Origin of the sequence: Streptomyces sp. NPDC050988 (genome assembly GCF_044456225.1) — a bacterium.
Lineage (GTDB): Bacteria > Actinomycetota > Actinomycetes > Streptomycetales > Streptomycetaceae > Streptomyces.
On sequence record NZ_JBITFQ010000040.1, the window covers coordinates 1 to 92,120 of the forward strand.

Consider the following 92,120-nt stretch of genomic DNA (forward strand, 5'->3'; position numbering starts at 1 on the left):
CGGCTTCCGCCGCGCCATGGTCACACCCCACAGAAGACGGGATCACATACCTCTCCACCGTGCCACAACACGATCTTTCTGCAAGGACCCCTAAGGGGCGCGGGGAACGGCGCGACCAGCCCCCACTGCCCCGCAGTGAACCCCCGACATCAGCTACCCACCCCCAGGGGCGCGGGGAACTGCGCGCTCAGCCGAAACGGAGCCGCGCCCGACGCACCACACCGAACCCCCAGCCACCCAGGGGCGCGGGGAACTGCGCGACCAGCCACAGGCAACCCGCACGTCAAAGCGAGCCGGCGGCAGCCTAGGAGTGGCCGAACTCTGCCGTGGACTCGTCCGGGGCGACGGACACGGACCCCGAGTCCGGGGACGGACGCAGGGGGAACGGGTCCACCCGGGTCTCATCGATCACCGGCGGAGCAGGCCGCGGCGGTTTGGGCATGACCGCGGCCTCCGAGTGGCCGCCACACCCGTACGACAGCGACACCACACGCCCGTCCGCCGGAGAGAACTCGTTCGCACACAGACCGAACGCCTGCCCGAGCGAGCCCCCGATGGGATTCAGGAAGCCACAGCTGACGCACGTGGCGGGAGCGGCCTGGGCCATCGCCGTCTTGGGCCCGTACGACTCCTCCCAGCGGTCGGCGGCGACATGCAGCCCGTACCGCGAGAGCACCCGCGCCCGCCGCATCCCGAGCTCCTCGGCGACGGCGGCGATCGAGCCGCGGGTCGGCACGGCCGGCAGCGCGGCCGGCGTCCCGGCCGTGACCTCGGCGTCCTCCGCCTCCACCAGCTCGGCCATCTCCTCGGAGATCGGCGAGTTCGGCGCGGGCTCGTCCTCGCCGGAGAACCCCGCCTCCAGGCGCAGATCCTCCGCGTCCGTGGGGAGAAGGTCCCCCGGACCCATGTCCCCGGGCCGGAGCCGCTCGCTCCACGGCACCCACTCCGGGGCCTGCAACGCGTCCGGGCCGGGCAGCAGAACCGTCTCGTCGAGGGTGACGAGCTTCGCCCGCGAGGCCCGCGCCACGGTCACCGCCCAGCGCCACCCGCGATAGCCCAGGTCCTTGCACTCGAAGAAGTGCGTGACGACGCGATCCCCTTCGCTGACCATCCCCGCGTGCTCGCCGACGACGCCTGGCACGGCGGCCTCCTCGGCGGCGGCCCGGGCGAGGTCGACGGCCTCGGCGCACAGACGGTCGGGGGTTCGGCTTCGCGTTGTCGCGCTCACAGGTATCGCTTCTCTCCTACGCCGTCTCACGAGTGCGCCGTCCCTCGACGGGGGTGCGGACGGAGCGGACCGGAGGGCCGCGTCGACGTCCGCGCCCGATCGCACTCGGGCGCACCTACGTCATCCATTCTGCGGGATGGCCGAGAGGCGCGCGGCCGAGAACAACCGCCGCGGGCGCGCTACGCACGCTACCGTCTCGTCGGCGCCTGGCCTACACCGCGGTCTCTTCGCCGCTCCTCGGCGTGGCCTTTGCGGGCTCCACGATGGGCGCTTTGCCCGCTCCTCGATGGACGGCTCCGCCCGCTCGACGAGCTGTTCTTCGCCTCTCCGTGGCCAATTCTCGCCCGTCCGCCCTTCCGGCGCGGCTCCACAATCCGCCGAAACCTGCCGCTCAGCGGCGAACTCACAGCGCCCACTCAGCCCCTATACGCGCGGTAACCGCGCTACATGCGCCGTTCTCGGGGCACTATTGCGGAGTGGCAGCCGCGAGGTCGCCCCATGGTGCCACCGGGATCGGTGGGGCCGGGGCGGGACGAACGAGCGGATCGGGCCCGGTTCGCGGGGCCGTCCGTTCCGTCGGGCGTGCCCTGCACCTGCCGTTCACGGGGACGGCCAGGGGCATCAGAAAGGCGACACACGCGCACGGCGCGGGCGAGTCGGGCCTCGGCAAACTGATCGAACTGCACGGCGTGAACGGCGCCGGCGACATGATGATCACCGTCGCGCTCGCCTCCACGGTCTTCTTCTCGGTGCCGACGGACGAGGCCCGCGGCCGTGTGGCGCTCTACCTCGCGATCACGATGGCCCCGTTCGCACTTCTCGCCCCGGTCATCGGCCCGCTCCTGGACCGCCTCCCGCACGGCCGCCGCGCCGCGATGGCGGGCGCGTTCATCGCCCGCGCGTTCATGGCCCTGCTGCTGTCGAGCGCGGTCGTCACCGGCAGCATCGAGCTGTACCCGGCGGCCCTCGGCGTCCTGGTGGCGTCGAAGGCGTACGGCGTGGTCAGAAGCGCGGTGGTGCCCCGGCTCCTGCCACCCGCGTTCTCCCTGGTGAAGGCGAACTCACGGGTCACACTGGGCGGCCTCCTCGCCACCGGTGTCGCCGCCCCCATCGGAGCCGGACTGCAGGCGCTCGGGCCCCGCTATCCGCTCTACGGCGCCTTCGTGATCTTCGTGGCGGGTACGTTCCTGTCGTTCCAGCTCCCGCACAAGGTCGACTCGGCCAAGGGCGAGGACAAGGCCCTGCTCGCCGCGGACGAGCAGCACCTGCACGGGCCGCACCTGAAACCGCCGAAGCGGCCGGGGCTGCGTACGGTCGGCACGGCGGTCACGCACGCGCTCGCCGCGAACGCGTCGCTGCGGTGTCTCTCCGGGTTCCTGATCTTCTTCCTCGCGTTCCTGCTGCGCGAGCATCCGCTGGCCGGCGCGAGCGCGGCGGTCTCACTGGGGATAGTGGGCGTCTCGGCGGGCGCGGGCAACGCCCTCGGCACGGCGGTCGGGGCGGCGCTGAGAACCCGGTCCCCGGAGCTGATCATCGTGACGGTGATCGCTGTGGTGCTGGGTGTCGCGATCACGGCCGCGGTGTTCTTCGGGGTGATCCTTGTCGCGATACTGGCCGCGTTCGCCGGGTTCGCGCAGGCGCTGTCCAAGCTGTCGCTGGACGCGCTGATCCAGCGGGACGTGCCGGAACTGGTCCGGACGTCCGCGTTCGCCCGCTCCGAGACGCTGTTGCAGATGGCGTGGGTGGTCGGCGGGGCGATCGGGATCGCTCTCCCGCTCAACGGCACGCTGGGGTTGTCCGTGGCCGCCGCGATCGTCGCCACCGGCTGGCTCACGACGGTGCGCGGCCTGCTGAGCGCGGCCCGCCGCGGGGGGCGCCAGCACGCGCGGGTGGCTTGAGCGTCACGCACTCGGGGGCTCCGCCCCCGAACCCCCGCTCCTCAAACGCCGGAGAGGCTGAAATACCTCAGGGGCGCGGGGAACTGCGCAATCTTTTAGGGGCGCGGGGAACTGCGCGACCAGCCACGACGGGCCCGCGCCTCTCATCACGGACCTGCCACCCCCAGCCCGTCCGGCGCTTGAGGACAAGGGCGGCGCGCCGCGTACCCCACCCGCGTAGGTGGGGCGCCGGACCCGCCCGATAGCCTTCGGGCATGAGCTCCCAGCGTCCCCTCGCGCGCCGCCGCCGCGCCGTCGCCGCCGCAGGCGCCGTTTCCGCCGGACTTCTCGTCCTGTCCGCCTGTGACAAGCCGACGCCGATGGCCACCGTCACGATCGGCAACGACTCGGTCAGCACCGAGGCCGAGTGCTACAAGGACGGCGACAACATCGGCCGCGCGGAAGCCACCAAGTGCGCCGCCAAGAAGGCTTCCGACACGATCAGCGTCCCGCAGGGCGAGACGCTGCGGATCGGTGTCGACCCGGAGATCGCGGACGAGGGCTGGGCCCTGTGGATCAACGGTCAGCGCGTCACCGACCCGTTCAAGAAGACGTACTACTCCTTCGAGGGCGTCGACCTCTTCGCGAGCCAGCAGGGCCAGCCCGCGCCGAAGACGCTGAACATCAGCATCGTCCAGCAGAACAAGGGCGACTCGGAGTTCGCGGGCGTCTGGAACTTCAAGCTCGAGAACGCCGACGCTTGAGCCGCCCGGTCCGCCGCGCATGCGTGTCCTCGTAGCCACCGCGGTCCTCGTCGAACGCGACGCGGTGGCCGCGGCGTTCGCGCCCTCGACGGCCCGGGAGTACGCGATTCCGGGGGCGGCCCTCAGCAGGGTGGCGAGGCCGCCCTGCGGCCCCGTCGTCTTCGATCTGCTCGCCGCGGGCGTGGGCCCGGCGGCCGCCGCCGCGTCGACCGCGGCCGCGCTCACGGCAGCCGCCCTGGACGAACACACCGATGAACCGGCCGACGCACAGACCCCCGGGCCGTACGACCTGGTCGTCTCCGCCGGTGTCGGGGGCGGTTTCCAGCCTGAGGCGCCCGTCGGGTCGCTCGTCCTCGCGGACGAGATCACCGCGGCGGATCTCGGCGCCGAGACCGCGGACGGATTCGTCCCGGTCACCGAACTGGGCTTCGGGGCCGTCACCCACCGTCCGCCGGAATCACTCGTACGAGCGGTCGCGGCCGCCACCGGAGCACGTACCGGAGCTGTTCTCACCGTCAACACCGTGACCGGAAGCGCCGCACGCGCCGCCGAACTGCGCCGGCGCCATCCGCGGGCACTCGCCGAGGCGATGGAGGGGTTCGGGGTCGCGGAGGCGGCCGCCGCGCACGGCGTGCCCGTGCTGGAACTCCGTGCCGTGTCCAACCCCGTCGGACCCCGCGACCGTGCCGCCTGGCGGATCGGGGACGCCCTCGCGGCACTCACCGGGGCGTTCGGGAAGCTCGCGCCCGCACTGGAGAGTTGGAACCCACATGACCACACACGATGAGCTCAATGCCGGCACCGGGACCGGGACGGGCGCCGAGCCGCTGAAGATCGCGTACTCGCCCTGTCCGAACGACACCTTCGTCTTCGACGCGTGGGCCCATGGCCGGGTCCCGGGCGCGCCCGCGCTGGACGTGACCTTCGCAGACATCGACATCACCAACGGCATGGCGGAACGCGGCGAGTTCGACGTCCTGAAGGTGTCGTACGCCGTCCTGCCGTACGTCCTGGACGAGTGGGCCCTGCTGCCCTGCGGGGGCGCGCTGGGGCGGGGCTGCGGGCCGCTGGTGCTGACCCGGGAGCCCGGCGTGGACCTCACCGGCCGCACGGTCGCCGTGCCGAGCGAGAGGTCGACCGCCTACCTGCTGTTCCGCCTGTGGGCCGCCGACATCGTGCCCGGCGGGGTCGGCGAGATCGTCGTCATGCCGTTCCACGAGATCATGCCGGCGGTGCGGGACGGCAAGGTCGACGCGGGGCTGGTGATCCACGAGGCGCGCTTCACGTACCAGAACTACGGGCTGCACAAGCTCGCGGACATGGGCGAGCACTGGGAGTCGACGACGGGCCTGCCGATCCCGCTCGGCGCGATCATCGCCAAGCGGTCGCTGGGCGACGACACATTGCGGCTGCTCGCCGAGTCCGCCCGTACGTCGGTCCGGGCCGCCTGGGACGATCCCGAGGCGTCGCGGGCGTACGTCATGGAGCATGCCCAGGAGATGGACGTCTCCGTGGCGAACCAGCACATCGGGCTGTACGTCAACGAGTTCACGGCGGACCTCGGCGAGGACGGGTACGCGGCGGTCCGGGGGCTGTTGACGCGGGCGGCGGCCGAGGGGCTGGTGCCGGCTCTTGCGCCGGACGCGCTTTCGTTCCCCTGAACACGCAGGGCGCCCCCAAAAAGCGGCGCCCGCCTCCCCCAGCGGGGTGCGGGCGCCTGCGAAGCAGGTCCCCTAGACGTCCAGTTGGTCCGCCACCGCGCGGAGCAGGCCGGCGATCTTCGCGCCGGAGGCCTTGTCGGGGTAGCGGCCCCTTTCCAGCATGGGCGTGATGTTTTCGAGGAGGGTCGTCAAGTCCTGGACGATGGACGCCAGTTCGTCCGGCTTACGGCGCTGGGCGGCCGCGACGGACGGGGTGGGGTCCAGGATCGTCACCGAAAGCGCCTGGTCACCGCGCTGTCCGGCGACCACGCCGAACTCCACGCGCTGACCCGGCTTGAGAACATCGACTCCGGCGGGCAGGACCGAGGAATGAACGAAGACGTCGCCGCCGTCGTCGCGGGAGAGAAAGCCGAAGCCCTTCTCACTGTTGAACCACTTGACCTTGCCGGTAGGCACGTCTGTCCTCGTCCTCGTACTCGTCGGGAAACGGCATCTGAAAACTGCGGCTGAAACTGCTCGGGAAACGGGTCCGTATAGCACTACAGCGGGTCGTCGGACCCGCCGGTACCAAGGCTAATGGTCCGGCGGCTGCTGACAAGACGTCGCCGGATTGTTCCTCCGCGCAGGGAACTACCCTGGTCGGGTGCGTGACAAAACCCAAACGAATTCCGCCGCGACCGGAGACGGACTGATCCGTGCCGGGGCCATCGTGTTCTTCGTCGGTGCGGTGGCCACACTGGTCACCGTTGCCCCACTGTTGCTGGGTACGACGCCCTTTCCTACGTACATGTTCGGGTTGAGCATGTTGATGGGGGTTGGATTCCTCATCGCGGGGGCGGGGGTGTTCCAGTCGATTGCCAGTGGGCGGCGGCGGGCGCGTGAGGGTTCCTGAAGGATCGTTCGTCGGCCGCGGGTGGGTTGTGGCTGGTCGCGCCCACGCGGCGGAGCCGCAAATGTCTGCAGCCCCGCGCCCCTAAAGGGGCGCGCCCTGGTGAGCCGCCAGCCAATCCGGGAACTCCGTCAGGTCCTTGAGGACCACGTCCGCTCCCGCCTCCCGCAGTTCGTCCGCGTCGCACGGGCCCGTGGCGACCGCCACCGACAGGGCGTTCGCGGTGCGGGCGCCTCGTACGTCGCCGGTGTGGTCACCGACGTAGACGCCCGCGTCGTACTCGCGCAGGGCCTCCGCCTTGCCCTCGGCCCACAGGCCGCCGATGACGGCGTCGGGCTCGATGCCGAGGTGGCTGAGATGCAGCTTGGCATTCGGCTCGTACTTTGCGGTGACGACGATGGCCCGGCCGCCCGCCTCCCGTACCGCCGCTATGGCCTCGCGGGCGCCGGCCATCGCGGGCGTCGGGGCGATGGCGTGTGTGGGGTACATCTCCCGGTAGACGTCCGCCACAGCCTCGACCTCCTCGGCCGGGAACCAGTTCACCAGCTCCTCGGCGAGCGGCGGCCCGAGCCTCGTGATGGTCAGATCGGCATCGATGTACGTCCCCGTCCGCACGGAAAGTGCCTGGTAGCAGGCGCGGATACCGGGCCGGGAGTCAATGAGGGTCATATCGAGATCGAAGCCGACGGTCAGCACACGAGAAGTCATATGGACCATTGTGCCCAGTAGAGGTGGCTCTCCCGTGATGCTCCGGTGAGCATCAGCGCCCCCTTTAGGGGCGCGGGGAACTGCGCGACCAGCCCCCACGGACCCGCACCCGACGAACGCCCCCGACCGCCACATAGACTCAGCCAAGCCTTACCAAACCAGCCAGCAATCCAGCCACGCACTCCCCGGAGCACCAGCCCATGCAAGCCAGACGCCCAGTCGCCCTGGCGGCAGCCGTCGTGGCGCTCCTGCTGGCGATCCTGTTCAGCCTGGCCGTCGGCGCCCGCGCCATCCCCCCGTCCGCCGTCCTGGACGCCCTGCTGAACGGCGGCCACAGCGACGCCGCCGAAGTCGTACGCGGCCTGCGCGTCCCCCGTACCCTCATCGGCCTGATGGTCGGCGCGGGACTCGCGCTCGCGGGCACGGTCCTGCAAGGCATCACCCGCAACCCCATCGCCGACCCCGGCATCCTCGGTATCAGCCAGGGCGCCTCGGTCGGGGTCGTGCTCGCCATCGCGTTCGCGGGGATCCACACGCTCACGGGGTATGTGTGGTTCGCCTTCGCGGGCGCGGCCGTCGCGTCGGTCGCGGTGTACGCGATCGCGTCGAGCGGGCGGGGCGGCGCGACGCCGGTGAAGCTCGCGCTGGGCGGCGCCGCGATCAACGCGCTGCTCGTGTCGGTCACCACGGCCGTGCTCACCACCAAGGCCTCCGCACTGGACGAGTTCCGCTTCTGGCAGGTGGGCTCGCTGGCCGGGCGGGACGCGGAGATCGTGGGGCAGGTGTGGCCGTTCCTGCTGGCCGGGGCCGTGCTCGTGCTGTCGGTCGCCCGCGGGCTCGACGCGCTCGCGCTCGGCGAGGACGTCGCCCAGGGGCTGGGGCAGCAGGTCGCGACGGTACGGATCGTCGGCGGGCTCGGGGCCACCGTCCTCACCGGGGTCGGGGTCGCCGCGGCCGGGCCCCTCGCCTTCATCGGGCTTGCCGTTCCGCACATCGCCCGAGCGATCGTGGGGCCCGCCCACCGGTGGGTGCTGCCGCTCGCCGCGCTCCTCGGCCCGACCATGCTGCTCGTCTCGGACACCGTCGGCCGGGTGCTGTTCCCGCCGAGCGAGGTCCCGGCGGGTGTGATGACGGCGCTGATCGGGGTGCCGTTCCTGGTCGGGCTGGTCCGCAGGAAGGCGGTCCCGGCGTGACGACCAGCCCGAAGGCCGCGACGACCGCGACCACCACCGCCGCAAGGGCGACCACCACCGCCTCCGCCGGCTACTCCGTACTCCGCGCCCGGCGGGCCACCTTCCTGCTGCACCGGCGGGCGGTCGCCGTGGCCGCCGGCCTCGCCCTGCTGCTCGCGGCGGCCTGTCTCGCGTACCTCTGTGTCGGCGAGAGCTTCGTCGCGCCCGGTGAGGTGCTGAAGGTCCTGACGGGGCGGCCGTCGGCGGACGAGCTGGTGGTCGGGACGCTGCGGGCGCCCCGGCTGGTGGTCGGACTGCTCGTCGGGGCGGCCTTCGGGGTCGCGGGCGGGCTGATCCAGACCGTGGCCCGCAATCCGCTCGCGAGCCCGGACATCATCGGGATCAGCCAGGGCGCGAGCGCGCTGACGGTGGGCGCGATGACGTTCGGGGTGACGTCGTACACGGTCCTGCCGTATCTGTCCGTCGTGGGCGGGCTGCTGGCCGCCGCGCTCGTGTACATCTTCGCCTGGCGCGGCGGGCTGCACGCGACGCGGTTCGTGCTCATCGGGATCGGGTTCGCGATCGCGCTGCGCTCGGTGACCACGCTCTTCATGACGAAGGGCGACTATCTCGTCGCGCAGCAGGCGCAGATCTGGATGACGGGCTCGCTGAACGGCCGCGGCTGGGCGGAGGCCGCGCCCCTCGGCTGGACGCTGCTGGTCCTCGTACCGGCCGTCGCGTGGGCGGCCCGGGCACAGCGGGCGGTCGGTCTGGACGACGACACGGCGACGGCGCTCGGTGTGCGGCTGAACCGGGTGCGGCTCGGGCTCGTGGTGCTCGGGGTCGTCCTCGCGTCGGTGGCGACCGGGGCGGCGGGGCCCGTGGACTTCGTGGCGCTGCTGGCTCCGCAGATCGCCCGGCGGATGACCCGGACCGCGCAGATCCCGCTCGTGTGCTCGGCATTGCTGGGTGCCGTCATCGTCGTACTGGCAGATCTGCTGGGGCGGAAGCTGTTCTCGCCGACCGAGGTGCCGGTCGGGGTGTTCACGGCGGCCGTGGGGGCGCCGTATCTGATCTGGCTCATCGTCCGGAGCCGTACCGTCCGTTCTGGGGGCAACGCGTGAGGCAGGGCATGGCCAAGGGGCAGGAGGGGCAGGGCATGAGCAGGCTGTCTGCGCGTGAGCTGACGCTCGCGTACGAGGACCGCACCGTGGTGCGCGAGCTGGACCTCGCGGTCCCCGACGGGCGGGTGACTGTCGTCGTCGGACCCAACGCGTGCGGCAAATCGACGACTCTGCGTGCGCTCGGGCGGCTGCTGAAGCCGAAGGGCGGGGCCGTGCTCCTGGACGGGACCTCGCTCGCCAAGCTGCCCACCAAGCGGATCGCGCAGCAGATCGGGCTGCTGCCGCAGACGCCGGTCGCGCCCGAGGCGATCACGGTCGCGGACCTCGTCTCGCGCGGCCGGCAGCCGCACCAGAGCTGGTGGCAGCAGTGGTCGGAGGCGGACGAGCGGGCCGTGACCGAGGCGATGGAGCGTACGGACGTGGCCTCGCTGGCCGAGCGTCCCGTGGACGAGCTGTCGGGCGGGCAGCGGCAACGGGTCTGGATCGCGATGGCGCTCGCGCAGGAGACCGAACTGCTGCTCCTGGACGAGCCGACGACCTACCTCGACATCGCGCACCAGGTGGAAGTCCTGGACCTGGTACGGCAGTTGAACCATGACCGCGGCCGGACGGTCGTGGTCGTCCTGCACGATCTCAACCAGGCCGCCCGCTACGCCGACCACCTCGTCGCCATGAAGGAGGGACGGATCGTCGCCTCCGGGCCACCGTCGGAGATCGTCACGGCCGATCTCGTACGGGAGGTCTTCGGGCTGGAATGCGTGGTCGTGCCGGATCCGGTGACCGGGTCGCCGCTGGTGGTGCCCGGCGCCCCGTGGCGGGGCGGGGATGCCCAAGTCCCGGCCCAGGAAGGCCAGAAGGCCCACGCAGACCGGAAGGCCCAGGAAGGCCCGAAGGGCCAGGAGGACACAGCCGCTTCCAGCACTACCTAGGGCGCTGCGACCTCCACACCAGGTACAGCGCCGAGGCGATGGCCGCGCCGCGCAGGACCCAGGGCCAGGTCTCGGCGACCGCGTCGTTCATGTGGCCGTCCGCGATGGGCATGCCCCAGCGGCCTTCCGTACGGCCCCAGAGCCAGACGATGCCCGCGGTGACGACCAAGCCGGGGACGCCGAGGACGGCCCACTTCGACTCGGTGGGGCTGAGGCGGCGCGAGAGGTAGGCGATGAGCCAGCCGAGGCCGAGCATCACGAGGTTGCCGATGGCGGCGCCCGCGACCAGCAGGGCCGCGGCGAGCAGCAGCAGGGGGTTCGTCCAGCCGCCGCCGACGGGGCGCAGCCGCGGGACCAGGCGGCGGGTCTTCTTTCCGGCCGCCGTGTCCGTCTCGGCCGCCTCGACGGGTGCCGGGGGCACGACGGGCGCCGCGGACTTCGGACCCGTCTCGTCCGGCTCGTCCGTCTCGTCCGTCTTCCGGGGCGGTGGCCTGAGCAGTTCGGGGATCTCGATGCCGCCGGTGAACCCGGGCACGCTGTCCGCCGCCCCGAACGGGCTGCTCTCCACCCGCCACCAGTCGGGCTGTCCTGACCCGAGTTCCTCCGTGCTCGCGAGGTGCGGCGGGGAGGGCGCAGAGTCGGCCGTCGCGGGGACGTCCGGCTCGGCGGGGCGCGGCCGGGGGACGACCCGGCGCAGGCGCTTGGACCGCGGCTCGGGTTCCTGGGCGCGCTGGGTGGGGACGGCCGCGCGGGGCTCGGCCGGGCCCTCGCCCCCGCCGGTGTCGGCGTTCGCGGCGGCGACGACCGACTCGGGGGTGCCGAGCCGTTCGAGGATGCGGCGGACCGCCGCCGGACTGTCGACGGTCGCCTTGGCCCGGCGCCGGTCGATCTCGTTGCGCAGCTCCGAGACCAGGCGCATGCGGATGCCCGACGGCAGCTGCCGTTGCTGGGCCACGTCGCCGACACGGCTCAGATACTCGTAGACGACCTGGTCGCTCTCGATACCCACGAAGTCCCCTCCGGGGCGGGTGCGTCGAATACCCCGTGGGACGACGTTAGCGCAGGGGGGTGGGCACGGACGCGGGTCAGGTCGGCTCGCACACGCGCGGGTTCTCCACTTCCGGGAGGAACGCCGCCGGGTGGAGCGCGATGCCGATGACGGCGGCCCGCTCGGCGAACCGCTCGGCGAACCGCTCGGCGAACCGCTTGCTGGCGTCGAGGCCCGCCCTCGGATCCCCCAACCCCCTTGGCCGGCCGAGCAGTTGACCGGGAGCCCGGGGTGACCGGTGGGGTCGGAGTGCCGCCAGGGGTGACGTGATCCTCCTGACGATGTTCATCCCGTGGCCGTCCGGGAGACGTCCCGTTCGCCCGGCGTCCGCCCGGTAAGGGGGTCCCGGGCCCTGGCGGACGGCCCCTGGCGGGCCCGCCACCCGCTACCGTTGAGCGGATGAGCAGCGATGAGAAGCAGGTGGCCCCGCGGTCCCTCGCGGAGGCGCTCCGCGCGAAGGACGACGGTTCCCTCGCCGCGCTCCTGCGCGCCCGCCCGGACCTCATCACGCCCGTCCCGACCGACCTCACACAGCTCGCCACCCGGGCCGGCACCCGCGCCTCGGTGATCCGCGCCCTGGAGCGCCTGGACCGGTTCACGCTCCAGACGGCGGAGGCGCTGGCGGTGGCCCCGGAGCCGGCGGACCGCGGGACGCTCCTGGCGCTGCTGGCCGGTGACGAGAACGACCCCGCGGTCGTCGGGGCGTTCCCGCACGCCCTGGCCGCCCTGCGCGAACAGGCCCTGGTGTGGGGCCCGGACGACCGGCTCCGCCTGGTCCGCACGGCCCGCGAACTGCTCGCGCCCTCGCCTCAGCACCCGTCCCCGACAGGTCTCGGGCCGACGGTCGCGGAGGCCACCTCGGGCATGTCCCCCGGCCGGATCCAGGAGATCCTCACGGCGGCGGGGCTGCCCACGACACACGACGCGGTGTCGGCGGTGGCGTCCCTGACCGGCCTCTTCACCGACCGCGCCCGGATGGCGGAGCTGCTCGCCGCGGCCCCGCCGGACTCCCTGGACGTCCTGTCCCGGCTGGTCTGGGGCCCGCCCTACGGCCAGGTGACCGCCGATCCCGCCTCGCGGCTGCGCTGGCTCCTGGACCGCGGTCTGCTGCTGCCGACGGCGCCCGGCACGGTCGTACTGCCCCGCGAGGTCGCACTGCACCTCCGGGCGGGCCGCGCCCATCGCGAGACCGAGCCCCTGCCGCCGGCGGTCGAGCCCGCCGCCACGCACCGTCCACAGGTTGTGGACACGACGGCGGCCGGCCAGGCGTACACCTCGCTCGCGACCATCGAGGAGCTGCTCAAGGACTGGGACGAGGGCGGTCCGACCGTCCTGCGCGCGGGCGGCCTGAGCGTACGGGACCTCAAGCGCACCGCCGTGGCCCTGGACGTCCCGGAGCCGGTCGCCGCGTTCTGGGTCGAACTCGCCTACGCGGCAGGCCTGTTGGCGTCGGACGGCGAGGCCGACGAGCGGTACGCGGCGACTCCGGCGTACGACGAGTGGCTGGAGCTCCCGGCGGCCGCGCGCTGGACGCGGCTGGCCACGGCCTGGCTGTCCGCCACCCGCACGGCGGGCGTGATCGGCGGCCGGGACGCCAAGGAGCGCACGCTCTCCGCGCTGGGCCCGGGCCTCGACCGCTCGGCCGCCCCCGAGGTCCGCCACCGTGTCCTGACGCTCCTGGCCGCGCTCCCCGAGGGCGCCTCCGCGTCCCCCGACTCCCTCGTCGCCCGTCTCCACTGGGAGCGCGCGCTGCGCGGGGCCGCCTCCTCGGACGACCTGCGGGCCCGGCTCGCCCGGTGGACGCTGTCCGAGGCCGAGTCGCTGGGGATCACCGGGCGGGGGGCGCTGTCGGCGCACGGGCGGGCGCTGATCGGGGCGCAACCGGGCGCGGCCGCCCCGGAGACGAGGACGGGAACGGAGACGGGAACGGGGGCGGAGACGGGGACTGAGGCGGGAATCGCGACAGGGATCGCGACGGACTCCGGCCCGGGCGACAAACTCCCCGTGCACCACCACAGGCACCACCCCGCGCCCCCTCCGCAGCCCCGCTCGGCCGCCGAGCTGGCCTCCGCCGCCGCCCGCGCCGGCAAGCTGCTCGCGCCCCTGCTCCCCGAGCCCCTCGACCACGTCCTCCTTCAGGCGGACCTGACGGCGGTGGCCCCCGGTCCGCTGCAACGCCCGCTCGCGGACACGCTGGACGTCCTCGCGGACGTGGAGTCGAAGGGCGGGGCGACGGTGTACCGCTTCACGCCGGGCTCCGTCCGCCGGGCCCTGGACGCGGGCCGCTCGGCCTCGGACCTGCACGCCTTCCTCGCCGAGCACTCCCGTACGCCGGTTCCGCAGCCGCTCACCTACCTGATCGACGACGTGGCGCGCAGGCACGGCCATCTGCGGATCGGCTCGGCGTCGGCGTACGTCCGCTGCGACGACGACGCCCTGCTGAACGAGATCATCGCCGACAAGCGCTCCCAGGGGCTGCGGCTGCGCCGTCTCGCGCCGACGGTGCTGGCCGCGCAGGCCGACCCGGCCACGCTGCTCGAAGGGCTGCGTTCGATGGGCTTCGCACCGGCCGCCGAGTCCGCCGAGGGCGACGTACTGATCACCCGCGCGCACGCCCACCGCACGCCCCCGCGCACGGCGCCCGAGCCGGTCCCGGACGGTCCGCCGTCCCCCGACACCACCCTGCTGGGCGCCGCGATCCGGGCCATCCGCGCGGGCGACCTGGCCTCCACGACCCCGCACAAGCCCACCGCCTCCGCCGCTCCCGGCCGCAACGGCACGCTCCCGCGCACCACCTCCGCCGAGACCCTCGCCACCATGCAGGCGGCCGTCCTCACCGGCGACACCCTCTGGATCGGGTACGTCAACGCCGAGGGCTCCGCCAGCCAGCGCGTCATCGCCCCGATCAAGGTGGAGGGCGGCTTCGTGACGGCGTACGACCACACCGCGGACGAGGTCCGCACCTATCCGCTGCACCGGGTGACAGGCGTCGCGGAGCTGGCGGACGAGCAGGCCTGAGGTAGGCCTGAGGCAGAGCTTGGGCAGAGCTGGGGGCGCGCTTGAGGCCGTCCCGGCCGGACACCGCAGCCGTCCCGGCCGGAAACCGCACCCCGCCCCCGGCCGGAGGTCCGCCCCCGTCTCACTCGTCCGGGTGTACGCGGCCGTTCATGCACGCCACGCCGGACGCTTCCCACCCATGAGGGACCTTCGGGGACCTCCCGCATCGCGGCGCGAGTCGCGGGGCAGCCACTGGACGTCCTGATCAGGCACCCGCCCGATCACACAGCCAGGAGGTAGTCCCATGCGCACTGCTCGCCGTGTCGCCACCGTTCTGATCGGTACCGCCGCGCTGCTCGGCGCACTCGCGTCACAGGCCGCCGCGATCGGTATCGATCTCGGCGGGGGCCTGACCCTCTGAGGCCGCCCCCGCACGTCCGGCACGCCCAGCACGCCCAGCGGGCCGGACTCGGCATCCCGAGTCCGGCCCGTCCCCTCCGAGGGCCCCCACCCCCGCTCAGCAGCGTCAGAAAGGCCTCAGAAACCCCATGCGTTCCACGCTCCCGACCCGCACCGCGACCGGCACCCGTGCCGCGATCCGTACCGCCGCCACCGCCACGCTCTTCGCCTCGGCCGCGCTCGTCGGCATGTTCGCCCCGCAGGCCGCCGCCGCGCAGCCCGCGCTGCCGCTGCCCATTCCGATCGCCGCCGTGGAACCGCTCGTCACCGAGGGGGTCACGGTCGAGGGCCCGCTGGTCAACAACATCACTCTGCCCACGCTGAAGTAGCCCGGCGCATCCGGTAGCTGTCCCCTTCGAGGCGGACGATCTCCGCGTGGTGCGCGAGGCGGTCGACCATCGCGGGGGCGGCGCCGCCGAAGATCTCGTCCCAGCGGCCGAGCGGGCGGTCGCCGGTCACGATCAGCGAGGACCGCTCGTAGCGGTGCGCGACGAGCTGGAAGAAGAGATGGGCGGTGTCCGCGTCGAACGGGGTGTAGCCGACCTCGTCCACGATCAGCAGCGGGTGGGCGTCCAGCGCGGCCAGCTCCTCGGCGAGCCGCCCGGCCGCCCGCGCCTCCGTCAGCCTCGCGGCCCACTGGGCGGCGGTCGCGAACAGCACCTGGTGTCCCGCCTGGCAGGCCCGCACACCGAGGCCTACGGCGAGATGCGTCTTGCCGGTGCCAGGAGGCCCGACGAACACCACGTTCCGCCGCGCGGCCACGAAGTCCAGCTTGCCGAGCCGGGCCAGCACCTCCCGGTCGAAGTCCCGCGGATGATCCTCGTCGAACTCCTCCAGCTGCTTCCGCGACGGAAAACGGGCGGCACGGATCCGGGTCTCGGCCCCCGTCTCGTAGGGGTCGTAGGCGTCGTAGGGCTCGGACGAGGACAGGTACGAGCCCGTCGCCTGGGCCGGAATCGGGACCGGGACCGTGCTCGGGACCAGGGCCGGGGCCCGCATGGCCGCCGCCGAGGTCGAGAACTCGGCCGGGACGGACGCCGAGGCGGAATACCCCCCGCCGACTCCGTCCTGGCCGTGCGCCGGCATGGGCCCGTGCCCGTGCCCCTTGTGCGAGCGGTCCCCGTGCTCCGCCATCGGCCCCGACATGTACGCCAGGATCGCCGCCGAGGCGATGAAGGCCATGTGGATCACCGTCCCCCACAGCAGCGCGTGCTGCGAGGTGTGGTGCACGTCCACGAACATCTGGAGCAGGTGGACGGAGGAGATGCCCACGATGGCGGTGGCGAGCTTCACCTTCAGGACGTTGGAGTTGACGTGCGAGAGCCATTCCGGCTGGTCACGGTGGCCCTGGAGACCGATGCGGGAGACGAAGGTCTCGTATCCCCCGACGATCACCATGATCAGCAGGTTCGCGATCATGACGACGTCGACCAGCTTCAGCACGGCGAGCATGACGTACGTCTCGTTCGCCTGTCCGGTCACGCACCGGAGGATTAAATTCCACAGCTCGTTGAAGAACTTGTAGACGTACACGCCCTGCGCGGCCACCAGCCCGAAGTAGAGCGGAGCCTGCAGCCAGCGGGTGGCGAAGAGCGCGTACCCGAGCGTCGTGGACGGCTGGGACACGACGGGCAGCGGAACAGTCGGTGAGGCCGGCGGGGGCGCCTGCGGCGGGGCATGGATGTGGCTGTGACCGGGTGCGGACAACGGTGGCTCTCCCTGGGCGGTGACCTGGGCAGTGACCTGCGGGGATCGCCATTCTTCGGGTCCGCGGCCGTAAATCTGAATTCCCACCACTCATTGGAATGAATAGACATCCAGTAGGACAGGACGGGGCGTCACCCGGTTCACAGCGTGCCGCGTGGACGATCAGGCACACTGGACGTTTGGCCGTGCACACCGCACAGCTGTGCAGAAGGGGACGCACGCGTGAATGGTCCACTCATCGTCCAGTCCGACAAGACGCTGCTCCTGGAGGTCGACCACGAGCTGGCGGACGAGTGCCGTCGTGCCATCGCTCCCTTCGCCGAGCTGGAGCGGGCGCCGGAGCACATCCACACGTACCGGCTGACGCCGCTCGGGCTGTGGAACGCGCGCGCGGCCGGGCACGACGCCGAGCAGGTCGTCGACGCGCTCGTGCAGTACAGCCGCTATCCGGTGCCGCACGCGCTGCTGGTCGACATCGCCGAGACGATGGACCGCTATGGACGGCTGACGCTGTCCAAGGACCCGGCGCACGGGCTCGTCCTCACGACCACCGACCGGCCCGTGCTGGAGGAGATCCTCCGCTCGAAGCGGGTCATTCCGCTGGTCGGCGCCCGGATCGACCCGGACACGGTCGCCGTGCACCCCTCCGAGCGCGGCCAGATCAAGCAGACGCTGCTGAGGCTGGGCTGGCCGGCGGAGGACCTCGCCGGGTACGTGGACGGCGAGGCGCACCCCATCGAGCTGGCCGAGGACGGCTGGGCGCTGCGGCCGTACCAGAAGCAGGCGGTCGAGAACTTCTGGCACGGCGGGTCAGGGGTGGTCGTACTCCCCTGTGGCGCCGGAAAGACGCTGGTCGGCGCCGGGTCCATGGCCCAGGCGAAGGCCACGACCCTGATCCTCGTCACGAACACCGTCTCCGCCCGGCAGTGGAAGCACGAGCTGGTGAAGCGGACCTCACTGACCGAGGAGGAGATCGGCGAGTACAGCGGTACGCGGAAGGAGATCCGGCCGGTCACCATCGCGACCTACCAGGTCCTGACGACGAAGCGGAAGGGTGTCTATCCGCACCTGGAGCTGTTCGACTCGCGCGACTGGGGTCTGATCGTCTACGACGAGGTGCATCTGCTGCCCGCGCCGGTCTTCAAGTTCACGGCGGACCTTCAAGCGCGCCGGCGCCTGGGCCTTACGGCCACGCTGGTGCGCGAGGACGGCCGTGAGTCGGACGTGTTCTCGCTGATCGGCCCGAAGCGTTTTGACGCTCCTTGGAAGGAGATCGAGGCGCAGGGGTACATCGCGCCCGCGGACTGCGTGGAGGTCCGCGTCAATCTCACGGACGCCGAGCGGCTCGCGTACGCGACCGCCGAGACGGAGGAGAAGTACCGCTTCTGCGCGACGACCGCGACGAAGCGGAAGGTGACGGAGGCGCTGGTGCGGCGGTTCGCCGGGCAGCAGATCCTTGTCATCGGGCAGTACATCGACCAGCTCGACGAGCTGGGCGAGCACCTGGACGCGCCGGTCATCAAGGGTGAGACGTCGAACGCGCAGCGCGAGAAGCTCTTCGAGGCGTTTCGGCAGGGCGAGATCAGTGTGCTCGTGGTGTCGAAGGTGGCGAACTTCTCGATCGACCTGCCGGAGGCGACTGTCGCGATCCAGGTGTCGGGGACGTTCGGGTCGCGGCAGGAGGAGGCGCAGCGGCTCGGGCGGGTGCTGCGGCCGAAGGCCGACGGGCACCAGGCGCACTTCTACTCGGTGGTGGCTCGGGACACGATCGATCAGGACTTCGCTGCGCATCGACAGCGGTTCTTGGCTGAGCAGGGGTATGCGTATCGCATTGTGGATGCGGATGAGTTGCTTGCGGGCAGTTGAGCGGGAGGTTGTATCGAGGGTGCGGGTTGGTGGGGGCTGGTCGCGCAGTTCCCCGCGCCCCTAAAAACTAAAGGATTGCGCCGTTCCCCGCGCCCCTGAAAGCCCGTGGCCGAGGTCGGTTCGTCACGTGGCGGCCGTCGTTGGTTGCTCGCGCCGTTCCTCGCGCCCCTAAGAGCCAAAAGACTGCGCCGTTCCTCGCGCCCCTGAAGGGCGTCGGTGGGGCTACCGGCGGCGTACGCCTGCTTCCTCTTCGTATTCTCCGAGGAGGATCACGCCCATCGCGGCGGTTGCGAAGACCTTGATGGCGCGGAGGGTGTCGCCGAGGCGGTGGCGGTGGCTGCCGTGGAGGGCGGTGGCTCCCGGGGGTGCGCCGGGACTGACGGGGGCTGGGGTGAAGGTCGCTGTGCTCATGTATCCATAGTCGGTTTTCGGCGTTCCGGATTCATCGGCCTGCGGACCGAACCTTCGTGGTCCGCGCGTACGACTCCGGAGTGACCCGTCCCCCGTAGGGAGGGGGACGGCGTCCCCTAGGGGACGCGGCGATAAATGGTTGGCCCCCATCACCTCCTCTCGCCTAAAATCTCCGCTCTTGCCCGCCTCCCTCGCGGAGTGCCGCCGACCGGACGGAAACCGGTCGGCACACAGCCCGGCCATACGGCGACAGCCCCGCCCTACGGCGATGAGGCACACCCACGCAGCAGGCTCCAGGCCCCGGAGGCATCACCCGTGTCCACCCCGCCCGACTCCGCCATGCCGGTCCCCGATCCGTCCGGCGACCCGCTCTCCCGCGAGCGCGCCCACCTCACCCACTCCCGTGCCGCCCTGCGCTCCATGCGCGAGGACGTCGAGTCGCTCGACATCCGGGACGTCACCGCGAACTGGGTCAACGCGGAGGTTCTGGCCCATCAGATCGACGCGCGCGTGAAAGCCCTCGCCGACCTCTCGCACACCCCGCTCTTCTTCGGCCGCCTCGACTATCTGCACTCGCCGGGCGCCGACCGGGCCGAGGGCGCGGAGGGCGAGCGGTTCTACATCGGGCGCCGGCACGTGCACGACGCCGACGGGGACCCGATGGTGATCGACTGGCGTGCCCCGGTGTCCCAGCCCTTCTACCGGGCCTCCAAGAAGAACCCGCTGGACATCGCCCTGCGCCGCCGCTTCGGCTACACGGCCGGCGACCTCACCGCGTACGAGGACGAGCACCTCTCCGACCCCACCGATTCATCGGGGGACGCCGCCACCAGCAAGCTGCTCCAGCAGGAGATCGAGCGCCCGCGCGTCGGCCCGATGCGCGACATCGTGGCGACGATCCAGCCCGAGCAGGACGAGATCGTACGGTCCGGTCTCGGCGGCACGGTCTGTGTGCAGGGCGGTCCGGGCACCGGGAAGACGGCCGTCGGCCTGCACCGGGTCGCCTACCTCCTCTACGCCCACCGCGACCGGCTGGCCCGCACCGGCACGCTGGTCATCGGGCCGAACGCGTCCTTCCTCCACTACATCGAGCAAGTACTGCCCGCGCTGGGCGAGTTGGAGGTCAAGCAGGCCACGGTCGACGACCTGGTCGCGCATGTGGAGGTGCGGGGCAGGGACGAGGCGGCGACCGCGGTCGTCAAGGGCGACGCACGGATGGCCGAGGTGCTGCGCCGGGCCGTCCGCTCGCACGTGACCATGCCCGTCGAACCGGTCGTGGTGGTGCGCGGTTCCCGGCGCTGGCGCGTCCCGGCGTACGAACTCGAAGTCATCGTCCGGGAGTTGCTCGACCGGGACATCCGGTACGGCGCCGCCCGCGAGGCCCTTCCGCAGCGCATCGCGCACGCCGTGCTGGTGCAGATGGAGCGGTCGGGCGAGGCCCCGGACGACCGGGTGCAGGACGCCGTGGCCCGCAACCCCGCGGTGAAGGCGGCGGTGAAGAGTCTCTGGCCGCCGGTCGAGCCCGCGAAACTCGTGCTGCGTCTGCTCTCCGACGCCGACTTCCTGGCCACCCACGCCGAGGGCGTTCTCACCGAGGACGAGCAGAAGGCGATCCTCTGGAGCAAGCCCGTACGGTCGGTTAAATCCGCCAAGTGGGCAGCCGCGGACGCCGTGTTGATCGACGAGGCCACCGACCTCGTACAGCGCACGCACTCGCTCGGGCATGTGGTGCTCGACGAGGCGCAGGACCTGTCCCCCATGCAGTACCGGGCGGTGGGGCGGCGCTGCACGACCGGTTCGGCGACCGTGCTCGGCGACCTGGCGCAGGGCACGACGCCCTGGGCGACCCGGAGTTGGGAGGAGGCACTGACCCACCTGGGCAAGGGCGACGCGGTCGTCGAGGAGCTGACGGCCGGTTTCCGTGTGCCGACGGACGTCATCACGTACGCGTCCCGGCTCCTCCCTCACATCGCGCCCGGCCTGACCCCGGTGGCGTCGGTCCGCGAGAACCCGGGCTTCTTCGAGGTCCGCCCGGCCACCGCGGACACCGCGGACATCGCGAACACCGAAGTGGTCGCCGCCTGCGAGGAGTTGCTGCGCAACGAGGGCTCGGTCGGGCTCATCGCCGCCGACGCGCGCGTACCGCTGCTGGCCGAGGCCCTGGCGGCGGCCGGGCTCCCCTGCCTCGGTCCCGGTGAGGAGACGACCCTCACCACCCGGCTCACCCTGGTCCCGGCCTCGCTCGCCAAGGGCCTGGAGTACGACTACGTGGTCCTGGACGAGCCCCGGGCCGTCGTCGACGGCGAACCGGACGAACGCACCGGCCTGCGCCGCCTGTACGTGTCCCTGACCCGAGCGGTCTCGGGCCTGATCGTCACGCACGCGGCACCGCTTCCGCCCCAACTCGCCGAGGGGGCAGGCACGTTGTGAACCCCCTCAGGAGCGGGCGCGGCGGAGGTGCTCGGCCGCTGCCGCCTGGAAGGCGGCGTGGGCTTCCCTGGCCCGGTCGCCCGCGGCGTTGACGGCGTCGTAGTCGTCGTGGGGCGGTTCGCCCATGTCGGTGGACCGCTGGACGACGGTGTCGGCGAGACCGAGGAGCGACGGGTCGTCGGTGGCGAGGGTCAGGGAGGTCAGGGCCTTCGTCATCTCCGAGCGCGCCTCGTAGCGGGCCGCGCGGATCTCCATGGTCTCCTCGTGACCCTGCCTGCGCATGACGTGCTTCAGATACTGGTGGCGCCGGTGGTCGGTCGCGGCGCCCAGGAACGCGGCGACGGCGGCGACGAGTGCCTGCCGGTCGCGGTCGCGGCGGGCCGCGACCGTGGTGAGGTGCTGCATGACGCCCGCGGTGACGGCGCCCAGCAGTGTGCCGATCACCGCGACGATGGCTGTGGTCACGAGACCCGTCCCCCTGCTGTCATTCTTCTCTGCCCTCTTCTCCCTCTTCGCCCTCTTCGCTTCCTTCTTCCCGCTTCAGAGGGCCGACAGGTCCAGGCCCGCCTCCGCGAGCACCGTCGCGGCCACTCCCCGGCCGGTACGGGCGAGGCCGTGGAGCAGGTGATGGCAGTCGATCAGGGGCTCCGCCCCCTCGCCGTCCTCCGCGCAGGCGCGTTCCTCCGCGATCGCGATCGCCCTGCGGGAGTACGGCGTCCAGGCGATGCGCTCGGCGGCCTGCGAGGCTCCGACGCTGAAGCGGGCCCCCACCGCCCGGTGGATGTCGTCCGGTGACGCTTCGAGCGACCGGAGAAGCCGGGTGGCGGAGTTGGTCCCGGCGGTGAGGCCCCAGAGCAGGTGCTCGGTACCGATGTAGTTGTTGCGGTGCTGGACCGCGGCCCGCTTCACATGGGTCATCGCCCGGCGGAGGTCGTCGGTCATCGTCTCCGGCCCGTACCGCTTGTGCGGGGCCTGGAAACGCTGCTGGACCGCCTGCCGTGTCACGCCCAGCGCCGCGCCCACGTCCGTCCACGAGTGGCCGTGCATCCGGCAGTGCTCGACGTAGTCCTCCACCAAGTCGTCGGCGAGCGCCTGCAGTTGACCTGCGACGCCCGCCGCCGTCGTCAACAGCGCCAGCCAGTCCGGCTGTTCCTGGCTCGTGGCGGCCCGGTGTGCGGTGTCACAGGTGCGGTCGACCTCCGCGATGAGGTCGTCCAGATCGGGGAGCGGCATGAGGCAAGCACACCTTGCCAAATCGCAGGTGTCAAGGCACACTTGCCTCTTTGCTCAAGTACCGCGCGCAGGCGCCTCTCTGCTCAGGAACCGCCGCGCGCGGCCAGCAGGCTCAGGCCGCATCCAGTGCCGTCCGCCACTCCCGTACGGCCTCCGCCGAGACCGGCACGTCCCAGCCGCCGGGCCGGGCCGCTCCCCCGATGTGGAAGGCGTCGACACCGGCGGCCCGCAGGCGCGGGAGATGGTCGAGGCGGAGGCCGCCACCGACCAGAAGCTGCGGCTCGTAACCCTGTTCGCCACTGCGGGCCGCCTCCGCGATCAGCGTGGCCAGGCCCTCGTCCACGCCCGCCGCCGACCCCGCCGTGAGGTACGCGTCCAGGCCGGGCAGGTCGGCGAGGCTCTTGCGCAGCGCGTCGCGGTCGGCCGCGCGGTCGATCGCCCGGTGGAACGTCCAGCGGCAGCCGTCCAGTTCGGCGAGTACCGCCTCCAGCGCGGGCAGGTCCGGCTCCCCGGTCTCGTCCAGGAACCCGAGCACGAACTCGTCCGCCCCGGCGGCCCGCAGCTCCCGGGCCGCCCGTACGAGCCCTCGTACGTCCCCGGCCTCGAAACCGTCGGTCAGGCGCAGCATCACTCGCAGCGAGATGCCGACGGCGGCCCTGATCCCCGCGAAGGTCTCGACCGGCGGGGTCAGCCCGTCGGCGGCCATGTCGGTGACCAGCTCCAGCCGATCCGCGCCTCCGGCCTCGGCGGCGACCGCGTCCTCGACACCGAGGGCGATCACCTCCAGGACTGCACGCTCACTCATAGGACCTCTTCCCTCGGGGCGGCTACAGGTCTAGTCCAATAGTCAGCCTACGCGCTCGCCGCCGCCGGGGCTCAGCCGAAGAGATCGAGCTCCGCCTCCGTCGCCCCCGCCAGCTCGTACCGCGTCCCGGTCAGCGGGCGCCCCGCGTGCAGCCGTACGAGGGTGGCCGCGTCGCCGATGTAACGGGCGGGCGGCCGGTCGCCGGAGGGCGCGCCGAGCAGCAGCGGCTCGTCCATGTCGTCGAGGTCGGCGTGCAGGGCGGGCCGCCCCCGGTCGCGGGTGATCCACGCCAACAGGTCGAGCGCGGGCCCCACCTGGGCACCCGCGTACGCTCCGGGCTCGCCCCAGGCCTCCCGTACGTCTCCCGCGTGCACCCACTCCCCGAGTCCGACCCCGTCCAGCGCGCCGCCCGCCTTGGCGATCACGGGACCCGCGTCGGTCATGCCGCGCTCCAGCTCGTCGACGATCTCCGCGAGGGACCAGCCGGACCGCTCGGCGATGTCCCGGTCGTTCGCCGCGGGGCTGAACACGTCCTCCTCGTAGCGGCTCTCCACGACCCGCGACAGCGCGGCCGAGCAGTGTGCGAGGACGTGTCGTACGGTCCAGCCCGGGCAGCAGGTCCTGACCTCGAAGTCGTGCTCGGGGCGTCCTCGGAGGAGTGGGATCAGGACGTCCCGTTCTGCGGCCAGAAGGCGGCCGGGGAGTTCCGGATCGCGTACGGGGTGCGTGTCTGCGGCAGTCATGGAGCCACGCTAGGCGCTGGGCGCTCCGCGGGGGTGCGGATATTCGTCTGCGGGTCCGTTGTGGCCGGTCGCGCAGTTCCCCGCGCCCCTGAAGGGCGCTGAGGGTCGCCCGGAATCCGGACAGTGGACCGGCGGAGAATGGCCCCATGGCAAACCTCGACGCCCCCGACACCGCCAGTACCGGCGACCCGCTCGCCGCCCTGCGCGCCCGCTGGGTCCGTACCCTCCGGGCGAGCCGCGGGACGGACGACGGCCCGGACCCCGCCCCCTACGCCGACAACCTCATCTCCCGTTGGTCGGAGCCGCAGCGGCGGTATCACACCGTCGATCATCTGACGGCGGTCCTGGACCACATCGATGTGCTGGAGGCGCACGAGACGTACGCGGACGACGTGGACCTGGTGCGGCTGGCCGCGTGGTTCCATGACGCGGTCTATCTGCCGGACCGTTCCGAGAACGAGGAGCGGTCGGCCCGGCTCGCCGAGCGTGCGCTTCCCGAGGCCGGTGTCTCCGCGGCCGGCACGGCGGAGGTCGCCCGCCTCGTCCGCCTCACCGTCACGCACGCCCCGGCCGACGACGACCCCAACGGCCAGGTCCTCTGCGACGCCGACCTGGCGATCCTCGCCTCGTCCCCGGACTCGTACGCCGCCTACACGGCCGCCGTCCGCGAGGAGTACGCCTTCGTCCCGCCGGAGGCCTTCCGCGAGGGCCGCGCGGCGATCCTGCGGCAGCTCCTGGACCTGCCGCGCCTCTTCCACACCCCGTACGGGACAAGGGAATGGGAGGGTCCGGCACGCCGGAACCTGGAGTCGGAGCTCGGCCTGTTGACGGGCTGAACGCCAGCCGATGGAATGACAGGCCCATCCATGAGGTTGGCACCTGATATGCCCGTCCCCACGAGCGCCGGCTCCGCCACGCCCACCCGCACCACCACCCGCACCCGTATGCCCCTGGCCGTCTACGTCCTCGGGCTCTCCGTCTTCGCACTGGGCACCAGCGAGTTCATGCTCTCCGGCCTGCTGCCGGCCGTCGCGGACGACATGAACGTGTCGATCCCGCGCGCGGGGCTGCTGATATCCGCCTTCGCCGTCGGCATGGTAGTGGGCGCGCCGCTGCTGGCCGTGGCGACGCTCCGGATGCCCCGCCGTACGACCCTGATCTCGCTCATCGCGGTCTTCGGGGTGGGCCAGATCGTGGGCGCCCTCGCCCCGAACTACGCCGTGCTCTTCGCGTCCCGTGTCGTGAGCGCGCTCGCCTGCGCCGGGTTCTGGGCGGTCGGCGCGGCCGTGGCCATCGCCATGGTCCCGGTGAACGCCCGGGCCCGCGCCCTCGCCGTGATGATCGGCGGCCTGTCCATCGCGAACGTCCTCGGTGTCCCGGCGGGCGCCTTCCTGGGTGAGAGCCTCGGCTGGCGTTCGGCGTTCTGGGCGGTCGGCGCGGCCTCCGCGGTCGCGCTGGTCGGAGTGGCCACGCTCATCCCCCGTATCCCGCTCCCCGACGAGAAGCCGCAGCTCAGGCGGGAGCTGCGGATCTACCGCGACCGGCAGGTGTGGCTCTCCATCTCGCTGATCGCGTTCGCGGCGGGCGGTGTCTTCTGCGCGTTCAGCTATCTCGCGCCGCTGCTGACGGACGTCTCCGGGCTCGACGACAGCTGGGTGCCCGTGGTGCTCGGGCTGTTCGGCGTCGGGGCGCTGATCGGCACGATGATCGGGGGCCGGATCGCGGACGCGCACCTCTTCGGGGTGCTGCTCACCGGGATCGCGGCCTCGTCCGTCCTGCTCGTCGCGCTGGCGCTGCTCGGGCAGTACGCCGTCGCCGCCGTCACCCTCGCCTTCCTCCTCGGCGTCTCCGCCTTCTACACGGCCCCGGCCCTGAACGCCCGGATGTTCAACGTCGCGGGCAAGGCCCCGACCCTGGCCGGTGCCACCACCACGGCCGCGTTCAACCTCGGCAACACCGGCGGCCCCTGGATCGGCGGCGCCGTCATCGACGCGGGCCTCGGCTTCGCCTCCCCGGCCTGGGCGGGCGCGGCCCTGACGGTCACGGCGGGCGCGGTGACGGCGGTCTCGCTGCGGCTGCACCGGCGTACGGCGGCCACACGGGTGGTGACCACGGGATCCCCGGCCTCCACAGTCACGACTGCCACAACCACTGCTGCCACAGCTCCCAACGAGCCGATTAATCAGTCTCGTTCGGTGAACTGATCGCCTATTCTCGCCGGCATGCGGGCTATGGGCGGGGACCAGGTGGAAGAGGCCGTCACGGACGCGGTGGCAACACTGCGGAAGGTGGCCGACCGGGACTGGAGCGTCAAGGCGGGCCGCCTGGACTGGAGTTGCCGTAGGACGGCGGAGCACATCGCGTCGGACCTCATCGCGTACGCGGGGCAGATCGCGGGCACTCCCACCGACCGCTACGTGCCGTTCCGCATCACCTTCGAGGAGTGCGAGAGCCCCGAGGACGTGCTCCAGGTCATCGAGGCGACCGGCACCCTGCTCGCGGCCGCCGTCCGCACCGCGCCGCGCGAGGCCCGCGCCTTCCACCCGTACCCCTTCCGCAGCGCGAACCGCGAGGGCTTCGCCGCGATGGGCGTCACCGAGGTGCTCGCGCACACGCACGACATCGCCGAGGGTCTGGGCATCCCGTACGAGGCCCCGGCCGCGCTCTGCGAGGACGTACTGACGCGGATCTTCCCGCACGTCCGGCCGACCGCCGACTCGGACCCCTGGCGGACCCTCCTGTGGGCCACGGGCCGCGGTGACCTGCCCGGCCGCGCGCCCCTCACCGACTGGCGCTGGAACAACAACCTCGTGATCCCCGCCGACCGCCTCACCCTCCAGGGCGTCACCCCCGCGGCCGCCGCCGACCTCCGCGCGGGCGGCACCGGCGGCTTCGAGTGGACGGAGGACGGCCCCTTCGAGGGCACGCGGGACGCCGCCGGAATGGTGACGAAGGCGTACGAGGCCGGGGTGCACCGCCCGGAGTTCGGCCTGTTCGTCCTGGTACACCGCGAGGACGGCCGCGCGGTCGGCGGCATGGGCTTCCACGGTTCCCCCGACGAGGAGGGCCGCGCCGAGGTCGGCTACGACCTGGCCGAGTCCGCCCGCGGCAACGGCTACGCGGCCGAGGCCCTGCGCGCCCTGTCCGCCTGGGCCCTCTCGCGCGACGACGTCACGTCCCTGTTCGCGACAGTGGACCGCGTCAACGCCCCTTCCCAGAGCGTGCTGTCCCGCGCGGGCTTCACCCGGGTGAGCGTGGCGGGCGGGGACGGACGGGGAGAGAGCGAGGGCGGGGAGCAGTACGCGTACGAGCTGCGGGGCTGACGGCGGAGTGCGGTCGCGCCCGTGAACTGCCGGGGGCCGTCAACTCCCAGGAACGGCACGCCCCTTGGGCCTGCGCAGCCCCGAAGCGAGCAGCAGCCGTACCACCTCGCGGCTGCGAACCTCCACCGCTCCTGCCGCGACCGCGTCCGCGTACCGGTGCGAGGGGATGTCGTAGTGATCACGCTCGAAGGCCCGGGCGGGGGCGCCCAGCCGACGGGCGAAGTCGTGCAGTTCGTCGTACGAGACGTCGCTGACGAGGTGGGACCACATGCGGCCGTGCCCCGGCCAGTCGGGCGGATCGATGTAGACGGTCACGAGGAGAGCGTCCCCCCGCCCGTCCCGCCGCCTGCCCCCTTGAGCGCGCCCACCGCCGAGACCTTCACGCCCGCCTTGTGGCACACCCAGTGCGGGTCGGCGCCCAACTCCGGCTCCACTTCCAGGGCGTGGGGGTCACCGGCACCGCAGACGGGACACAGCGGCCAGCGCCCGTGCCGCTCAAGGAGTGCATCCTGTACGTCCTGGGCGACGAGCCCCGCCACGTAGTCGACCCCCTCCGGCCACTGCTCCACCCACCAGCGCCGCTGCACCACCGACTCCTCGACGAACGAGACGACGTCCGGGTCGGCGACCTCACCGGCCGCAAGATCAGCAAGCACAAGCGCCCGCGCCGCGTGCAACGCCTGCTCCAAGGGGCTGATGGGATGGGGGGAGGGCGGAGAATCCATACGTCCATTGTGCGCCACCCGGGCAGCGCGGCGCCGGGCCCCGCCTGTGCCTCGTAAGCGCCGCAGGGAACAGCGCCCTGCAAGGGGCGCGGGGAACTGCGCCCTGCAAGGGGCGCGGGGAACTGCGCAATCTTTTAGGGGCGCGGGGAACTGCGCGACAAGCCCCCACCGGCCCGCACACGCAGACGCACCCCCTTGACCCTCCCCCGTGGCGAAAATATCTTTCATACGTGACCCACGAAGTGAAGGAAATTTTCGCGGGCGAAACCCCGCCGGCCCCCGCGGCCCTCGCCGCCAAGGTCCGCACACTCGCCCCGTCGATGACCCGCTCCATGCAGCGCGTGGCGGAGGCCGTGGCCGCCGACCCCGCCGGCTGCGCGGCCCTCACGGTCACCGGCCTCGCGGAACTGACCGGCACCAGCGAGGCGACCGTCGTCCGTACGGCCCGCCTCCTCGGCTACCCCGGCTACCGCGACCTGCGCCTGGCCCTCGCCGGACTCGCCGCCCAGCAGCAGTCGGGCCGCGCCCCCGCCGTGACGGCCGACATCGCGGTCGACGACCCGATCGCGGACGTGGTCGCCAAGCTCGCGTACGACGAACAGCAGACGCTCGCCGACACGGCGGCCGGGCTGGACACGGTCCAGCTCGGCGCGGCGGTCGCCGCCCTCGCGGCCGCCCGCCGTATCGACGTGTACGGCGTCGGCGCGTCCGGTCTCGTCGCGCAGGACCTCACCCAGAAGCTCCTGCGGATCGGACTCATAGCGCAGGCGCACAGCGACCCGCACCTGGCGGTGACGAACGCCGTGCAGCTGCGCGCCAAGGACGTGGCGATCTCGATCACGCACTCCGGATCGACGGGCGATGTCATCGAGCCGTTGCGGGTCGCCTTCGAGCGCGGGGCCACGACGGTCGCGATCACCGGGCGTCCGGACGGTCCCGTCACCCAGTACGCGGATCACATCCTCACCACGTCCACGGCTCGGGAGAGCGAGTTGCGGCCGGCGGCGATGTCCTCGCGGACGAGTCAGCTGCTGGTGGTGGACTGCCTGTTCATCGGGGTCGCGCAGCGGACGTACGAGACCGCGGCGCCTGCGTTGTCGGCGTCGTACGAGGCGTTGGCCCATCGCCACCGTAGCGGTCCGCGATAGCCGCAGACCGACGCCGGAGGGTCCTTCGACTGCGGGTGCGTGGGGGCTGGTCGCGCAGTTCCCCGCGCCCCTGAAAGACGAAGGCCGGCCGCCCCGGCACCGGAAGGTCCAGCCGCCGAAGGCCTCGCGCCAGACAACCCAGCACCAGAACGCCCCGCACCAGAAAGAGCCGTCGCACATGACCTCCAGCGCCGATGCCACCGACGCCCCCTCTCACTCCTCACCCTCCTCACCCTCCTCGCACCCCTCACCCTCCGACCACCGCGACGTGCGGGCCGAGTTGGAGAGCCTGACCACTGAGGCCTTCCGGCCCGAGTTGTCGGAGATCGATCAGCTGCCCACGCTCGACATCGCGAAGCTCATGAACGGGGAGGACGCGACCGTGCCGGGCGCGGTCGCCGCGCAGCTGCCGAGTATCGCGGCGGCGATCGACGCCATCGCGGAGCGGATGGGGCGGGGCGGGCGGCTCGTCTACGCGGGTGCCGGAACCGCCGGCCGGCTCGGCGTGCTGGACGCGTCCGAGTGCCCGCCCACCTTCAACACCGACCCCTCCGAGGTCGTCGGCCTGGTCGCGGGTGGCCCGGCGGCGATGACGACGTCGATCGAGGGCGCGGAGGACTCGGCGGAGCTGGCCGTAGAGGACCTCTCCGCCCTGGGCCTCACGGCGGACGACGTGGTCGTGGGCGTCTCCGCCTCGGGCCGTACCCCGTACGCGATCGGTGCCGTGGAGCACGCCCGGGCGCTCGGTGCCCTCACGGTCGGTCTGTCCTGCAACGCGGACAGCGCCCTCGCGGCGGCGGCCGACCACGGCATCGAGGTGGTCGTGGGCCCCGAGCTGCTGACCGGCTCCACCCGCCTCAAGGCCGGTACCGCACAGAAGCTCGTCCTCAACATGCTGTCGACGATCACGATGATCCGCCTGGGCAAGACGTACGGGAACCTGATGGTCGACGTACGCGCCTCGAACGAGAAGCTGCGCGCCCGCTCCCGCCGTATCGTCTCGCTCGCCACCGGCGCCTCCGACGAGGAGATCGAGACGGCCCTCGCGGCAACGGACGGCGAGGTCAAGAACGCCATCCTCACCATCCTGGGCAACGTGGACGGCCCCACGGCGGCCCACCTCCTGGAGGAGAGCGACGGCCACCTGAGGGCGGCCCTGGCAGCAGCGCCTCGTTAGGGGCGCGGAGAACTGCGCGACCAGCCCCCACGCACCCGCACCCGAAGAACCCACCGACCTCATCCGAACCCCGGACTGTCAGTGGGACATGCGAGGGTGGAGGAGCCAAAAGGAAGGGACGCCAAACCGTGAACCACGCGCAACTGACCGCTCTGGGCCGCGCCCTGCGCGTACTAGGCGAGCACGGGGACGCCCTGTCCTCCGACACGCAGGACGCGAAACTGCACGAGGTGAAGGCCGACCTCAAGCGGGCCCTGGACCTGCTGGAGGAGACCGTCACGACGGCGGCCCCGACCACGCGCTGCCCGGAGCACCCCACGGGCCCGGTCGACCAGGACGCCCCGGACCTGTGCCTGCTCTGCGAGACCCGGCGCCGCCTCGCCCGCCGTTCGAAGGTCAACGACTCGTTCCCGCAGGGCCGTCCGACCGCCCCGGACGAGATCGGGGAGCGCACGAAGTCGCGTTACGGAGTCCGGGGCGACCGGCCCCAGCCCCAGCAGCGCTGGCTCCCCGAGCTGTGGACCGGCCAGACCTGGCAGCTCTGCGGCACCCCCCGCCGCGACAAACAGGAGGCGGAGCTGTATCTCGCCGCCCAGCGCCGCGGCCCCCGCCCGAGCATGGCCTACCGACTGGTGCACGAGTTCACCGACTACGAGGTGCTACGGATCTGGGGCACCCCGGTGAAGATCGACATCGAGCCGATGGGCAACCTCTAGCCGGACTCCTCATTCCTCGGCCAGGCCGTGTTCAGGTGTCTGGGGTTGCACCTTCCGTAGCGGCATGTGGTCCGGTGGACCTGCGTTCCGGCCCCTTGAGGAAAGGCCCCTGCTCATGCACTCGTCGTTCGTGCCACCCCGCCGGGTCAAGATCGGTGACGCGGCGGCCTTCGTCGGCAGCACGCCACGGGCGATTCGCCACTACCACGAGATCGGCCTGCTCCCCGAGCCTGAGCGGGGCGGCGACGACCGCCGCCGCTACGAGTACGAGGACATGATCCGCCTGCTGTGGATTCGCAGGATGGCCGACGCCGGGATCGCCCTGGACGACATCCGTGACGCCTTCACCACCGGCACGGCTTCGGCAGGTGCGGACAGCGGAGAAGGTATCGCGGGCATCCTGGAGCGGCTGGAGCAGACCCTCGCCGAGCAGGAGGCGAAACTGCGTCGGCAACGGACCGCCGTGCAGCGGATGCGTACCGAAGGCAGCCGGATGGGCCTGCTCTCCGACTTCGTCACCGAGCGCCTCAAGAGCCTGCCCGAGGGCTCCCTGCGTCAGGCGGACCTGGACAGTCTGCTGGTCACCGAGCGGATCTTCGGCCCGCTCGGCGCGGCCGTCCAGGCCACCCGTTTCGTCGCCCTGGCCACGCATCCCGCTCTGCGGGAGGAGTCCGACCGCATCGATGACGCCGAGGAGGCACTCGATGACAGCGTCGCCGTCGATGATCCACGGGTGGCTCAAGTGGCCGTCGAGCGGCACGCCTTCGAAAGCGCCCTGCATGCCTTCATCGAGGAGTCCGGCCTGGGCAAGGGCGACGATGACCTCTTCGACGCCTGGGACGCTCTGCACCCCGAGGACGGCGAGGACGGCCAGGCCGGCGAGGACAAGGCCGACCTCAGCTCCGGCAGGCGGGAGGCCGACTCCATGAGCACCTACTCCATGAGCGCCGACTCCATGAGCGCGTTCGAAGCCATCGGCAAGATGCCCTACGACTTCTCCCCAGCCCGCCTGCGCTGCATGGAACTGGCCGAAGAACTGTCCGCCCAGGACTGACCCGTTACCTGAAACACGGCCTGGCTCGACATCCCGGCCAGCCCGACACCTCGGCTAGCCCGACACCTCGGCGATCCACTTGATGAAAGCGCCCGGGTCCTGGTCGGCGCCATGTCCGGCATCCCAGTAGTAGGCGGTGTCGACGTCGTCGCCCAGGGTCGTCAGGCGGGCGGAGAGGTTGCCCGCGACGGAGAGCGAGGTGTCGCTGTCCTTGGTGCCGAGGCGTATCCACCAGTGCTTCGACCGGTTCCGGTTGGGGTCCTCGACGAGGTGGTGCATCGGGTTCATCAGGTCGAGCTTCGCGGGGATGTCGGCGTCGAGACGGGCACTGTCGCCGTTCTCGTGGCGCAGGCTGTAGAGCGTGAAGTGGCGCGCCTTCGTGGTCCCCGTACCGAACAGGTTGTTCTCGGGGGTGGCCAGGTCGAAGCCGTCGAACGAGGGCGCGTTCTTCTTCCGGGCGCCCACGTGGGCGAGGAAGTCGGGCCAGGAGAAGGTCGCCCGGCCGCCGGACCAGGTGATGAAGGTGTTCGCGGCCAGGTAGGCGGCACGGTCCGCGTCCGGCAGGGCGGCGAGGTAACTGGTGGCCGACGGCTCCAGATGGGTCTTCAGCAGGTACTCGTCGAGGTTGCGCGCGGTGAGCCTGCCGAAGCCCTTCGCCCGCAGCCCGAGTGAGGCCAGGTAGTCGCCGTACGCGGCCTTCAGTTCCCGGGAAATGGTCTGGTCGACCTGGGCGCCGCTGCCCAGCGGGTTGTCGCCCCAGCACCACTCGTACGCCGTGTCGGAGTGTTCGAGGTCGGTGATCGGGCACCAGGCGCCGACGGCGAAGATCGCGTCGCTCGCGTCGGCCGCGCCGATCGCCTCCAGGTACGGGTCGTAGAGCGGGCTGTCGCCGGACGCGCCGAGCAGCGAGGACAGGGCCCCGCCCGCGCTGACGCCGGAGGAGACGATCCGGTGCACGTTGCCCGGGACCCGGCCCTTGTTGGACTTCAGGTACCGCACGGCGGCCTTCAGGTCCACGATGGCGGCCGGTGCCGTCCCGTAGTACGTGCCGTCGGCGTCGACCAGGCTCCGGCCGCGGGCGCCCGGCTCCACGACGACGTACCCGGCGGCGAGCGCGAGCGCCTGGCGGCTGGTCCCGCCGCCCATCCCGGACGCGACGATCCCGGTGTTCTTCGCCACGGACGACGGCATGTAACCGCCGATGGCGTTGGCGAGGAGGATCGGCGCGTCGGTGGCGTCGACGGCCGTGCCGTCGATCCGCACCGGGACGCTGACGTTCAGGGACTGGTACGCCACGTCGACCGGCTTCGCCACGTACGAGGCGACCTTGTGGAAGCGGTAGACGACCTCGTGGGCGACGCCGTCGGTGTCCTTGATGGTGAGGGTCGACTCGGTGTAGGCGTCGGGGTCGAAGACCAGGGAGGAGCGCCCCGCAGCCGCCGAGGCCGCGGCGGAGGTCCCGCTCCCGGACCGAGTGGCCTGCGTGACCTGCTCGGCCTGCGCGGCCCGTGCCCCGGAGGCGAAGCCGACCGCCGGTACCGCCGCGGCCGCCGTGAGTCCCATGACTACTGCTCTACGCTGCACTTCCGTCTCCTGTCTGCACGGCCCATACGGTCAACAACCGTTTGCCAACGCCCGGTTCGGCGCCGACGGAGACTCCAGTGCACCAACCATTCCTTAAGACTTCCTGTGCCCCTCCGGCCGCAGCACAGGGAACCGGCCACCGCCTCCCAACACCACGTCCTGCCTGGCCCGCCGCCATACCGAACGAATCGCCCACAAAATTGTCAGCAATTTTGGCGCATTCTCGCGGCGGAGCACGGGCGGATGATTGCCGATAAGCGAGACGAGACGTATCGTTACGTCTCATGGAACAGCTTCTCTCCGTCGCCCCGGACGTCCGCCTCTGGACCCAACAGCGCGGCAGCGTCGACGCCCCACCCCTTCTCCTGATCATGGGCGCGGGCGCCTCCGGCCTCGGCTGGCCCGAACCACTGATGGACACCCTCGCCGTCGACCACCGGGTGATCCGGTACGACCACCGGGACACGGGACGCTCCACCTGGGCGTACGAGCAACGCCCCTATCGCATCACCGACTTGGCCGAGGACGCAGTGGCGATCCTGGACGGTCTCGGCGTGGAGCGGGCCCACGTCGTGGGGATGTCTCTCGGCGGCATGCTGACCCAGCTGCTCGTCGCCGACCACCCCGACCGCGTACTGAGCGCCACACTCATCGGGACGTCGGCACTCAGCACCGCGCCGTACATCTGCCCCGACGGGACACGCGTCCCGGTGGAGGAACTGCCCGGCGTCTCCCCCGAGGTATTGAAGATCTGGTCCCACCTCGCCGAGGAGCGCGACCGGGAGGCCGAGCTGGACTGGCGCGTCGCACACTGGCGGGTGCTGGCCTGCGGTCAACTCCCCTTCGACGCCGCGTACTTCCGCGATCTGGAAGAGCGCATCATCGAGCACGCCGGCAGCCCCGCCACCTCGCCCGCACACGCCCTCGCCGACGACTCCGGCATGCTGCGCACGGAGGCGCTCGCGACGACCGAGGTGCCCGTACAGGTCATCCTCGCCCCGGCCGAACCCGTGTTCCCACCACCGCATGCACAGCACATCGCCCAGGCGATCCGAGGCGCCCGCCTCACCGAGATCCCCGGCATGGGCCACGCCCTCCCGGCCGGACTCCTCCCGGCACTCGCCACAGCGATCCTCTCGGCCACCGCTACGTCAGGGCCGCAGCCGACGTGACCACATATCGTTTCAATCGATACCGTATCGATTGAAGCAACAGCGGTAACCTGCCCTCATGACCGCCGACGCCCCTCGCCCCGCCACGACCGCCGCCACCACCGTCGCCCCCACCACCCCCACCGCCTCGCGTGCGACCGATCGCCCCGGCGACACCTCGCCCTTCGCTCTCGGGCTGCTGCTGCGGCAGGCGCACTGGCGGGCGGCCGCGGTGATGTCGGAGGCGCTCCGGCCGCTCGGCATCGAGCTGCGGCACTTCGCGGTGCTGATCGTGCTCGTCGACCGCGGGCCCACCGTGCAGCGGGACCTGGCGGCGGCGACGGGGACGGACAAGGCGGGCATCATGCGCGTCGTGGACGACCTGGAGCGCAAGGGTCTCGCCGTACGCAAGTCCGTTCCGGGGGACCGGCGGGTACGGGCGGTGGAGATCACGCCTCAGGGCGTCGAGCTCTTCGACGCGGCCCATGCGGGGGCGGCGGCGCCGGCCGAGAGCCTGGTCGCAGACCTGAAGCCCGGCGAGCGCGAGCAACTGACCGACCTGCTGACCCGGTTCGCGTACCCCGCGGCGGACGGCGAGGCGTAGGCGCGCCACGCCCCAGGGGCGGACTACGCGGCGAGGCGCTCCGCGAGTGCCTTGGCCTTGGCGGTCGCGTCCCTGAAGGCGCGCTCGCGGGAGACCTCGTAGAGGGGAACCAGCTCGGACATGGCCGGGTTGCGGGGAGCCATCGTCAGCTCCGGGACGATGAATTCGAGATCCATGCCGAGGGTGTCCCTGAGGACGGCCTCCAGATAGTTCTGCACGAACTCGAAGCCCTCGCGCGGGGTGCCCGGCGCGTACGAGCCGCCGCGGCTGGCCACGACGACGACCGGGGTGCCCTTCGCGGACGGCGCCTCGCCCGCCGTACGGCCGAGCAGGAGCACGTTGTCCACCCACGCCTTGAGGGTCGACGGGATCGAGAAGTTGTACATGGGCGCGCCGATCAGCACGGCGTCCGCCCGCTCCAGCTCCTCCATGAGCCGCACGCGCTCGCCGAACGCGGCGGCCTGTTCCGGCGTGCGCTCGGCCGGGTCCGTGAAACCGGCGGACCAGGCGGCGGCCGTGATGTGCGGAACCGGGTCGGCGGCGAGGTCGCGGTGGATCACCCTGCCCTCCGGGTGCTGCTCCTCCCAGGCCTTGCGGAAGGCGTCCGCGACCGAACGGGACGAGGACGCCTCGCCGGGGAGCACGGACGAGTCGATGTGCAGCAGCGTGGTCATGCGCTTTCTCCAAGGATGCGGGGCCCGGGCGGGGGGGGGCCGGGGCAGAGGATTCGTACTCGACGACAGTTAAACACGAGAAGGTATCGAATGATACCGTCGTGGACGAGACGAAGAAGTGACGTCGAGCAGCGGCGAGCAGCGCCGAGCACCAGCGATCGGACGGGAGGTAGACGGCCTTGGACGTCTACGAGGCGGCGACGAGCCGTCGGGCGGTACGCGGATTCACCGACCGGCATGTCCCCCGGGAGGTACTGGAGCGCGTACTGTCCACGGCGGCCAGAGCACCGTCCGCGTCGAACCTCCAGCCGTGGCACGCCTACGTGGTGACCGGCGGGCCGCTGGCCGGGCTCAAGAAGCGAGCAGGTGAGCGCCTCGCCGCGGGCGACCCCTGGGACGAGCCGGAGTACGAGATGTACCCGCCCGCGCTCAAGTCCCCGTACCGGGAACGCCGTTCCGCCTTCGGCGAGCAGCGCTACGGCGCGCTCGGCATTCCGCGCGAGGACCTGGAGGCGCGCCAGCGGGCCGCCGCCGCGAACTGGGAGTGCTTCGGCGCGCCCGCCGCCCTGTTCTGCTACATCGACCGCGACCTGGGCCCGGCCCAGTGGTCCGACGTCGGCATGTATCTGCAGACCGTGATGCTGCTGCTCCGCGCCGAAGGGCTGCACAGCTGTACGCAGATGGCGTGGGCGAAATACCACCGGACGGTCGCGGAGGTCCTGTCACCCCCGGAGGAGCTGATCCTCTTCTGCGGCATGTCGATCGGGTTCGAGGACGCCACGGTGGGATACACCCGTACGGGCCGGGCTCCGCTCGACGAGACGGTCGTGTTCGTCGAGGCTTGAGTCCGACGAAAGCAGAAAGCAGAAAGCGGCAAGCGGCAAGTAGCGGATAGCGGCAGCGAGAGCAGCTGGGAGGCGGCCCGCGATGGCGACGATGGGGAACCTGCCCGAGGTGGTGTCACGCGAGGAGTGGCTCGCGGCCCGCAAGGAACTGCTGGCGAAGGAGAAGGAGCTCACGCGGGCACGCGACCGGGTGAACGCCGAGCGGCGGCGCCTGCCGATGGTCCGCGTCGACAAGCCGTACGCCTTCGAGGGCCCGGACGGGACCGTGTCCCTGCTCGACCTGTTCGAGGGGCGGCCCCAGCTGGTCATGCACCACTTCATGTGGATGTACGACATCGACGCCGACGGCACCGAGCATCCCCGCGACACCGGTTGCCCCAGCTGTTCCTCCGCCGCCGACGGCATCGCCGGACTACGCCAACTGCACGCCCGCGACACGACGTTGGCCGCGGTGAGCCGCGCGCCCTACGCGAAGCTCGCCGCCTACCGCGAGCGGATGGGCTGGACGTTCCCCTGGTACTCCTCGGCCGGCGGCGACTTCAACTACGACTTCCACGCGACGGTCGACGACCGCGTCGCCCCGGTCCAAGTCTTCCACTACACCGAGGCCGAGCTGGCCGAGGCCGGAATGCCCTGGTCGGAGAACCTGCGCGGCGACTGGCCGGGCATCAGCGCGTTCCTGCGGGTGGGCGACGAGGTGTTCCACACCTACTCGACCTTCGGCCGTGGCATCGAGGAGTTCCACAACGGCTACCCCTATCTCGACCTCACCGCCCTCGGCCGCCAGGAGGCCTGGGAGGAGCCGAAGGACCGCGCGAGCCCGCGCGGCATGGAGGTCGGCGGCCCCGGGATGCGTATCCCGGACGAGTACGACGTCTGAGACGGGACGTGTGAGACAGGGCGTGTGAGACGGACGTCTGAGGCGGGACGTGTGAGGCGGGGTGTCGATGCGGCTGCATCCGGGCGAGACCGAGGCCGCCGACTGGCGGGTGGTGCCCGTGCTGGACGCCGTCCGGCAGCTGCGCGCGGCATCACCCGACGTCACCGGACGTCCGCGGGTGATCGCGATCGACGGCCGGGGCGGTGCCGGCAAGACGACCCTGGCCGAGCGGCTGCGCGAGGCGGTGCCCGACTCCGCCGTCGTGCACACCGACGACGTCGCCTGGAACCACGCCTGCTTCGACTGGGGCGCGGTGCTCGCCGAGCACATCCTGCGCCGCCTGCACCGGGGTGAGCCGGTGGACTTCCGCCCGGACGCCTGGATCACCCACGACCGGCCCGGATCGATCACCGTCCCCGCCGGTGCGGACGTCATCTGGGTCGAGGGCACCGGCATCATCCGCGAGGAGCTGGCCCCGTGGCTGGACGCCTCGGTGTGGCTGCAGGGTGACCTCGACGAGCAGGAGCGGTTGCTGTCCGCCCGCGACGGCGACTCCCCCGAACAGCGGGAACACGTGGCCGACTGGCTCCTGGAGGAACTGCCGTTCATGCTGCGGGAACAGCCGTGGGCCCGGGCCACCCTGATCGTCGCCGGCCCTCCGTGGATCGCCCACGACCCGGACACGGAGTTGGTCGTCGCCCCGCCGACCGGCAGCGGACCGGAGTTCCCCTCCCCGGACCTGTGGTGAATCAGCCTCGGCAGCCGGACGGACTGGCAATGCAGCAGTCCGGCCGGATCAGAGCTACAGGGCGATCGGTTTACCCGCAGAGGCGGTCAGGCGTACGAGCAGGCCGTAGCCGGTTGCCATGCAGAGGGCGAGGGTGAGTAGAGCTGGTCCCAAAGCGGTCGCGCCGACGTGCTGAATAAGCAGGCCCAATCCGGCAGGAAGAACAGCAGCACCGATCTGGGATGCGGCGACCTGAAAGCCGATGGTCCTGTCCGCTCTGTCCTGCCCGACACGTTCAGCCGTGGTGAGGGTCAGCAGAGGGAAGACTGGTGCTGCCGTGAGTCCAAGGACCAGCAGACCGGCGAGGGCAAGGACCGCCGGGCCGGGCAGAGCCGTCATGGCGGCGCCGCCAACGATTCCCGCGACGGAACAGGCGAGAACGCGTGCAGCACCGGCGCGTTCGGCAACTGGACCGAGGACGAGGCGACCCAGGAACATGGCGGCCCAGAAGCCCGACACCACCATCCCAGCGGTCGCGGGCGAGAGTCCGCGACCCGTGGTGAGGAAGACGTACGCCCACAGTCCGATGCCCGCCTCGATACCGATGTGGAAGGCGAACACTGCCGCGCTCAACGCGACGACATACCGGCGTGACCCGGCCGGTCGGCCGCAGCCGCGCGTCGGGGCTGTCGCGCACGTACGGGCCTCTGTCGCTCCAGGTTCGTTCGGGCGGTCGGCCCAGAGGCGCCCGGTTCGCAGGAACGCGCAGGCGAGCAGCAGTTGCACCGAGGCGATCACGACGTAGGCCCATCGCCACTGCGGGCTGAAACTCAGAGCGCCGGCGACTGCTACTGGCCCCAGGGTGGCGCCCAACCCGTAGCAGGCGTGCATCCAGGTGATGTGACGGGCTCCGAACCGGCGTGCCGCGTAGGCATTGAGACCGGAGTCGACCGCGCCCGATGCCAGCCCCAGGACGACGGTCGCCGCCACCACCGACCAAAAGGAGGGCGCGAGACTGTAGCCGAGCAGAGCGACCACGGACAGGACCGTGCTTGCGGACAACATCTGGCCGATGTGCATGCGGGTGAGAATGCGCCCGGTCATGGCGCTCGACAGCACCGCGGCGCCGATACCGAACGGCAGGAGCAGCCCCAGAGCCCCCAGGGGCTGGTGGAAGTCGGCACTCATGGAGGGCCAGGCGATGCCGAGCACGCTGTCGGGCAGCGCCATGCTCACATAGGCCAGGCAGGCAAGAACAACAAGAGGCATGGAGAAGTAGCCCTTCGGGCCGCAGGCACGACTCACCCCACGCCCGGTGCGGGCTGATGAGCCGAGGGAAACGGGAATCAGGCGACATCCCCAGGGACGTCGCCGCGTCGTGCCGCAGAACCGAGCAGCACGCGACAACAGGTCACAGTCGAAACCACGTCAACGCGTGCGGTGTTGCCCGGGTCCCCCATCTCCACCCATGCCCGAACCTCCAGCCACTGACCATACTCCCGAGGTGTGAGCGGCGCTTCTGTGTTTCCACACGCCGAATCGTGCAGGGATGGAACACCACCTCTTCACCAGCAGGCCGGTCACGGCAGCCGCCCCTCCCAGTTGAGCCGCCGCACCCGCGCCCGCAGCACCTCCCCCACCGGAGCCTCGCCCACCGACTCCGGCGGACAGTCCCACTCCCGCCCACCACCCACGGGCCGCAGCTGTACGTATCCGCCCTCGCGCCCCATGACCTGTCCGACCCGCCCGTCGCGCAGGTCGACCGCGTACTCCCGGCTCACGCGTCCCCACCCGCCGCCGCCCCGCGCAGCGCGTCGGCCAGCCGAACCGCCGTCCGTACGTTGCACCGCCCCAGCTCCACCAGGGCGTACGGTTCGCCGGTGGCCGCCGTCACCGGGTCGACGCCCAGCGACGGCAGCGCGACGCCCGCCCCCTCCAGGGCCGCCCGAAGGCACGCCACGGCGTCCTCCGTCGACAGCACCCGCTCACTCGACGTCATCTCCATCGCACCCTGCCTCCACTCTGAGTGTTCACGTTCACCACACAGCGTGGCCATCCCGGCTCTAACCTGGCCATAGACGGCGCCCCAACAACGCCTCCTGTCGGACAGGGAGTTGCACATGCCTGGATCGAAGGACCTTGACCCGTCCTCATCACCTCGCGCCCTGATCGGCGCCGAGTTGCGCCACGCCCGCGAGAGGAAGGGCCTCAGCCAGAGCGAGTTGGGCGAGCCCTTGTTCGTCAGCGGCTCGTTCATCGGCCAGTTGGAGGCCGGGACGCGACGCCTCCACCTCGAATACGCCGCCCAGATAGACGAGATCCTCGACACGAACGGCTTCTTCGAGCGGAATTGCAAGGCTCTCGCGAAGTCCAAGTATCCGGATCACTTCGCGGAGGCGGCGGAGGCGGAGGCGGTCGCTACGGCGATCAGGGAGTACGCGACGCTGCTGATCCCCGGGTTGTTGCAGACCAGGGCCTACGCGGAGGCCGTATTCCGCGCCTACAAACCGACGGCGCCGAAGGCCGAGATCGACCCCCTGGTGGCGGCACGCCTCGAACGCGCTCATCTCCTCGACGATCCAACAACGCCGTTGTTGTGGGCGATTCTCGACGAGGCCGCCATCCGACGAAAGGTCGGCAGCGGCGCGGTGATGGGCGAGGCCCTGCAACATGTCGCGAAGCTCGCGAGAGAGCACCGGATCATCGTGCAGGTGCTGCCGTTCGACGCCGGAGCCCACGCGTCAATGACCGGTGCCCTGAAGCTCATGGAGTTCGAGGACGCCCCCTCGCTCTCCTTCGTCGAGGGTCCGGACATGGGGAAGCTACTGGATGACCCAGCCACGGTCGCCCGCCACACCCTGACCTTCGACCTCCTTCAGGCAGCAGCGCATTCGCCTCAAGATTCGCTGGCCCTGCTGGAGTCAGTGGCTCAGGATTACGAACATGGAGCACAGCACCCGTGAGTACGACCTGAGCACCGCCACCTGGCACAAGTCCAGCTACAGCGGCGGCGAGGGCGGCAACTGCCTGGAAGTCGCCCGCTGGCGCAAGTCGACGTACAGCGGCGGGAGCGGTGCCGACTGCCTGGAAGTGGCCCCCGGCCACCCCACCCACGTCCCCGTGCGCGACTCCAAGAACCCCCTCGGCCCGAAGCTCAAGTTCCGGGCCGAGGCATGGTCGGCGTTCGTCGCGAACCTCAAGCAGGACTAGGCAGCCGCCGCCCCGAAGCTCAAGCGCCGAGCCCCGAGCCCTGTTTCTGAGGATTGGGTGGTGGGTCTCAACCCACCCACCCTCCCTGCGAGTTGACTCGACGCAACCGGTTTGCCACGGACAGTCACAAGGGTCTAGCGTGCCCCGATAACAAACAGCCCCCGCTCGGTGCTTGCAGGCACCCGCGGGGGCTTGACCAGCAAGATCGAATGCGAGTCGATCCCATGGCTGACGCCAAGCCTAGTCCTGCCTTCCTGCCCGCGCACGCGACCCCGCCCCACCCGATGGCCAATCCGGGTTACGGGAAACGCAACGCCCCGGACCAACTCCCCCGTACGGCGCACCACTTCGCACACCTCCCACCCCGCGAAGCGGCCGTCGCCGCGTACATCGACCGACTCCCCGGCGGCGCCGACATCTCCGTAAAGACGCTGGCCAAGACGCTCCCGTACGGCCAGTGCGCACTCCGCACGGCCCTGAACAACCTCCAACGGGCAGGCCACTTGCGCCGGGGCCGCGAACACCTGGCCGACTCGGGCAGCCCGCGCTGGATCACCCGAACGTGGTTCTCGCGAACGGCACGGGACGACGACTGGTGGGCGGCGTTCACGCGGGGCGACGTACCGCAGGAACCGCAGGAACCCCCTGCCGGGCAGGGCGGCCCCACCCGCTCCCGCGCGTACATCCTGCTCGCGGCGCTCGGCCGTACGACCCCGTCGCTGTCCCTGTCCGCCAGGGCGTGCGAGGACCTCGCCCCGCTGGTCACGGAGTGGTTCGCGAGGGGCGCGAGCGACGAACACGTACTCCAGTCCCTGACGGCGGGCCTACCGGTACCGGTCCACAGCCCGGCGGCCATCGTCCACAACCGCCTGACGACGAAGCTCCCACCGGAACCGGAACCGACTCCGCCGCCACGCCCGCCCCTCCGCGTACTGGAGTGCGCCAAGTGCGGCACACCGGGCCGCCCCGAGGCCCTGCCAGGTGGCATCTGCGGCCCGTGCCGGGGCGAGGCGGTGCCACCTGGGCCATCAGTCCCCCTGACAGCCACCGCAGTACACGCCCACGCCGCCGCAGCCCGCGCGGCGATGGTCGACCGACGAGAAAGGCCACGCCTATGACCGCTCCAACAGTCCGAAGGCACACAGCGGGGGCACGATGGAAGGGAGGAGGCAAAACCATGACCCCTGGCACCACCGAACACCCGCAGATGTCCGTCGAGGACTTCGAAGAGCTTGCCCGCAAGGCGCCGAAGCGCGTGAAGCTCGAATTCCTCGAAGGGCGGCTGTCCAGCAAGTACCCCCTCGACGTCGAGGACTTCGAGGAACTGGAAAGCCGGGCGCCCGAGACCGTGCGGCTTGAGTACATCAACGGAAAACTAAGGGTCAAGGCAATGCCGGACGGCAAGCACACGTCGATCTTCATGTGGCTGCTCCGCCAGTGCATGCAGCAGCGCCCTGACCTGGACCTCGCGCCCGAGCGGGGCGTCAAGGCGGAGGCCTACCGCAAGGGCCGTGCACGTACGGACGGCTTCCTGGCGCCGGTGGACCACTTCAGGGACGACGGCGAGTGGTCCGAGACCGACGGCGCTCTCATGGCCGTCGAAATCACCTCCCACGACCGCGACACCGACCAGCGCGACCGTATCGACAAGCCCGTCGGCTACGCGGAGGCCGACATCCCCGTCTACCTCCTCATCGACCGCGACAACAACACCGTCACGGTGTTCAGCGAGCCGAAGGACGGCCGCTACCAGCAGGCCCCGTCCTACCCGTGGGGAGCCACCGTGGAGATCCCGGAGCCCGTCGGCATCACGCTGAAAACCGAGAAACTCAAGGACTACGCGGACTGACGGCCTGCGCGCACCGACGAAAGAAGAGCCAAGTGAACCAAGCGCACGCACCCGCCGGTGAAGTTGGCAAGTCCGCCGCCGCGCCCATCCCAGCAAGCGGACCGGATGAGCTGCAGCGCCTGCGGGACAAGGCGGACATCGCTGAAGCTCAAGCCCGCGAGGCGGCTCCGGCCGGGGCGGCCATGTCCCACGACGAGTTCATGGCCCAGCTGGAGGATGAGGACCGCCAGAAGACCGCTTCCTGACCCACCAACGGGACGCCCGAGGGCGGCACCCCTGCAAGAAGGGGTGCCGCCCTCGGCGTACAACAGCCATCCGTGTTGGTCGGCTCAGCTGAGTGAGCGGAGCGCCGCCGCGTCGTACGCTCCCAGCTCCTCGAACCGGCCGTCGAGGACCTTCGCCGCCCACTGGGGGTCCTGAAGGAGGGCGCGGCCCACGGCCACCATGTCGAACTCGTCGCTCTCCAGACGGTCCAGCAGGTCGTCGATGCCTCTGGCCGGGGCGCCCTCGCTCTGGAGTCCATTGAGGAAGTCGCCGTCGAGGCCGACCGAGCCGACGGTGATGACCGGCTTGCCCGTCAGCTTCTTCGTCCAGCCGGCCAGGTTCAGGTCCGAGCCGTCGAACTCCGGGCGCCAGTAGCGGCGGGTGGAGGCGTGAAAGGCGTCCACACCGGCCGCGACGAGCGGGGCCAGCAGCGCCGCCAGCTCCTCCGGCGTCTCGGCGAGACGTGCCTCGTACGCCTGCTGCTTCCACTGCGAGAAGCGGAAGACGACCGGGAAGGACGGCGAGACGGCGGCACGCACCGCGGCCACGATCTCCGCGGCGAACCGCGTCCGCGCGACCAGGTCGCCGCCGTACGCGTCGGTGCGACGGTTCGTACCGGCCCAGAGGAACTGGTCGATCAGGTAACCGTGCGCGCCGTGCAGTTCGACCCCGTCGAAGCCGATGCGCTCGGCGGCGGCAGCGGCCTCGGAGAAGGCCTGGATGACGTCGTCCAGGTCCTGCCGGGTCATGGCCCTGCCGGTGACCTTGGCGCCCTCCGTGTGGATACCGGACGGGCTGACGGACGGGGCGTCCGCGAACGGCGGCTGGCCGGCCCGGCGCACGCTCCCGATGTGCCAGAGCTGGGGCACGATCTTCCCGCCCGCCGCGTGCACGGCCTCGGCGACCTTCGCCCACCCGGCCAGCTGCTCCGCCCCGTGGAAGCGGGGGACGTCGTCGCTCTGCCCGGCCGACTCATGGCCCACGTACGTGCCCTCGGTGACGATCAGGCCGACCCCGGCGGCGGCACGGCGCGCGTAGTACGACGCCACGTCCGCCCCCGGAACACCGCCCGGCGAGAAATACCGGGTCATCGGCGCCATCGCGATCCGGTTCGGAACGGTCAGGCCGTTGAGGGCGACGGGCCGGGAAAGGACCTCGGCCGCGCGGGAGGCGGAGGGGGCGACAGTCACCTGGGGGCTCCTCGGGGGGATGGAGTGGTCGAGCAGTCAGTCGAGCAGTCAGTCGAGCGGTCAGCCGGTCGGTCGGTCGGTCGATCTGCGGATCCATGTGTACGTATGCGCATCCCCATTGGTATGTGCATACGCATGGATCACTCCTGGAGTGAACCACCCCGATGACCAGGACATTCCGCTTCCCCACCCCCGGCCCTCCGTGATCCCGGCCACACCTCCGCACCCGATCAAGGCCGACCTGTTCGCGCTTGTGATCGATAAGGTGTGGTGGCCATCAACACCATTCGAACGCAAGGGAACAGATGGGTAGACAGATACGGTGGACGGCCGCTCTCGCCGTCCCCCTCGCTCTCGGGGCGACTCTGCTCGCTCCTACGACCACCGCCCAGGCGGAGACGGTCGTTTCCGGGAACTACACCTCGGTCTTCAACTACCCGAGGCCCACGAGCGCCTACGACTACTCGATCAGCACCGGAGCCGGCGAGCTGATCGATCTCGCGGCGCCCGGTTCGACCCTGTACATGGGGATGTACTGGTTCAACAGCTCGGGCCTGCGGACGAAGCTCACCGCCGCCCAGGAGCGCGGAGTGACGCTGCGCATCGTCTCCGAGGAGGCGAACCGGCCCTCCAGCGACCTGGACCAGCTGGCGCTGACGGGCAACTCGACCCTCACGTGGTGCAGCCGCAGCTGCCTGGGCAACGGCTCGGGCGACACACGGGCGATCAACCACGACAAGTACATGGTGCTCGACGCGCTCACCGACGGCCGCAAGAACGTCGTCTGGCAGAGCTCGCAGAACCTCGCGGGCGGCCAGGACGGCGAGATCAACAACGCGGTCGTCGTGGCGAACAACGCGACCCTCGCCACCCGGTACCGCAACCACTTCAACGCCCAGGTCGCGCACTCCGGCGACAGCCTGCACACGACGTACGACCACACCACCGGCGACCCGAGCTCCCCGGTCGAGGCGTACTTCTCCCCGCGCGACACGGCCTCGGACGCCACGCACTACGGCAACGCCGACATCCTCGCCTCGTTCATCGACCAGGTCGACTGCGAGAGAGACGGCAAGATCAGGATCTCGGCGGCCGAGCTCGACCAGCGCACCACCCGCCCCGCCGTCTACGAGGCCCTGGAGGCCAAGAAGACCGAGGGCTGTGCCATCGACGCGAACGCCCGCGACCTCAGTGACGGCGGCGGCAACAACGGCATCAACGAGCTGGCCGGTCTCGACATCCCGGCCTACGGCAACCGCCCCGGCGGCTGCCGCTACAAGGCCACGGCCACGTCGTCCTGCAACCGCGGCACCGTGCACTCCAAGTACCTGCTGACGGAGTGGAAGAAGGCCGACGGCACCCAGGTGCAGCACGTGTACACGGGCTCCCACAACTGGACCGCCGGCTCGCTGAAGACCAACGACGAGACGATCCTGCGCATCGACGACGCGGGCACCTACCAGGCGTTCGTCGCCAACTTCAACAAGGCCCGCGCCCTCGTGGTCGACATCGACTCCACGAAGTACGGCTCGACGTCCCAGCACTACTCCCGCGTCAACGTGAACGCCAACGGCGACCAGCACTACAGCGCCGTCGCCTCCGGTGGCACCTCCGCCGTCTACACGGCGGTCGTGTACGAGCAGGGCGACCGGCACGACGCCTCGGACACCGAGCTGGGCACCGACGTGTACATCCGCATGTACAAGGACGGCGTACCCCTCTGGGACGAGAAGCTGTTGAGCAATAGCGGGACCGGTACCACCTGGTCGCACCAGAAGCCCGACGTCGGCGTGGACGACCAGGGCAACGCGACCGTCGTCTGGGCCAAGGACGACGACGGCAACAAGTACGCCGACATCGCCGTGCGCCGGATCACCCCGGACGGGACGGTCACGACCCTGCCGCGCCCCCACGCCTCCGGTGACGGGGATCAGCTGCGGCCGACGGTCGCCGTGGCCGGTGACGGTTCCTACGGCGTCGCCTGGGAGTCCACGGCCGACGGCTCGACGCTCAACCAGGTGTACGCGAGCAGCTGGTCGCCGACCGGTGCCGCGCGCTACCAGGACGTCCAGGTCAGCACGATCAACTCCGGTGCGGCCGGGTCCAACCGCCGGCCCGACGCGGCGATCGACGACGCCGGGAACATGGTGGTCGCCTGGGAGGAGGACGCGGACGGCAACGGCGGCCTCAACGTCGGGGTGGCGAAGCTGAACACCTCGGGCGGCTTCGCTGTGGCGCGCAAGTCGGCCAACTCGCTCACGGACGGGCAGCAGATCAGGCCCGCGGTGGCCTCGGCCGGTGACGGCCGGTTCGTCGTGGCGTGGACGGACGAGTACACCACCGGCACCGGCACTCTGGTCCGGGACCAGCGGATCCAGCACCGCGTCTTCTCGGCGGCCGGCACCGCCGCGGCTGCCGACCGGCGGACCACCGAGGACGCCGCCGAAAGCGGCCCCTTCGTCGACGGCAAGCGGCCGATCTCCGATCAGGCCGACGCCGATGTGGCGGTCGCCGACGACGGCAGCTTCGTCGTGGCGTGGAAGGAGGCCTTCGACGTGCTCCTCGGCAACCCCGCGACCCTGTATGCCGGCCAGGACGACGTCTGGGCCCGCGGCTTCAACGCGGACGGGACCGCGACCGACCGGCTCGTTCCCACCCGGATGAACGTGGTGACCGGCGGGGGCCAGGGCGGCCCGGCCGTGGCCCTGGCCGCGAACGGCCGTCTGGCGCTGACGTACTCGGACGACTACGACGGCAACGGTCACAACGAGATGCGCCTGCGGGACGCGTTCAAGAACGCCTGATCACGCCCCGTCGGCGGAACGCCGGCGGAAACGCCCGAGGGCGGCACCCCTGGAATGGGGTGCCGCCCTCGTTCGCGTGATGCGAAGTACTGCGTGATGCGAAGTACTGCGAACTGCGACGTACTGCGAACTACCGAGCCTTGGCTGCTTGCGCAGGGGCTCAGAAGTCCATGTCACCGCCCGGCATGCCGCCACCGGCGCCGGCGCCGGCACTGGCCTTCTCCGGCTTGTCGGCGATGACGGCCTCGGTGGTGAGGAACAGCGCGGCGATGGACGCGGCGTTCTGCAGGGCAGAGCGCGTGACCTTCGCCGGGTCGATGATGCCTTCGGCGATCATGTCGACGTACTCACCGGTGGCGGCGTTGAGGCCGTGGCCGACGGGAAGGTTGCGCACCTTCTCGACGATGACGCCACCCTCGAGGCCACCGTTGACGGCGATCTGCTTGAGCGGGGCCTCCAGGGCGAGCTTCACGGCGTTGGCGCCGGTCGCCTCGTCACCCTCCAGGTCCAGCTTCTCGAAGACCGAGGAGGCCTGGAGCAGGGCCACGCCACCACCGGCGACGATGCCCTCCTCGACGGCCGCCTTCGCGTTGCGAACGGCGTCCTCGATGCGGTGCTTGCGCTCCTTGAGCTCGACCTCGGTGGCGGCACCGGCCTTGATGACGGCCACGCCGCCGGCCAGCTTCGCCAGGCGCTCCTGGAGCTTCTCGCGGTCGTAGTCCGAGTCGGAGTTCTCGATCTCGGCACGGATCTGGTTGACGCGACCGGCAACCTGGTCCGCCGAACCCGAGCCGTCCACGATCGTCGTCTCGTCCTTGGTGATGACGATCTTGCGAGCGCGGCCGAGCAGCTCAAGGCCCGTGTTCTCGAGCTTGAGGCCGACCTCCTCGGAGATGACCTCGCCGCCCGTGAGGATGGCGATGTCGTTCAGCATCGCCTTGCGGCGGTCACCGAAGCCCGGAGCCTTGACGGCGACGGACTTGAAGGTGCCACGGATCTTGTTGACGACCAGGGTCGACAGGGCCTCGCCCTCGACGTCCTCGGCGATGATCAGCAGCGGCTTGCCCGACTGCATGACCTTCTCCAGGAGCGGGAGCAGGTCCTTGACGTTGGCGATCTTCGAGTTGGCGATCAGGATGTAGGGGTCGTCGAGGACGGCCTCCATACGCTCCATGTCCGTGGCGAAGTACGCCGAGATGTAGCCCTTGTCGAAGCGCATACCCTCGGTGAGCTCGAGCTCCAGACCGAAGGTCTGGGACTCCTCGACCGTGATGACGCCTTCCTTGCCGACCTTGTCCATCGCCTCGGCGATGAGCTCGCCGATCTGGGTGTCGGCGGCGGAGATGGAGGCCGTCGAAGCGATCTGCTCCTTGGTCTCGACATCCTTGGCCTGCTCAAGGAGGGCACCGGAGACGGCCTCGACGGCCTTCTCGATACCGCGCTTGAGAGCCATCGGGTTGGCGCCGGCGGCGACGTTGCGAAGGCCCTCGCGGACCAGCGCCTGCGCCAGAACGGTCGCGGTGGTCGTACCGTCACCGGCGACGTCGTCCGTCTTCTTGGCGACTTCCTTGACCAGCTCAGCGCCGATCTTCTCGTACGGGTCCTCGAGCTCGATCTCCTTGGCGATGGAAACACCATCGTTGGTGATCGTGGGGGCGCCCCACTTCTTCTCGAGGACGACGTTGCGACCCTTGGGACCAAGGGTGACCTTGACGGCGTCGGCGAGCTGGTTCATCCCGCGCTCGAGACCGCGCCGTGCCTCCTCGTCGAACGCGATGATCTTGGCCATGTGAAGTGGTCCTCCCGGACTGGGGTGGAATCTCCAGGACCGCGCCCGCGCCCGCGACGGACGGCCTGCCGACCTCGTGGTTCCTTGCCCCACCCGGCCTGCGGGCCTCACCGACCCGGTCCTCGTTATCACTCTCACCTTCAGAGTGCTAACGCCAATGATTAGCACTCGACCCATGCGAGTGCAAGCGGCTCCGGATGATCCGCAGGTGGGAGCTGGTGGGAGCAGGCGGGAAGAGAGCGCACGGACGGCGCGGACGGGGTGCGGGCATGCCGAAGGGCCCGCACCCGGTGGGGTACGAGCCCTTCGGAAGAAGAACGTCGCTGCAGTAAGTCGGCGCGTGCTTCAGCCGGTCGCCAGTCGGACCATGTCCGCCTGCGGCCCCTTCTGGCCTTGCGAGATCTCAAAATCGACCCGCTGACCCTCTTCCAGGGTGCGGTAGCCGTCCATCTGAATCGCGCTGTAGTGGACGAAAACATCCGCACCACCGTCGACCGCGATGAAGCCGTACCCCTTCTCCGCGTTGAACCATTTGACGGTGCCCTGAGCCATGCCTAACTCCCCTATTACTGGCCCTTGCACAGACCCGCACTTCGCGGATCCGGGTCAGACCTCACCCCCCAACGGTTGGGGGTGTGCGCCGGAACGCGTCGACCGCGGCTGAATGTATCCGTCCAACTGCCGTCTGCAACAGGTCAATCCGACGAGAATTCCGGGCACGACCGATCGGGAATATGTGAAGAATTCACGAAGATTCAGGGCAAGTCGGGCCCCATGAATGCCATAAAAGGCTCAAAAAGGTGGGGCACTTTGGCTACTTCTTGTCGGGCTTCGGGCGGGATCTCAATGCGCCCGGCGTGCGGATCGAAGCAGGTTCCCCAACTGTACCGCGCTCAACCATACAGAATTGCCCCCTCCGCTTCTCTCACGGAGGGGGCAATTCGATGAACTCTCGGTGACGGCAGTTACCGAAGGTAATTATCAGCCCTCGGCACGGCTCCCGACGGTCAGCCGCCGGCGACGGCGGGAATGATCGACACCCCGGCCCCGTCCGGCGTCGCCGTCTCCAGCCCCTGCTCGAAGCGGACGTCGTCGTCGTTCACGTACACGTTGACGAACCGGCGCAACTGCCCCTGGTCGTCCAGGACCCGGGCGGCGATCCCGGTGTGGTTCTTCTCCAGATCGGCGATGACCTCACCAAGAGTCGCCCCCTCAGCGACAACCTCGGCCTGGCCGCCCGTGTAGGTACGCAGGATGGTGGGGATACGAACGTTGACGCTCATGGGGTTGGACCTCCGTCGGAGTGGGTGGCCCCTTCAGGGGCGCGGGGAACGGCGCAGTCTTTGGCTCTTGGGGGCGCGGGGCAGTCTTTTGGCTTTTAGGGGCGCGGGGAACTGCGCGACCAGCCCCCACGCGCCCGCAGGATGAAACGACTAGCCGAGCCCAGCCTCACGGAAAGAATCCAGGTTCGGCCGGATCGTCGCGGTCAGCCCCGTGTCGGAAGCAACCGCATCCAGCGTCTTCAGACCATCACCCGTGTTGAGCACAACAGTGGTCAGACTCGGATCCAGCAGACCGTTCTCGATCAGCTTCTTCGCCACCCCCACCGTCACACCACCGGCGGTCTCCGCGAAGATCCCCTCGGTCCGCGCCAGCAACTTGATCGCGTCGACCACCTGCTCGTCATTCACGTCCTCGACAGCCCCACCCGTACGCCGGGCGATATCGAGAACGTAAGGACCATCCGCCGGGTTACCGATCGCCAGCGACTTCGCGATCGTGTTCGGCTTCTGCGGCCGTACGACGTCGTGCCCGGCCTTGTACGCCACGGACACCGGCGAACAGCCCTCGGCCTGCGCACCGAAGATCTTGTACGGCTTGTCCTCGACCAGCCCGAGCTTGATCAGCTCCTGCAGACCCTTGTCGATCTTCGTGAGCTGCGAGCCCGAGGCGATGGGCACGACGAGCTGGTCGGGCAGCTGCCAGCCGAGCTGCTCACAGATCTCGTACGCCAGGGTCTTGGAACCCTCCGCGTAGTACGGCCGCAGGTTGACGTTGACGAAGCCCCAGCCCTCGCCGGCCGGGTCGCCGATCAGCTCGGAGCAGAAACGGTTCACGTCGTCGTAGTTGCCCTCGATGCCGACGAGCTCGCCGCCGTAGACCGCGGCCATGACGACCTTGCCCTGCTCCAGGTCGTGCGGGATGAACACACAGGACCGGAAGCCGGCGCGCGCGGCGGCGGCGCCCACCGCGCCGGCGAGGTTGCCGGTGGAGGAGCAGGAGAGCGTGGTGAAGCCGAAGGCACGCGCGGCCTCCAGCGCCTGGGCGACGACCCGGTCCTTGAAGGAGTGCGTCGGATTGCCGGAGTCGTCCTTCACGAAGAGCTTGCCGGCGTCGACACCCAGCTCGCGCGCGAGGTTGTCGGCCTGGACGAGCTTGGTCCAGCCGGGGTTGATGTTCGGCTTGTCGGCCACGTCCGCGGGGACGGGCAGCAGCGGCGCGTACCGCCAGATGTTCGCGGGGCCCGCCTCGATCCGCTTGCGGAGTTCCTCGGTGTCGTAGGCCGAGAAGTCGTACGCGATCTCCAGCGGGCCGAAACACTCCTCGCAGGCGAAGACCGGACCGAGCGGGACGCGGTGGCCGCATTCACGGCAGGAAAGCGCGGCGGCCGGTCCGAGGTCGACGGAGTTCGCGGCGGGGGTGGAGTTCGTGGTGCTTGCAACTGTCTGCGCAGCCATGGAGGCGAGGCCCTTTCTCCTCATCTTCCTCACGACGCACTTCGCCGTGAGACGGATTTGGCACCTTCCCTAGCCGGGAGCCTCGCTGCGCTGATCGACGATGATCAGGACGAGACCGGCTGGAGGGTTGCCGGGGCTTCAACGGGCCGTATCCCTCTGCCCCTCTGGATGAGCGGTATTCAGTTGTGGTTCTGGTTCCGGATCTGCTTCCGGTTTTGGTTGTACACGCAACGACCCCCGACATGCGATGGTCATCAGCGTTGTTCAAGACTGTAACCGAAGGCCTGGATGGTGGAGAGAGCCGTCCGAACCGCGAGATGACAGTGACGCACCCGACAGTGCCTCGCGCCGCGCCGGGCACACGCATCCCAATGAACGCAAGGGAGAGCCGCACGTGCTGGAAGACGTCGAGCGCTGGCTGAGCACGCGCTCCTGGTCCGTCGAGGACCGCCCGCTCAAGCAACTCATCGCCGCGAAGCGTGCCACCGGCTCCACGGTGAGTGTCGTACTGCCCGCGCTCAACGAGGAGGAGACCGTCGGCGAGATCGTCGCGATCATCCGCCGTGAGCTGATGACCAGGAAGGTGCCGCTCGTCGACGAGATCGTGGTGATCGACTCGGGTTCGACGGACCGCACCTCCGAGGTCGCCGCCGACGCGGGGGCCCGTGTCGTGCACCGGGACGAGATCCTGCCCCGGCTGCCGGCCGTCCCCGGCAAGGGCGAGGTGCTGTGGCGCTCGCTCCTCGTCACCAGCGGGGACATCGTCGCCTTCGTCGACGCGGACCTCAAGGAGTTCTCGGCGGACTTCGTCTCCGGGATAGTCGGCCCGCTGCTCACCGACCCGGGCGTGGACCTCGTCAAGGCGATGTACGACCGCCCGCTGGGCTCCGCCGCAGGTCAGGGGGGCCGGGTCACGGAACTCATGGCCCGTCCGATCCTGAACATGCACTGGCCGCAGCTTGCCGGCTTCGTCCAGCCGCTGGGCGGGGAGTACGCGGCCCGCCGCTCCCTCCTCGAACAGCTCCCGTTCCCCGTCGGATACGGCGTCGAGCTGGGCATGCTGGTCGACGCGCTCCACCTGGTGGGCCTGGACGCCCTGGCCCAGGTCGACGTCGGCGTCCGCAAGCACCGCCACCAGGACGGCCAGGCCCTGGGCCGCATGTCCGCCGCGATCTACCGCACGGCCCAGCTCCGCCTGGCCCGCGGCCACATGATCCGCCCCTCCCTCACCCAGTTCGAACGCGGCGAGAACGGCTTCGAGCCGCGCACGTACTCGGTGGACATGGAGGAGAGGCCGCCGATGGCGGAGATCGAGGAGTACGTGGAAAGGAAAGCGGCGTAGCGCTCCGCGGGGTGCGCCGTTGTTGTCTGCGGCGCCGGTGGGGGCTGGGCGCGCAGTTCCCCGCGCCCCTAAAGGCAAAAGACTGCGCAGTTCCCCGCGCCCCGGGGGGGGGGGGCCCCGCCCGGGCCGACGCGCGCGCGCCCCGGGGGCGGGGGGGGGCCCCCCCCCCCCCCGCCCGCGCCGCGGCCCCCGCCCCCCCCCCCCCCCCCCCCCCCCCCCCGCGCCCCGCCCCCCCCCCCCCCCCCCCCCCCACCGGCGGCCAGGCGAGGCACACCTCACGCACCACGGCGAGTGGGAACGTTTGAGCGTTTACAGCGGGGGCTAGATTTCGTGTCATGGTCTCCACCCGCGGCACCCACAACATCCTGGTCGCCTCCAACCGCGGCCCGATCTCGTACACCCAGGACGAGACAGGCACGCTCACGGCCAAGCGCGGCGGAGGCGGCCTGGTCTCCGGCCTCTCCGCGATCGGCCCGGACGCGGGCGCCCTGTGGGTGTGCTCGGCCCTCGGCGACGGCGACCGCGAGGCCGTACGACGCGGGGTGGGCGAGGACGGCGTACGGATGCTGGACATCGACGCCGACACCCACGCCGCCGCGTACAACGACATCGCCAACTCCGTGCTGTGGTTCGTGAACCACCTGCTCTACCAGACACCGCTCGAGCCGGTCTTCGACAAGGAGTTCCGGCGCCAGTGGGCGGCGTACGAGACGTACAACCACGCCTTCGCCGAGGCGCTGGCCGAGGAGGCGGCGGAGGGCGCGGCCGTCCTCGTACAGGACTACCACCTGGTCCTCGTCCCGCGGATGCTCCGCGAACTCCGCCCCGACCTGCGGATCGGGCACTTCTCGCACACGCCGTGGGCTCCGCCGGACTACTTCCGGCTGCTGCCGGACGACATCGCGGCGAAGGTGCTCGGCGGAATCCTCGGCGCGGACCGGGCCGCGTTCCTCACCCAGCGGTGGGCGGACGCGTTCACGGACTGCTGTCACGCCGTCCTGGGCCCCGGGATCCCCTCCGGTACACGGATCGGGGTGCACGGTCTCGGGGCGGACGCGGACTTCCTGCGCGAGCGCTCGCACCGGCCGGACGTGGACGAGCGGCTGGCGGTCCTGCGCGAGCAGATCGGTACGGCTCCGGACGGCAGCGCCCGTAAGGCGGTCGTGCGGGTCGACCGGACCGAGCTGTCCAAGAACATCGTGCGCGGGCTGCTGGCGTTCCGGGAGCTGCTGGAGGAGCGGCCGGAGTGGCGCGAGCGGGTGGTGCACGTGGCGTTCGCGTACCCGTCGCGGCAGGATCTCGCGGTCTACCGCGACTACACGGCCGAGGTGCAGAGGGTCGCGGACGAGATCAACTCCCGGTACGGGACGCCCGGTTGGACCCCGGTCCTGCTCAACCTCAAGGACGACTTCGCGCGTTCCCTCGCCTCCTACCGACTGGCGGACGTGGCCCTCGTCAACCCCATCCGGGACGGCATGAACCTCGTCGCCAAGGAGATGCCGGTCGTGTCGGACGACGGTTGCGTGCTGGTGCTCTCGCGGGAGGCGGGGGCGTACGAGGAGTTGGGCGAGGACGCGGTCGTGGTGAACCCGTATGACGTTTCGGGCACGGCCCGGGCGTTGCACGAGGCGTTGACGATGCCGGTGGGTGAGCGGGCCGAGCGGACGAAGCGGTTGGCTGTGGCTGCGACCGCTCTGCCTCCGGCGCAGTGGTTTCTGGATCAGCTTCACGCGCTGGACTCGTAGGGCTGGCTGCCGCGGGTTGTTTGGACCGTGCGGGTCCGCTGCCGCTGGTCGCGCAGTTCCCCGCGCCCCTAAAAGCCAAAAGACTGCGCAGTTCCCCGCGCCCCTAAAAGCCTAGGGGGCCAGCTCGGTTGCCAGAGCTGCCAGTAGGCGGACCACTCCCTCCGGGCCGTCCACCACCAGGTCTGCCCGGTCCGACAGTTCTGTCACCTCGTTGCTGCCGCTGCAGACGAGGAGGCCGTGGACGCCGTCGGAGCGGAGTTTCTCCACGGCGGCGAAGGCGGGGAGGTCGCCGAGGTCGTCGCCGCAGTACATGACCGACTCGGCTCCGACGTCGCGTACGTACTCGCCGAGGGCGACGCCCTTGTCCATGCCGGGCGGGCGCAGTTCCAGGACCATTCTTCCCGGTTCGACGATCAGGCCGTGGCGGGCGGCCAGCTCGGCGAGGGGTTCGCGGAGGGCCTCGAAGGCGGCCTGGGGGTCCTGGGCGCGGCGGGTGTGGACCGCGACCGCCCTGCCCTTCTCCTCGATCCACGTGCCCTGCCAGGCGCCGATGGCGTCCAGGAACCCGGGGAGTTCGGCGCGGGCCTCGGCGACGCCGGGGTGGGGGGCGGGGGCCTGGACCGTGCCGGTGACGGCGTCCCAGCGTTCCGCCCCGTAGTGGCCGAGCACGACGAGGTGCTCCAGGCCCGGGACTCCGGCGAAGCCGCCGTGGCGTACGGCCACGCCGGCCGGGCGTCCGGTGACGACGGCGACGGAGGCGACCTTCGGGGCGAGTGCCGCCAGGGCGGGTACGGCGTCCGGGTGGGCGCGGGCCTGTTCTGGGTCCGGGACGATCGGGGCGAGGGTGCCGTCGAAGTCGAAGGCGAGGACTGCCCTGGTGGGCCGCGCGATGATGGCTTCGAGGCCGTCTCGGCCCGCCGGGGTCACGGGGGTCGGCATCGACGATGACTCGGGGTGACTGGCCATGCTCCGACCCTATCCGCGGCCGAGAAGTCTTTCGCCCCCGCCGCCCCTACCCATTCCCGTCACTAACTCAGGGGCTACGCCCCCGAACCCCCAAAAGATTGCGCAGTTCCCCGCGCCCCTAGAGGTCTTTAGGGGCGCGGGGAACTGCGCGACCAGCCCCCACCGGCCCGCACCCGAAAACGCACCCCCCACGGGGTCTGGGGCGGAGCCCCAGAAGGATGGGACGGGTAGGGGCGGCGGGGGCGAGAAAAAGCCCTCAGCCCTCCCTCTCGGCCCGCCGCACATCCCGCACCCGTCGCAGCCGATTGACCGTAACGGGGTCATGGGCAAGGGCCCGCGGCGCGTCCAGGAGGGCGTTCAGGAGCTGGTAGTAGCGGACGGGCGCCAGCCCAAGTTCTTCGCGTATCGCCCGCTCCTTGGCCCCCGGAGACGCCCACCCCCGCCGCTCCAGCGCAAGAACGGCAACCTCCTCGGAGGTCAGCTCCTGGTCATCCATGCCAGGCACGGTAGCCGCTACCACCGACAGAGTCAGGACGCGTTCTCCGACGCCGCAGCAGCCCTCTGCAGCTGCCCCAGAATCGCCGAAGGATTACCCTTCGGCCCCACCGCCTTGCCTATCTGCTGCTTGATGTCCGCGCTCACGGACGCCCACGACGTCTTGGCCACGGGATACAACTCGGCATTGGGCAACTCGTCGAGGAAACCGACAAGGTCCGCGTCGGACCTGTCCGCGGACATCGCCTCGGACGCCGACGTGGTCACCGGCAGCAGGTCGTACTCGTGCGAGAACTCGAGCACGTTCTTCTCGCTGTAGACGTAGTCGAGGAAGTGCCCGACCTGCTCCGCATGCCCGGGCTTCCTGAACGCCATCATCCAGTCGGCGACACCCATCGTCGCCTTGGACCGCCCGTTGATCCCGGGCATCGGCACCATGCCGAACTTCACGCCCTTCGCCGCGGCGGCCTTCATCAGTGTGGGATGGCCGTTCAGCATTCCGACCTCGCCGCGAGTGAACGCAGCAAAGGCCTCCGCACGGTTGAGATTCGCGGGCGCGACGGGTCCGGTGAGCCCCTTCTCGACCAGTTTCTCCTTGAGCCAGGTGAAGGTCTCGACGTTCTGCTTGGAGTCGATGCCGTACGACCCGACCGTGTCGGTGTAGCCGTCGCCGCCGCTCAGCAGCCACATCATCGTCTCGGCCTGCGCCTCCTCGGGGCCCAGCGGCAGCGCGTACGGATACTTCACGCCACGCGACTTGAGGACCTCGGCGTCGGACGCGAGCTGGCTCCAGCTCTGCGGCGGGGTGAGGCCCGCGTCACTGAAGAGCTTCTTGTTGTAGAAGAGCAGGCGGGTCGAGGAGGCGAACGGCATGCCGTACTGCGTCCGGTCGATCTCTCCCGCCTCGGTGAACCGGGTCACGAAGTCGGCCTGGGTGTTGATGGAGAGCAGGTCATCGGCCTTGTAGAGCTGCCCCTTGGCGGCGTAGTCGGCGTACGCGCCGATCTGCGCCATGTCGGGTGCGTCACCGTCGGCGACCATCTTCTTGACCTTGGCGTCCACCTCGTTCCAGGAGTAGACGCTCACCTCGACCCTGACCCCGGGGTTCTTCGCCTCGTACGCCTTGGTCAGCTCGTCCCAGTACTTCTGGGAGCTGTTCGCCCTGGAGTCGCCGTAGTCGGCCGCGACAAGCCTCAGCGTGACGTCCTCGGACCCGGAGGAACCGCCACAGCCGCCGAGGGCCGCCGTCATGCCCAGCGCGGACACCACCGCGATCGGACCTGTCACTCGCCGCTGCACCGCTGTCGCCCCACCCTTGTCGTCCCGCACGGCTGGTTCACACGTGCGATCCCATGCTTTCGATTCGCAATTTTCGCTCTAAGGTCTACACCACGTGAGTGGACTAGACCTCTCACGGGGTAAGGGGCGACACTGTACGCGTGAGACATGTCATCGCCCTCGACGTGGGCGGCACCGGGATGAAGGCCGCCCTCGTGGGGGCGGTCGACGCCGCGCCCTCCGGGGGGACACCCCCCGTGCTGCACCGGGCCCGTCGCGCCACGGGCCGGGAGCACGGTCCGGACTCCGTCGTCGAGTCGATCCTCGACTTCGCCGCCGATCTGCGCGCGCACGGCGAGCGCCACTTCGGCGAGCCCGCGGCGGCCGTCGGCGTCGCCGTGCCCGGCATCGTGGACTCCGACCGCGGCATCGCCGCGTACTCGGCCAACCTCGGCTGGCGCGACGTACCCCTGCGGGACCTGCTCAGCGCGCGGCTGGACGGAATCCCGGTCGCCCTCGGCCACGACGTGCGCACCGGCGGGCTCGCGGAGGGCCGGATCGGCGCGGGCCAGGGGGCCGACCGGTTCCTGTTCGTGCCGCTCGGCACCGGCATCGCGGGCGCGATCGGCATCGACGGCCGGGTGGAGTCGGGCGCGCACGGCTTCGCGGGCGAGATCGGCCACATCGTCGTACGCCCCGGCGGCACCCCCTGCCCATGCGGACAGCACGGCTGTCTGGAGCGGTTCGCGTCCGCCGCGGCGGTCAGCGAGGCCTGGGCCGAGGCGTCCGGCGACCCGGAGGCGGACGCGGCGGACTGCGCGAAGGCCGTCGAGTCCGGGGACCCCCGGGCCCTGGTGGTCTGGCAGGAGGCCGTGGACGCGCTGGCCGACGGGCTCGTCACCGCGCTCACCCTGCTGGACCCGCGCACCCTGATCATCGGTGGCGGTCTCGCCGAGGCCGGGGAAACCTTGTTCACACCGCTGCGAGCCGCGGTCGAGCGACGCGTCACCTTCCAGAAACTCCCGTCCATCGTCCCCGCGGCACTGGGCGACACGGCCGGCTGCCTGGGCGCGGGCCTCCTGGCCTGGGACCTGCTGGACACCCTTTCCCCTTCCAACCCCGCTTCGGAGGTAACCACCCGATGACCATGAACCGGGTTCACGACAGCGCCCCGAAAGGGGCGCGGGGAACTGCGCGACCAGCCCCCGCCGACCCGCACGTCGTGGTCCTCTCCGGTGCCAACGTCGTACTCCCCACCGGGGCGGTGCCCGGCGGCCGCGTGATCGTCGAGGGCACACGCATCGCCGGGAGCGCTCCCGACAACACCCCCCGCATAGACCTCTCGGGCCACTGGCTGGTGCCCGGTTTCGTCGACATGCACAACCACGGCGGCGGCGGAGCCTCCTTCACCTCGGGCACGGTCGAGGAGATCCTCAAGGGCATCCACACCCACCGGCTGCACGGCACGACGACCCTCGTCGCCTCCACCGTCACCGGCGACATGGACGGCCTCGCGCACCGCGCCGGACTCCTCTCCGAGTTGGCCGAGCAGGGCGACCTCGCGGGCATCCACTTCGAGGGCCCGTTCATCTCCCCGTGCCGCAAGGGCGCCCACTCCGAGGAACTGCTGCGCGACCCGGACCCGGCGGAGGTCCGCAAGCTGATCGACGCGGCCCGCGGCCGGGCCAGCATGGTCACGCTCGCCACCGAACTGCCGGGCGGCATCGACTCCGTACGCCTCCTCGCCGAGCACGGCGTCATCGCGGCGATCGGCCACACGGACGCCACGTACGAGCAGACGGTGGAGGCCATCGACGCGGGCGCGACCGTGGCGACGCACCTCTTCAACGCGATGCCCACGCTCGGGCACCGCTCCCCCGGTCCGATCGCCGCCCTCCTGGAGGACGAGCGGATCACGGTCGAGCTGATCAACGACGGTGTCCATCTCCACCCGGCCTCCCTCCAGCTGGCGTTCCATCACGCGGGCGGCGACCGAGTGGCGTTCATCACGGACGCGATGGACGCGGCGGGCTTCGGCGACGGGCGGTACATGCTCGGCCCGCTGGAGGTCGAGGTCAGTGAGGGTGTGGCGCGGCTCGTGGAGGGCGGTTCGATCGCGGGCTCGACGCTCACGCTGGACCGGGCCTTCAAGCGGGCGGTGACCGTGGACCGGCTGCCGATCGAGGACGTCGTCTCGGCCATCGCGGCCAATCCGGCCAGGTCACTGGGCCTGTACGACCGGGTGGGCTCGCTGGAGCCCGGCAAGGACGCCGACCTGGTGGTGCTGGACGCCGACTTCGGGCTCAAGGGCGTGATGCGCCGGGGCGAATGGGTGGTGGATCCCCAACTGGGGTGATTCACCCCCGTGTTGCCGTACGGCGGTTGGCCCTGGGACTGGGCCGACCGCCGTTCCCTTTGGCATGATCGGGTCTCCGGAACAACCGGCAAGCGCGTTCCACGCGTCTACCTGACGAATCTCTTCGAGGGAGGCCGGCCCAGGTGATCCTCACGGTCACGCTGAACACCGCTCTCGACATCACCTATCGCGTACGTGGGCTGCGGCCGCACACCTCCCACCGCGTCACCGAGGTGATCGAGCGGCCGGGCGGAAAGGGCCTGAACGTGGCCCGGGTGCTCGCCGCGCTCGGCCATGAGGTGACGGTGACGGGCTTCGTGGGCGGTGCGACCGGGCGGGCCGTCCAGGACCAGCTCACGCACACACCGGGTGTCGTGGACGCGCTGGTCCCGGTGGCGGGTGCCACCCGTCGCACGATCGCGGTGGCCGACACGGCGACCGGTGACACGACTCAACTCAACGAGCCGGGCCCCTCGATCGCCCCGGCCGAATGGTCCGCATTCCAGGAGGCGTACGAGGAACTGCTGCGGTCCGCTTCGGCGGTGGCCCTGTGCGGCAGTCTGCCTCCCGGGGTGCCGGTCGGGGCGTACGCCCAACTTGTGCGCGCCGCTCGGGCGCTGGCGGTTCCGGTGCTGCTCGACACGAGCGGGGAGCCGTTGCGACGGGGAATCGCGGCACGGCCCGACATCGTGAAGCCGAACGCGGACGAACTGGCCGAGCTGACCGGCTCGCACGACCCTTCGCAGGCCACCCGGGACGCTCGCCGACGCGGGGCGCACTCGGTCGTGGCGTCGCTGGGGGCGGCGGGGCTGCTGGCCCGTACACCGGACGGGGACTGGCGTGCCGCTCCGCCGCGGGCCGTGCGCGGCAATCCCACGGGTGCGGGTGACTCCGTGGTGGCGGGACTGCTGTCGGGGCTGGTGGAGCGGTTGCCGTGGCCGGAGCGGTTGGCCCGTGCGGTGGCCCTGTCCGCGGCGAGTGTGCTGGCGCCGGTGGCGGGGGAGTTCGACCGGTCGGCGTACGAGGAACTGCTGGATCTCGTCACCGTGGACCTTTTCCAGCGTCAGGTCGAGACGCGGTGAACAGCTCGAAAACTTCGTCGCTTCAGGTCTCTTCCGCCAAGTGCTCGGCCATGCCGCGTGTCTGATCTCACGTCACATTATTCGCGCGCGCAACTACAGGCCCTGAGTTAGCATTCGAAGGTCTGTCGATCAAGAAAAAAGGAAATGTGTCATGGGCATGATCAGAGCTGGTCTGACGATGACGGCTGTGGCCGGACTGCTGCTGGGCGGCTCGCTCGCCACGCCGGCCGCGGCGGCCGATCCGAACACCTGCCCGCAAGGGTATGCGTGCGGATGGTCGGGGAAGAACAGGACCGGTGAGAGGAAGGTCAACTCTCTGACACCCGGCTGCTACGCCCTCAACCGGATCAACCGGTCCGTCTCGAACCAGACGAACTACCGCGTGGAACTCTGGAACGCCACCACCGGCTGCCAGCAGGGCACCAAGCTGGCCACTCTGAAGCCGCACACCTACGCGGACAACCCCGGTGCCGTCAACTCGATCGCGGTCTACGCGCGATAGTGCCGCGAGCCCTCGTATCGAGGGCCGCTCCTGGAGTGCGTCAACGGTGCTTCGCCCGTGACCGGGCGGAGCACCGCGCTTCGGCCCCTACTTCCAGCCGCTCTCGAGCCACAGCTGATCAAGATTGACATCGCACTGGTTTCCCGTCTCACAGGAAAGCCCGATGACGTTGGTGCCCTTGTTCAGCTGGATGTTGGCCCACGTCTCCGTCCAGCCCTTCTCGTAGTCGCCCTCGGCGGCCTTGGAGAAGTTCGCCAGGTTGAGCGGACGGTTCTGCGCCTCGCCGTTGATCGTGAGCGTGGCGTCGGCGTCCTTGCCGGGCACGCCGTAGTTGACGAACAGCGTGTACTTGCCGCTCTTGGGGATGTCGTTCATGTTCCAGGTGACCGACGCGCCGACCTGGTTGAAGCCCGCCACATAGATACCGCCGGCGGCCTCGGCTCCCTTGATGTCCGACGCCGTCGTCACGCCGGGGCCCAGCTTCAGGGCCTTCGCGTCGATCTCCGGCAGCTCCGCCGGGTCCGCGGCCGGCTTCGACGCCTCCTTGCTCGGCTCGGCGCTGTCGACGGCCGACGGGGTCGAGCCCGCCGCCTCGCCGCCCTTGTCGTCGTCCGAGTCGCCGCCGAGCATCGCGATACCGATGCCGATCACGACGGCCGCCACGACGGCGACGGCACCGATCAGCAGACCCTTGGTGTTGGGACCGCGGCCCCGACCGCCACCGCCGTGACCCTGGCCCTGGTCGGGCATCGGCTGGTAGGTGGTGGGCTCGCCGCCGGTGAAGGCCTCGGGCGCCGCGTAGTTCGCGTTCGGCTGGCCGTACGTCCCCTGCTGCTGGGGCACCTGCCCGTACTGCGCGGTGGGGGCGGTCGGCGCGGCGGACTGGCCGTACTGGCGCTCGCCGACCGGCCGCACCCTGTTGACCGAGCCGGGGTAGCCGTAGCCACCTCCGCCGCTCGGGGGCTGGGCTCCGGCGGCCTGACCGTCGGCGTACAGATAGCCGAACGGGTCGTCGTCCTCGGGCGTGCTCGCGCCGTTGTTGCCGGGCGTCATCCCTAGGTCTCCTAGCGGGTGCGGTTCAGATGCGGTACGGGGGATCGAAAGGCGAGCCTACCCGCTTCCGCTGCCCCAAACGGGTGACTCAGCTCGCATCGCATCGCTGACCTGGGGATCAGCCCGCACGCCTGTGCGCTTTGGGACGAGACCGTTTCTCTATGTACATCCGCTCGTCGGCGGACTGCAACACCTCGTCCGCCGTCATGCCACAGTGCGCCCACCCGATACCGAAGCTGGCGCCGACCCGCATGGCCCGGCCGTCGACCCTGATGGGCTGGATGATCTCGTTCCGCAGGCGTACCGCCAGGTCCTGGGCGTCGGCGCGGCCGAGGCCGTCGGCGAGCACCACGAACTCGTCACCGCCGAGCCGCGCGACCGTGTCCCCGTCACGCACGGCGCCGCCGAGCCGCCGGGCCACCTCGATGAGCACCGCGTCACCGGCGTTGTGCCCGAAGCGGTCGTTGATCGACTTGAAGCCGTCCAGGTCGCAGAAGAGGACCGCGAGCCCCTTCGTCCCGTCGTCCCGCTCGCCCTCCGGGGCGACGGTGTGCACATGGTGGTCGTAGGCGTCGAACGCCTCGGAGCCCGGCCGGTAGTCGAAGCCGTGTCCGTTCGCGTCGTACACGCCGACCGCGGTGTGCTCGGCCGGCCCGTGCCCATACGCCGCGTCGATGGTGTCGACCACGCCGGGCTCGATCGCCGCGGGCCGGGCGCACAGCCGGGCGCCGAGCCGGGAGCGCAGCTCGGCGGAGTTGGGCAGGCCGGTGAGCGAGTCGTGCGAGGCCCGGTGGGCGAGCTGCAGCTCGCGGCGCTTGCGGTCCTCGATGTCCTCGACGTGGGTGAGCAGGAACCGCGGCCCGTCGGCGGCGTCCGCGACCACGCTGTTGCGCAGCGACACCCAGAGGTACGTGCCGTCGCGGCGGCAGAGTCTCAGTTCGGCCCGCCCGCCCTCGGCGGAGGTCCGCAGCAGGGTGCCGATGTCCTCGGGGTGGACAAGGTCGGAGAAGGAGTAGCGGCGCATCGACGAGGCCGGGCGGCCCAGGAGGCGACACAGGGCGTCGTTAGTGCGCAGGATCCGGCCGTGCTGGTCGCCGCCCATCTCGGCGATCGCCATGCCGGACGGGGCGTACTCGAAGGCCTGCCGGAAGCTCTCCTCACTGGCGCGCAGGGCCTGTTGCTCCCGCTCCAGGCGGACGAGCGCGCGCTGCATATTGGCTCGTAGACGCGCGTTGCTGATGGCGATGGCGGCCTGGAACGCGTACATCTGCAGGGCCTCTCGGCCCCACGCGCCGGGGTGCCGGCCGTTGCGCGGCCGGTCCACGGACAGGACGCCGATCAGCTCGCCGCGGGAGCCGCCGGGGACTCCCGGGGTGTACATGGGCGCGAAGAGACGGTCGGCGGGGTGCCACTCGTCCTCGAAGCGCGGCGCGGGCCCGTCGGTGTACCACTGCGGGACGTCGTCCTCGTCGAGGACCCAGCCCTCCGTGTGCGGTATGAAGCGCAGATCGCCCCACGACTCGCCCATGGTCAGCCGGCGCTCCCAGGAGGTGCGGGATCCGACGCGTCCGGTGATGAGCGCCTCGGCGGCGGAGTTCCCGGCGAGGGCGGCGACCACGAGATCACCGTCGGGCTGTACGAGGTTGACGCAGGCGAGTTCGTAGCCGAGGCCGGTCACGACGCCGTCGGCGACGGTCTGCAGGGTGTCGGCCAGGCTGCGGGCCGTGTTCATGTCCGCCATGACCTGATGCAGCTGCCGCAGGGTCGCAAGACGGACGTACGGCTCCGACTCGGTCTCCATGCTCGCTCTCCCCGAGACGCTCGACAGCAACTCCAGAGTTATCCAGGCTTCTCGTCGGTACTCATCGCCTACTGATCGACTACTGATCACCCACTGGTCACTCACCGACCGCCTACCGGCCGGTCCCACTGATCGCCTACTGCTCGCAGCGTCCCCGCCACTGAATCACAGCGCGCTGCCCACTCGGTACACAGGGTCAACAAAATATGGCACCTGTGACTCAAGTCACAGGTGAAGATGAACAATTGAGTAGAGTTTCTGTGTTTTCGCCGTGCGTTTACTGAACGCAAATTGGTGGGAGATGTGCGCGCGCCTGATAGGAGGCACAAGTCACACTCCTTCCTCGGTCCTAGGACCCGGTTCGGCCCCTGGCCCGATGTGTCGCACGGACGCCGGACAATAGCGTCTTCCCGTGCTGAACACTCCCTCTGCCGCTCCTTCCGCCCCGTCCGTGCATGCTGAGGGGGTGAGCAACGACGAGTTCCGCGCCGCCATGTCCCGGCTGGCCGCGGGTGTGGTCCTGGTGACCGCGCACGAGCCGCAGCCGGACCCGGACGGCCCGAGCGGCGAGGACGTCGGCATGACGGCGACCTCCTTCATGTCCGTGTCCCTGGACCCGCCCCTCGTCATGGTCGGCCTGCGCGAGGGCTCCCGCATGGACGACCTGCTCGACGAACAGCCCCTGTGGGCCGTCTCCGTCCTCGCCGAGAGCCAGCGCCAGATCGCGGGCCGCTTCGCCATGAAGGGCCGTATCTCCGACCGTCTCCTCTTCGAGGATCTCCTGTGGGTACGCGGTGAGGCGTCCGGGGCCCCGCTGATCGACGGCTCCCTGGCGACCCTGGAGTGCCGGACCGAACAGCGGGTGACCGCCGGGGACCACACGCTGGTCATCGGCCGCGTCCTGACGTCCTCGGCCCCGAACACGGAGGGCGGGCCGCTGACGTACTTCCGGGGCCGGTACCGGCAGTTGGGGTAGCCGCCGTCGGGGTGCTGGTGGCCGGGGTGGCCGTGACCGGGGCGCTGGTGGCCGGGGTGGCCGTGACCGGGGTGGCCGTGACCGGGGTGGCGACGGTCGGGGTGGCGACGGCCGAGGCGGACCGGCGGCTGAGGCAGACCGGCGGCTGAGGCAGACCGGCGGCTGAGGTGTCGGCGGTCCGCCTCACCCTTCCAGGAAAGTGACGTCGAGCCCGGCCAGCCGCTCCGGCTCCCGGACGATGTCGATCACCGCGATCCGGCCGTGGACGACTGTGAACGACAGCACGCTGACCAGGCGCCCCTCCACGACGCCCACGACGCCGACGGCCCCGTTGACGAGGACGGGCCGTCCGACCGCGGCGAGCCGCCCGAACGTGATCGCACCGGATGCCACGGCCGCCGCACCGGTCGTCACCCCGGCCCCGGACCGTGCCACCACATCCGGATCGAGCACCGCGACAAGCCCTTCGAAGTCACCGTCGCGCGCCGCGGCCAGGAACGCGTCCACGACCTCGCGCTGCCGGTCGGGATCGCCGTCGGGCGCGGGCGCGCCGCCCTGCACCCGGCGCCGCGCCCGGCTGGCGAGCTGCCGGGCCGCGACGGGCGAACGCCCCACCACGGTCGCGACCTCGTCGAAGGGCACGGCGAACAGGTCGTGCAGCACGAACGCGAGCCGCTCGGCCGGACTCAGCGTCTCCAGGACGACGAGCAGGGCGAGGCCCACCGAGTCGGCGAGCAGCGCCTCCTGCTCGGGGTCGCCCCCGCTGACGGGCGCGAGGACCGGCTCCGGCATCCGTATGCCCGATTCCCCGCCCGGCTGCTCGTCCAGCGGCTCCTCACGGCGCGTCCGGCGGGAGCGCAGCATGTCGAGACAAATACGGCCGACCGTAGTCGTCAGCCAGCCGCCCAGGTTCACGATCTCACCGGCGTCCGACCGGCTGAGCCTGAGCCAGGCCTCCTGAACGGCGTCGTCGGCCTCGGCGAGCGAACCGAGCATGCGGTAGGCGACGGCCCGCAGACGGGCCCGGTGCGTTTCGAACCGCAGGGCGAGAATTTCGGTACTGCCGACACTCCCGGAGCCGTTCCGGCCACCGTCCTCGCCACCGTTCCGGTGGCCGTCCCTTTTGCCTTGCGACTTTCCTTCGGCCTTTTCTTCCGGCGTCAGGAATTCGTCCCCGCTCATGCGCCGCATCTCCTCCGCCACTTCTGTTCCGCACTCCCGCGCGGCCCGTCGACGAGTAGACGAACCGCGGAAGGCGGATGTGACAGGGACTTGGAGTCTCAGGTCCAGTCGCGCCCGGAACGCCCCCGCTTCATGTCGCCGCGCTGCTTCTTCTCACGGAGCCGGCGCTCGTTGATCCCGCGGGGGATCCGGGTGGCGCGGCGGGCCCGCGGCGGCGGGGCGGTGGCCTCGGCGAGCAGTGAGGCGAGCCGGACGGCCGCGGTCTCGCGGTTGCGCCACTGGGAGCGGTGCTCGGAGGAACGCACGCTGACGACACCGTCGACGAGCCGCCCGGCCAGCTTGGCGAGGGCCCGCTCCTTCCACACCGGCGGCAGCGCCTCCGTCTTCGCCAGGTCGAAGCGCAGCTCCACCTGGGAGTCGGAGGTGTTGACGTGCTGCCCGCCCGGCCCGGAGGACCGCGAGAAACGCCACATGAGCTCGGCCTCGGGCAGCGAGACGGAGCCACGGATACTGAGTTGTCTGGGGGACATACCCCCAGACCCCCGAGATGGACCGGACATGCCCCCATGGTCCCTTGTCTGTCCGGTCCACGTCACCCGTTTTTCGGCGCGCCGCCACACCCCTCCTGAAGGCTAGGTAAAGAAAGTAAAGAGGGGCGGAACCCTGGGGACCCCCTTCGGCGTTCTTAGGGGTGCCGGTAGCTTCGTCCCGTACGAAACCCGACGCGCAGGACCGCAGGACCGCACAATCGCAGGACCGCACGACCCGTACGTACGTCAAACGAGGGAAGGACTCCCAACAATGGCTGTAAGCCTGTCCAAGGGTGGCAACGTCTCGCTCACCAAGGAGGCTCCGGGCCTGACCGCCGTCACCGTGGGCCTCGGCTGGGACGTCCGCAGCACCACGGGTACCGACTTCGACCTGGACGCCTCGGCCATCGCGGTCAACCCCGCGGGCAAGGTCTACTCGGACGCCCACTTCGTCTTCTTCAACAACAAGCAGACCCCGGACCAGACGATCGTCCACACCGGCGACAACCGCACGGGTGAGGGCGCCGGCGACGACGAGGCGATCAACGTCAACCTGGCCGGCCTCCCGGCCGACGTCGACAAGATCGTCTTCCCGGTCTCGATCTACGACGCGGAGACCCGCTCGCAGAACTTCGGCCAGGTCCGCAACGCGTACATCCGCATCGTGAACCAGGCCGGCGGCACCGAGATCGCCCGCTACGACCTCTCGGAGGACGCGGCCACCGAGACGGCCATGGTCTTCGGCGAGCTGTACCGCAACGGCGCGGAGTGGAAGTTCCGCGCGGTAGGCCAGGGCTACGCGTCCGGCCTGACGGGCATCGCCCAGGACTTCGGCGTCAACGTCTGACGGCCGAACCCCGCCTGAACGGCAGCGGAGGAGCCCCCGATCCGGCACATTCGGACCGGGGGCTCCCCCGCGTCCGCACACTCACCCACTCACCCACTCACCCACGCCCGGCTAACCTGCCCGGGGTGATCATCGAACCCCTCACCCTCACGCCGGACCACGACCTCCCCGGCCCGCTCCTCACCGAACTGACCGCGCTCTACGTGTCGAACCACGAGTTCTACGCCCTCAGCGGCGACTTCCCGGACCCGCACGACATCCGCCCGGAACAAGTGGCGGCGGCGCTGGCCGACGACCTGACGAACCCGGACGCGGACGTCTTACTGGCCCGCGGCGCCGGACAACTCACCGCAGTAGCGATCACCCTCGCCCACCACCCCGACCCGGCGGACCCCGACCCGTGGATCGGCCTGCTGCTGGTGGCCGCGGAAGAACAGGGCAAGGGATACGGCAGACAACTGGCGACCCACATCGAGGACCGCTTCCGCGAGGCGGGCCGACACGCCGTACGCCTGGCCGCCCTCGACAACAACCCCGGGGCCCTCGCCTTCTGGACGACCATCGGCTACGAGATCATCGGCCACCGCAAGGACCGCCAACTGGGCCGCCCCTGCGCGGTACTGCGCAAGATCCTGCGCTAGAGAGCACCTGTTCCAGGCGACACGGCCGAGCAGCGCGAGAGACTGCCCTCAGGGCTTGTCCGGCTTGCCGTCCCCGTACAGCCAGTCCGCCCAGACCCGGGAGAAGTCCTTGTCCGGCGCCTTCTTCTCCACGTACGCCGTGAAGTCGTCCGTATCGGCGTTGCCATGCCGACGGGTGGCGGCCCAGCCCTGGATGATGCCGTAGAAGACGTCATCGCCAACGGCCTCACGAACCTTGTGGAGCACCATCCCGCCCCGCTGGTACACGGGACTGTCGGAGATACGATCCGCACCCGGCGGCTTCGCGGGCGGAAAGGCCCAGACGGCGTCGCTCTCCTCCCGGCTGTCGTAGTAGTCGCCCTCGTACAGAGCATCGAAAACGTCCTGGGCCGAGTAACCGCCGTGGTCCTCCGCCCACAGCCACTCGGCGTACGTGGCGAAGCCCTCGTTCAGCCACATGTCCCGCCAGGTCTTCGGGGTGACGGAGTTCCCGTACCACTGATGGGCCAGCTCATGGACGAGCAGCTCGACGCTCGGAGCGCCGGGAAACACGGGCCGGTTCTGCGTCTCCAGCGCGTACCCGGCGTCGTCCTCCCTCTCGACGATGGCGCCCACCGACGAGAAGGGATACGCCCCGAATTTCAGCTCGGCCCACTCCACGACCTCGGGAATACGACCGAGCACCTCACGGCTCGCCTTCGCCTGACCGGGATCCACGGCCACGTACACGGGCAGCCCATGAGGCCCCTTGGACCGCCGCACCTCGTACTCCCCCACGGCAACGGTCGCCACATACGAGGCCATCGGCTCCGCCACGTGCCAGACGAACGAGGTCCGCCCCCGCCTGGTCACCTCACTCCGCAACTCCCCGTTGGACACGGCCTTCACCCCCTCGGGCACGGTGACCCTGATGTCATACGTGGCCTTGTCGCTCGGATGGTGATTACCGGGGAACCAGGCCATGGACCCGGTCGGCTCCCCCAGCCCGATGGCCCCGTCCTCGGTCCGCAGCCAGCCCTCCTCCGACCCATCCGGATCGGTGATGGTCTCCGGCGCACCGGAGTACCGAACAACGGTGGTGAACACGGCCCCCTCATGAAGATCATCACGAGGCCGGACAACCAACTCCTGCCCCCCACTGCGGTTGAAGCGAGCCCGCTTGCCATCGACGTCCACCGACTCGACCGTCATCCCCTTGAAATCAAGGTCGAACGCACTCAGATCCTGCTCCGCCCGAGCCGTGATCTCCGCCTTCCCCGTAAGCCGACGCGCCTCCGGCTCGTACTCAAGGGTTAGCCCGTAGTGGGTGACGTCGTACCCCCCGTTCCCAGCCTTGGGAAAGTACGGATCCCGCACCCCGGACGCACCCGCGGTCCCCCGCACCCCTCCGTCACAGCCGACGAGGGCGAGCACTAGCAGAACGGCGACGGTCGCTGGACCAACGGGCACAGATCGGGGCACGACGGTGATCCTAAGACGACATGACACCATCACCCACGTGCTCGACATCGGCTACGCCCTCTCCGCCCGCTTCCCGGACCCCCCGCAGACCGACTACCGCCGCGCGGACGTCCACGCCCTCCGCCACGACCTCTTCTGCGGGGACGTCTACCTCGCCGACACGAAGGCGGACCGCGAGCTGTCCACAGGCTGGGGATGGGTGCCCGTACTCGACTTCGCGTGGGCCCTGTGCGACATCGTCGAGCAACTCGACAAGGACCCCCTCGGCAGCCGCGCCTCCCGCCCCCAGCGCGCCGAACTCGACTTCACCGAGTCCACCGACCGCATGCTCTTCGAGCGCCGCTTCGGCTGGGTCGACATCGAGTCCGACTGGATGCCGGGCGACGAGCCCCCGCTCACCTTCTCCCACACCGAACTCCGCCGCGAGGCCCGCGACTTCCTCCACGACCTCCTGGCGGACCTGACCGACCTCCACGAGGCGCTCCGCGAGAACCCGGCGATCTGGAGTCTTGAGGCCCGCTTCCCCAGGCTGCCCTGACCCAGCACGCCTCCCCTGGGGGCTCCGCCCCCAGCCCCCCGATCGGCCTAAACGGCCTCGTCCTCAAACGCCGGACAGGCTGAGTATGCGAGGCCTCGCCCAATAGGCGACCACCGACACCCGAAGCCCAAGCCCCAGCCCCAGCCACCGGCCGGACGAACAGTCAAGTCCTCCCCCCCCCGGAGACGGAACCAGGGACGGAGACGGAGACGGGGAACTCACCCGCGGCCGACCACGCACGAGAGCGGAGACGGCGCCGGGGACGCACCCGCAGCCGACGACGCACAGGAGCGGGGGCGAGGACCGGGACAGACCGCCAGCCGGCAACGAACGGGAGCGGGGACGAAACCAGGGAGACCCGCAGCCGGCAACGAACGGGAGCGGGCCGTGCCGGTACGTCGAAAGCCCGCCGCATAGGGCTCCTCCGGCAAGCAGAACCCTTCAATCCCACAGCCGTATACCCGGCACGCGGCGGGCTCGACGTACCGGCACGGCCCGCGCCCCACCCCCACAGGCAGCCGGTCTCAGACCTCCACCCCCACCACCCGAACCCCCATCTCCGCCGCGAACACCCCCGCCAGGTCCATCAACTGAGCCGGACTGATCACGGCCCCCGCCAACCGATCAACCCCCCGCGCGAACCCCACTTCGGCCGCCCGCCGCAGATCAACGTCCACGAGCGTCGCCCCACTGAGGTCCGCCCCCTTCACCACACAGTCCACAAACTCCACCCGCTCCAACCGAGCACCCCCGAAGTCCGGCTCGACGAGCACACACCCCTCAAAAACGACATCCCTGAGCCGAGCCTCCCGCAGATTCAGGTAGTCGATCTTCCCCCCACGCACAACGACCCGCTCCAACACAGCCCCGTGCCACTGCACCCCACCCAGCCGCGCATCAACAACCTCCACATCCCGAAAGGTCGAAGACCCAAGATCCGTACCCACCCCCCGGATCCCACTCAGCACAGAGTCCAGCACCCGCGCCCCCCGCAGCCGAGTCTCATCCACCGCACACCCCACCAGCGCACAGTCCATGAACCGCGCACCCCCACCGTCCTGCCCCACGAAGTCGACGTCGCTGAACCGCAGCCCGTCATAGTCCCCGTCAGGCTCCAGCTCCCCACCCCCAAAAGGCTCAAGCGGCGGCAACCGCACCTCGGGCCGCCGAGCCCCCTTGACCCCCAACTTCGCCCCCAACTTCGCCCCCAACTTCTCCCCCACCTTCGCTCCCGCCTTCGCCACGTTCCTCACCATCCCCCCATCCTGCACCCACCCACCGACAATCCCCCTGACCTGCCAAAACACCCACCGATGTCACATTCCGAAGCCTCCGAGGAGTCATACAGGAAAGCAATCGCCCCGGACCCGAGGAGACCCAAGCCCATGCACCGCATCACCATCGTCGGCGGCGGCTTCGCCGGCCTCACCGCGGCCATCACCGCCGCGGAAGCAGGCGCCAAGGTCACCGTGTACGAAGCCCACCACACCCTCGGCGGCCGAGCCCGCACCACAGAGGGCCCGTACAAGACGAACGAGGGCCCCCACGCCCTCTACAAGAACGGCCCCCACTGGACCTGGCTCAGCCAACGCAACCTGATCGGCGAACTCGCCCCGCTCCCACCCCTGGAGGCCGCCCGCCTCCGCCTCCGCCACAAGGGCACCCTCCGCCGCACCCCACCGTTCGCGATGCTCAAACTCCTCCGCCGCACGGCCGAACAGGCCCCCGTGGACCAGGATTTCAAGACCTGGGCAACAAACATCGCCGGCGAGGAGGGCGCAACCGCGGCGGCCCACTACTCCGCGGTCGCCCTCTTCCACCACGACCCGGGCGCGCTCTCCGCAGCGTTCGTACAGGAACGCCTGCGCCGCGCGACAAAGCTGCCCCCCGAGGCGCACTACCCGCGCGGCGGCTGGGCGAGCGTGATCGACAGGATGGCGGCAAGGGCCTGGAACCTCGGCGTACGCGTCGAAACCCTGGCCCGCGTCAACGAACTCCCCACCGAGCACGGCCCGGTCATCGTCGCCACCTCCCTCAACGCGGCCCGCACCCTCCTCAGGGACAGCTCCCTGACCTGGACGAGCGGCCGCACGGCCCTGATCGACCTGGCGCTCCGTACCCGCAGGGGCGACGCGTTCGCAGTCTCCGACCTGGACGCACCGGGCTGGATCGAGCGGTTCACGGCCCAGGACCGCACGCTCGCCCCGGCGGGCGAACAACTCCTCCAGGGCCAGATCCCGATCGCCCCGCACGAGTCCCGCGCGGACGGCATCGCCCGCGCCGAGGAACTGCTCGACCTCGCGTTCCCGGCCTGGCGCGACCGAGTGACGTACCGCAGCGAGGCGCTCGCGAACGGCCGCACCGGCGCGGTGGACCTGCCCGGTACGAGCTGGCGGGACCGCCCCCGCATCGACCGGGGAAACGACGTCTACCTGGCGGGCGACCAGGTAGCGGCGCCGGGCGTGCTCTCCGAAGTCTCGTTCAACAGCGCGCTGGCAGCGGTGTCACTGGCGCTGGGCACGCGAACGAGGCCGGCCCTTGACCTGAAGCACGCTTGAGGTTGAACGCTGATGACAACGCAAGAACAACCCGCAACCCCAACCCGGAACCGGAAGCCAAAACCGAGAGCCGCACCCCCAAACCGAGAGCCGAGAGCCAAAACCCAGAGCCCCACCCCAAACCCAGAGCCCCACCCCAAAGCGAGAGCCCCACCCAAACCGAGACCCCCGCCCAACACCCCACCCAAGGATCCCCATGCAAGCCACCCGCCTCCACACCTTCGGCCCGGCCGAGAACCTCACATACGAGCGAACGGACGCCCCCCGCCCAGCCCCCGGCCAGGTCCGCATCCAGGTCGCCGCCGCAGGCGTACACCTACTGGACACGGCGATCCGGGCGGGCATCAAGGGCCCGCTCCCGGCGCTGCCCGCACTCCCCACGATCCCCGGCCGCGAGGTCGCCGGCACGGTCGAGTCCCTCGGCGAGGGCGTCGCCGCACTCTGGCTGGGCAAGCGCGTGGTGGCCCACCTGGGCTTCAACCCGGGCGGCTACGCCGAACTGGCCGTCACGGACGTGGACCGCCTCCACGAGATCCCCGCGAACCTGGACTTCGCAGAGGCAGTAGCGATGATCGGCACGGGCCGTACGACGATGGGGATCCTCCAGTTCGCCGACCTGACCCCCGACTCCGTAGCCATCGTCCCCGCCGCGGCGGGCGGCATCGGCACCCTCCTCGTGCAGTACGCGAAGCACGCGGGCGCCACGGTGATCGGCCTGGCGGGAGGCCCCGAGAAGGTGGCACGCGTCGAGAAGAACGGCGCGGACCTGGCCGTCGACTACAAGGACCCGAACTGGCCGGACGAGGTGAGGCGGTTCCTGGGCGACCGCAGAGCCACGATCGTCTTCGACGGCGTAGGCGGCGCCACGGCCCGCAAGTCGGTAACCCTGCTCTCCACCCCAGGCACCACCACTCCAAGCACCACCACCCCAGGCACCACCACCCCAGGCACAGCCACCACCCCGGGCACCACCACCCCAAGCACAACCCCCACCCCGCACACCCCCAACGCCAAACACCTGGTCTTCGGCTGGTCGGGCGCGGGCCTGCACGACGGCACCCCGTACCTCGTCGAGGGAGTATCCGAATCGGTCCTGGGCCCCGTGATGATGCAGAAGACCGGCGGCCCGAACCCCATCCGCACCCTGGAACTCCGAGCCCTCACCGAGGCCGCCGAAGGCCGCCTCACCCCGGCGGTCCAACGCTTCCCGCTCTCACAGGCGGCAGCAGCCCACAGGGCCCTGGAAAGCCGGAACACCATCGGCAAGGTGGTCCTGGAACCGTGAACATGCTCAGCGCCCGAACATGCTCCACACGCCCACCCCCGAACCAACGGCAGTGGTGACCGCGGTGACAAGCCGAGCGGGAAAGTGATCGGCGGTCACTCGGAACCCTCCGACACGGAGTTCGAAGTACGGCAGTGGTTCGGACGGTCGCGGTTCGTGCGGGCATGGCGGCTTGGGCACGGAGATCCCCCGGCTCGTATGTCGGTGAGTGAGCACGGCTCACCCTGCCGCGATGACCACCCCCGCCAAAGCACCGAACGCGGGCCAAGTCAGTTATAGGACGAACGGCTTGTCCTCGCCCAGGCCCTTCAACGCGTCGTCCGTGAGCCGATACACCGTCCACTCGTCCTGCGGCCGGGCCCCCAACGCCTCGTAGAAGTCGATGGACGGCTTGTTCCAGTTGAGCACGGCCCACTCCAGCCGCTCGTACCCCCGCTCCACACAGATCCGGGCCAACTCCCCGAGCAGCGCCTTCCCGTACCCACCGCCCCGCGCCTGCGGACGTACGTACAGGTCCTCCAGATAGATCCCGTGCACGCCACGCCACGTCGAGAAGTTGAGGAACCACAGCGCGAACCCGACCGGCTCGCCGTCCGCCGACTCCGCGATGTGCGCGAACGCGGCCGGCCGCTCCCCGAAGAGCGCCTCGCGCAACTGCTCCTCGGTGGCTCGGACCTCCTCCAACGCCTTCTCGTACTCGGCCAGTTCACGGACCAGGGAGTGGATCACAGGCACATCTGCGGGAGTCGCGGTACGAATCATGCGGGCAGGCTACGACGGCGCTACTGCCACCCAAAAGCGAAAAACCCCAAGCAACCCACAGCCTTCAACGCCCTCACCCCCCTCAACGCCCAAGCAACCCCCGCGCAATCCCAACCTGCTCAACGTCCAACCCCTCCCCCTCCTCCACCCGCCACAACGAGTTCTGCAGCACCCGCCCGAGCGTCCAGGCCCGGGCCCGCTCCCGGTCAAGCCCCAGCGTCTCCGTCATCAAGTCAAAGCGCCGCGCCAACTGTCCCTCCCCGTACCGATTCCACAACGCGGGCAGCAGCTCGAACCCCGGGTCCCCCGCCAACGGCTTCGGATCGATGACGAGCCACGGTTCGCGCTCGGCCGCGAGGACGTTCTCGAAGTGCAGATCCCAGTGCAGCAGCCGGTCCCCGGGCTCGCCCGCGACCTCGCGCAGGGCCGCCGCGCAGTCCTCCAGCAGCCGCCGGTCACCCTCGGCCCCGCCTTGCCCCTCAAGGGACTTGAGGACGGCCGGCAACCGCTCGAACATCCCCGCGACGACCCCGTCCAGCCGCCGCACCCCCTCCGGCGCAGGCACGGCCGTCAGCCGGGCCAGCAGCTCCGCGAGGATCCGGGTGGCCTCCATCACATCCGCCACGGCGGCCAACGGCCGCCCCTCGTCGAGCCGTTCGAGCAGCAGCGTGCCCGTCTCCGCGTCGTCCTCCAGCAGCCGTACGACCCCGTCGCCGCCCCAGGTCCGCAGCGCGAGGCCCTCGCCGACGGTCTCTTCGTCCACGTCCTGGAGCTTCAGCGCGGCCCGCGTGCCGTCCTCGCGCACCACCGGCAGCACGACCGAGACCCGCCCGCTCATGGGCGTCCCTTCCTGCCGCAGCCCCCACCTGTCCAGGAACTCCTCGCCCCGCTCCAGCAGCCGCGCGTACCGAACCATGACCATCACCTCACGCAACCATGGAATCCGAAGGAGACACCCGCCACCCGGAGAAGCTAACGTCCCGCGCATGAGCAGCACGGAGAACGCGGACCGCGCGACCGACACGGCACGCGCGGCGCAGGCGCCCCGCACCGCCGACGGGCCCCCCACCGTAGTCAACGGCGGCATATCGTTCTGGTACGCGCAGGACGGCCTCCCCGCGCCCCGTGAGCCCCTCCCCGGGGACGCGAGTGCCGATGTGGTGATCGTAGGTGGCGGCTACACGGGCCTGTGGACCGCGTACTACCTGAAGAAGGCCGCGCCCTTCCTGCGGATCACGGTCCTGGAGCAGCGGTTCTGCGGCTACGGGGCGTCCGGCCGCAACGGCGGCTGGCTCTACAACGGCATCGCGGGCCGCGACCGGTACGCGCGCCTGCACGGCCACGAGGCCGCCGTACGCCTCCAGGAGGCCATGAACGCCACGGTCGCAGAGGTCGTACGGGTCACCGAGGAAGAGGACATCGACGCGGACGTCCACCGGGGCGGCGTACTCGAAGTCGCCTACACCCCGGCCCAGTTGGCCCGCCTCAAGGCCTTCCACGAGACGGAGCTCTCGTACGGGGAGAAGGACCGCGAGCTGTACGGCGCGCGCGAGACGGCCGACCGTATCCGGGTCGCTGACGCCGTGGGCTCCACCTGGACTCCGCACGGCGCCCGGCTGCACCCCGTCAAGCTGCTCAAGGGACTGGCCGCGGCCGTCGAGGCGCTCGGCGTCACGATCCACGAGTCGACGCCCGTCACCGAGATCAGACCCAAGCACGCCGTCACGCCGTACGGCACGGTCCGCGCCCCCTACATCCTGCGCTGCACGGAGGGCTTCACGGCCTCCCTGAAGGGCCAGAAGCGGACCTGGCTCCCCATGAACTCCTCGATGATCGCCACCGAGCCCCTGACCCCCGCCCAATGGGAGTCCATCGGCTGGGAGGGCCGCGAGACCCTCGGCGACATGGCGCACGCCTACATGTACGCCCAGCGCACCGCCGACGACCGCATCGCGCTGGGTGGCCGCGGAGTCCCGTACCGCTTCGGCTCACGCACGGACAACGACGGCCGCACGCAGCCGTCGACGGTCAAGGCGCTGCGCGAACTCCTCGTCCGGTTCTTCCCCCAGCTCACCTCCGTCGCCGTGGCCCACGCCTGGTCGGGCGTCCTCGGTGTCCCGCGCGACTGGTGCGCCACGGTCACCCTCGACCGCTCCACGGGCCTCGGCTGGGCCGGCGGCTATGTGGGCTCGGGCGTCGCCACCGCCAACCTCGCCGCACGCACCCTCCGGGACCTGATCCAGCGGGATTCCGGCCAATCCGGGGCGACCGACCTCACCACGCTCCCCTGGGTCGAACACAAGGTCCGCAAGTGGGAACCGGAGCCTTTCCGCTGGCTCGGGGTACACGGCATGTACGCGACGTATCGAGCCGCCGACCGCCGCGAACTCACCACCCATGCCGCACAGTCGTCCCGGATCGCGCGTATCGCCGACCGGGTCGCGGGCCGCTGAGACAAGGGGAACCCCATGAGCACCGCAGTCATGGACACGGTCCGTTACTCCTCCGACGGTCAGCTCCTCGACATCCATCGCGCCGCCGCCCCGGACGCCCCGACGGTCCTGCTCTGGCACGGGCGCGGCCCGGCCGAGCGGGACGTCCTGGGCGCCCTGGCCGCGGAGGTGGCCCGCCTGGGCGCCACCGTCATAGTCCCCGACTGGCACCCGGACGCCCCCGACGGCGGCCGCCCCCACCTCGAAGCGTCCCTCCGCTTCACCTGGGACTACGTACGGGACCCGGCGGAGGTCGTCCTGGTCGGCTGGTCGCTCGGCGGCCGGGCCGCGATGGCCACGGCCCTGCGCCCCGACCCGCCGGAGGGCTGGCGCCCGGCCGCCGTGGTCGGCATCGCCGCCCGCTACAACCAGCCCGAGCCCCTGCTCGGCCTGCCCTCCCCGATGGCCGTCTGCGCCTCCGCCCCGCCACTACCCATCCACCTCGTGCACGGCACGGCGGACCGGGTCTGCGACTTCGCCAACGCCCACGCCTTCCAGACCGCCCTGGCCGCCTGCGGCCGCCCGGCACCCCTCACCGTGCTCACCACGGACCACTCTGGCGCGGTGATGGCCGAGTACGCCCCCGAACTGGGCCGCTGCCGCCCCGCCCACTCCGGATCCGCCCACCGCGAGGGCCTGCGCACGGCCCGCGTCATCGCGCAGGCGGCGGGCCTACGCCCGCGGGAGGACCGGGTCAGCGGCTGACCCGTACCCCCGTGGACCATCGGCAGCGCGGTCACGGCCGGTCTCGGCCGGCGCCGGCCGACCACAACCGGGACCACAACCGGGCCCGCTGACGACCACCCGGCTCACGCTCTCCGTCGGCGTCGCGTCCACCGAACGACAATGCCCAGCTCAGGCAGCACCTGAGCTGGGCATTTAAAAGAGCCCCCTGTCGGATTCGAACCGACGACCTACGCATTACAAGTCCGGGCAGGATCTTGCTGGGTGGTCACGGACTGTTCTTCGGTGTCCGGAACCCCCAGGTCAGCACATGTTCGATATGGGGCGCGGTCCACGTCAGGACGGCTCCTGCCACACCGTCCGCTCACGCATCGCTCACGCGGTAAGCCCTTAGCGGCCTCGGCCATGCCACCCCCGCCAACCGCAAGTTGCGTGCGATCAGACCCTTGCGCCCAAAGGCAATGGGTGGCCGGAAAACCTGGCTCACGCCTCAGTCTTCACATCCCAAACCCTTGGAAGTCGCAGGTGGTTACTGTAACTTGACGTTCCGTTAGTTGACCGGTGGTTGGGGAACCACGGTTGACCGGGGGAGGGGCCAGGGCATGGCATGTCCACGTCTAACGGATTGGCCTGTGGCCAGTCTCATCAGCTGGATTCGGGCGAGCCTTGAGGCAGACAAATAAGCATGCCGCCCCAAGCCGCATTCGAGCGCGGCCAGAGAGTAAGAGTCCAGGCCGCTGGCGTACCTGAGTTCGCCACAATCAGGTTCGCCCTGCCCGGAGATCAATCGGGGTCTTGGGATCTCATCCTGGTCGACGACGAAGACCGTCGTCACGAAGTGAATCTGGCAGCCGGAGACACCGAGACCGTGCGCCCTCTCGTCAGCGATGGGCAGGCCGACTCCGCCCGTGTGCTGGCCGCGATGTGGACCCAGTGGATGAACGCCGCGGCAACCAACGCCGAGTCCAGTGCGATGGCAGCCACGCCACTGAAGCCGTACGCGCATCAGACCACCGCCGTCTATGGAGCGATGCTCCCCCAGCCCCTGCTGCGTTTCCTTCTCTGTGACGAGCCGGGCACCGGAAAAACGATCATGGCTGGCTTATATCTGCGCGAGATGCAAAGGCTCGGCCTGATAAAGCGGGCGATCATCGTGTGTCCTGCGAACCTGGCCACCAAGTGGGTGGATGACTTCCAGCGATTACTGGGAGGCGGGCTGCGTCAGCTGACCTCGGCCACCGTGCGTGAGGACGCGCTGAACTCCAACGACCTATGGGTGGTGTCGCTGGAATTGGCAGCGGTGAACCCTGCAGTTCAGGACGCCATCCGGCCCGACAAGGCTGGCTGGGATCTGGTCGTCTTCGACGAAGCGCACCGACTGACTCCGACTGCTGCCGGCTTCCACCAGGTCGGACGGCTGTTGGCCAAGAACACCCCCCGCGCACTGCTGATGACAGCAACGCCGCACCGCGGCAAAGAGTGGCTCTTCCGACACCTGCTGCATCTGGTGGACGCGGAGATCTACCCGGATCCGGGCAACGACCCCAACATCAAGCTCAGTGCGCTGCGCCCCGGTCCCATCCACTTCCTGCGGCGGATGAAGGAGGACTTGGTCGACTACGACGGCACCACCCGGTTGTTCAAGGGGCGCACCGCGCACAACCACAGCGTCCCGCTGTCGCAGACCGAGTACGGCTTCTACAGAGCCGCCCTGGATATGGTCGACCGATTCTTCCCCCCAGTGGCACAACCGCTTGCCCGCATGGTCTACGGCAAGCGAGCAGCCTCCAGTCTCTACGCGCTGGCCGAGACGCTGCGCCGACGGCACGAGCACATGGGTGCGATGAGCGAGGCGGAGGCAGCACTCATCGCCGACCGTGAGGATCACGGTGACGAGGCCGAGGTCGATGAGGCGAAGGTGATTCACTCGGTCTCGGCCGCTTCCAGAGCTGAGCGTTCCGCGATCAACAGCCTTGTGCAGCAGATCGATGCAACAGTCACTGACTCTCGCTGGCAGCCGTCGAAGTGGAAGCGGCTCACCGACGACTGCCTGGCCGCCCATGGAATCCACCCCGGGAACGGTGAACAGGCCGTTGTCTTCACCGAGTACGCAGACTCGGCCGAGTGGATCGCCCAGCGGCTCCAGACCCAGGGATACACCGCACAGCTCTACTCCGGCCGCCAGGGCAAGACCGAACGCGACGAGACACGCAAGGCATTCATGCGCGGCGAATTCCAGATCATCGTCACCACTGACGCCGGCAACGAGGGCATCGACCTGCAGGCTGCGCACGTGCTCGTGAACTACGACATCCCGTGGTCTTTGGTCCGCCTCGAACAGCGGATGGGACGTATCCACCGCGTCGGTCAACAGCGCGAGGTCTACCTCTACAACCTGGTTGCTACCGACACCCGGGAAGGCAAGACCCTGCTCCGCCTCCTGGACAACTTCGTTACGGCCGCGAACGAACTGCGCGGCCAGATGTTCGACAGTCTTTCGGCAGTCGCTGAAATCACCGGCGTCGATTACGACAAGTGGCTTTCGGACCTCTACGGCAACGACGATCTGAAGAAGCAGCAGGCCATCGCCGCCGCCCAAGCGGTTCAGACGCAGGAACTCAGCCGGGCGGCCCGGAAGGTACGGGACAACGAGCGACGTCTGGCCAGCCAGGTGGACGCGGTGGCCGCACTGACGCTGCTTCAGCGTGACCTGTTCGCACGCATCAACCCGGCCATCGTCGAGGCATACCTCGACCGGCTCGCGGCGGCCGGCGTGCTGAAGTCCGCACCAACCGCGGCCGGGCCCGGGTTCCGGCGGCTCTCTCTGAGCGGCAAGGCCATATTTCCGGCCACGCTGGGCGGACGGAACGAAGTTCACGTCGCCACCAGCGGGGATGTGATGCGCGAAGCCTCAGAGAGCATCGACATCAGTGACACCGTCACCCTCGGCCCCGGTGAACCCGGCTTCAGCGACCTGATCAACACAGCCGAGCACACCCTAGCCGAGGCCCTGTACCAGTCCGGCGCCGCATCCGACCCCACCAGCCTCACCCCGTACGACTTGTACGCATACGAGGCGACGATGACCGAGAGCAACGGCAAACGCGCCAGCATATGGGCCACCTTGATCAAGGTGGACGACAGTGGCAATGCCCGCCCGGTGCGATGGGAGTCCCTGGCCAACCTCGTGCCCACCGACCAACACGGCGGCTCACCACATCCGGCTCGGGAGAGCCATGCGCTCACAGCTGCCCACGAAGTAGCCGCCGCGACCGTCACGGAGCACCGGAAGGTGCGCGCCGACTGGTTCGCTCAGGCCCGCCGTGACCTGACCAACCTGCCGCTGAGCCTAACCGACGGTATCGGTGACCGCCTTGCCCGCCTTGAGCTGCGGCACCGACTTCAGGACCAGACCGCTCGGCGACTCAAAGAGCTGGAGCGCCTCGCGGACGTACATCTGACCGAGCCGAAGCAGGTGGGTCGAATCCGCGTCCTAGCCACCGCCGACCTCAGCGTCCAGGCCGAGATCGACGCCGAGTTGGTCTCCATGCGGCACGTGCAGCAACTCCTTGAGGACGACGGCTGGACCGTGGCCGATGTCCACACCGAGGGCCGTGGTTACGACTTGGAGGCCCGCCGCCACAGCCAGGTCCGCCATGTCGAGGTCAAGGGCGTGCTGGGCAGCGCGGCCAGCGACGGCATCCGGATGACAGGCAACGAAGTCCTCATCGCGACCCAGCACCGCAAGGAGTACTGGCTCTACGTCATCGACCAGTGCGCCGACGGCAAGGGCCGGTTCTTCGGTGCTTATCAAGACCCCGCCACCCTCTTCGCGAACGTCATGACCGGGAACGCGGTGTTCCGCGTCCCGGGCACCAGCCTCAAGAACGCCCCCGGGAGTAACACATGACCCGCATGATTGAACGCTGGTTTCCCAGCGCAGAGGTATCGGCCAACAGTGACAAAGGCTGGGGCTCGGGCAACAGCGAGATCTCCCTGTTCATGTGGTTCGCAAAGCGACCCACCGCTCAGGCCAAAGCGGCCACCATCTGTTCCCTGCTGCCGTGGCCAGACAACACTGCAGAACGGACCAGGCTGCAGAATCTGGTCCGAGAGGCCATGAAGGGGCGCTATGCCGCATGGGGCGATCTTCAAACCGAGATCGCCAAGGCGAATCCTGAAGGCGCGACCACTCTGGACCCCTTCTCAGGACGAGGCATGATTCCCCTGGAGTCGGCACGTTTGGGCGTCCAAGCATCCGCTGTCGACTACAGCCCAGTCGCGGCGCTCGCAAGCCACTTGCTCACCTCCGCGCCGTTCATTGACTGGAGCGATGAGCCCGAGCTGCCGTTCGGGGAAGAGCGGGACCACCTACTCATGTCCCGTACGGACAGATTGCTCAGCGACCTCAAATCGCTGTTCTCAGAGATACAGACCCGTCACGCGGCCTCAATGAGCGACGTCTACCCCCGACACAACGGAGCCCTGCCGTGGGGCTACTTATGGTCCGTAACTATCCCTTGCCAGGAATGCCACCGCCGGTTCCCGCTCATCGGTTCCTACGAGCTGATGCCAGCCCGTGGCGACAGAGAGGCCGTTTCATTCTACATCGAGGCGGACCGGGCCTCCAGCACGTGGGAGGCGGTCGTGACCTCCGGAAGGCCCGCTCGCACGCCAACGCTGACCAACGCCGTAGTGAACGGCAAGAAGGTGGCGGGGAAAAGTGCGATCTGCGTGTTCTGTAATCACGTCCACCCGCTTGCAGTACACCGCCGGCAGTTACAAGAGGGACAAGGCCAGGACGTCCTGGTTCTCGCTGCGGACATCGACGTCAAGAGCCAGAAAACCTTCCGCCGCCCCACGGGCACAGAGCGCGAGGCTGTCGCTGCGGCCGGGCGGGCGCTGGCTACAGAGGCAGCATTCAGCCCGTTCCTGCCCGCCGTTCCGGAAGAGGGCATCGCACCGGGCAACAACAACATCATCGGCCCGAGCATCTATGGGGCGAAGACTTACGGCGACTTGATGGTCGGCCGTCAGACCCTTTCCTACGTGCGGCTCGCGCGCATCATCAATGAGCTTGGTGAAGAGCTGGCCGCCGCCGGGCTGTCGCGGGAATACGTGCGGGCCCTGACTGGGTACGCGACTGCGGTCGTGGTGAAGAAACTGCGGCGGTCCACCCGTGGCGCGCGGTTCCAGAGCAAGGGCGGTGCACAGGTCGGGGATCTGTTCGTCAATGAAGGGTCGATCACCTTTTCCCACGACTTCTTCGAAGCTGGCATCGGCGATGGCCCCGGAACGTGGAGTTCGATCTCGGACAACGTGCTGGCCGCCTGTCGCAATCTGTTCTCCGACCTGTGCGGCACGTCGGCCTCTGTGCAGCGAGGAACTGCCACCGCTCTGGCCTTCCCTCCTCGCACCTTCACCGCAGTCGTCACTGACCCTCCGTACGACCAGATGATCGCGTATGCGGACGCATCCGATCTCTTTTTCACGTGGGCTAAGCGATGCCTGCACAACACCTGGCCGGAACTCGCTATCACTGCCGACCCGTACGGCTGCCAGGACAAGAGCCAGGAAATCATCGTCAAGCGGGTTCGGGGCGAAGCCCCTGACGAACACCGCACCCGCGAGCACTACGACGCCCTAATCACCGAAGCCTTCACTCAGATGCGGCAGGTCGTCCGGGATGACGGCGTCGTCACGATCGTCTTCGGCCACGGGGAACCTGAGGTGTGGCAGCGCCTGCTGCACTCGATCGAGCGAGCCGGGCTGGTGATGACCGGTTCATGGCCAGCCAATACCGAGTCCGGTGGGCAGCAGGGTAAGGCCAATATCGAGACGACCCTGACCATGGCCTGTCGCCCGGCCCCGACCGACCGACCGGCAGGCCGCAAGGGCGCGGTCGAGTCCGAGATCAAGGCCGAGATCAAGCGGCGTTACCCGGACTGGGAGCGGTGGGGCCTGGCCCCGGCGGACATGTTGATGGCCGCTGCCGGACCAGCCATGGAGGTCGTCGGCCGCTACCACGAGATCCTCAATGCCAAGGGCGAACCCGTCGACATCTATACGTTTCTTCCGCTGGCGCGAGCTGCAGTCCAGGAGGCCATGGCCGTCGAGATTAGCCACCAGCCGCTGGAGACCTTTGATGCCCGGACGCGGTTCGCGCTGTGGTGGATCACTCTCTATGACCGGCAGGTTCGGGCGAAGTCCGAACTGCGCTGGCAGGCTTTGGCTTCTTCGCTCGACCTGGCAGCAATACGGGACCTGGTTCCCGATGCCGACAAGGGTGTCCGGTTCGTCACCTCCCGGGAATACAACGGCAAGATCGACGAAGACTCGACAGTCATCGACATCGCCCTCTCGCTCGCAGCTGCTTCGGAGGAGGGGCTGGAGGCCATGGGCCAGGTAATGGCGGCCACGGAGTATGCAGCTGACGACACCTTCCTGTGGGCCGCCGTCCAGTTCCTCGCGGACCGACTTCCCGTCAACGACCCCGACTCCGTCCGCTTCACCCGTGTGTTGCGCAACCGGACCGGCGTCGTCGGTGCCGCCGAGGCCGTGGAAGCGAGCAACTACGAAAAGACTCAGCTCCAACTGATCGGCAACGCCCAGTTGCGGCTCGTGTGATGACGACCAGTACCACCACCGTGATCCTCAGATCCGCCAGCCCAGGAGAGCAGCTGTGACGACCAGCGTGACGCCGTGGTGGAAGGCACTCAAACTGCGCCAGGAGATCCGGAGCGCCTCCGGGCAGATCGATGACGTACAGATGTCGCTGTTCCGAGCCGTTCACGCCACGGGAGCTGACCGGCCGCCCTATGCCGACGCCGACTACTACGGTGACATCACGCACCCGACCGAGCGGCTCATTGACCTGCTCACTGAAATCGCAGTCCGCGTCGGTGGTGGTGACGACTACTTGAAAGCCCGAGCAGTCACCCGACTCGACCAGGGCATGGGCGGGGGTAAGTCGCACGCCTGCATCGGTGCCTACCATCTTGCCGCCAATCCAAGGGCGTTGCTGGGAACCGAGCTTGGTCAGAAGGTGACCGAGCGCGCGAGGGCCAGAATCGGCCACCCGATTGCTGACGGCCTCGGACGTCCGCATGTCGTCGTGCTGCCCTGCGACAACATGACCCCAGGGGTCGGGGTACAGGAGCTGGATGGGCCCGCGGTCAACCTCTACGAGCGTTTCCTGTGGCGTCTTTTCTCCAAGGACTACACTCTCTTCGAACGCTACCGGCGGTTCTGGAGCGACAAACACAAGATCGCTGAGGCCATCAGCGCAGTGAACCGGCCCGTGCTGATCATCGTCGACGAGGTTCTCGACTACATCGGCAACGGACTGGACGGCGCAAACCAGACCGACCTGGCGGCCCAGGACATGGCGTTCCTACGGGCGCTACTCGATGTCATCAATGATGTCCCCCATGTCGCGATGCTGGTCGTGATGATCGCCTCCGACACCGACAAGACCGCGCTCTCGTCTGCCGCTCAGGCCCGCCGCGACGATCTGAACAGCCAGCTTGACCGCAACGGTCTGCCGACCACCGTGACCGGCGTGGGCGACTTCGCAGACATCCTCCGCCGGCGGCTGTTCGACGCCGAACCCGCAAGTGAGGTACTCGCGGCGACTGCTGCGCTCTACAAGGAAGTTCTGACGGACAAGACCTGGAGCAAGCAGGTCTGGGACCCGATAGGCGCCGCGTGGCGCCGCAACTGGCGCGCGGAGATGACATCTTGCTACCCGTTCCATCCCATGCTGATGAGCCTGGCGCAGGAGGAGTGGAGCAAGGTCACCGGATTCCAACGGGTCCGGTCCACGATCCGCATCTTCGCCGCCACGGTCTATGCCCTGCAGCAGCGCGGCAAGTCAGGCGAGTGGGTGCCGGCTCTCATAGGCCCCGGCGACCTGCCGCTGTCGGACAGCACCGTCCGAGAGGCGCTCCTGGGCAGCGGCCTAGTCGAGGACGACCGCACCATCGCGAACTATCGGAGTTTGGCCGAGATCGAGGTCGTCAACCACGACGGCTCGTCAGGCACAGCACGCCGCCAGGATCTCGAACGGCAGATCAGCTCTTGGGGCACGAGCAATCCGCGCGCGGCTGAACGGGCGGCCACCTTCATCTTCCTGGCAAGCGTTGTCGGCACCCTGCGCCCGGGGCGTGGCCGCGGAGCCAGTGCTCCTGAGGTCAAGGCGGCCACCGGCGTACCGGAGGCCACGTACACCGTGACCGACGCCGACGGCGTCGTCGATGAGCTGGTCAACCCGAACCAAGGGATGAGCGCGCTCGACATCACTCCCGGTCAGGGAAACAACAGGCCAGCCCGTTACTTCCTCTCCACCCGACTCACACACCGCATGCTGGTGAAGAACATCCGGCGCACCATCACCGAGACCGAACGCGACCAGGTCATCGCCGACATCGCGAAGAGGCTGGCGAGCAGCGGTCCATTCCGTGATCTGCAGTTCGTCCCGGCGGACCCCCAACGCAGTCCTGCCGATGTCCTTGCCACGGCCGGCTTAGACACGGCTTACACCACCCGGCTCATCGTCCTCGACCCGGCGCAGTACAGCCTGCGCAACGGCATGGAGAAACCGACCCTTGAGGCACTCACCGTCGCCATGGGGCTCGGGCAAGGCGCGCAGCAACTCCCCGTTCAGTGGGCGAGCAGCGCGGTATATGCCGTGGTGAACACCCAGCAGCGCGCTCTGGCCAGGAACTTGGCGGTGGAGTACCTGTCAAGGCAGAAGGCCATGCAGGCGCCCGAGATTCAGAACGACGACGAACTCAAGACCATCGGTGCCAAGGAGCTCGCCGAGGCCAAGACTCAGCTGGAGAGGGCGCTCAAGCGGGCGTACCAGCATGTTGCCTACTTGGCCCAGCCCGACCCGGACGGGGAGCGATACCTCGACCAGCTTACATTCGACAAGGACAACATCACCGCCCTCGACGGCATGCTCGTCTGGAAGGGCCTCGCTGCTCGGGACAAGGTCTTCGACACCGGCCAGTTCAGCGCAAAGGCCCTCTTGCACAACCTTCGCGACCACGACTACGGCAAAACCCTCTCCGACATCCGAGCCGCCTTCTACAGCGCCCCCCGATTGCCTTTGCTGTTCGGCGGTGACCGCGACCTTCAACAGGCGATCTACGATGCAGTCAGCCAGGGCCTGCTGAGCATCGTCGATGGAGCGGGCACCGAGGTAGAGGTCACAGCACCCGGACAGGTCAACCTCGCGAGCACGGGCCTGCGCCTCGCCAAGCCACATCCCAAGAAGTGCGCCGACTGCGACCAGCCGGCTCACGAAGGTCAATGCTCTTTGACAGCCGACGGCACCGTCGAAATCGTCTCGACTCGCAAGCCAGGCAGCTCAGCTGTCAACACACCGAGCGTGCCCAGGCAGCGCGAGACCGATGGGCCGAGTCCGGACCAGTCTCCGCAAAGGGAGCAGGCCAGGGACCGGCAGGTCGCCTTCTCGTTCACCAAGAACCTCCTGGCCAACGGCGACAGCGCCGACGGTTTCGCCGCACTCTTCCGGGCGTTCTACATGGCCCTGGACGAAAGGCAGATCAGCTATCTGCAGGGCACTCTCCAGTTGGTCATACAGGCTGATGAGGCCGAGCAGATCCAGCGACGCCTAGAAGAACTCGGCATAAACGGAACGTTCAAGGAGATCTGACGGGTTACGAGTCCTGGCAGGACCTTGTCTGTCGATGTGGGCTGTACGAAGCGGCTCGTATGGACTGATTCGCTATTGCACAAGGCGTAGCACCGGGCGCTGTTCCTGGCAATCGAGCAGTTCTCGGACGCGCTCGGTCGTCCAGGCCAGCTCATGCGCCAGTTTAGCTACCGACAGATCCGTTTCATTGCAGGCCAGTTCGAAGGCTTGGCGCAGAAGAGACGGTTGTTCGCCGGAGTAGTTCGAGACCGACTCGGGGATGAAACCCGGCTGGCCGTCCAGTGCACGCAAGCGTTGGTACGTGCGGCTGGTCGTGGCATCGGAGATGAGCCCAAGTTCACGGCACCGGTAGACGAGTGAGTGGATGGAGACGCCCCAGACCTGCCTAAGTTCGGCTAGTCGTGCGAGGTCCATCCGCTTGGGCAAGAGGGGAAGGACGCTGTCTTGGGGAGTGAGGAACTCGGCGGCGAAGGCGTCGGCTTCCTTCTCCTGACGGCTGTCTCCAGTGGCATCGCCGTGGAGTACGAAGTGCCCGAGTTCGTGGGCAGCGGTGAAGCGATGACGGTAGACGTCGTCGGCTCGGTTGGCTGTGAGGACCACGAGGGGCCGTGCCGCTCGGGTGGAGAAGGCGTCCACGGTGGCGGCCGAGGGGTCGGATGCCGGAGGCATCACGACGACGATGCCATGGGACTCCATGCGTCGGACGAGGTGGGTGACGGGCCCGTCCCCCATGCCCCAACGGCGACGGAGCTCTTGTGCTGCCCCAGCAGGATTCGTGGGCAGTTCGGCTCCGGGGTGGACCTCGCCCCCGGCGAAACCGGGCAGGTTCACCAAGGGCAGCTGAATCCGCCGTTCCAGGGCGTAGGTGAGTTCCCATACCTGTTCGGCAAAGGCGAGAGCTCGTTCCCTCTGGGACTTCGGCGTGCTGCGCAAGCTGCGGAAGTGGGCCATAGAGGCGTCGAGCCGGCTTACTGGACGGCCGACCAGGAAAAACGTGGCCGGTACGCCGAGTGTTTCGGCAAGACGGGGGATGAGGTCCGGGCGGGGGCGGGACACCCCTGTCTCGTACTGGCCCACCGCCGCCGGGGTCACCCCGAGGGCATTCGCGACGTCTTTCTTCGTCTTCTCAGCCAGCCGACGTGCCTGTGTCAGCCGAGCGGGATCAAAGCCGTCCGAGATGGCACGGGGCGTGGTGCCCCGCTCCTCCAGGCCCGGGATGAGGTCTTGCTTATTGGTTCGCATCATCTTCGCTGGTCTGGTCGTCGGCTGGCTCTGCTTCTGTCAGCGGCGGAACGTCGCGCTGTTGATCAACGTTCGCACGCGACGACAGCGTAAGGGTCGGCTCTGCTCCGCCGTCGAAGCTGGTCAGTTCTCGCTCGGACGCCGTGGCCTGCTTGGGGATGCTCCTCACGTGCTGTCCGTGGGACGTGACAGTGTCAGGCAGGGCGAGAGGCTCAGGGACGGACTCCCACACCAGGCGCCGCTCAGCACCCAGCGCCGCAATGCCCCAGTACGCTTCCAGGAGTTCGGAGGCATTGCAGGCGAAGGGAACAAGAATCAGACGGGTGCCTCGTGGCACAGATGCGAGACCACCTCGCGGCTCCACAACCTGACCGCTTTCCTCGAAGCCCTCGAACTCGAACGCGCTCTGCACCTCAGCCGGGCCGGGTGCGAACGTGAACAGCTCCTTCACCAACCGGGACTCACGCGGAATGCGCGCCGTGCGCACGTCCGACAAGGTCTTCGAGTAGAGGAACGGATAGAGCAGACCGTTCCCGACCACCATCAGCTCGAACGGGAACCCAAACGGCTTCACGGGAGTGGCTCCCGGCAGATCCTTCAGCTCCTCCCACACCCGCTCGAACTGCCCCTGCCACCGAGCCGAGCCGTACGTGTGGTTGGTACGCGATTCCGCCTGCTCCTGTGCAGCCTGCGCGTTGGCCTGCATGTTCCGTAGGGCCTGGCCAACGCCTGCTCGAACTGCCAGCGCCTGCTTGCCGAACACCTCGGTCGCCCAGGGGGAAAGAGACACACTCATGCGGACGACTCCTCTGGTCCGACTTCGGATTGGAGCACTGCACCACCGAACAGACTTTAGTTGATGTTCAAGTTCTTGCACAAGCGCTTCTCTGGAGCGCGTGATTTCCTCGCTGCTTCTTCAACCCAGAGTCAGATGATGCCGACGAGTCAAGGCGTGGCCTGCTCCTCATCGATACCGTCGCCGACCGCTGGGGCTATGACCTGCACGGCTCAGGCAAGCGCCCGTGGGGCAAAGAGGTCTGGGCCGAACTCCTCATCGAGGGCGACGAGTGAGCACCCCGACGGCGACGACCACATCTCTCCCGAACGTCGCCAGCCTCCGATCCGTCAGCAGATGGCGATGGTGTGCGCCTACTGCGCCCGATACCTGGGAGCGAGCGACCGGGTCTTGGGTGAAGTGCGCCATCTGGGCCCGCCGTTCCGGCTCTGGAGCTGGGCATCCAACTGCCGGACGGCCGGCTCGACCGTCCCGAATGCCCAGGAAAGGAAAAGGCTCCCGTGGCGTGGCAATGGACCACCGGAGATTGCTGGCTCAGGTGCACGCGCAGCGCACCGCAGTGCCGGTGATCTGGCTCGGCCCTCTTCAGCGGGACGGACAACCCGCCCCGGTCTACGTCTGCAAGCCGTGCCTCGACCGCCTCAAGGCGCAGCAGGCGCTCGCCTACTTCATGGAGCGGTGCCGACGGCCGTCTGACCAGATTCCCGCTTCCGGTCGTGCAGTGCTGTGCCGTGCAGCCGGGGGCGAGCGCCACCGCAACATCACAACTATTCAGAGGAGTTGGCATGACGCGTCGCGCCGTACGCACGAAGCGGGTTCCCGGTGAACCGGATGCCCACAATGGCGCCGCTGGCTCCCCGGTCCTCAGCACCCGTTTCGCGGAAGTCCTTGCCGCGGACGGGCCTTCCCGGTCCACTTCCCCCAAGCAGGGTGGAAGGAAAACGAGATGAGCGAGTCGTACGAGGAACTGGAAGCGCGGTACAGGGACGCCCTGAACCGGATGAGCGGGGCCTACGAGATCTTGCGGAAGATCATGGGCGATCCCAAGCCCCTCCCTCCCGGGGAAGAGCCGCCGGTCTTGACCAAGGCAGAGCGCAACGCACAGACCGAGGCCATGAAGGCGTTCCAGGAATACGTGCCAGTGCGGGATCTGTACTGGGCGACCCGGTGGGGCCGCGAGGGCAACCCACCTAGGGCCTGACGATGCGGCATGGGCGGGGGGGGGGGGGGGGGGCGGCGGCCCCCCCCCCCCCCCGGGCGGGGGGGCCCGCCCCCCCCCCCCCCCCCCCCCCCCCCCCCCCCCCCCCCCCCCCCCCCCCCC

At 69.9% G+C, this 92,120-nt stretch carries 85 protein-coding genes, 1 pseudogene and 1 riboswitch; of the genes and pseudogenes, 50 read left to right on the top strand and 36 right to left on the bottom strand.

The window, feature by feature from the left end; genetic code table 11:
* Positions 1 to 304: 304 nt before the first annotated feature.
* A complete protein-coding gene (locus ACIBEI_RS44495) occupies positions 305 to 1,228 on the bottom strand; it encodes a DUF3027 domain-containing protein (protein WP_398896764.1) in 924 nt (307 codons plus the stop codon).
* 476 nt (positions 1,229 to 1,704) lie between these two features.
* On the opposite strand from ACIBEI_RS44495, the gene ACIBEI_RS44500 reads away from it, so the two are divergent.
* The 4 genes from ACIBEI_RS44500 to ACIBEI_RS44515 all read left to right on the top strand — a co-directional run bounded on the left by ACIBEI_RS44500 (position 1,705) and on the right by ACIBEI_RS44515 (position 5,530).
* Positions 1,705 to 3,126, top strand: a complete 1,422-nt coding sequence (locus tag ACIBEI_RS44500) for an MFS transporter (protein ID WP_398896766.1) — start codon at positions 1,705 to 1,707, stop codon at positions 3,124 to 3,126.
* Positions 3,127 to 3,380: 254 nt separating this feature from the next.
* Positions 3,381 to 3,869: a hypothetical protein gene (locus tag ACIBEI_RS44505; protein WP_398896768.1), complete on the top strand. Its 489-nt coding sequence runs from the start codon at positions 3,381 to 3,383 to the stop codon at positions 3,867 to 3,869.
* 19 nt (positions 3,870 to 3,888) lie between these two features.
* Complete coding sequence (locus ACIBEI_RS44510) at positions 3,889 to 4,656, top strand: futalosine hydrolase (RefSeq protein ID WP_398896770.1); 768 nt, start codon at positions 3,889 to 3,891, stop codon at positions 4,654 to 4,656.
* Positions 4,640 to 5,530 carry a 1,4-dihydroxy-6-naphthoate synthase gene (locus tag ACIBEI_RS44515; protein ID WP_398896772.1) on the top strand — a complete coding sequence of 297 codons (891 nt, stop codon included), beginning with the start codon at positions 4,640 to 4,642 and terminating at the stop codon, positions 5,528 to 5,530. The genes ACIBEI_RS44510 and ACIBEI_RS44515 overlap by 17 nt, the downstream gene beginning before the upstream one ends.
* A 72-nt stretch (positions 5,531 to 5,602) precedes the next feature.
* Here the strand turns inward: ACIBEI_RS44515 and ACIBEI_RS44520 are convergent, their stop codons facing one another.
* Entirely contained in the window at positions 5,603 to 5,986 is a 384-nt protein-coding gene (locus ACIBEI_RS44520) for a cold-shock protein (protein WP_055610283.1), read from the bottom strand.
* Positions 5,987 to 6,173: 187 nt separating this feature from the next.
* Between ACIBEI_RS44520 and ACIBEI_RS44525 the strand changes: the two genes are divergently transcribed.
* A complete protein-coding gene (locus ACIBEI_RS44525; protein WP_398896774.1) occupies positions 6,174 to 6,422 on the top strand; it encodes a hypothetical protein in 249 nt (82 codons plus the stop codon).
* 81 nt (positions 6,423 to 6,503) lie between these two features.
* Here the strand turns inward: ACIBEI_RS44525 and ACIBEI_RS44530 are convergent, their stop codons facing one another.
* Positions 6,504 to 7,127, bottom strand: coding sequence for an HAD family hydrolase (locus tag ACIBEI_RS44530; RefSeq protein WP_398896776.1), 624 nt, complete (start codon positions 7,125 to 7,127; stop codon positions 6,504 to 6,506).
* Positions 7,128 to 7,327: 200 nt separating this feature from the next.
* On the opposite strand from ACIBEI_RS44530, the gene ACIBEI_RS44535 reads away from it, so the two are divergent.
* The 3 genes from ACIBEI_RS44535 (at position 7,328) to ACIBEI_RS44545 (ending at position 10,352) form a co-directional block, all read left to right on the top strand.
* On the top strand, positions 7,328 to 8,320 hold the full coding sequence (locus tag ACIBEI_RS44535; RefSeq protein ID WP_398896778.1) for a FecCD family ABC transporter permease: 993 nt from the start codon (positions 7,328 to 7,330) through the stop codon (positions 8,318 to 8,320).
* A gap of 104 nt (positions 8,321 to 8,424) precedes the next feature.
* Positions 8,425 to 9,423, top strand: a complete 999-nt coding sequence (locus tag ACIBEI_RS44540) for a FecCD family ABC transporter permease (protein WP_398896873.1) — start codon at positions 8,425 to 8,427, stop codon at positions 9,421 to 9,423.
* 35 nt (positions 9,424 to 9,458) lie between these two features.
* Positions 9,459 to 10,352, top strand: a complete 894-nt coding sequence (locus ACIBEI_RS44545) for an ABC transporter ATP-binding protein (protein ID WP_398896780.1) — start codon at positions 9,459 to 9,461, stop codon at positions 10,350 to 10,352.
* On the opposite strand, the gene ACIBEI_RS44550 is transcribed toward ACIBEI_RS44545, so the two are convergent.
* Both ACIBEI_RS44550 and ACIBEI_RS44555 read right to left on the bottom strand, forming a co-directional pair.
* Positions 10,345 to 11,361: a hypothetical protein gene (locus ACIBEI_RS44550; protein ID WP_398896782.1), complete on the bottom strand. Its 1,017-nt coding sequence runs from the start codon at positions 11,359 to 11,361 to the stop codon at positions 10,345 to 10,347. The two genes, ACIBEI_RS44545 and ACIBEI_RS44550, sit on opposite strands and share 8 nt — an antisense overlap.
* Positions 11,362 to 11,437: 76 nt before the next feature.
* Positions 11,438 to 11,593 carry a hypothetical protein gene (locus ACIBEI_RS44555; RefSeq protein ID WP_398896784.1) on the bottom strand — a complete coding sequence of 52 codons (156 nt, stop codon included), beginning with the start codon at positions 11,591 to 11,593 and terminating at the stop codon, positions 11,438 to 11,440.
* A 206-nt stretch (positions 11,594 to 11,799) separates the two neighbouring features.
* On the opposite strand from ACIBEI_RS44555, the gene ACIBEI_RS44560 reads away from it, so the two are divergent.
* Together ACIBEI_RS44560 and ACIBEI_RS44565 are read left to right on the top strand one after the other, a co-directional pair.
* A complete protein-coding gene (locus ACIBEI_RS44560; protein WP_398896786.1) occupies positions 11,800 to 14,418 on the top strand; it encodes a helicase-associated domain-containing protein in 2,619 nt (872 codons plus the stop codon).
* Between the two features lie 527 nt (positions 14,419 to 14,945).
* Entirely contained in the window at positions 14,946 to 15,185 is a 240-nt protein-coding gene (locus tag ACIBEI_RS44565) for a hypothetical protein (protein WP_398896788.1), read from the top strand.
* On the opposite strand, the gene istB is transcribed toward ACIBEI_RS44565, so the two are convergent.
* Entirely contained in the window at positions 15,163 to 16,482 is a 1,320-nt protein-coding gene (gene istB / locus ACIBEI_RS44570) for an IS21-like element helper ATPase IstB (RefSeq protein ID WP_398896789.1), read from the bottom strand. The genes ACIBEI_RS44565 and istB overlap by 23 nt on opposite strands.
* Positions 16,483 to 16,785: 303 nt before the next feature.
* Here istB and ACIBEI_RS44575 point away from each other — a divergent pair, with 303 nt between their 5' ends.
* Positions 16,786 to 18,429: a DNA repair helicase XPB gene (locus ACIBEI_RS44575; RefSeq protein ID WP_398896791.1), complete on the top strand. Its 1,644-nt coding sequence runs from the start codon at positions 16,786 to 16,788 to the stop codon at positions 18,427 to 18,429.
* A gap of 222 nt (positions 18,430 to 18,651) precedes the next feature.
* Here the strand turns inward: ACIBEI_RS44575 and ACIBEI_RS44580 are convergent, their stop codons facing one another.
* Positions 18,652 to 18,840 carry a hypothetical protein gene (locus tag ACIBEI_RS44580; protein ID WP_398896793.1) on the bottom strand — a complete coding sequence of 63 codons (189 nt, stop codon included), beginning with the start codon at positions 18,838 to 18,840 and terminating at the stop codon, positions 18,652 to 18,654.
* 339 nt (positions 18,841 to 19,179) lie between these two features.
* Here ACIBEI_RS44580 and ACIBEI_RS44585 point away from each other — a divergent pair, with 339 nt between their 5' ends.
* Positions 19,180 to 21,270, top strand: a complete 2,091-nt coding sequence (locus tag ACIBEI_RS44585; RefSeq protein ID WP_398896874.1) for a HelD family protein — start codon at positions 19,180 to 19,182, stop codon at positions 21,268 to 21,270.
* A gap of 6 nt (positions 21,271 to 21,276) precedes the next feature.
* On the opposite strand, the gene ACIBEI_RS44590 is transcribed toward ACIBEI_RS44585, so the two are convergent.
* The 4 genes from ACIBEI_RS44590 to ACIBEI_RS44605 form a co-directional block, all read right to left on the bottom strand.
* Complete coding sequence (locus ACIBEI_RS44590; protein ID WP_398896794.1) at positions 21,277 to 21,735, bottom strand: hypothetical protein; 459 nt, start codon at positions 21,733 to 21,735, stop codon at positions 21,277 to 21,279.
* A gap of 75 nt (positions 21,736 to 21,810) precedes the next feature.
* Positions 21,811 to 22,503 (bottom strand): Clp protease N-terminal domain-containing protein, encoded by a 693-nt coding sequence (locus ACIBEI_RS44595; protein ID WP_398896795.1) that lies wholly within the window; start codon positions 22,501 to 22,503, stop codon positions 21,811 to 21,813.
* A 112-nt stretch (positions 22,504 to 22,615) separates the two neighbouring features.
* The gene (locus ACIBEI_RS44600; RefSeq protein ID WP_398896796.1) at positions 22,616 to 23,308 is read right to left on the bottom strand and encodes a copper homeostasis protein CutC; all 693 of its coding nucleotides are present in this window, start codon (positions 23,306 to 23,308) and stop codon (positions 22,616 to 22,618) included.
* A gap of 71 nt (positions 23,309 to 23,379) precedes the next feature.
* Complete coding sequence (locus tag ACIBEI_RS44605) at positions 23,380 to 24,051, bottom strand: maleylpyruvate isomerase family mycothiol-dependent enzyme (RefSeq protein WP_398896797.1); 672 nt, start codon at positions 24,049 to 24,051, stop codon at positions 23,380 to 23,382.
* Between the two features lie 146 nt (positions 24,052 to 24,197).
* Between ACIBEI_RS44605 and ACIBEI_RS44610 the strand changes: the two genes are divergently transcribed.
* The 3 genes from ACIBEI_RS44610 (at position 24,198) to ACIBEI_RS44620 (ending at position 27,374) form a co-directional block, all read left to right on the top strand.
* Entirely contained in the window at positions 24,198 to 24,887 is a 690-nt protein-coding gene (locus tag ACIBEI_RS44610) for a hypothetical protein (RefSeq protein WP_398896798.1), read from the top strand.
* A gap of 108 nt (positions 24,888 to 24,995) precedes the next feature.
* Entirely contained in the window at positions 24,996 to 26,255 is a 1,260-nt protein-coding gene (locus ACIBEI_RS44615) for a Cmx/CmrA family chloramphenicol efflux MFS transporter (RefSeq protein WP_398896875.1), read from the top strand.
* A gap of 18 nt (positions 26,256 to 26,273) precedes the next feature.
* Positions 26,274 to 27,374, top strand: coding sequence for a GNAT family N-acetyltransferase (locus ACIBEI_RS44620; RefSeq protein WP_398896800.1), 1,101 nt, complete (start codon positions 26,274 to 26,276; stop codon positions 27,372 to 27,374).
* Positions 27,375 to 27,413: 39 nt separating this feature from the next.
* Here ACIBEI_RS44620 and ACIBEI_RS44625 read toward each other — a convergent pair whose 3' ends face one another.
* On the bottom strand, positions 27,414 to 27,689 hold the full coding sequence (locus tag ACIBEI_RS44625; RefSeq protein ID WP_398896801.1) for a DUF4031 domain-containing protein: 276 nt from the start codon (positions 27,687 to 27,689) through the stop codon (positions 27,414 to 27,416).
* Positions 27,686 to 28,099: a hypothetical protein gene (locus ACIBEI_RS44630; protein WP_398896802.1), complete on the bottom strand. Its 414-nt coding sequence runs from the start codon at positions 28,097 to 28,099 to the stop codon at positions 27,686 to 27,688. The genes ACIBEI_RS44625 and ACIBEI_RS44630 overlap by 4 nt, the downstream gene beginning before the upstream one ends.
* A 230-nt stretch (positions 28,100 to 28,329) precedes the next feature.
* Here ACIBEI_RS44630 and ACIBEI_RS44635 point away from each other — a divergent pair, with 230 nt between their 5' ends.
* The 4 genes from ACIBEI_RS44635 (at position 28,330) to ACIBEI_RS44650 (ending at position 32,194) form a co-directional block, all read left to right on the top strand.
* A complete protein-coding gene (locus tag ACIBEI_RS44635) occupies positions 28,330 to 29,247 on the top strand; it encodes a MurR/RpiR family transcriptional regulator (RefSeq protein ID WP_398896803.1) in 918 nt (305 codons plus the stop codon).
* A gap of 178 nt (positions 29,248 to 29,425) precedes the next feature.
* Positions 29,426 to 30,424: an N-acetylmuramic acid 6-phosphate etherase gene (murQ, locus tag ACIBEI_RS44640; RefSeq protein WP_398896804.1), complete on the top strand. Its 999-nt coding sequence runs from the start codon at positions 29,426 to 29,428 to the stop codon at positions 30,422 to 30,424.
* 128 nt (positions 30,425 to 30,552) lie between these two features.
* Positions 30,553 to 31,140, top strand: a complete 588-nt coding sequence (locus ACIBEI_RS44645; RefSeq protein ID WP_398896805.1) for a hypothetical protein — start codon at positions 30,553 to 30,555, stop codon at positions 31,138 to 31,140.
* Positions 31,141 to 31,255: 115 nt separating this feature from the next.
* Complete coding sequence (locus ACIBEI_RS44650; RefSeq protein WP_398896807.1) at positions 31,256 to 32,194, top strand: MerR family transcriptional regulator; 939 nt, start codon at positions 31,256 to 31,258, stop codon at positions 32,192 to 32,194.
* A gap of 54 nt (positions 32,195 to 32,248) precedes the next feature.
* Here the strand turns inward: ACIBEI_RS44650 and ACIBEI_RS44655 are convergent, their stop codons facing one another.
* Entirely contained in the window at positions 32,249 to 33,757 is a 1,509-nt protein-coding gene (locus ACIBEI_RS44655) for a subtype B tannase (RefSeq protein WP_398896809.1), read from the bottom strand.
* A gap of 305 nt (positions 33,758 to 34,062) precedes the next feature.
* Between ACIBEI_RS44655 and ACIBEI_RS44660 the strand changes: the two genes are divergently transcribed.
* Positions 34,063 to 34,950, top strand: a complete 888-nt coding sequence (locus ACIBEI_RS44660) for an alpha/beta fold hydrolase (protein ID WP_398896810.1) — start codon at positions 34,063 to 34,065, stop codon at positions 34,948 to 34,950.
* A gap of 58 nt (positions 34,951 to 35,008) precedes the next feature.
* Positions 35,009 to 35,533 (top strand): MarR family winged helix-turn-helix transcriptional regulator, encoded by a 525-nt coding sequence (locus tag ACIBEI_RS44665; RefSeq protein ID WP_398896812.1) that lies wholly within the window; start codon positions 35,009 to 35,011, stop codon positions 35,531 to 35,533.
* A gap of 23 nt (positions 35,534 to 35,556) precedes the next feature.
* Here the strand turns inward: ACIBEI_RS44665 and ACIBEI_RS44670 are convergent, their stop codons facing one another.
* Entirely contained in the window at positions 35,557 to 36,207 is a 651-nt protein-coding gene (locus tag ACIBEI_RS44670) for an FMN-dependent NADH-azoreductase (protein WP_398896813.1), read from the bottom strand.
* A 179-nt stretch (positions 36,208 to 36,386) separates the two neighbouring features.
* Between ACIBEI_RS44670 and ACIBEI_RS44675 the strand changes: the two genes are divergently transcribed.
* The 3 genes from ACIBEI_RS44675 to ACIBEI_RS44685 all read left to right on the top strand — a co-directional run bounded on the left by ACIBEI_RS44675 (position 36,387) and on the right by ACIBEI_RS44685 (position 38,680).
* Positions 36,387 to 37,052 carry a nitroreductase gene (locus ACIBEI_RS44675; RefSeq protein ID WP_398896814.1) on the top strand — a complete coding sequence of 222 codons (666 nt, stop codon included), beginning with the start codon at positions 36,387 to 36,389 and terminating at the stop codon, positions 37,050 to 37,052.
* Between the two features lie 82 nt (positions 37,053 to 37,134).
* Positions 37,135 to 37,932, top strand: a complete 798-nt coding sequence (locus tag ACIBEI_RS44680; RefSeq protein ID WP_398896815.1) for a DUF899 domain-containing protein — start codon at positions 37,135 to 37,137, stop codon at positions 37,930 to 37,932.
* Positions 37,933 to 37,999: 67 nt separating this feature from the next.
* A complete protein-coding gene (locus tag ACIBEI_RS44685) occupies positions 38,000 to 38,680 on the top strand; it encodes a uridine kinase (protein WP_398896816.1) in 681 nt (226 codons plus the stop codon).
* A gap of 54 nt (positions 38,681 to 38,734) precedes the next feature.
* Here ACIBEI_RS44685 and ACIBEI_RS44690 read toward each other — a convergent pair whose 3' ends face one another.
* The 3 genes from ACIBEI_RS44690 to ACIBEI_RS44700 all read right to left on the bottom strand — a co-directional run bounded on the left by ACIBEI_RS44690 (position 38,735) and on the right by ACIBEI_RS44700 (position 40,658).
* Positions 38,735 to 39,928, bottom strand: coding sequence for an MFS transporter (locus tag ACIBEI_RS44690; RefSeq protein WP_398896818.1), 1,194 nt, complete (start codon positions 39,926 to 39,928; stop codon positions 38,735 to 38,737).
* 311 nt (positions 39,929 to 40,239) lie between these two features.
* Positions 40,240 to 40,440: a hypothetical protein gene (locus tag ACIBEI_RS44695; RefSeq protein WP_398896879.1), complete on the bottom strand. Its 201-nt coding sequence runs from the start codon at positions 40,438 to 40,440 to the stop codon at positions 40,240 to 40,242.
* The gene (locus ACIBEI_RS44700) at positions 40,437 to 40,658 is read right to left on the bottom strand and encodes a hypothetical protein (RefSeq protein WP_398896820.1); all 222 of its coding nucleotides are present in this window, start codon (positions 40,656 to 40,658) and stop codon (positions 40,437 to 40,439) included. The genes ACIBEI_RS44695 and ACIBEI_RS44700 overlap by 4 nt, the downstream gene beginning before the upstream one ends.
* 121 nt (positions 40,659 to 40,779) lie before the next feature.
* Here ACIBEI_RS44700 and ACIBEI_RS44705 point away from each other — a divergent pair, with 121 nt between their 5' ends.
* From ACIBEI_RS44705 to ACIBEI_RS44725, 5 genes are all read left to right on the top strand, one after another.
* Positions 40,780 to 41,622: a Scr1 family TA system antitoxin-like transcriptional regulator gene (locus ACIBEI_RS44705; RefSeq protein ID WP_398896821.1), complete on the top strand. Its 843-nt coding sequence runs from the start codon at positions 40,780 to 40,782 to the stop codon at positions 41,620 to 41,622.
* Positions 41,603 to 41,869 carry a DUF397 domain-containing protein gene (locus ACIBEI_RS44710; RefSeq protein ID WP_398896822.1) on the top strand — a complete coding sequence of 89 codons (267 nt, stop codon included), beginning with the start codon at positions 41,603 to 41,605 and terminating at the stop codon, positions 41,867 to 41,869. Before ACIBEI_RS44705 ends, ACIBEI_RS44710 begins: the two co-directional genes overlap by 20 nt.
* 224 nt (positions 41,870 to 42,093) lie before the next feature.
* On the top strand, positions 42,094 to 42,987 hold the full coding sequence (locus ACIBEI_RS44715; protein ID WP_398896824.1) for a hypothetical protein: 894 nt from the start codon (positions 42,094 to 42,096) through the stop codon (positions 42,985 to 42,987).
* A gap of 59 nt (positions 42,988 to 43,046) precedes the next feature.
* Positions 43,047 to 43,718: a Uma2 family endonuclease gene (locus ACIBEI_RS44720; protein ID WP_388351917.1), complete on the top strand. Its 672-nt coding sequence runs from the start codon at positions 43,047 to 43,049 to the stop codon at positions 43,716 to 43,718.
* 32 nt (positions 43,719 to 43,750) lie between these two features.
* Positions 43,751 to 43,963 carry a hypothetical protein gene (locus tag ACIBEI_RS44725; protein ID WP_398896825.1) on the top strand — a complete coding sequence of 71 codons (213 nt, stop codon included), beginning with the start codon at positions 43,751 to 43,753 and terminating at the stop codon, positions 43,961 to 43,963.
* 84 nt (positions 43,964 to 44,047) lie between these two features.
* Here the strand turns inward: ACIBEI_RS44725 and ACIBEI_RS44730 are convergent, their stop codons facing one another.
* On the bottom strand, positions 44,048 to 45,172 hold the full coding sequence (locus tag ACIBEI_RS44730; protein ID WP_398896827.1) for an NADH:flavin oxidoreductase: 1,125 nt from the start codon (positions 45,170 to 45,172) through the stop codon (positions 44,048 to 44,050).
* A 305-nt stretch (positions 45,173 to 45,477) separates the two neighbouring features.
* On the opposite strand from ACIBEI_RS44730, the gene ACIBEI_RS44735 reads away from it, so the two are divergent.
* The gene (locus tag ACIBEI_RS44735) at positions 45,478 to 47,976 is read left to right on the top strand and encodes a phospholipase D-like domain-containing protein (RefSeq protein ID WP_398896829.1); all 2,499 of its coding nucleotides are present in this window, start codon (positions 45,478 to 45,480) and stop codon (positions 47,974 to 47,976) included.
* Positions 47,977 to 48,136: 160 nt separating this feature from the next.
* Here ACIBEI_RS44735 and groL read toward each other — a convergent pair whose 3' ends face one another.
* The 4 genes from groL to thrC form a co-directional block, all read right to left on the bottom strand.
* Complete coding sequence (gene groL / locus ACIBEI_RS44740) at positions 48,137 to 49,765, bottom strand: chaperonin GroEL (protein WP_143639626.1); 1,629 nt, start codon at positions 49,763 to 49,765, stop codon at positions 48,137 to 48,139.
* Positions 49,766 to 50,110: 345 nt separating this feature from the next.
* Complete coding sequence (locus ACIBEI_RS44745; protein WP_007493268.1) at positions 50,111 to 50,317, bottom strand: cold-shock protein; 207 nt, start codon at positions 50,315 to 50,317, stop codon at positions 50,111 to 50,113.
* A 455-nt stretch (positions 50,318 to 50,772) separates the two neighbouring features.
* Positions 50,773 to 51,048 (bottom strand): ubiquitin-like small modifier protein 1, encoded by a 276-nt coding sequence (locus tag ACIBEI_RS44750; RefSeq protein WP_398896831.1) that lies wholly within the window; start codon positions 51,046 to 51,048, stop codon positions 50,773 to 50,775.
* Positions 51,049 to 51,198: 150 nt separating this feature from the next.
* Complete coding sequence (gene thrC / locus ACIBEI_RS44755) at positions 51,199 to 52,503, bottom strand: threonine synthase (RefSeq protein WP_398896832.1); 1,305 nt, start codon at positions 52,501 to 52,503, stop codon at positions 51,199 to 51,201.
* Between the two features lie 17 nt (positions 52,504 to 52,520).
* Positions 52,521 to 52,678: riboswitch (SAM riboswitch) on the bottom strand.
* A 219-nt stretch (positions 52,679 to 52,897) separates the two neighbouring features.
* Between thrC and ACIBEI_RS44760 the strand changes: the two genes are divergently transcribed.
* Complete coding sequence (locus tag ACIBEI_RS44760) at positions 52,898 to 53,845, top strand: glucosyl-3-phosphoglycerate synthase (protein WP_398896833.1); 948 nt, start codon at positions 52,898 to 52,900, stop codon at positions 53,843 to 53,845.
* A gap of 335 nt (positions 53,846 to 54,180) precedes the next feature.
* On the top strand, positions 54,181 to 55,590 hold the full coding sequence (locus tag ACIBEI_RS44765; RefSeq protein WP_398896834.1) for a trehalose-6-phosphate synthase: 1,410 nt from the start codon (positions 54,181 to 54,183) through the stop codon (positions 55,588 to 55,590).
* Between the two features lie 111 nt (positions 55,591 to 55,701).
* Here ACIBEI_RS44765 and otsB read toward each other — a convergent pair whose 3' ends face one another.
* From otsB to ACIBEI_RS44780, 3 genes are all read right to left on the bottom strand, one after another.
* The gene (otsB, locus tag ACIBEI_RS44770; RefSeq protein WP_398896835.1) at positions 55,702 to 56,556 is read right to left on the bottom strand and encodes a trehalose-phosphatase; all 855 of its coding nucleotides are present in this window, start codon (positions 56,554 to 56,556) and stop codon (positions 55,702 to 55,704) included.
* 256 nt (positions 56,557 to 56,812) lie between these two features.
* Entirely contained in the window at positions 56,813 to 57,052 is a 240-nt protein-coding gene (locus tag ACIBEI_RS44775) for a DUF3263 domain-containing protein (RefSeq protein ID WP_398896836.1), read from the bottom strand.
* Between the two features lie 32 nt (positions 57,053 to 57,084).
* Positions 57,085 to 58,302, bottom strand: a complete 1,218-nt coding sequence (locus ACIBEI_RS44780; protein ID WP_398896877.1) for an extracellular solute-binding protein — start codon at positions 58,300 to 58,302, stop codon at positions 57,085 to 57,087.
* Positions 58,303 to 58,490: 188 nt separating this feature from the next.
* Here ACIBEI_RS44780 and ACIBEI_RS44785 point away from each other — a divergent pair, with 188 nt between their 5' ends.
* From ACIBEI_RS44785 to ACIBEI_RS44800, 4 genes are all read left to right on the top strand, one after another.
* Positions 58,491 to 59,474, top strand: a complete 984-nt coding sequence (locus tag ACIBEI_RS44785; protein ID WP_398896837.1) for an ROK family protein — start codon at positions 58,491 to 58,493, stop codon at positions 59,472 to 59,474.
* Positions 59,471 to 60,685, top strand: coding sequence for an N-acetylglucosamine-6-phosphate deacetylase (gene nagA, locus ACIBEI_RS44790; protein WP_398896838.1), 1,215 nt, complete (start codon positions 59,471 to 59,473; stop codon positions 60,683 to 60,685). The genes ACIBEI_RS44785 and nagA overlap by 4 nt, the downstream gene beginning before the upstream one ends.
* A gap of 143 nt (positions 60,686 to 60,828) precedes the next feature.
* A complete protein-coding gene (locus tag ACIBEI_RS44795) occupies positions 60,829 to 61,767 on the top strand; it encodes a 1-phosphofructokinase family hexose kinase (protein ID WP_398896839.1) in 939 nt (312 codons plus the stop codon).
* 151 nt (positions 61,768 to 61,918) lie between these two features.
* A complete protein-coding gene (locus tag ACIBEI_RS44800) occupies positions 61,919 to 62,269 on the top strand; it encodes a peptidase inhibitor family I36 protein (protein WP_398896840.1) in 351 nt (116 codons plus the stop codon).
* Between the two features lie 87 nt (positions 62,270 to 62,356).
* Here ACIBEI_RS44800 and ACIBEI_RS44805 read toward each other — a convergent pair whose 3' ends face one another.
* Both ACIBEI_RS44805 and cdgB read right to left on the bottom strand, forming a co-directional pair.
* On the bottom strand, positions 62,357 to 63,322 hold the full coding sequence (locus tag ACIBEI_RS44805) for a carbohydrate-binding protein (RefSeq protein WP_398896841.1): 966 nt from the start codon (positions 63,320 to 63,322) through the stop codon (positions 62,357 to 62,359).
* 118 nt (positions 63,323 to 63,440) lie between these two features.
* Complete coding sequence (cdgB, locus tag ACIBEI_RS44810) at positions 63,441 to 65,123, bottom strand: diguanylate cyclase CdgB (protein ID WP_398896842.1); 1,683 nt, start codon at positions 65,121 to 65,123, stop codon at positions 63,441 to 63,443.
* Positions 65,124 to 65,535: 412 nt separating this feature from the next.
* Between cdgB and ACIBEI_RS44815 the strand changes: the two genes are divergently transcribed.
* Both ACIBEI_RS44815 and ACIBEI_RS44820 read left to right on the top strand, forming a co-directional pair.
* Positions 65,536 to 66,099 carry a flavin reductase family protein gene (locus ACIBEI_RS44815; RefSeq protein WP_398896843.1) on the top strand — a complete coding sequence of 188 codons (564 nt, stop codon included), beginning with the start codon at positions 65,536 to 65,538 and terminating at the stop codon, positions 66,097 to 66,099.
* A 26-nt stretch (positions 66,100 to 66,125) separates the two neighbouring features.
* The gene (locus ACIBEI_RS44820) at positions 66,126 to 66,248 is read left to right on the top strand and encodes a hypothetical protein (RefSeq protein WP_398896844.1); all 123 of its coding nucleotides are present in this window, start codon (positions 66,126 to 66,128) and stop codon (positions 66,246 to 66,248) included.
* Between the two features lie 34 nt (positions 66,249 to 66,282).
* On the opposite strand, the gene ACIBEI_RS44825 is transcribed toward ACIBEI_RS44820, so the two are convergent.
* Together ACIBEI_RS44825 and arfB are read right to left on the bottom strand one after the other, a co-directional pair.
* Positions 66,283 to 67,281, bottom strand: coding sequence for a sigma-70 family RNA polymerase sigma factor (locus ACIBEI_RS44825; protein WP_398896845.1), 999 nt, complete (start codon positions 67,279 to 67,281; stop codon positions 66,283 to 66,285).
* A 98-nt stretch (positions 67,282 to 67,379) separates the two neighbouring features.
* Positions 67,380 to 67,811: an alternative ribosome rescue aminoacyl-tRNA hydrolase ArfB gene (gene arfB / locus ACIBEI_RS44830; RefSeq protein ID WP_398896846.1), complete on the bottom strand. Its 432-nt coding sequence runs from the start codon at positions 67,809 to 67,811 to the stop codon at positions 67,380 to 67,382.
* 271 nt (positions 67,812 to 68,082) lie between these two features.
* Here arfB and ACIBEI_RS44835 point away from each other — a divergent pair, with 271 nt between their 5' ends.
* Together ACIBEI_RS44835 and ACIBEI_RS44840 are read left to right on the top strand one after the other, a co-directional pair.
* A complete protein-coding gene (locus tag ACIBEI_RS44835; RefSeq protein ID WP_266498322.1) occupies positions 68,083 to 68,658 on the top strand; it encodes a TerD family protein in 576 nt (191 codons plus the stop codon).
* Between the two features lie 125 nt (positions 68,659 to 68,783).
* The gene (locus ACIBEI_RS44840) at positions 68,784 to 69,299 is read left to right on the top strand and encodes a GNAT family N-acetyltransferase (protein ID WP_398896847.1); all 516 of its coding nucleotides are present in this window, start codon (positions 68,784 to 68,786) and stop codon (positions 69,297 to 69,299) included.
* 48 nt (positions 69,300 to 69,347) lie between these two features.
* Here ACIBEI_RS44840 and ACIBEI_RS44845 read toward each other — a convergent pair whose 3' ends face one another.
* The gene (locus ACIBEI_RS44845; protein WP_398896848.1) at positions 69,348 to 70,760 is read right to left on the bottom strand and encodes a M1 family metallopeptidase; all 1,413 of its coding nucleotides are present in this window, start codon (positions 70,758 to 70,760) and stop codon (positions 69,348 to 69,350) included.
* A gap of 37 nt (positions 70,761 to 70,797) precedes the next feature.
* On the opposite strand from ACIBEI_RS44845, the gene ACIBEI_RS44850 reads away from it, so the two are divergent.
* Complete coding sequence (locus tag ACIBEI_RS44850; RefSeq protein WP_200396712.1) at positions 70,798 to 71,298, top strand: hypothetical protein; 501 nt, start codon at positions 70,798 to 70,800, stop codon at positions 71,296 to 71,298.
* 524 nt (positions 71,299 to 71,822) lie between these two features.
* Here the strand turns inward: ACIBEI_RS44850 and ACIBEI_RS44855 are convergent.
* On the bottom strand, positions 71,823 to 72,554 hold the full coding sequence (locus tag ACIBEI_RS44855; RefSeq protein ID WP_398896850.1) for a pentapeptide repeat-containing protein: 732 nt from the start codon (positions 72,552 to 72,554) through the stop codon (positions 71,823 to 71,825).
* 129 nt (positions 72,555 to 72,683) lie between these two features.
* Between ACIBEI_RS44855 and ACIBEI_RS44860 the strand changes: the two genes are divergently transcribed.
* Both ACIBEI_RS44860 and ACIBEI_RS44865 read left to right on the top strand, forming a co-directional pair.
* Positions 72,684 to 73,856 (top strand): FAD-dependent oxidoreductase, encoded by a 1,173-nt coding sequence (locus tag ACIBEI_RS44860; protein WP_398896852.1) that lies wholly within the window; start codon positions 72,684 to 72,686, stop codon positions 73,854 to 73,856.
* 196 nt (positions 73,857 to 74,052) lie between these two features.
* Positions 74,053 to 75,141, top strand: a complete 1,089-nt coding sequence (locus tag ACIBEI_RS44865) for a zinc-binding dehydrogenase (RefSeq protein ID WP_398896854.1) — start codon at positions 74,053 to 74,055, stop codon at positions 75,139 to 75,141.
* 273 nt (positions 75,142 to 75,414) lie between these two features.
* Here ACIBEI_RS44865 and ACIBEI_RS44870 read toward each other — a convergent pair whose 3' ends face one another.
* The gene (locus ACIBEI_RS44870) at positions 75,415 to 75,903 is read right to left on the bottom strand and encodes a GNAT family N-acetyltransferase (protein WP_398896856.1); all 489 of its coding nucleotides are present in this window, start codon (positions 75,901 to 75,903) and stop codon (positions 75,415 to 75,417) included.
* An 82-nt stretch (positions 75,904 to 75,985) separates the two neighbouring features.
* Positions 75,986 to 76,819 carry an aminoglycoside phosphotransferase family protein gene (locus ACIBEI_RS44875; protein ID WP_398896858.1) on the bottom strand — a complete coding sequence of 278 codons (834 nt, stop codon included), beginning with the start codon at positions 76,817 to 76,819 and terminating at the stop codon, positions 75,986 to 75,988.
* 70 nt (positions 76,820 to 76,889) lie between these two features.
* Here ACIBEI_RS44875 and ACIBEI_RS44880 point away from each other — a divergent pair, with 70 nt between their 5' ends.
* The 5 genes from ACIBEI_RS44880 to ACIBEI_RS44900 all read left to right on the top strand — a co-directional run bounded on the left by ACIBEI_RS44880 (position 76,890) and on the right by ACIBEI_RS44900 (position 88,761).
* Positions 76,890 to 78,356, top strand: coding sequence for an NAD(P)/FAD-dependent oxidoreductase (locus tag ACIBEI_RS44880; RefSeq protein WP_398896860.1), 1,467 nt, complete (start codon positions 76,890 to 76,892; stop codon positions 78,354 to 78,356).
* 15 nt (positions 78,357 to 78,371) lie between these two features.
* Positions 78,372 to 79,100, top strand: coding sequence for an alpha/beta hydrolase (locus ACIBEI_RS44885; protein WP_398896861.1), 729 nt, complete (start codon positions 78,372 to 78,374; stop codon positions 79,098 to 79,100).
* Between the two features lie 664 nt (positions 79,101 to 79,764).
* Positions 79,765 to 82,989 (top strand): helicase-related protein, encoded by a 3,225-nt coding sequence (locus tag ACIBEI_RS44890; protein WP_398896863.1) that lies wholly within the window; start codon positions 79,765 to 79,767, stop codon positions 82,987 to 82,989.
* Positions 82,986 to 85,706, top strand: coding sequence for a DUF1156 domain-containing protein (locus tag ACIBEI_RS44895; protein ID WP_398896865.1), 2,721 nt, complete (start codon positions 82,986 to 82,988; stop codon positions 85,704 to 85,706). The genes ACIBEI_RS44890 and ACIBEI_RS44895 overlap by 4 nt, the downstream gene beginning before the upstream one ends.
* Before the next feature lie 55 nt (positions 85,707 to 85,761).
* Positions 85,762 to 88,761 carry a DUF499 domain-containing protein gene (locus ACIBEI_RS44900; protein WP_398896867.1) on the top strand — a complete coding sequence of 1,000 codons (3,000 nt, stop codon included), beginning with the start codon at positions 85,762 to 85,764 and terminating at the stop codon, positions 88,759 to 88,761.
* 72 nt (positions 88,762 to 88,833) lie between these two features.
* Here the strand turns inward: ACIBEI_RS44900 and ACIBEI_RS44905 are convergent, their stop codons facing one another.
* Both ACIBEI_RS44905 and ACIBEI_RS44910 read right to left on the bottom strand, forming a co-directional pair.
* The gene (locus ACIBEI_RS44905) at positions 88,834 to 90,006 is read right to left on the bottom strand and encodes a helix-turn-helix domain-containing protein (protein WP_398896868.1); all 1,173 of its coding nucleotides are present in this window, start codon (positions 90,004 to 90,006) and stop codon (positions 88,834 to 88,836) included.
* On the bottom strand, positions 89,990 to 90,799 hold the full coding sequence (locus ACIBEI_RS44910) for a hypothetical protein (RefSeq protein WP_398896870.1): 810 nt from the start codon (positions 90,797 to 90,799) through the stop codon (positions 89,990 to 89,992). Before ACIBEI_RS44910 ends, ACIBEI_RS44905 begins: the two co-directional genes overlap by 17 nt.
* Positions 90,800 to 90,933: 134 nt before the next feature.
* Between ACIBEI_RS44910 and ACIBEI_RS44915 the strand changes: the two are divergent.
* A pseudogene (locus ACIBEI_RS44915) lies at positions 90,934 to 91,074 on the top strand (ATP-binding protein); the annotation flags it as partial.
* A 671-nt stretch (positions 91,075 to 91,745) separates the two neighbouring features.
* Complete coding sequence (locus ACIBEI_RS44920) at positions 91,746 to 92,000, top strand: hypothetical protein (protein ID WP_398896872.1); 255 nt, start codon at positions 91,746 to 91,748, stop codon at positions 91,998 to 92,000.
* Positions 92,001 to 92,120 lie beyond the last annotated feature (120 nt).

Coding starts and splice junctions, on each gene's coding strand:
- ACIBEI_RS44780 (WP_398896877.1), bottom strand. CDS start 58,302: ATGACGGCGGCCCTCGGCGGCTGTGGCGGTTCCTCCGGGTCCGAGGAC.
- ACIBEI_RS44800 (WP_398896840.1), top strand. CDS start 61,919: ATGGGCATGATCAGAGCTGGTCTGACGATGACGGCTGTGGCCGGACTG.
- ACIBEI_RS44875 (WP_398896858.1), bottom strand. CDS start 76,819: ATGGTTCGGTACGCGCGGCTGCTGGAGCGGGGCGAGGAGTTCCTGGAC.
- ACIBEI_RS44885 (WP_398896861.1), top strand. CDS start 78,372: ATGAGCACCGCAGTCATGGACACGGTCCGTTACTCCTCCGACGGTCAG.
- groL (WP_143639626.1), bottom strand. CDS start 49,765: ATGGCCAAGATCATCGCGTTCGACGAGGAGGCACGGCGCGGTCTCGAG.
- ACIBEI_RS44560 (WP_398896786.1), top strand. CDS start 11,800: ATGAGCAGCGATGAGAAGCAGGTGGCCCCGCGGTCCCTCGCGGAGGCG.
- ACIBEI_RS44620 (WP_398896800.1), top strand. CDS start 26,274: ATGCGGGCTATGGGCGGGGACCAGGTGGAAGAGGCCGTCACGGACGCG.
- ACIBEI_RS44655 (WP_398896809.1), bottom strand. CDS start 33,757: ATGGGACTCACGGCGGCCGCGGCGGTACCGGCGGTCGGCTTCGCCTCC.
- arfB (WP_398896846.1), bottom strand. CDS start 67,811: ATGTCCCCCAGACAACTCAGTATCCGTGGCTCCGTCTCGCTGCCCGAG.
- ACIBEI_RS44660 (WP_398896810.1), top strand. CDS start 34,063: ATGGAACAGCTTCTCTCCGTCGCCCCGGACGTCCGCCTCTGGACCCAA.
- ACIBEI_RS44530 (WP_398896776.1), bottom strand. CDS start 7,127: ATGACTTCTCGTGTGCTGACCGTCGGCTTCGATCTCGATATGACCCTC.
- ACIBEI_RS44805 (WP_398896841.1), bottom strand. CDS start 63,322: ATGACGCCCGGCAACAACGGCGCGAGCACGCCCGAGGACGACGACCCG.
- ACIBEI_RS44545 (WP_398896780.1), top strand. CDS start 9,459: ATGAGCAGGCTGTCTGCGCGTGAGCTGACGCTCGCGTACGAGGACCGC.
- ACIBEI_RS44680 (WP_398896815.1), top strand. CDS start 37,135: ATGGCGACGATGGGGAACCTGCCCGAGGTGGTGTCACGCGAGGAGTGG.
- ACIBEI_RS44775 (WP_398896836.1), bottom strand. CDS start 57,052: ATGGATGACCAGGAGCTGACCTCCGAGGAGGTTGCCGTTCTTGCGCTG.
- ACIBEI_RS44585 (WP_398896874.1), top strand. CDS start 19,180: ATGCCGGTCCCCGATCCGTCCGGCGACCCGCTCTCCCGCGAGCGCGCC.
- ACIBEI_RS44670 (WP_398896813.1), bottom strand. CDS start 36,207: ATGACCACGCTGCTGCACATCGACTCGTCCGTGCTCCCCGGCGAGGCG.
- ACIBEI_RS44510 (WP_398896770.1), top strand. CDS start 3,889: ATGCGTGTCCTCGTAGCCACCGCGGTCCTCGTCGAACGCGACGCGGTG.
- ACIBEI_RS44615 (WP_398896875.1), top strand. CDS start 24,996: ATGCCCCTGGCCGTCTACGTCCTCGGGCTCTCCGTCTTCGCACTGGGC.
- thrC (WP_398896832.1), bottom strand. CDS start 52,503: ATGGCTGCGCAGACAGTTGCAAGCACCACGAACTCCACCCCCGCCGCG.
- ACIBEI_RS44855 (WP_398896850.1), bottom strand. CDS start 72,554: ATGGTGAGGAACGTGGCGAAGGCGGGAGCGAAGGTGGGGGAGAAGTTG.
- ACIBEI_RS44880 (WP_398896860.1), top strand. CDS start 76,890: ATGAGCAGCACGGAGAACGCGGACCGCGCGACCGACACGGCACGCGCG.
- ACIBEI_RS44705 (WP_398896821.1), top strand. CDS start 40,780: ATGCCTGGATCGAAGGACCTTGACCCGTCCTCATCACCTCGCGCCCTG.
- ACIBEI_RS44595 (WP_398896795.1), bottom strand. CDS start 22,503: ATGCCGCTCCCCGATCTGGACGACCTCATCGCGGAGGTCGACCGCACC.
- otsB (WP_398896835.1), bottom strand. CDS start 56,556: ATGGCCAGTCACCCCGAGTCATCGTCGATGCCGACCCCCGTGACCCCG.
- ACIBEI_RS44870 (WP_398896856.1), bottom strand. CDS start 75,903: ATGATTCGTACCGCGACTCCCGCAGATGTGCCTGTGATCCACTCCCTG.
- ACIBEI_RS44720 (WP_388351917.1), top strand. CDS start 43,047: ATGACCCCTGGCACCACCGAACACCCGCAGATGTCCGTCGAGGACTTC.
- ACIBEI_RS44630 (WP_398896802.1), bottom strand. CDS start 28,099: ATGGATTCTCCGCCCTCCCCCCATCCCATCAGCCCCTTGGAGCAGGCG.
- ACIBEI_RS44565 (WP_398896788.1), top strand. CDS start 14,946: ATGCGTTCCACGCTCCCGACCCGCACCGCGACCGGCACCCGTGCCGCG.
- ACIBEI_RS44535 (WP_398896778.1), top strand. CDS start 7,328: ATGCAAGCCAGACGCCCAGTCGCCCTGGCGGCAGCCGTCGTGGCGCTC.
- ACIBEI_RS44825 (WP_398896845.1), bottom strand. CDS start 67,281: ATGAGCGGGGACGAATTCCTGACGCCGGAAGAAAAGGCCGAAGGAAAG.
- ACIBEI_RS44580 (WP_398896793.1), bottom strand. CDS start 18,840: ATGAGCACAGCGACCTTCACCCCAGCCCCCGTCAGTCCCGGCGCACCC.
- ACIBEI_RS44895 (WP_398896865.1), top strand. CDS start 82,986: ATGACCCGCATGATTGAACGCTGGTTTCCCAGCGCAGAGGTATCGGCC.
- ACIBEI_RS44665 (WP_398896812.1), top strand. CDS start 35,009: ATGACCGCCGACGCCCCTCGCCCCGCCACGACCGCCGCCACCACCGTC.
- ACIBEI_RS44890 (WP_398896863.1), top strand. CDS start 79,765: ATGCCGCCCCAAGCCGCATTCGAGCGCGGCCAGAGAGTAAGAGTCCAG.
- ACIBEI_RS44685 (WP_398896816.1), top strand. CDS start 38,000: ATGCGGCTGCATCCGGGCGAGACCGAGGCCGCCGACTGGCGGGTGGTG.
- ACIBEI_RS44910 (WP_398896870.1), bottom strand. CDS start 90,799: ATGAGTGTGTCTCTTTCCCCCTGGGCGACCGAGGTGTTCGGCAAGCAG.
- ACIBEI_RS44515 (WP_398896772.1), top strand. CDS start 4,640: ATGACCACACACGATGAGCTCAATGCCGGCACCGGGACCGGGACGGGC.
- ACIBEI_RS44750 (WP_398896831.1), bottom strand. CDS start 51,048: ATGAGCGTCAACGTTCGTATCCCCACCATCCTGCGTACCTACACGGGC.
- nagA (WP_398896838.1), top strand. CDS start 59,471: ATGACCATGAACCGGGTTCACGACAGCGCCCCGAAAGGGGCGCGGGGA.
- ACIBEI_RS44835 (WP_266498322.1), top strand. CDS start 68,083: ATGGCTGTAAGCCTGTCCAAGGGTGGCAACGTCTCGCTCACCAAGGAG.
- ACIBEI_RS44715 (WP_398896824.1), top strand. CDS start 42,094: ATGGCTGACGCCAAGCCTAGTCCTGCCTTCCTGCCCGCGCACGCGACC.
- ACIBEI_RS44710 (WP_398896822.1), top strand. CDS start 41,603: ATGGAGCACAGCACCCGTGAGTACGACCTGAGCACCGCCACCTGGCAC.
- ACIBEI_RS44700 (WP_398896820.1), bottom strand. CDS start 40,658: ATGACGTCGAGTGAGCGGGTGCTGTCGACGGAGGACGCCGTGGCGTGC.
- ACIBEI_RS44650 (WP_398896807.1), top strand. CDS start 31,256: ATGCACTCGTCGTTCGTGCCACCCCGCCGGGTCAAGATCGGTGACGCG.
- cdgB (WP_398896842.1), bottom strand. CDS start 65,123: ATGGAGACCGAGTCGGAGCCGTACGTCCGTCTTGCGACCCTGCGGCAG.
- ACIBEI_RS44735 (WP_398896829.1), top strand. CDS start 45,478: ATGGGTAGACAGATACGGTGGACGGCCGCTCTCGCCGTCCCCCTCGCT.
- ACIBEI_RS44920 (WP_398896872.1), top strand. CDS start 91,746: ATGAGCGAGTCGTACGAGGAACTGGAAGCGCGGTACAGGGACGCCCTG.
- ACIBEI_RS44600 (WP_398896796.1), bottom strand. CDS start 23,308: ATGAGTGAGCGTGCAGTCCTGGAGGTGATCGCCCTCGGTGTCGAGGAC.
- ACIBEI_RS44505 (WP_398896768.1), top strand. CDS start 3,381: ATGAGCTCCCAGCGTCCCCTCGCGCGCCGCCGCCGCGCCGTCGCCGCC.
- ACIBEI_RS44905 (WP_398896868.1), bottom strand. CDS start 90,006: ATGATGCGAACCAATAAGCAAGACCTCATCCCGGGCCTGGAGGAGCGG.
- ACIBEI_RS44865 (WP_398896854.1), top strand. CDS start 74,053: ATGCAAGCCACCCGCCTCCACACCTTCGGCCCGGCCGAGAACCTCACA.
- ACIBEI_RS44610 (WP_398896798.1), top strand. CDS start 24,198: ATGGCAAACCTCGACGCCCCCGACACCGCCAGTACCGGCGACCCGCTC.
- ACIBEI_RS44605 (WP_398896797.1), bottom strand. CDS start 24,051: ATGACTGCCGCAGACACGCACCCCGTACGCGATCCGGAACTCCCCGGC.
- ACIBEI_RS44765 (WP_398896834.1), top strand. CDS start 54,181: ATGGTCTCCACCCGCGGCACCCACAACATCCTGGTCGCCTCCAACCGC.
- ACIBEI_RS44860 (WP_398896852.1), top strand. CDS start 72,684: ATGCACCGCATCACCATCGTCGGCGGCGGCTTCGCCGGCCTCACCGCG.
- murQ (WP_398896804.1), top strand. CDS start 29,426: ATGACCTCCAGCGCCGATGCCACCGACGCCCCCTCTCACTCCTCACCC.
- ACIBEI_RS44745 (WP_007493268.1), bottom strand. CDS start 50,317: ATGGCTCAGGGCACCGTCAAATGGTTCAACGCGGAGAAGGGGTACGGC.
- ACIBEI_RS44690 (WP_398896818.1), bottom strand. CDS start 39,928: ATGCCTCTTGTTGTTCTTGCCTGCCTGGCCTATGTGAGCATGGCGCTG.